Raw genomic sequence first — 115,343 nt, forward strand, 5'->3', positions numbered from 1 at the left:
AAAAAAAAAAAAAAAAAATTTGGGGCCGGGGGTTTGCCCTCTAATCGGTTTACAAATGCCCAAACATTTTGGCCTTAAACCCCTTTTCCGCGTCAACCCCCGCTCCCACAAGTATGCCCGGCGGTACTTACCCGAGCTGCGCAGCCACATCTTCCGGAATGTCCGCATTGGAGTAGACATTCTGCACATCATCGAGGTCTTCGAGCATGTCGATCAGCTTGAGGACCTTCTCCGCGCCTTCGAGATCGAGCTCGGCACTGGTGGTCGGCAACATGACGATTTCCGCGTCATCACCCTTGAAACCCGCCGCTTCCAGCGCGTTACGCACCGAATAGAAACCGGCGAACGAGGTGAACACATCGATGGAGCCGTCTTCGTGGGTGACCACGTCATCGGCATCGGCTTCCATCGCCGCTTCCATCAGTGCATCTTCATCCACGCCGGCGGCAAAGGAAATCTGCCCCTTGCGCTCGAACAGGTAGGCCACCGAACCGTCGGTACCGAGGTTGCCGCCACATTTGCTGAACGCATGACGAACAGCCGCCGCCGTGCGGTTGCGATTGTCGGTCATGCACTCGACCATCACCGCCACACCGCCCGGGCCGTAGCCTTCATAGGTCAGCTCGACCATGTCGTCGGTGTCGGCCGCACCGGCACCACGGGCCACGGCGCGATCGATGATGTCGCGACTCATGTTCGCGCCCAACGCCTTGTCCAGCGCCAGGCGCAGACGCGGGTTGGAGCCCGGGTCACCGCCGCCCTGACGGGCCGCGACAGTCAGCTCGCGAATCCACTTGGTGAAGATCTTGCCCTTCTTGGCATCCTGACGTTCTTTGCGGTGCTTGATGTTCGCCCACTTGGAATGACCTGCCATAACTCGCTCCGAATTCTCTTTGAAACATTGCCCGCCACGCCTTGAGGCCCCGGCCGGCAAACAAAAATAATCTCGACCTGTGGATAAAAAAAGGCGCATCCGAAGATGCGCCCTTCAGGCCCGTCTTACTCAGCCTTTGGTGTCTCGCGCAGACGAATGTGCAATTCGCGCAAGGCCTTGGCATCCACCACACCCGGCGCCTGCGTCATCACGTCGGCCGCACTCTGGGTTTTCGGGAAGGCGATCACTTCACGGATCGACTGGGCGCCGGTCATCAGCATCACCAGACGGTCCAGGCCGAAGGCCAGGCCACCGTGGGGCGGTGCGCCGTACTTCAGCGCGTCGAGCAGGAAGCCGAACTTCTCTTCCTGTTCCGCTTCGTCGATACCCAGCAGGCGGAACACCGACTGCTGCATTTCCTTGCGGTGGATACGGATCGAACCGCCACCCAGTTCGGTGCCGTTCAAGACCATGTCGTAGGCACGGGACAGTGCGGTGGCCGGGTTGGCCTCCAGCTCCGCCGGGGTGCACTTCGGCGCGGTGAACGGGTGGTGCAACGCACTGAAGCTGCCGTCGTCGTTCTCTTCGAACATCGGGAAGTCGACGACCCACATCGGCGCCCACTCGCAGGTCAGCAGGTTCAGGTCGTGACCCAGCTTGATCCGCAGCGCGCCCAGGGCTTCGCTGACGATCTTGAACTTGTCGGCACCGAAGAACACGATGTCGCCGTCAACCGCGCCAACGCGGTCGAGGATCACATTGAGGTTGGCCTCGGGGATGTTCTTGACGATCGGCGACTGCAGGCCTTCGACGCCTTTGGCGCGTTCGTTGACCTTGATGTACGCCAGGCCCTTGGCACCGTAGATGCCGACGAACTTGGTGTAGTCGTCGATCTTGCTGCGCGGCATGCTCGCCGCGCCCGGCACGCGCAGTGCGGTCACACGGCATTTCGGGTCGTTGGCCGGGCCGCTGAACACCTTGAATTCGACGTCCTTGAGCTGGTCGGCAACGTCTACCAGTTCCAGCGGGTTACGCAGGTCCGGCTTGTCGGAACCGTAGCGGCGCATGGCCTCTTCGAACGTCATGTGCGGGAATTCGCCGAATTCCAGATCCAGCACTTCCTTGAACAGGTTGCGGATCATGCCTTCGGTCAGGCCCATGATGTCTTTCTCATCGAGGAAGCTGGTCTCGATGTCGATCTGGGTGAACTCAGGCTGACGGTCGGCACGCAGGTCTTCGTCACGGAAGCACTTGGCGATCTGGTAGTAGCGGTCGAAGCCGGCGACCATCAGCAGTTGCTTGAACAGCTGCGGCGATTGCGGCAGGGCGAAGAACGAACCGGCGTGGGTACGGCTTGGCACCAGATAGTCGCGGGCACCTTCCGGGGTCGCACGGGTCAGGATCGGCGTCTCGACGTCGAGGAAGCCGTTTTCGTCGAGGTAGCGACGGATGCTGGTGGTCATGCGCGAACGCAGACGCAGCTTCTCGGCCATTTCCGGGCGACGCAGGTCGAGGAAGCGATAGCGCAGGCGGGTTTCCTCGCCAACGTCGGAGAACTCGTTGAGCGGGAACGGCGGGGTTTCCGCTTCGTTCAGCACTTCCAGCTCATAACCCAGTACTTCGATCATGCCCGACGCCATGTTGGCGTTGGTGGCACCGGCCGGACGCAGGCGTACCTTGCCGGTCACCTTGACCACGTATTCGCTGCGCACACGGTCGGCGACGGCGAAGGTCTCGGCGCGATCCGGGTCGAATACCACCTGGGCCAGACCATCACGATCACGGATATCGAGGAAAATCACCCCACCGTGGTCACGGCGACGGTGAACCCATCCGCAAAGGGTAATTTCCTGGCCGTCCAGGCTTTCGTTCAGTTGGCCGCAATAATGGCTGCGCATCATGGTCGTGGTTTCACTTCTCGTAATTCGAAATTCGGTTGGAGGCCTTGCGCACTTTCAAGTGCTGAATGATGCCGCAAGAGCTCGCGCGTGTCGTTGAATCGGGTTGCAGACCTTAGTCCGCTTTATCGCCACCGGCCAGGTTCTTCTTGGAACCGGTCTTGAAATCGGTTTCGTACCAGCCGTTGCCGCTGAGGCGGAAACCCGGCATGGACAGCATCTTCCTGAGCTCTGGCGCCTGGCAGGCGGGGCAGTCGACCAGCGGTGCTGCGCTGATCTTTTGAATGGCTTCCAACTGATGACCACAGGAAGCACATTGATAGTCGTACATCGGCATCGGGGTTGTCTCGGCGATCAGAATGCTACCGCACACGCTGGGTTTTGCGGCAAAGAGCGGGATTATATCCATTAAATGCGGCCTGTGCAGCCGTAAGACTGCACGGACCGACACTCGATGCACGGCGCTCGCCATCGCTACGCCAGGACGCCGCCCCGCTCCTCATTGCGACTGTGCACGACACAGACAACCCGCACCAATCCGCTGAAGTTTTTTACCCCGCCGTGGCGCAAATGCACCTCACGGTCGACATGGGACAGGAGGGCACTGACCGAACAGCAATTGATTTTCGCCATTTCCCCGAGAATATCCCAATACACCTGTTCAAGCCGCAAACAGGTGGCAAAACCATTCAAGCGAACGGATCGGGATAACGGCTGGGCCAGCCCCATATCGAACTCACTGACAAACGGGTCGATCCTTACATCCTTTAATGGACCCAACCTTCCTTCATTTAATCTGCCGTCATAAACCATACTACTGACACTCCTTTGCCATCTCTGGTTTCCATAAAAGCCATGTTGCAAGCCTTATAAAACCGCAGGCGCAAAGTTATATCCAGATGACTTTATGACCATCGACGTAGGATAAGCCAACAACAACAGGCGGATCACGGAGACCGTCCTAGTCTGGACAATTTCCTACAGAGCGCAGCGTGAGTTCCCACAGGGTGTCGCAACGGGAACACAGCGCGCGAACCGCCCCCATCGGCTGCCATTCGCGCGCCCCGGGCGCCTTCAATCCAGCAGGGCGCGCAGCATCCATGCCGTTTTTTCGTGCACCTGCATGCGTTGGGTCAGCAGGTCGGCGGTGGGTTCGTCACTGACCTTGTCCAGCAGGGGGAAGATCCCTCGCGCTGTACGCGTGACCGCTTCCTGACCTTCGACCAGTTGCTTGATCATGTCATCTGCACTGGGTACGCCCGGCTCTTCCTTGATCGAAGAAAGACGCGCATAGATCGAATAGGCACCGGGCGCAGGAAAGCCCAGCGCGCGAATACGCTCGGCAATTGAATCGACCGCCAGCGCCAACTCGTTATATTGCTCTTCGAACATCAAGTGCAGCGTCCGAAACATCGGGCCGGTGACGTTCCAATGGAAGTTATGGGTCTTCAGATAAAGTACATAAGTGTCCGCCAGCAGACGCGAAAGTCCGTCGACGATGGATTTGCGGTCTTCTTCACTGATACCGATATCGATTGCCATGCTATTCCCCTAACGGTGATGAATTCATCCAACAGGTGCACGACCACTCTAGCAAGCCCGCCGCGCAATCGCAGCCCGGATTGCGCCCGGAGCCTGTGACAAAACGCCCCGAGACACCGCTGGACACCCTGATTTGAGTAGCCGCGAGCTTTGCTGTTAAATAGACAACGTGTCGTCAACGCCTTTTTTTCGGGCGCTGCGCATAGGCTGATGCCAGGTGCGTGTCCAACGCCTCTCATTGTTTCGAAGCGAACCGTGCCCGATCAGCTCTTCCTTGTGATACGCCTGAATGTGAGTCAATAAAAATGTTGAAAATCGTCCACCTCCTAATGGGCGCAGCAGCCTTGCTGCTGTCCTTCATTCCCAGCCTGCGGTCCGAGGCTGTTCCTTACCTGCAACAACCCGATGCACTGTACCTGGCCTTTTTCGGCCTCCTCAACCTGACCCTGGCACCCGTCATTCCGCACTGGAACAAAGGTCCACGTCATCAATTGCAGAACCTGGTCAGCGCTCTGCTGGTACTGGCTGTCGTCCTGCAAACCCTGACGCTGCTTGCGCCGATGCCGGTCATTGCCGGTCAGCCGGCGGTCCTGTTCAGCCTGGTCGCGGCACTGATTGCGGTTCTGCTGCACCTTGGTGTCAGTTTCTACAAATCGTCCCCGACCGCCGCCTCGCCAAGCTACGACATGAGCAACCGCGATACCGGTACCGTCAAGTGGTTCAACACCTCCAAGGGCTTCGGCTTTATTTCCCGCGACTCCGGCGATGACATCTTCGTGCATTTCCGGGCCATTCGTGGCGAAGGCCATCGTGTCCTGGTCGAAGGCCAGCGCGTGGAGTTTTCCGTCATGAACCGTGACAAGGGCCTGCAGGCCGAAGACGTGATCGCCGCACTGCCGCGACGCTGATCCGAGGCTGAAAAAAAACCGCGAGCAGCCCGGCTGTTCGCGGTTTTTTTTATGCGCAGTCGTTCAGTAATGCGGAGGCGGCGCTTCTTCTTCAAATACCCCGAACTGTCCGGCCATCTCCTCTTGCCGCTTGAGCAAGGCGGCCATTTGCAATTGCAGGCGCTCAACCGCCCGCTGCTGTGTGGCCAGCACATCACTCAGCGCCTGGATGGTGTCATCCTGAAACGCCAGCTGGGTTTCCAGATCGGTAACGCGTTCTTCCAGGCTCATGACTCAACCCTCCAGAAACGTGAAATCTTCGGTCAGGATCAGGCGCAGCCGCTCGCGTATCGTCGCGACCTGTTGCGCCGTATAAGGCCGGGCCGGGTGCTTGCCCCACACCGGGGCCGGCCAGGCGGCATCCTCGCGCTTGCGCACGATCACGTGCATGTGCAATTGACTGACGACGTTACCCAACGCCCCGACATTCAACTTGTCGGCGTCGAACGAATCCTTGAGCAACTCCGCGAGCACAGTGGTTTCGCGCCACAGTTGCTGCTGATCGGCGGCATCGAGCTGAAATATCTCGCTGATATCGGCGCGGCGCGGCACCAGGATGAACCAGGGGTAGTTCGAATCATTGGACAACAGCAACCGGCTGAGCGGGAAATCGCCGATCGGCAGCGTGTCTTGTTGAAGTCGTGGATCTAAAGCGAACACTGCGTGCACTCCCGGACGTTGATCATTTCAGCTTAGCGCCCGCTCCCGAGAGCGACGCACCAAGCGACAGGACGGCAGCATACCTGCGAATGCCGCCGGCTTCACGACGAACCCATTGCAGGCCGAACCTTCGCGCTCAACTACGCCCCGGCATGAGACATTTTTCCCGGGGGCGCACCATTTCAGCACCATCGACCACCCCAAAACGACCAAAGTGACCCGAAAACCGAGGTCTGTTCGCTTTTCACCACAGGCCCCACTGTGTGAAATCAGTACAGCGAATAATATTTTTTGCACCAAAACCGCACAGTGCGTCTACGCTCAGTGCGTCGGGCATCCGCCGATTACTCACCAAAGGGGTGAACCGGTAACGTTTTTTGTTGTCACGTCGCCGCACGGCCAGGTTCAACACGATGCAAACGATGACGTCAAGCCCCTTCAATAGGTGCTTGTAACCCCCGGTTTTATGGGGCTTTTAACGTAACAGGCGGGCGTTCGGAAAAAAAAACAGCGAATTGCCAATTTGTGCACGCTTGTTGCATTCACACCCACATCGCCTTCAGAGCCACCACCGGACGTGGAAGCTCAAAGGCAATAAAAACAGTGGCAGGGTTGCCCGATGGAGATTCAAAGGCTGCACCAAGGACTCTTTTTAACCGATGCTCAAGCCCTGGAAAACAGCGCTGTAGTTGCCATTCCTATTGCATTGGGGCTGTAAATTTGCGACATCTACCAAGCCATTTGCGACAGGGTCGTAAAGAAGCTGAAAGGTTAGAGACGCAAGTATCGCCAATAGAGTCGGCGTGATATAAGTTTGCGCCGACACAAAAAGAAAGAGCCGCCCAGATAAAAAAACAGGTGGGACGGCAGTACTCTTCTAAAACCAAAGGAGCAAATCACGATGCGCGTGATGAAGTGGAGCATGATCGCACTGGCAGTTGCAGCAGCCGCCAGTACTCAAGTGGCAACGGCAGCACCTTTCGTAAGTGACCAGGCTGAAGCCAAAGGTTTTGTTGAAGACGCAAAAGCAGACATTCTGCTGCGCAACTACTACTTCAACCGTAATAACAAAGACGGCGGCAACGACCAGAAAGACTGGACCCAAGGTTTCTGGGGCAACTTCAGCTCCGGTTACACCCAGGGCACTGTCGGCGTCGGCGTTGATGCCTTCGGCTACCTGGCCATCAAACTGGACGGTGGCGACGGTACCGGCGGTACCGGCAACATGCCTGTAGGCGCCAACGGCGTTCAGGACAGCCAGGGCAAGGCCGGTGGCGCTGTTAAATTCCGCGTATCGAAAACCGAGCTGAAAGTCGGCGACATGCAGCCAAGCACTGCTCCAGTGTTCGCTGTCGGCGGTTCCCGTATCCTTCCTCAAACTGCCAGCGGTTTCCAACTGCAGAGCAGCGAAGTCAAAGACCTTGACCTCGAAGCCGGTCACTTCTACTCGTCGACCAGCCAGGACCGCAACTCCCGTGACGGCGGCCTGTACGCAACCTACGCAGGCGAAGAAGCCAACACCATCGACTACTTCGGTGGCAAATATGGCATCACCGACGCACTGAGCGTTTCCCTGTACGGCGCCAAGCTGGAAGACATCTGGAACCAGTACTACGCCAACGCCAACTACACCATCCCAATGGGTGGCGATCAGTCCCTGAACCTGGACGGTAACATCTACCGCACCTCGGACACCGGTGACTCCAAAGCTGGCGACATCAGCAACACCACGTACTCCCTGGCGGCCGCTTTCTCGTTCCTGAAAGCACACACCCTCACCGTAGCCTTCCAGAAGGTCAATGGTGATACGCCGTTCGACTACATCGGCGTGGGCAAGAACAACCGTGGTGGCGACTCGATCTTCCTCGCCAACTCCATCCAGTACTCTGACTTCAACGGTCCGGAAGAGAAATCTGCCCAGATCCGTTACGACCTGAAAATGGCTGAGTACGGCGTTCCTGGTCTGAGCTTCATGACCCGTTACGTGAAAGGCTGGGACATCGACGGTACCGGCCTGGCGGCCAACAGCGTATACCGTAAATCCAACGGTGACCCGCTGTATGGTGCTGACGGCAAACACAACGAAACCAACTTCGAAGCCAAGTACGTTGTTCAGACTGGCCCGGCAAAAGATCTCTCCTTCCGTATTCGTCAAGCATGGCACCAGGCTAACGCTGACCAAGGCGAAGGCGACATCAAAGAGTTCCGTCTGATCGTCGACTACCCGCTGTCGCTGTTGTAATCGCATCCAGTTAGTTTGCGGTAACAAACAAAAGGCCCATCTTCGGATGGGCCTTTTTTTGTTACAAGTTTGTTACTTACTGCACGGCCGATTCCTGAACCACTCGAATCACACGTTGTGGAAAGGGTATATCGATACCGGCCGCTTTCAATCGATCCCGGGATTGTTCATTGAACATGAACATCACATCCCAGTAATCCGCCGTCTTGACCCAGACTCGCAACGAAACAGTAATCGAACTGTCACCGAGGGTTGAAATAACCGCCTGGGGGGCCGGTTCGCTCAGGATGCGCTCATCCTTGGCCAGGTCCAGTAACACCTGCCGCGCCTTCTGCAGGTCCGCTTCGTAATCCACGCCCACATCGAACACCACCTTGCGGGTGGGCTGACGGTTGGTGTTGGTGATGATGCCGTTCGACAGATTGCCGTTGGGCACGATGATGGTCTTGTTGTCACCGGTGCGCAGCACGGTGTGGAAAATCTGAATGCTGTCGACCGTACCCGCTACACCTTGGGCCTCGATCCAGTCACCGATACGGAACGGACGGAACAGCAGGATCAGCACGCCACCGGCGAAGTTCGCCAGACTGCCCTGCAACGCCAGGCCAATGGCCAGGCCTGCGGCACCGATCGCAGCGACGAAGGAGGTGGTTTCCACGCCGATCATCGACGCCACGCTGACGACCAACAGCACTTTGAGGATGATGTTCGCCAGGCTGCTGATGAAGCCTTGCAGCGCCAGGTCAGCGTTGCGCAGCGCCAGCAGGCCACCAAGCTTCTGCGTGACCTTGTTGATCAGCCACCAGCCGATGGCCAGGGTGACGATCGCCAGCAACACGCGGCTGCCGTACTCCATGATCATCGGGATCCAGGCTTGGGACGCCTTGACTAGGTTGTCCACTTCAGCGTTCAAGTCCATCTAGAGTTCTCCTGATTTCCGGTCATCCGGCACTCGAAAAGACAAGCGGCAGAAAAGACTGATCCCCTGTGAGGTCAATCGTTCTGCCGCTGCTTGGGCCTCGGACGCCAAAAGCGCCGAGAGGTTCCCGCCTGAGAGGTCAGTCGCGGAAATTGTTGAACTGCAGTGGCATATCGAACGTCTTGGCACGCAGGGCCGCGATGGCTTCCTGCAGATCGTCACGCTTCTTGCCGGTCACACGCACCTGCTCGCCCTGGATGGCGGCCTGGACCTTCAGCTTGGCGTCCTTGATGTGAGCGACGATTTTCTTCGCCAGCTCCTTGTCGATGCCTTCCTTGAGGACGGCTTCCTGCTTCATCAACTTGCCCGAGGCATAGGCGTCCTTGACTTCCAGGCACTGCACGTCGATTTTGCGCTTGACCAGGGCCAGCTTGAGGATCTCAATCATGGCTTCAAGCTGGAAATCGGCTTCTGCGGTGAGGTTGACGGTCAGGTCCTTTTCCTTGAACTCGAAGCTGCCTTTGCCTTTCAGGTCATAACGACGGTCGAGTTCCTTGACGGCGTTCTCGACGGCGTTGGTGACTTCGTGTTTGTCCAGTTCGGATACCACGTCGAACGACGGCATGTAATCTCTCCAATAAAGGGCGCGCTCAATCGCGAGGGAGCACGCCTGGCTTGCGGTTAAAATCCGCGCTGATTATAACGGGTCTTTCCCATCATTCACTGCGAGCCCTCGATGCGCGCCTCAAACAGAGCAAAAAGCTGATGTCCACCACCTGGCATGTGCTGGGCGCCGGCAGCCTTGGCACCTTGTGGGCCACGCGTCTGGCGCGGGCCGGGGTGCCGGTCCGGCTGATCGTGCGCGATGAAGCGCGGTTGCACGCTTATCGAGCGGCGGGCGGGCTGACGCTGGTGGAACAGGGCGCGGCGCATACCTGGGGCATTCCCGGTGAAACAGCCGAAAACGGAGAGCCGATCAACCGACTGCTGGTCGCCTGCAAAGCCTATGATGCCGAACAAGCCGTTGCCCGACTGGCGTCGCGGCTGGCCCCCGACGCTGAACTGATTCTGTTGCAGAACGGCCTCGGCAGTCAGGACGCGGTCGCCGCTCAGGTGCCGCACGCACGCTGCATCAGCGCATCGAGCACCGAAGGCGCGTTTCGCGAAGGCGACTGGCGCGTGGTGTTCGCCGGCCACGGCTACACCTGGCTGGGGGATGCCGGGCACCCGGTGGCGCCGATCTGGCTGGACGAGCTGGTCAGCGCCGGTATTCCCCACGCCTGGAGCATCGACATCCTTACCCGGCTGTGGCGCAAGCTGGCCCTCAACTGTGCGATCAACCCGCTGACCGTGCTGCACGACTGCCGTAATGGCGGCTTGCAGGATCACCATTGCGAAGTCGCGACCCTGTGCGGCGAACTGAGCGAATTGCTCGAGCGCTGCGGCCAACCGGCGGCGGCCGAGGACCTGCAGCAGGAGGTCGAACGGGTGATTCACGCCACCGCCGCCAACTACTCCTCGATGTATCAGGATGTCGCCCAGGGTCGCCGCACCGAAATCAGCTACCTGCTGGGCTACGCCTGTAAAACGGCGGCGCGGCATCAATTGAACCTGCCGCACCTCAACCAGTTGCAGCAGCGGCTGATCGCCCATCTGCAGCGTCTCGGATTGCCCAGCGACTGAGCAGCGGCTACGCTGGCCACTTGTTCCTTGTGCAGCGATCAAACTGATGCCATTGCGCCAGCGCCTTGAAAACCTTCCGGTCGGCCAGAAACTGCTGGCCGCCCTGCTGGTGCTGTTGACCACCGTCCTGCTGGTTGCCAACCTGACCTTCATCAGCGCCGCGTACTACATCTCCCAGGAAAGCATGGCCCCCCAGGCCTTGCAGACCATCGGCCGCCTGGTGTCCAACCCGAGCCTGGTGTCCGAGGCCCTGGCGTCCCCCCAAAGCGCAGAACGTCTGCTCAACGAGCTCAACAGCTACTCGCCACTGCGCGCAGCGGCGTTGTATGACGGCAAGGGCGAACGCCTGGCGCAATTGCAGCATGGCGACAAACTCAAGTTACCCGAGCGCTATCGCCATATCGAAGCCTGGCAAGCCACCGAATTCCGCAGCAATCAGGTGATCACCCTGCCCCGCCCAGGTACCGCGCCCGGTCATTTGCTGCTGGTCGCCAGCAGCGAGTTGCCGATGGCGTTCTACACCGGGACCCTGACCGCCAGCCTCGGCATCCTGATCTTCAGCGTGCTGCTGTGGCTGATGATCGCCCGGCAGATCAAGCGCCTGATCACCCGGCCGATCCACCAGTTGGAGGAGCTGTCGCGGCAGGTCACCCGCGAAGAGAACTACGCCCTGCGCGCCTCGCGCGGCAACCATGACGAAATTGGCAGCCTGGCCGAGGCCTTCAATACCATGCTGTCGCGCATCGAGGCCCGGGAGCAGCAGCTCAAACGGGCGCGGGACGACTCCCAGGCCGCGTATGATCAGGCCCAGGGCCTGGCCGAGGAAACGCGCCACACCAACCGCAAGCTGGAGCTCGAAGTCCAGGTACGCAGCAAGATCGAAAAGAAACTCACCGGCTTTCAGAACTACCTCAACAGCATCATCGACTCGATGCCGTCGGCGCTGATCGCCCTTGATGAGCAGCTCTACGTCACCCAATGGAACCAGGAGGCCAGCGCGCTCTCCGGCACACGCCTGGACGAGGCGCTGAATCAACCGATCTTTCTCGCGTTCGAACCGCTCAAGCCGTTTCTGCCACAGCTCAAGCAAACCGTCGAGCAGCACACGGTAGCGAAGATCGAGCGCGTGACCTGGCTCAAGGACGATGAGCCCAAGCACTACGCCCTGACCTTCTACCCGCTGATGGGGGGCGCCGGCCGTGGCGTGGTGATCCGGATCGACGACATCACCCAGCGCCTGTCCCTGGAAGAGATGATGGTGCAGTCGGAAAAAATGCTCTCGGTCGGCGGGCTCGCGGCGGGCATGGCCCACGAAATCAACAACCCGTTGGGCGCGATCCTGCACAACGTGCAGAACATTCGCCGGCGCCTGTCCACGGAACTGCCGAAAAACCTCGAACAGGCCGAGCAGATCGGCATCGAACTGGACACGGTCAATGAGTACCTGCGCGCCCGTGAAGTGCCACAGCTACTCGATGGCATCCAGCAGGCCGGCGCGCGGGCCGCGAAAATCGTCACCCACATGCTCAGCTTCAGTCGCCGCAGCACCCGGCAGATGGCGCCGTGCGACCTGCCGGCACTGATCGACCAGGCCGTGGAAATTGCCGGCAACGATTTCGACCTGGCGATCGGTTTCGACTTCAAGGGCCAGGCGATCATTCGTCAGTTCGATCCGACGCTGGGCCCGGTGCCCGGCACCGCCAACGAGCTCGAGCAAGTGCTGCTGAACCTGCTGAAAAACGCTGCCCAGGCCATTCACCAGCGCGAAGATGACAGGGAGCCCGGGCGGATCATCCTGCGCACCCGGCTCAATCCACCCTGGGCGGAAATCCAGGTCGAAGACAACGGCATCGGCATGAGCGAGAACGTGCGCAAACGCACCTTCGAGCCGTTCTTCACCACCAAGGAAATCGGCCAGGGCACCGGGCTCGGGCTGTCGGTGTCGTACTTCATCATCACCAACAACCACAAGGGCCAGATGGAAGTGCAATCGACCCTGGGCCAGGGCACCTGTTTCACCTTGCGCCTGCCCTTGACCAGCACCCCGCTCGTCTCTCAAGAACTCAATCAGCTTTCGAGGTAACCATGGGTTTTCGCTTGTCGAAGATTTACACCCGCACCGGCGATAAAGGCGAGACCGGACTGGGCGACGGCCGTCGCGTTCCCAAGGACCATCCGCGCATCGAAGCCATCGGCGAGGTGGATACCTTGAACAGCCAGTTGGGCGTGCTGCTCGCCGGGCTGGAGACAGAAGGCCTGGACGAAGTCAGCGCGGTGCTGGCGCCCTGTCAGCATCGGTTGTTCGACCTGGGCGGCGAACTGGCGATGCCGGAATACCAGGCGTTGAACGTCGCGGAAATCCAGCGCCTGGAAGCGGCTATCGATCTGTGGAACGAGGAGCTGGGGCCGCTGGAGAATTTCATTCTGCCCGGTGGTTCGGCGCTGATTGCCCAGGCCCACGTGTGCCGCAGCCTGGCACGCAGCGCCGAGCGCCGGTGTCAGCATTTGAATGCGCTCGAACCCCTGGCCGGGGTCGGGCTGGCGTACATCAATCGGTTGTCGGATTTACTGTTTGTGGCGGCGCGGGTGATTGCGCGGCGGCAGGGGGTGGCGGAGATTTTGTGGGAGGCGGCGGTCAAGCCTGAGGTTTGAGCGGCGCCTGTGAGGACGCCTTCGCGAGCAAGCCCGCTCCTACAGTGGTTCCAGGGTGTACACAAATTCTGTGTTCACTGAAGATCCACTGTGGGAGCGGGCTTGCTCGCGAAGGGGCCGGCAGTTACACCAGTGAATCCGGCCAGAACGCCCGAATCCCCGCCACGCCCTGCGCGCCCGCTTGCCAGGCCTTCTGCTGCTCCGCCGGACCAACGCCCCCCAGCAGGAACACCGGTTTGCTGAAGCCCTGGATCAAGCTCGACGCCCGCTCCCAGCCCAGCGGCTCGGCACCGGGATGGGTCAGCGTCGGCTGCACCGGTGACAGCGTCACGAAGTCCACGCCCATCTGCTCGGCCAAAGCCAGTTCTTCAGCGTTGTGGCAGGACGCCGCCAACCAGCGCGACGCCGGCAGCGGTCGACCCGCCGCTGCGTATTTGCGCAACTGGGCCGAGGTAATGTGCCAACCGGCCGACGGGAAATCCCCCAGCCACTCGAACGGCCCCTTGATCATCAACTGCGCCTTGCCGGCACACAGCCCCGCCGCGTCCACCGCCAGGTCGCGGTACTTCGGATCGTAGCCGTTGGGCGCCCGCAACTGGATCAGCTTGATGCCGCCGGCAATGGCTTTCTGCATGCCCCGCAGCAACGCCGGCGCTTCCAGGTCTTCGGGGGTAATCAGGTACTGCGACGGCAGTCGTGCGGCGGCAACGATCGGTTGATTGGCGACCGGAAACTCATAATTCGGCAGGTCCCGGGCCGTAACCCACTCCAGCGGCTGGCCTTCTGCACCGTGGGGCTCGCCGGTGAAGTCCGAGACTTCCCAGACATCCAGCAACACGTGCTTGTCCGGGTAATCATGCTGGATCTTGATCAGCGGCCGTGAGGCGACCACCACTATCCCCAGTTCCTCATGAAGCTCGCGGGCCAGGGCGCGTTCGACGGACTCGTCGGCCTCGACCTTGCCCCCGGGAAATTCCCACAGACCGCCCTGGTGCTGCGTAGCGGCACGGCGGGCAATCAGGATTTTACCGCTCTGGTCGCGAATGACCGCTGCGGCGACATGAACACGTTTCACTGCTCGACCTCCTGCAGACCCGCCTTTCGCCAGGCCTTGAATCGTCAGAGTGCCTGCCGGATTCCCCAGTGACTGAACGGCCGCTTTCGCGGGCAAGCCCGCTCCCACAATGACCGCATCGCTGACAATGTCTCAGGCAAGCACCTATACCTGTGGGAGCGGGCTTGCCCGCGAAGGGGCCAGGACATTCAACGCCGCTGTCGAATGCAAGCTCGCTCTCGCTCGTTGATATTACGTACGGTACTCGGCGTTGATCTTCACGTACTCGTGGGACAGGTCGGTGGTCCAGATGGTTTCGCTGCAGTCGCCGCGACCCAGTTCGATACGGATGGTGATCTCTTCCTGTTGCATCACCGCCGCGCCTTGGGCTTCGGTGTAGGTGGCGGCGCGGGCGCCACGGCTGGCGATGCACACCTCGCCGAGGAACACGTCGATCTTGCTCACATCCAGGTCCGGCACGCCGGCACGGCCAACAGCGGCGAGGATGCGGCCCCAGTTCGGGTCGGAGGCGAACAGCGCCGTCTTGATCAACGGCGAGTGCGCCACGGTGTAGCCCACGTCCAGGCATTCCTGGTGGTTGGCGCCGCCATTGACTTCGACCGTCACGAACTTGGTTGCACCTTCGCCGTCACGAACGATCGCCTGAGCCACCTCCATGCACACTTCGAATACCGCCTGCTTGAGCTTGGCGAACAGCTCGCCTTCTGCACGGGTGATTTCCGGCAGGGCCGCCTGACCGGTGGCGATCAGCATGCAGCAGTCGTTGGTCGAGGTATCGCCATCGATGGTAATGCGGTTGAACGACTTGTTGGCGCCGTCCAGCATCAGGTTCTGCAACACGTCACGGGCGACTTTGGCGTCGGTGGCGATGTAGCCGAGCATGGTCGCCATGTTCGGACGGATCATGCCGGCACCCTTGCTGATCCCGGTGACGGTGATGGTCACACCGTCATGCTGGAACTGCCGGCTTGCGCCCTTGGGCAGGGTGTCGGTGGTCATGATGCCGGTGGCGGCGGCTTCCCAGTTGTTGACCGAGAGATCGTCGAGGGCGGCTTGCAACGCACCTTCGATTTTCTCGACCGGCAGCGGCTCACCGATCACGCCGGTGGAGTACGGCAGCACCAGGCTGGCATCAACGCCGGTCAGCTCGGCCAGTTTCGCGCAGGTGCGCTCGGCAGCGGCCAGGCCAGGTTCACCGGTACCGGCGTTGGCATTGCCGGTGTTGGTCAGCAGGTAACGCACCGGGCCTTGCACACGCTGCTTGGCGAGGATCACCGGGGCGGCACAAAACGCGTTCAGGGTGAACACCCCGGCCACCGTGGAACCTTCGGCGCAGCGCATGACCACGACATCCTTGCGCCCAGGGCGCTTGATGCCAGCCGAAGCGATACCGAGTTCAAAACCGGCAACCGGGTGCAACGTTGGCAAAGGACCAAGACCAACAGCCATGAATGCGCTCCTCACTAGATGATGTCCGCACCGCCCGGCAGGAGCGGTGGTGTAAATGGCAAAACGCCGCGACGGCAGGGGCCGGTCGCGGCGCGGGTATTTCAGCGTCTGTAACGGGCTTTACTGGATCTGCCCGTGGCAATGCTTGTATTTCTTGCCCGAACCGCAGTAGCACAGCTCGTTGCGGCCCAGCTTCTGCTCGTTGCGAACCGGGGCGGTGGCGAGGGCGACATCGACCTCTTCACCCAGTTGCTCCACTTGCTCGAGGCCCGGGGCTTCGTCGTGCTGGAACTGCATGCGCGCGGCCAGAGCCTCGGCTTCCTGGCGCAGGCGCGCCTCTTCTTCGGCCGGATCTTCGCGACGCACCTGAACGTGCGACAACACACGGATCGAGTCGCGCTTGATCGAATCCAGCAGCTCGGAGAACAGCGTGAACGACTCGCGCTTGTATTCCTGCTTCGGGTTCTTCTGGGCGTAACCACGCAGGTGGATGCCGTGACGCAGGTGGTCCATGGTCGACAGGTGGTCTTTCCACAGGTCGTCCAGCACGCGCAGCACGATTTGTTTCTCGAAGGTGCGCAGCGCTTCGGCGCCCGCCTGGTCTTCTTTTTCGTTGTACGCGGCAATCAGCTCCTGCATCAGCTTCTCGCGCAGGGTTTCCTCGTACAGGTGATCGTCTTCGTCGAGCCATTGCTGGATTGGCAAGGCCACACCGAAATCGCTCTGCAATGCGGCTTCCAGACCGGCCACATCCCACTGCTCAGGCAGCGATTGCGGTGGGATGTGGGCGCTGACAGTCGCGTTGAGCACGTCCTGGCGGAAATCGGCGATGGTTTCACCGATGTTGTCGGCGGCCAGCAACGTGTTGCGCATGTGATAAATCACTTTACGCTGTTCGTTGTTGACGTCGTCGAACTCCAGCAATTGCTTGCGGATATCGAAGTTGCGGCCTTCAACCTTGCGCTGTGCCTTCTCGATGGCGTTGGTCACCATGCGATGCTCGATCGCTTCGCCCGGCTGCATGCCCAGTGCCTTCATGAAGTTCTTCACCCGGTCAGAGGCGAAGATGCGCATCAGGCTGTCTTCCAGCGACAGGTAGAAACGGCTGGAACCGGCGTCACCCTGACGACCGGCACGACCACGCAACTGGTTGTCGATACGACGCGATTCGTGACGCTCGGAGGCAATCACCTGCAGGCCGCCCGACTCGAGCACCTGCTGGTGACGCTTCTGCCAGTCGGCCTTGATCTGGGCAATCTGCTCCGGCGTCGGGTTTTCAAGCGAAGCGACTTCCACTTCCCAGTTGCCGCCCAGCAGGATGTCGGTACCACGACCGGCCATGTTGGTGGCAATGGTCAGCGCGCCCGGACGACCGGCCTGGGCAATGATCTCGGCTTCCTTCTCGTGGAACTTGGCGTTCAGGACCTTGTGCTCGATGCCTTCCTTCACCAGCAGCGCGGACATGTGCTCGGAAGTTTCGATGGTCGCGGTGCCCACCAGAACCGGGCGGCCTGCGGCCATGCTTTCCTTGATGTCGTTGACGATGGCCGCGTACTTCTCTTCGGCGGTCAGGAACACCAGGTCGTTGTAGTCCTTGCGGGCCAGCGGCTTGTTGGTCGGGATGACGATGACCGGCAGGCCGTAGATCTGATGGAATTCGAACGCTTCGGTGTCGGCCGTACCGGTCATGCCGGACAGCTTGTCGTACAGACGGAAGTAGTTCTGGAACGTCGTCGACGCCAGGGTCTGGCTTTCCGGCTGGATGTTGAGGTTTTCCTTGGCCTCGATGGCCTGGTGCAGGCCTTCGGACAAACGACGGCCCGGCATGGTACGACCGGTGTGTTCGTCGACCAGGACGACCTGGCCTTCCTGCACGATGTACTCGACGTTGCGATGGAACAGCTTGTGCGCACGCAGGCCGGCGTAAACGTGGGTCAGCAGGCTCAGGTTGTGCGCCGAGTAAAGGCTCTCGCCTTCAGCCAGCAGGCCGGTACGGGTCAGTGCCTCTTCGACGAACTGGTGACCGGCCTCGTTGAGTTCGACCTGGCGGGTCTTCTCGTCGACGGTGTAGTGACCGGCCTTGGTGACTTCGCCTTCGACCTCTTCGACGTGCAGCTCCAGCTGCGGGATCAGTTTGTTGATCTCCATGTACAGCTTGGAGCTGTCCTCGGCCTGACCGGAAATGATCAGCGGGGTACGGGCTTCGTCGATGAGGATGGAGTCGACTTCGTCGATCACGGCAAAGTTGAGTTCACGCTGGAATTTTTCTTCCATGCTGAACGCCATGTTGTCGCGCAGGTAGTCGAAACCGAATTCGTTGTTGGTACCGTAGGTGATGTCGGAGGCGTAGGCGGCACGCTTTTCTTCCGGCGGCTGGAACGGCGTGACCACGCCGACCGTCAGGCCGAGGAATTCATAGAGCGGGCGCATCCAGTTGGCGTCACGACGGGCCAGGTAGTCGTTCACCGTGACCACGTGCACGCCCTTGCCGGACAGCGCGTTGAGGTAAACACCCAGTGTCCCCACCAGGGTCTTGCCTTCACCGGTACGCATTTCGGCAATCCGACCTTCATGCAAGGTCATGCCACCGATCAGCTGGACGTCGAAGTGGCGCATGCCCATGACGCGCTTGCCCGCTTCGCGAGCGACCGCAAAGGCTTCCGGCAGCAGTTGGTCGAGGGTTTCCCCCTTGGCGATGCGAGCCTTGAACTCTTCCGTCTTGGCACGCAATTGATCGTCCGAAAGGGCCACCATTTGCTCTTCGAAGGCATTGACGACTTGTACCGTCTTGAGCATGCGTTTGACTTCACGCTCGTTCTTGCTTCCAAAAAGTTTCTTTAACAAAGGCGCAAACATATCGGCAGGATCTTCCACACTAAAGGGATGGAGGGCGGCCCCATGAGTCGCCCGTGCAGCCCTCATGGCCGCATGCGAACGAGCATTCTACCCGGAAACGAAGGTGAGGATAGTGGCGTTATTCCACGATGCATGCACTGCGCTATGACGGGGCTCACTTAAAATAGGGGCTTTTTACTGAACTTCAAGGCACTGACGGCAGAAGTTACCCGTTGATTTAATGGGTAAAGCGCGCGCAAATCAATGGGGCGGGTGCATACGGCGCTTTCTGCTACCATGGCGGCTCTGTTACTTCAGGTGTCGGATCATGGCATTTCGCCCTCTCACGGCCAGAGCACCCGCCGTTCTGCTTCGCGAAGCCAAACCGCTCAAAGCCATTCTGGGCCACGCTCAACGCCTGGGTCGATTGCAGCGCCTGCTCGACAGCCAGTTGCAGCCCGCCGCCCGCGAGCATTGCCATGTGGCCTCGTGGCGCGAAGGCAGTTTGTTGCTGATTGTCACCGATGGGCATTGGGCTACCCGCCTGCGGTATCAGCAGAAGCGTTTGCAACGCCAGTTGCAGATGTTCGATGAGTTCGCCGGTCTGACCCGCATCCAGTTCAAGGTCCAGCCGCCGACCGTGCAGCGGGGTGCGGCGGAGCATGTGATGGACCTGTCGAACAACGCTGCGGCGACCATTCAGGCGACGGCTGACGGGATCGCCGATCCCAACCTGCGGGCGGCGCTGGAGCGATTGGCGGCGCATGCCAAGACCAGGAGTTGAGGCGTTTTTTGGGGTTTGGGGTTTGGGGTTTGGGGTTTGAGGTTCGGTGATTATCCGTTGTTGTGGTTACGGCCACTTACGGTTCCGCTCTTACAGCGGGTCACTTTGGGGCCTGCGCGGCCCGGCCCAAAGTAACCCGCTGTAAGAGCGGAACCATAGGCGGCCGTTACCGCAACAATGGACATTCACGCGACGCAAACAACCCAAGCGCTCAGCGCCTTTTACTCCCCCCCAACAAAGACCCCATCAACCCCCGCACCAACTGCCGCCCCAACTGATTGGCCGCCTGTCGCATCGCCGATTTCAGCGCCTGCCCCGCCGCCGTGCCGAGGAACTCCCCGGCCTTGTCGGCCAGGCTCGGCTCCTCGGGGGTCGCTTCGGCCTGCGGAGCCAGGTCCTTGCGCCCCATCAGCACCTCGTAAGCCGACTCGCGATCGATCGGCTTGTCATAGCGCCCCTTGAACGGCGACCCGGCAATCAGCACGGTTCGCTCCGTCTCACTCAACGGCCCGATCCGCGATTGCGGCGGTGCCACCAGCACCCGCCGGACCATTTCCGGCGTGCCCTTGTCCTGCAACGTCCCCACCAGTGCTTCGCCAATCCCCAGCTCGGTCAGCACCGACAGGGCATCGAACGCCGGGTTCGGGCGGAAACCGTCGGCCACCGCGCGCAGGGACTTCTGCTCCTTGGCGGTAAAAGCGCGCAGGCCATGCTGGATGCGCAGGCCGAGCTGCGCGAGCACGTCATCCGGCAGGTCGCCCGGCGACTGAGTGACGAAATACACGCCCACGCCTTTCGAGCGGATCAGCCGCACCACTTGTTCCAGACGCTCCTGCAGCGCCCTGGGGGTATCGGCAAACAATAAATGCGCCTCGTCGAAGAACAGCGCCAGCAGCGGCTTGTCGGCATCGCCGCGTTCCGGCAGTTGCTCGAACAGCTCGGCCAGCAGCCACAGCAGGAAAGTCGCGTAGACCTTCGGCGCCTCGTGCACCAGACGACTGGCATCGAGCAGATGAATGCGCCCGCGACCGTCGGCGGCAGGCTGCAGGATGTCTTCGAGTTGCAGCGCCGGCTCGCCGAACAGTGCATCGGCGCCCTGTTGTTCGAGGATCGCCAGGCGCCGCAGCAGCGCCTGACTGGAGCCGGTGGTCATCAACGCCGCGTCGTCCCCCAGCAGTTCGGGGTGGTCGCGCAGGTGATTGAGCAGCGCCTTGAGATCCTTCAGGTCCAGCAACAGCAAGCCTTCGCGGTCCGCTACCTTGAAGGCCGCATAGAGGGCCGACTGCTGGCTGTCGCTCAATTCCAGCAGCGCGCCGATGAGCAACGGCCCCATTTCGCTCAGGGTGGTGCGCAAGGGATGACCGGACTGACCCTGAATGTCCCACAGGGCCACCGGATAGGCCTGGGGCCTGTGGTTCAACCAGGGCATGCCGGCGATCCGCTCGGCCACCTTGCCCTGTGGATTGCCCGCCGCGCCAAGACCGCACAGGTCGCCTTTGATGTCGGCGGCGAACACCGCCACGCCGGCGTCGCTGAACGCTTCGGCCAGGCGTTGCAGGGTCACGGTCTTGCCGGTCCCGGTCGCGCCCGCGATCAGCCCGTGGCGGTTCGCCAGGCGCATGGACTGATCGATAGGTTGACCTGCCAGATCGGAACCGATCAATAGTTTCGATGAATCGTGCATTTTGCCCGCCTCTGGTTAATCTCTGTTCGAACGCGGCCGATATGAATGATTGAACAGGGTTGGTATTCCGCTAGGGCGAGGACGGAAGCATCGACCTGATCTCGACGTCGCCCGTGCGCGTCCCTTTATAAAAGCACGCTGCGGGCATTAAGACCTTATTGGAACCTCCAAGCCATGAAAAAAAGTCTGCGCTTCAGTCACAAGATCCTGCTGGTCGCCGCCCTCGTCGTCACCCTCGCCTTCGCAGCCTTCACGCTTTACAACGACGCCATGCAACGCCAGGCGATCCACAACGACCTCACTGACTACCTGCAGAAAATGGGCAGCGCGACGGCCAACAACATTCAGACCTGGCTGACCGGTCGCAGCCTGTTGATCGAAAACCTGGCACAAAACATCGCGCTGAGCCCGGACCCGAGCCACACCACTCTGCTGCTTGAACAACAGGCGATAGGCAACGCATTCGTGGCCAGTTTTCTCGGCAGCAGTGATGGCGCCTTTACCATTCGCCCGGACAACAGGATGCCGGAAGGCTTCGACCCCCGCGCGCGGGATTGGTACAAGAACGGGCTGTGCAGCGACGGGCCGGTACTGACCGAACCCTACACGGATGTATCCACCGGCAAACAGGTCATTTCCATCGTTCAGGGCGTGGTCAGCAACGGGCAACCGCTCGCCGTGGTCGGCGGTGACCTGAGCCTGCAGATGATCATCGACAGCCTCAACGCACTGAACTTCAACGGCATGGGTCGTGCGTACCTGATCAACGCCGACGGCAAGATCCTGGTGCACCCCAACCCGGCACGGGTGGGCAAGTCCCTGGCCCAGGTGTTCCCGGTCAACACCCCGCGCATCAGCCGCGACCTCTCGGAAGTCGAGGTCGAAGGCAGGACCCGCATCGTCACCTTCACGCCGATCGAGGGCCTGTCGTCGGTGAACTGGTACATCGGTCTGTCGGTGGACAAGGACATGGCCTACTCGATGCTCAGCGAATTCCGTGCTTCGGCGGTGGTGGCCACCGTGATCGCCGTCGTGGCCATCATCGCCCTGCTGGGCCTGTTGATCCGCCTGCTGATCCAGCCGCTGCACGTCATGACCCGCGCCATGGAAGACATTGCCGACGGTGAAGGCGACCTGACCAGACGCCTGGCCATTCAGGGCAACGATGAATTCGGCCTGCTGGGCACGGCGTTCAACCGTTTCGTGGAGCGCATTCACGGTTCGATCCGCGAGGTTTGCTCGGCCACCGGGCAGGTCAACGAAGTGGCGCTGCGGGTGGTCGCGGCCTCCAACTCGTCGATGTTCAATTGCGACCAGCAAGCGTCGCGCACCAACAGTGTCGTCGCCGCCATCAACCAGCTCGGTGCCACGGCCCAGGAAATCGCGCGCAACGCCGCCCAGGCGTCGAGTCAGGCCAGCGAAGCCCGCCACCTGGCCGAGGACGGCCAGCAGGTGGTGGAGCGCAACATCGTCGCCATCAATCAACTGTCGAGCGTACTCAGCACGTCGAGTCGCCACATCGAAGCGCTGAGCGACAAAACCCTGAACATCGAGCAGATTCTCGATGTGATCAGCAGCATCTCCCAGCAAACCAATCTGCTCGCGCTCAACGCGGCCATCGAGGCGTCCCGAGCCGGTGAGGCCGGGCGCGGTTTCGCCGTGGTGGCCGATGAAGTGCGCAATCTGGCGCACCGTACCCAGGAGTCGGCGCAGCAGGTGCAGAGCATGATCGAAGAGCTGCAGGTCGGCGCCCGCGCATCCGTCAGCACCATGAGCGACAGCCAGCGGCACAGCCAGGACAGCGTGGGCATCGCCAACCTGGCGGGCGAGCGACTCAACAGCGTGACCCTGCGCATTGGCGAGATCGACGGGATGAACCAGTCGGTGGCCACGGCGACCGAGGAACAGACTGCGGTGGTCGAGGCGATCAACGAGGACATGAGCGAAATCAACACACTGAACCAGGCGGGGGTCGAGAACCTGCAGGCGACCTTGCGCGCCTGTGCCGACCTTGAACAGCAAGCGGCGCGGCTCCAGCAGTTGGTGGGCAGTTTCCGTATCTAGCGTCTGTGCCGGAGGACCTCAACCCCAACCGAACAACTATCCTTCATGAAGGTCAACCAAGGGAGCACCACGGAGCGGAGGGATGTCCATCGTGCATATCGCTGACATAACCATGTTCTACGCCCCGGCCAGCGGTGGCGTGCGCACTTATCTGGATGCCAAGCATCGTCGCCTGGGGATCAAATCGGGCATTCGTCACAGCTTGCTGATCCCCGGTTCGCACTTGAGTGAAGCCGATGGCGTCTACACCGTTCCGGCCCCTGCCCTGCCGTTCGGCAAGGGTTATCGTTTCCCCCTTCGTCTCGCCCCCTGGCGCAACGTCCTGCAGGATCTGCAACCGGACCTGATCGAAGTCGGCGATCCGTACCTCACGGCCTGGGCGGCGCTGGATGCGCGGCGCCAACTGGATGTGCCGGTGATCGGTTTCTATCACTCGGACCTGCCACTGCTGGTCAGCAACCGCATGGGCAACTGGGTGACGCCCAATGTAGAGGCCTACGTGCGCAAGCTCTACGGCAACTTCGACCGGGTGCTCGCGCCCAGCCGGATCATGGCCGACAAACTGATCGGCCTGGGGGTGCGCAATGTTCACGTGCAACCGCTGGGAGTCGACTTGCAGACTTTCCACCCCGACGCGCGCGATCCGGGCCTGCGCGCGGAACTGGGCATCGATGAACAGACGCGACTGCTGATTTTTGCCGGGCGCGGTTCCAAGGAAAAAAACCTGCCGGTGCTGCTCGACTGCATGAAACACCTGGGTCGACGCTATCACCTGCTGCTGGTGGGATCGTCCATGCCGGCGGCGGTGCCGGACAACGTGACGGTGATGGATGATTTCCGCCCCGCGACGCAAGTGGCGAGGCTGATGGCCAGTGCCGATGCGTTGGTGCATGCCGGCGACCAGGAAACCTTCGGCCTTGTCACGCTCGAAGCGATGGCCTGCGGCATTCCGGTGGTCGCCGTGGCCGCTGGCGCGTTTCCAGAGATCATCTCGCGCGACTGCGGCCTGCTGTGCCCCCCGAATGCCCCGCTGGAGATGGCCCATGCGGTCCGCGAGCTGCTCGGTGCGGGCAATGCCGACCTCGGCCGGCAGGCCCGCCGCCATGTCGAGCGGCATTACTCGTGGGATACCGTGGTCAACAGCCTGCTGGGGCACTATCACGCCGTGCTCGGCAGCCAATGGCCGCTGATCGTCAATGGCTGACGCGATGAACGCTTCCAACCTGTTACTGGTGTTGCACGACGTCGCGCCGCAGACCTGGGTCGATTACCAACCCTTTGTCGAAGCGGTCGACGCCCTGGGCGACATCCCCATGACCTGGCTGGTGGTGCCGGATTTCCACCGCCACAACCACCTGGACGCTCACCCCGCCTTGCGCGAGGTGCTCAGCCAGCGCGTGGCCCGGGGTGACGAACTGGCGTTGCACGGCTACTTTCATTGTGACGAAAGCCCCTCGCCCACCACACCGCGAGACTGGTTCATGCGCCGCATCTACACCCATGAAGGCGAGTTCTACAGCCTGTCACAGGAAGCCGCCCTCGCCCGGCTGCGGGCCGGCATCGAGCTGTTCCAGCGCTACGACTGGCCGCTGCAGGGCTTCGTCGCCCCGGCCTGGTTGATGAGCGAAGGGACACGCCAGGCCCTGCGCCAGCTCCCGCTGAGCTATACCAGCGACCCGCAGCACTTGTATCGGCTGCCGGATTTCACCCCGATAGCCGCGCCCGGTCTGGTGTGGAGCGCCCGCAGCGCCTGGCGCCGTGGCGTGTCGAAATGGCTCAGCGATCATCGCGAACAACGCTGGCGCCAGGCGCCGGTGATTCGCCTGGGCGTGCACCCGGTGGACGTGCGCCATGGCTTTTCCCGCGATTACTGGCTGCACACCCTCGAACGCCTGCTGGACCAGGGCCGCGTGCCGATGACCAAGGCTACCTGGCTGGCCACGCAGCAGCGTTGCGGTCGTGCCGCATGAGCCGGGGCATCCTGTTGCTGGTTGCGCTGATCGCGGCTTTGCTCATTCCCCTGTTGCTCGGCGGCCACCAGACCTGGGCGCGCTTGCAGGGCTTTCCCTTGAACTGGCTGCTGATCATGTTCGGCATGATCCTGGGGTGCTGGGTGGTGAACACCCAGCGCCTGCGCCTGTTGCTGGGAGATCAGCGAGCCAGGGTCAGCCTGATCAAAAGCCTTGGCGTGGTGATGGCGGCCGAATTCGCCTACTGCGCCACCCCCGGCGGCAGCGGTGGGCCACTGACCATCATGGCGCTGCTGGCACGCAACGGTGTGCGCCCGGCGCGGGGCAGCGCGGTGTTTGCCATGGATCAACTGAGTGACCTGCTGTTTTTCCTTTGCGCGCTGGTAGGTATCCTGATTTATGCGCTGTTCCAGCACCTGAGCGAACGCATGGAGTGGCTTTTGATGGTCAGCGTCCTGTCCCTGTTCGGCGGGTTGCTCAGTTGCGTGGTGATCGCGCGCTACCATCGGGGGCTGATTCGCCTCAGCGGACGGCTGCTGGTGCGCCTCAATGTCAAAGGCACCACCCGTCTGCGCTGGGCACGCAAGCTCCTGCACTTCCTGGCGGCGTTCACCGACACCTTGAAATTGCCCTTCAATACGCTGATCACCGTGTTTGCGTTGACCTGCGTGCATTGGCTGCTGCGCTACAGCGTGCTGTATCTGGCCCTTCGCGGGCTGGGCGCGGACGTGCAATGGGCGTGGAGTTTTCTGATCCAGATGCTATCGCTGACGGCGGGACAATTCAGCCTGCTGCCCGGGGGGGCTGGCGCGGCCGAATTGACCTCGGCGGCGTTGTTGGCGCCCATGGTCGGGAAATCCACCGCAGCGGCGGCGATCCTGCTCTGGCGGACGGTGACCTATTACTTTTATCTGGTGGTGGGCGGCCCGGTGTTTTTGTTGATGCTGGGGCGGCCGTTGTTGAAGAAGTTGATGAGGGTGAAGCAGGCTTAGGCGGGTTTGGGTTTGGGTTTGGGTTTGGGTTGCGTGTTTATCCGTTATTGCAGTAACGGCCGCCTACAGCGATCAGATCCCCTGACGTACGGCCTGCCGACGGGGCAGATCAAGATCAAAAGCCAGATCAAAAGCCGACGCGGTCTCCTGTAGGAGCGAGCATGCTCGCGATGGTCGTGAACGATGACGCGGGGTGTCTGGATGCCTGCGGTGCCTGGACGTTTTTCGCGAGCATGCTCGCTCCTACAGGTGACCGCGTACACCTCAAGAGCCAGGCCGGCCGGTAGGCCGCCATCGCGAGCAGGCTCGCTCCCACAAAGGGTATGCGCGGATCCGGCGCCCCTGAGGAGCGCCAGACAGCCATCGCTGGCAAGCCAGCGCCTGCAGCGGGCGAACGCCCATCAATCGGATTTCACCGGATCCTCCCCGGCATCCGGATGCAACTCTTCCCACAACGCCTCTGCCCCCGGAAACTCCGTGCCATCTTCCGGGCTCAGGTCGTCCGGGTCATAGCGGCTCAGGCACCCCTCGCCCAGTGTCGCAGGGGCCTTGGAAACAGCTTTGTCCAGCGGGTCAGCCATGGTCATGTCCTCGGTGCAGAAACGGCGAAGGGCCTGGAGCGATTGAACGCCCAGGCCCTTCGAATTTCAACCCTGGCTTCGTGTGTCAGAACACCACGGTCTTGTTGCCATGCACCAGCACCCGGTCTTCCAGGTGATAACGCAGACCACGGGCCAGCACCATCTTCTCGACGTCACGGCCGAAACGCACCATGTCTTCGATACTGTCGCTGTGGCTGACACGGACCACGTCCTGCTCGATGATCGGGCCGGCGTCCAGTTCCTCGGTCACGTAGTGACAGGTCGCACCGATCAGTTTCACCCCACGAAGGGATGCCTGGTGATACGGCTTGGCGCCGACGAACGACGGCAGGAAGCTGTGGTGAATGTTGATCACCTTGTGCGCGTATTCGCGGCACAGCGCTGGCGGCAGGATTTGCATGTAACGGGCCAGCACCACCACTTCGGCGTCGTGCTGTTTGACCAGGCGCGAGACTTCGGCGAAGGCCGGCTCTTTATCCTGCGGGTTGACCGGCACATGGTAGTAAGGAATCCCGTGCCACTCGACCATGCTGCGCAAGTCGTCATGGTTGGAAATCACGCAGGAGATTTCACAGTCCAGCTCATCACTGTGCCAGCGGTGCAGCAGGTCGGCCAGGCAGTGGGATTCGCGGCTGGCCATCAGCACCACGCGTTTTTTCTGCGCGGTATCGGTGATGCGCCAGTCCATCGAGAATTCTTCGGCAATCGGCGCGAAGGCCTCGCGAAAGGCCTCGATGCCGAAGGGCAGCGAGTCGGCCCGAATTTCGTGACGCATGAAGAACCAGCCATTGGAATTGTCCGAATGGTGGCTCGCTTCAGTGATCCAGCCGTTATGGGACGCCAGAAAGTTACTGACTTTAGCAACGATACCGACGCGGTCCGGGCAAGAAATCACCAGCCGAAAAGTGCGCATGGGGGGAAAACTCCAGAACTTCGCAAAGGTCGCCATTCTAGCGGCTGCGGGGCAAAACTGCAGTATTGATGACAGCGTGTGTCTCAGGAAGCTGACCCGGCCACGCCCTGGACGAGCTCGCAAGCCTTCGGCCAAAGGTTCTGTCAGGCCTTTGCGATCACTTAAGTGTGAACACCGCACCGCTATTTAAATGAGTGCCCCATTCAAGGGCTATTCATCACAACTAAATAAATAAAGCCCGGCACAATGTTTACTTGATGAAACAGCCTGACTATTATTGCGCCACTGTCCCTGACATTCAGCGTCACAACATAAGGTAGTCCCCATGTCCTTGATCAACGAATATCGCGCCACCGAAGAAGCTATCAAAGAGCTGCAAGCCCGTTTGAAGAATCTGTCCCAAGACGACAAACTGCAAACCGAGCTGGAATTCGAAGGCAAACTGCGCGCCCTGATGGCTGAATATTCCAAGTCGCTGCGTGACATCATTGCGCTGCTGGATCCAGAATCCAAAACCAAGGCACCTCGCAGCGGCGCCGTGAAAACTACCGGCACCAAGCGTGCGCGCAAAGTTAAACAATACAAGAACCCGCACAACGGCGAAGTCATCGAAACCAAAGGTGGCAACCACAAGACCCTGAAAGAGTGGAAAGCCAAGTGGGGCGGCGACGTGGTTGAAGGCTGGTCCACCCTGCTGGGCTAAGCCTCTGCGCCACACACCGTTACGCAAAACGCCAGCCCCCGGGCTGGCGTTTTTTATGCCCGGTATTTCAGTACCGGGCATTTTCATTTTCAAAGGTTCAAACGTTTACGCAGGGCCTGAACATAATTAGCCCACTCATTGAGTACCTGTTGCTGAAACGGCGTGGCAGTCATATTCAACTGGGCTGCGGCCTGCAGGAAAGTTTCCAGGGTATTGGGTGCTCCCCACTCAGCGTCTGACAAACGTTGCTGACAGAATATTCGCCAACGTTGCTGCTCTTCGAAATTCAACGTATCGAAAAAGTTACGGGCGCGATATCGAAACAATAGTTCCGGTAAACGTTCGTCATCGAAAGGCCAGTGCCCCTGCGCTAATTGTTGTGGGTCAGCGGCTCGGACTTGCTCACACAGACGCCGGTCCCGGTCACCGATAAAACCGTCGTATAACTGTTGCTCAGGGTCCTGACTCTGAGTGAAATCTTCGCGGGCATAAATCGCCTGGATCTTGTCTTGCCAAACTTGCCGTGCGTCGTTTAGTCGCAACGCCCGCGCCTGATACAGCGCCATGTCGAGCCCCAGACGCTGCTGGTCATCGGCACGCAGCACCGCCAGGGGCGCCACCACCGGGCATTTGTTGATGTGGATGAGTTTGAGCGGCACGGGCAACTCGCCCTCGGCCAGGTCTTCGCGGCGGGTATACAGGCGCTGGCGCAGTGTCTCGGCGCCCAGATCGAGCAATCCCTGGGGATCCAGGTGCAGGTCGCAGACAATCAATGCGTTCTTGTTGCGAGGATGCCATGCCAGCGGCAACACCACGCCGACATAACTGCGCGCGGCAGAGAAACGTCCGGAAATGTGCACCATCGGCTGCAACAGCCGAATCTGATCCATCACCTTCTGTTTACTGCGCAACTGGAACAGCCAGTCGTACAGCCTGGGCTGTTTCTCGCGGATCAGGCGGGCCAGGGCGATAGTGGCGCGAACGTCGGACAGCGCTTCGTGGGCGTTGCCGTGATCGATGCCGTTGGCCTCGGTCAGGCGTTCGAGCTTGAGCGTCACCCGCCCCTCCTCATCCGTGGGCCAGGTCAGGCCGTCCGGGCGCAGGGCGTACGCCGCACGGACCACATCGATCAGGTCCCAGCGGCTGTTACCGCCCTGCCATTCACGGGCGTAGGGGTCGAAAAAATTGCGGTACAGGCTGTAGCGGGTCATCTCGTCGTCGAAACGCAAGGTGTTGTAACCGGCGCCGCAGGTGCCGGGCGCGGCCAGTTCGGCGTGCACCCGGGTCATGAAGTCGGCTTCGCTCAAACCCTGTTCGGTCAATTGCCCCGGCGTGATGCCCGTGATCGCACAGGCCGCCGGGTGCGGCAGGATGTCATCCGCCGGCCGGCAATACAGGTTGACCGGTTCGCCCATGACATTGAGATCGAAATCGGTACGCAGCCCGGCTACTTGCAGCGGCCTGTCGCATCGAGGGTTGATGCCAGTGGTTTCATAGTCGTACCAGAAAATGGAGGTCACGGGCTGTTCCTGAACTGAAGATCAGCGAAGTTTAGGCGTTTGCGTCCCGCCCCGGCCAGCGATCTTGCATCCCGTCACTTGCACCTGCATCGCGTGCAATACATTGTGATGTCGTTTCCCCCCAAGAGGCTGCTAGCATCGGCGGGCCACACCCTCCCGATCAGGCCACGACATCAGGTTGCCCATGCTCGAGACCCCAGCACTGCCAAGGAAAGCGACGCTGCCCCCTGCACTGGATACGCGGTTCCAGGTCGAGACGCCGGAAGGCATCGACCTGCCGCTGCGCCCGGCCGGTTTGCCGGTGCGTGCGCTGGCGTTTGCCATCGACCTGGGGTTGCGCGGATTGATCATGGGCCTGCTGTTCATCGTTCTGGCCTTTTTCGGCAAGCTTGGCGCCGGGCTGGGTTCGATCCTGCTGTTCGCGGTGAGCTGGTGGTACATGGTGCTGTTCGAAGTGCTCAACCAGGGGCGTTCGCCGGGCAAACAATGGATGGGGCTGCGGGTCGTGCAGGACGACGGCACGCCGATCAGCTGGTCCGCCTCGCTGTTGCGCAACCTGCTGCGGGTGGTCGACCTGTTGCCGTTCGGCTATTTCCTCGGCGCCCTCAGTTGCCTGCAGCACCCCAACTTCAAGCGCCTGGGCGACCTCGCCGCCGGCACCCTGGTGATCTACCGCGAACAACCCCTCGCCCGCCCGCAGTTGCCACAAGCCGAGCCCCAGCGCGCGGCATTCGCCCTGACCTTGCCCGAGCAGCGCGCCATCCTCGGTTTTGCCGAACGTCAGCACGAACTCTCCGAGGCGCGAGCCATGGAAGTTGCCTCGATTCTTGCGCAACCCTTGCAGGTGCCGGCGCCCCGGGCCGTAGCGCACCTCAACGGCATCGCCCGTGGCCTGTTGGGCCCGACATGAAACAGAGTCTTTTCGAAAACCGACACCAGGCGCAATGGACGCAGTTCGCGCTGATGCTCGACCGGCTCGAACGGGGCAAGGGCCGCTCAAGGCTGGACAACTTTCCCCGCGAATATCGCCGGCTCTGCCAACACCTGGCGCTGGCCCGGGAGCGCGGCTACAGCAGTTTCCTCGTTGATTCGTTGCAGCAGCAAGTGCTGCGCGGGCATCAGCAGTTGTATCGGCATCGCAGCCGCCTGGGGCCGAAGATCGCAGCGTTCATCCTCGCCGACTTTCCGCGTCTGGTGCGCGAACAATGGCGCTTCGTGCTTGCCGCCAGCCTGATGTTCTTTGGCAGCCTGATCGGTTTTGCAGTGCTGGTGTACCTGTTCCCGGACCTGGTCTACCACCTGATCCCGGCCGATCAGGTGAGCCAGATGCAAGGCATGTACGACCCGGCAGCCGGCCACCTCGGGCGCTCGGCGGAGCGGGCGGCCAGTGAAGACTGGGTGATGTTCGGTTTCTACATCATGCACAACATCGGCATCGCCTTTCAGACTTTCGCCAGCGGCTTGCTGTTTGGCCTGGGCAGCGCGTTTTTCCTGCTCTTCAACGGCTTGATGATAGGCGCGGTGGCCGGACACCTGACGCAGATTGGCTACGGACAGACCTTCTGGTCGTTCGTCATCGGTCACGGCGCCTTCGAACTCACGGCGATCGCCCTGGCCGGGGCCGCCGGCCTGAAACTGGGTTGGGCGCTGGTCGCGCCGGGACGCCTGCCCCGCGTCGAAGCCCTGCGCGCGGCGGCGCACACCAGTGTGCTGCTGATCGCCGGCGTCATGCTGTTTCTGCTGATCGCGGCGTTCATCGAAGCCTACTGGTCGTCAATGACCGGACCTGCGCCCGTCACCAAATACCTGGTGGGCGCGGCGCTCTGGATATTGGTGGCCCTGTACCTGCTGCTGGCCGGACGCACTCGCCATGCGCCTGAGTGACGCCACCGTGGTGATCCGCCCGCGCTCCACCTGGGAAGCCATGGACCTGGGCGTGCTGCTGAGCCAGCGGCATCAGCGCCTGCTGCTGACCAGTTGGGCCATCGTCACCCTGCCCGTATTTGCGCTGCTCAGCGTGCTGCTGTGGGATTCCCCGTCCCTGGCGGTGTTCCTCTTCTGGTGGCTGAAACCGGCGTTCGAGCGCCTGCCGCTCTATATCCTGTCCAAAGCCCTGTTCGGCGAAGAGCCGACGCTGAAACAAGCGTTGCGCCAATGGCCACGGCTGCTCAAGCCACAACTGCTGGCGAGCCTGACCTGGCGCCGCCTGAGCCTGAGCCGCAGTTTTCTGCTGCCGGTGGTGCAACTCGAGGGCCTCGGCGGCCTGGAGCGGCAACAGCGCCTGCAGGTGTTATTGCAGCGCGACGGCGGTGCGGCGCGCTGGCTGACGATCATCGGCGTGCACCTGGAGTGCGGATTGTGGGTCGGCCTGATGGTGCTGTTCTATCTGCTGCTGCCGCAACAGGTCGAACTCGACTGGGGCTGGCAGACGCTGCTGTCCGTCGCGACACAGGACTGGCGCTGGCTGGAACACCTGACCAATGCCTTCTATGTCCTGGTGCTGGTGGTGTGGGAACCGTTTTACGTGGCCTGTGGCTTCAGCCTGTACTTGAACCGGCGCACGGTGCTGGAGGCCTGGGACATCGAACTGGTGTTCCGCCGCCTGCGCCAGCGCCTGGGCAGCAGCGCCGCGGTCCTGCTGGTGGCGGCGTTCCTGCTGCTGCCAACGACCGCCAACCTGTGGGCCGCTGAACCGGCCATTGCCCCCGACACGCCACGCCTGCTGAACCAGCCGCTGACCAGCCAGGCCTCGCGCGACAGCCTCAAGGCGATCCTCGATCACCCCCCCTTCAAGAACGAGGAAACGGTCACCCGCTATCGCTTTGGCGAAGCACAAACGGCAAACCCGGCGAGCGACGAGCCAGGACCCGCGTGGTTGAAAGCGCTGCTCAGGCTGCTGGAGCAACAACGCTTCGGCGCCCTGGCGAGCGTGATCGAAGTCATGCTGTGGAGCACCGTCATCGGCGCGATCGGCTGGCTGGTCTGGCGTTACCGCGACTGGTTGCAGGCCTTTGTCAGCCGCCGCCCCCGATTGCCGCGTCGGCCGAAAAAACCGTTGCCACAACAGGCCTTCGGTCTGGACCTGAACCGCGAAACCCTGCCCGCAGATATCGCCGCCAGCGCAGAGAGCCTTTGGCAAACCCACCCGCGCGAAGCACTCGGCTTGCTCTACCGTGCCCTGCTCAGTCATTTGCTGCACGATTATCGCGTACCACTCAAACCCGCCGACACCGAAGGCCAGGTGCTGGCGTATGTCGAACAGCTGCAACACCCCGAGCTGCTGGCTTTCAGCCGGTACGTCACCGGCCACTGGCAGAACATGGCCTACGGGCATCGCCTGCCGGCCGCTGCGGTGCAACAGCAATTGTGTGAAGGCTGGCGCAAGGTATTCGGCGCGGGAGCGGCGCGTTGAACCGGCGTCTCGCGCTGGTTGTCGGCGCCTGCAGTGCGCTGCTGTTGATCGCGCTGGGTGCGTACCTGTATGCCCGGGCCATCCCGTATCAGGAGACCCTCGATCACGGCCCTTCCCCCGAAGCCCGGGCCAACCCCTACCTCGCGGCCGAACACTTCCTGCGCAAACAGGGCCTGAGCGTCGGCCACGCCAACGGCCTCGATGTCCTGCCCACCCTTGAACCCCGGCAACACAGCCTGCTGCTGTTCGGCGACCGCTCGGACATGACCCCGCGCCAGATCGATCAGGTGCTGAACTGGACCCGCGCCGGTGGACGCCTGCTGTTCGTCGCCGAATCCATCTGGGATGAGAAACTCGGACAAAGCCGTGACCTGCTGCTCGACCGGGTGCAGGTGCACCAGTTGCTGACCCGGGACCTCGAGGACCCGCCTCCCGAGGCCGACCAGGACCCTCAGCCCACGCTGACCAAACTCTATCTCGAAGACGAGGACGCGCCGGCCTACGCCACGTTCGACACCGCGTTCCATCTCGAGGACCCGCACAACCTGGCGCAAGCCTGGGCCAACAGCGCCAAGGCGACGCACATGATGCAACTGAACCACGGGCTCGGCTCGATCATCGTCGTCACCGACGCCGACCTGTGGAAAAACCCGGCCATCGACCAGTACGACAACGCCTGGCTGCTTTGGTACCTGACCGCCGACACCGACGTGACCCTGCTGTTCAACACCGACCACGACAGCCTGCTGACCTTGCTGCTGCGCTATTTCCCACAGGCACTGGTGGCGCTGATTGCGCTGATCCTGCTGGTGCTCTGGCATGTGGGTGTGCGCCAGGGACCGCTGATCGAACCGGCACCGAAGGCCCGCCGGCAACTGCACGAACACCTGCGCGCCAGTGCCGATTTCATGTGGCGTCGCGCCGACCAGGCCAGCCTGTTGCAAGCCTTGCAGCACGACATCCTGCGCCGGGTGCGACGGCGTCACCCCGGTTTCGAACAACTCGGCGTCGCCGAACAATGGCTGGTGCTCGCACGCCTGAGCAGCCAGCCCACACGCGCCATCAGCCAAGCCATGGGGCCGCGACCGAAGCAACGGCTGTCTGCCGTTGAGTTCAGCCGCCAGGTTTCCCGGTTGCAAGCCTTGAGGAATGCCTTGTGAGCCGGTACGGCGAACGGCAAATCCTGATCCCCTTGTTCAGCCGGGCATCGATTCCGCGCTGAATGCCTCCACCTCGCGCACCAGACTCTGTGCCGCCAACATCACCAGTTCGCGACCTTTTTCCGGTGTCGCCAGCGCCGGGTCCGAGCCCATCCGGCCATCCGGATGACGTGCACGGAAGTCCATCGCTTCGCGGATCGGCCCCCAAGGCGCAATCTGCGGCGAATATTCAGCCGATTTGATCGAGTCCGGATAGGCCCACTGCGTCACCGCAATCTCGGATGGCGTGGCATGAATGCCGTGCCCTGTCGGAAACTGCTCTCGGGCGAGTTCTCCGATCCCTTCGAGGTCCCACCAATTGCACAACTTCAACGCAAATCCGGACGGGCGTCGGGCGAAGCTGGCTTCGGCGTAGAGCTCCGAGAACGCCGCCTCGATCGAGGCGACATTGCCACCGTGGCCATTGAGGAAGAGGATTTTTTCAAACCCGTGAGCAGCCAGCGAGTGCACCCAATCGCCAATCGCCGCGATAAAGGTCGAAGGGCGCAGCGAGATGGTTCCGGGGAACCCGAGATGATGCTGGGCCATGCCGATATTGAAGGTCGGTGCAATCAGGATGTCGGCGTTTTTTTGCGCTTGATCGGCAATGATTTGCGGACACATCCAGTCGGTGCCCAGAAGCCCGGTGGGACCGTGCTGTTCGTTCGAACCGATCGGGATCACGATGGTGCGGCTGCGTTGCAGGAATTGAGCGATTTCGGCCCAGGTCGACAGGTGTAGAAGCATTTGAGTTCTCTCTTCAATGGGTTCCTTGCGGAACATGACAATGGATGCGGGTGTGACGGCTCAACCCGCGCTGTATTCAGGAACCGCGCCGTCACGGGTTTTCGGCTTCGTCGACAGGACCACCAGTGCCGCGCACAGGAACACGCCACCGACGATGACGATGCCCGGATTCGCGCTGCCCGTCATGGTTTTTGCCCAGCCGATGACCGCCGGTCCCCAGAACCCGCCGGAAAGACCGATGGTGTTGATCAAGGCAATGCCACCCGCTGCGGCCTCGCCCTTGAGGTGCTCGGAGGGCATTGCCCACAACACGGTGTAGGCCATGAACATCATCGCGGTGGCCGCCGTGAGCAGCGCCAGCGCAGCCATCAGGTGGCCGTCGGCATAGGGGTACGCCAACAGCAGGATCGCGCCGATCCCCGCAGGCACTGCGCAGTGAAAGCGTCGTTCGCCGACACGGTCGGATCGGCGCCCTATCCAGTACATGCCGCACGCGGCGGCGACATAGGGAATCGCGGCGTACCAGCCCAGTCGCAGGGTGTCGTTGACGCCCTGAGCCTTGAGGATCGCAGGCAGCCAGAAGCTCATGGCGTAGATCGAGAAGATGATGCAGAAGTAGGCGCAGGCAAGGACGTAGATTTTCGGATCGCGCAGCACCGCACGGAACGAATGGGCGCCCCCGGCCGATGGCCCCAGCTCACTGGCCAGCAAGTCCTTTTCCGCAGCGCTCAGCCAGGGTGCCTCGGCAGGTCGATTGGCCAGGATGAAAAAGGTCAGCACACCGAGGAAGACGCACGGCAACCCTTCGAGCAGAAACATCCACTGCCAGCCCGCCAGACCGCCCACGCCTTCGAATGTCGTGATCAGCCACGCCGACAGCGGGCCGCCAATGATGCCGCCCATCGGGCCGGCGATGAACACGATCGCAATGGCCCGCGCCATGCGTTTCGGGCCATACCAGCAAGACAGGTAATAAATCATGCCCGGCGCAAAACCGGCCTCGAACACACCCAGCAGAAAACGCATGGCGTAAAACATCGGCACGTTGCGCACGAACAGCATGCAGGCCGACGTGATGCCCCAGCACACCAGAATGCGGCTGAAGGTTTTCCGGGCTCCGACCTTGGGCAGCATCAGGTTGCTCGGCAACTCGAACAACACATACCCGAGGAAGAAAATCCCGGCGCCCGCACCATAGGCCGCATCGGAAAGCCCGAGGTCATGCTGCATCTGCAGCTTGGCAAAGCCGACATTGATCCGGTCCAGGTACGCAAAGACATAACAGATGAACAGAAGAGGCAGCAGCCGCCAGTTGAGTTTGCGATAAAGCGTTGAAAGGGCATCACTTCGTGCCTGGGTCTGAAGAATCGGCATGTGCGTCTCCCGCTGTTCTTGTTGATCTGGGTTCTTGCACAAGGATGTTGCGCCGGCATCCTTGAGCCAGCAAGAGCAACTAAGTTCGCGTATCGTTGCTCTATGGGCAACGCTTGATCAATGGAGAGGGAACCGGCATGCGCGAGATCAATCAGCAACGGCTTCGGTATTTTCATGAGGTGCTGACCCACGGTTCGATCCGTGGCGCGGCCGACAGCATCAATACATCACCTTCGGTGATCACGCGCCAGATCAAGCTGCTCGAAGAGGAAATCGGCGCTAAACTGTTCGAACGCCAGGCGCGTGGCGTTCAGCCCACCGAGGCGGCGGCGCACCTGTTGGAGTTCTGGCGCGGCTATCGATCGCACCAGGAGAAACTCGAGGATCAGTTGCAAGCGATCAAGGGCCTGCAGCAAGGCCATGTGCGCGTCGTCATCAGTGAGGGCTATGTCGATGCGCTGGTCGACAATGTGCTCGCACCGTTCTGCAAGCAATACCCCAGGCTCGATGTGCGGCTGGACATCCTGCCCGTCGACGATGTGCTCAACGAAGTCGCGGAAAACCGTGCGCATATCGGCCTTGCCTACAATCCGCCGCAGCACCCGCACATCGACTACCGCGCGACCTTTTCACAACCGGTGAAGCTGCTGGTGCGCCCGGATCATCCGTTGGCAGCGCGAGGCACGGTGGCGACCGTCGAGGATATCCTCGCTTGCCAACTGGTCCTGACTCCCACGACCTTCGGTATTGGTCATGCGATCCGGATGCTCGAGTATGCCGAGAAAATCCAGATCCGCCCGGTACTCGTCAGCAACTCGCTCGCGGCGCTCAAGCGCATGGTGGAAGACGGGGGTTTTGCCTCGTTGCTCGGCGAATTCGCGGCCTACCGGGAAATCGCCAACGGCAGCCTGGCGGCGGTACTGATTGACCATCCGTTGTTTCTCGGGGTTGAAGCGAAACTGCTGGTGAAATCCGGCCGCCCCTTGGCCGCCCCTGCTCAAGAATTGCTGAGCTGGATGTTGCAGCGTTTACCGATGTTCACTGCCGCTCCGGCAGGACCCGGGGCCTGATCCCGTGACCGGGAAACGGCCAGGCCTGCACGACTCAGGCGGCGCGAAAAACCATCAGGGGGTTGCCTGTGGAGCGTTATGTGGCAGATTGGCTGTCATTCAATCGGTCCACACGCGAACACCCGAACAGTCAAAGGAGCCAGGTGCTGATGATGGAAGATGAAATTCCTGCAACGGTGCAAAAGGCAGTTGAACCCATGAGCGAACCGCACGAACCCGGCGCCCCCAGCCACGCCGAGCAGCAGCGTCAGCGCGCCAGCCACCTGGCCCAGGCGATCCGCACGGAACTGCAAAAAGCCGTGATCGGTCAGGACCGCGTGATCGACGACGTGCTCACCGCCTTGATCGCCGGTGGCCATGTGCTGCTTGAAGGCGTGCCGGGGCTGGGCAAGACCTTGCTGGTGCGCGCCCTCGCCCGCTGCTTCGGCGGCGAGTTTGCGCGCATCCAGTTCACCCCGGACCTGATGCCCAGCGATGTCACCGGGCACGCGGTGTACGACTTGCAGACCGAGCAGTTCAAGCTGCGCAAGGGCCCGTTGTTCACCCACCTGTTGCTCGCCGACGAGATCAACCGCGCCCCGGCGAAAACCCAGGCCGCGCTGCTTGAAGCCATGCAGGAACGCCAGGTCACGCTCGAAGGTCGGGCCCTGCCGATCGCGCAGCCGTTCATGGTGCTCGCCACCCAGAACCCGATCGAACAGGAAGGCACTTATCCGCTGCCGGAAGCCGAACTGGATCGCTTCATGCTCAAGGTGCGCATGGACTATCCCGACGCCGAGCAGGAACTGGCCATGGTGCGCCAGGTCAGCCGCTCGACCCGGGCCGACATGCTCGATGTGCAGCCGCTGCGCACCCTGTTGCAAGCCAAGGACGTGCTGGCGCTGCAACGCATTGCCAGTGATCTGCCACTGGACGAGCAGGTACTCGACTACGCCGTGCGTCTGGCCCGCGCCACCCGCACCTGGCCAGGGCTGACCCTGGGTGCCGGGCCACGCGCCTCCATCGCCCTGGTGCGTTGCGCACGGGCGCGAGCCTTGTTGCGCGGCGGTGAGTTCGTCACTCCCGACGACATCAAGGGTTGCGCGCTGGCGGTGTTGCGCCACCGGGTGCGCATCGCGCCGGAGCTGGACATCGAAGGTCTGGAGGTCGATCAGGTGCTGCGCCAACTGCTCGACCAAGTGCCGGCACCGCGCCTGTGAAACCCTCGCGGCTGCTGCTGGGCTGGACGGCGCTGCTGTTGGCCATCGCCATCGTGCTGGGCAGCTTGCGGGCGCTGGACATCACCGTTTCCGCCACGCTGCTGTCGATCCACTGGGGCTTGCTGCTGGCGCTGCTGGTATTGGCGACACTGGACGCGGTGCGGCTCAAACGCCTGCCCTCGCCGCGCCTCAAGCGACAACTGCCCGGCAGCCTGGCGCTCGGGCGCTGGAGCGAGGTGCGGATCGACGTCGAGCACGACTTTGCGCAGGCATTGAACATTCAGCTGTTCGACCATGTGCCCGACGGCCTGAGTTTTGAACACCTGCCGCTGACCGTCGAGCTGCAACCCGGCCAGCACAGCCAGGCGAGCTACCCGGTACGGCCGCTCAAGCGCGGCCACTTCAGTTTTGAGCGTTGTGAAATCAGCCTGCCCAGCCCGATGGGCCTGTGGCACGACCGGCGCTTGCCCGAGGTGCCGGACACTACCCGCGTCTACCCCGATTTCGCTCGCCTGTACGGCGGCCAGTTGCTGGCGGTGGACAACTGGCTCAGCCAGCTCGGCGTGCGTCAGCGACCCCGACGCGGGCTGGGGCTGGAGTTTCATCAGTTGCGCGAATTTCGCGAAGGCGACAGCCTGCGCCAGATCGACTGGAAAGCCACGGCCCGCCAGCGCACGCCGATTGCCCGCGAGTACCAGGACGAGCGCGACCAGCAGATCCTGTTCCTGCTCGATTGCGGGCGACGCATGCGCAGCCAGGACGGCGAACTGGCGCACTTCGATCACGCGCTCAATGCCTGCCTGCTGCTCAGTTATGTCGCCCTGCGCCAGGGCGATGCGGTGGGGCTTGGCACCTTCGCCACCGAACAACCGCGCTACCTCGCACCGGTGAAAGGCGCCGGGCAACTCAACGTCTTGCTCAACAGCCTGTATGACCTGAGCAGCAGCCAGCGCAGCGCCGACTATCAAGCCGCCGTGACGCAATTGCTGGCCCGGCAGAAACGCCGCGCGCTGGTGGTGCTGGTGACCAACCTGCGCGATGAAGACGACGAAGAACTGCTCAGCGCGGTCCAACGGCTTGGCCGGCAGCACCGGGTACTGGTGGCGAGCCTGCACGAAGGCATGCTCGACCCTTTACGTCAGACACCGGTGCAAACCTTGTCGGAAGCCTTGACCTACTGCGGGACGGTGGACTACCTGAACGCACGGGCCGAGCTGCATGACCGGCTCAACGCCCAGGGCGTGCCGGTGCTGGATGCCAGCCCACAGGAACTGGGCGCGGCCCTGGTGACGCGGTACCTGGCGTGGAAAAAGGCCGGGGTCCTCTGATCACAATCCTGTAGGAGCGAGCTTGCTCACGGCTCATACACCCGGTCATCGAGCTGGATTTTTTCCAGCACCAGCGGGACCAGCCGTACGTCAACATCGATGTCGGTAATCCGCAGCGCTGACGAGCCGCTCTTGTCAGAACCGTGCAGGTCGACGGTCAGATCCCTGTCCGCCGCTGACATGTCTTTGATCGTGAAATAAGGATAGGGATTCCATTCCGCATCCGGCTGCTCAGGGATCTTGCCGCTTAGATCGATGGGGGTGACCTTCCCCGAGCCGGTGGTCAATACGACCTTGGAGTTCGCGCCGTCGCCCCAGTTTTCATAAACAAATGCGATCCGGTAGGTCACACCCGTCATCTGGGCCGCTGTGAACACGGGCGCGTCGATGACTTGGGTGACTTTCGCAAGCCTGTTCATCATCAGGTAGTAACCGTAACCGGGATCCGTGGCTATCGCGACACTGCCAACGCCGTCATGGGTCCAGGACGTTTTCCAGTCCGAGGGAAACCGGCCTCGCAGTATCAGGTTGCGACCTTTGACTTCATCTTCGCTCATGATGCGTTCACCTCGCCGATCACATTAGCCGGGGAAATACCCCGGGCACCTTGCTCCAGATGAATCAGGCCGCGCCATCATCATCTCCCAGTCTTTCCACTACCGCCGCGGTGTACGCGGTGCCACCGATTTTCGCCAGATAGCGCACGTGCACAATGATGTCGGTCAGGGTGTCGATCAGCTTCGTCTGCCGGGGGGACTTGGGTCGCGGGAATTCCAGCCGCCATCTCGACACCGCGCCGGTCCCTTCGAACGGCAGGTAGCGCTCATCGCCGAACATCATCTGGTGCAGGCCGTAATCGTCCACGCCCTGGCTCATCCCCACCTGCTGATTGACTCGGGGGTTGAGGAAGATGCCTCGCGGCGGGATGCCTTCGCCCTCGCCGTACAGGTAATCCAGCGCGTCTACATCGGCCTTGTGCACGGTTGTGCTGCCGGTTTGCGTGAGGGTCGCGTGTACGTCCTGATAGGCGTGCAACACCGCGGGCAGGGTGATTGAGACGGCAACGATCTGCCGGCAGAAATGCCCGGGGTAATCGCTGTCGAACATCCGCTGGGAAAACTCGAAATCGAGCTTGCCGGCCTTGAGCTCTTCGATCACGTCGTCCCAGTTTTTCACCAGTGTGAACTCGCCCTGCTCGAAGAACTGGCGCAGGGAAATGGTTTTGGTCAGTTCCAGGCGTCGCTCGGCCCGCTCCAGGTACATGCGTTCCAGACGCAGCAGGTCGAGGGACATCGACTCGCCAGCGCTGAGGCCGTGGCGATGGTCCATCCACACATTGGGACGGATCACCTGGGTGTCGAAGTCGCCCATCTCGTACTGGAAGCTGGCTTCGGCGTTCAGGCACAACCCGACCACCGCGTCATAAGCCTGGAAATACAGGGTAGCCATCTGCCCGAGCAGCCAGCGGTAGAGCTCGACGTTGGTCGCACGGGTTTTATAGAACGCATAAATCTCCTGGGCCTGGTCATTGGCTTTTTGTATTTGTGCCAGGCTCGCCTTGGCTGCGTTAAGGGTGTGCTGCTGGGCGAAGATTTGCTCCTGGAGTACCCGCTCTTCGCTTTCGGCCTGACGTTGTGCGAACGCCCATTCCTCATCGCGCCGCTGGTAGAAGGCGGTTCGCTGCAGGGCTTCCCCGGTCGCGTACTCGACACCGGACACCAACCCGGCGACCCCACTCGTGGCATGCAGCAGTTCACCCCAACTGCCCAGATCATTGACGAAACCGAACAACTTGGGCAGGGCCTTCATCGAACTGCCTGCGATCAGGGGCACCGCAGCTGCAGCGCCCGTCAACTTGCCCTTGAGTGACAAGACATCCCCGGCTATTTCCACACCGAGCAGCTTGTTCTCACGCACGCCTTTGTAGTGACGGGCACGCTCTTCAACCATGAGCTGACTGTGTTCCAGACTCCGCAGCGAAGCCTCGATCTGCGAGATTGTCTCCTCCTGAATGGTCTTGGCATGGGCGCCCACGGCGATGACCTGGCTTTGTTGCAATTCCTCGAGCTGGCCTCGATCGCGCAACTCCATCAACTGCCGCACCTCGCGGCCAAAGCCGATCAGGGTCTGCACCGCGTTCTGGGCCGTGGACAGCAACGGACGGAATCTGTAATGCGGGATGGTCTTCCAGCCGCCGGCATTGCGCATGGCACCCGAGGCGCCGCCGGCCTGGGCGCGCATCAAGTCCAGCGGGTCGGTCGCAGGAGCATACAGCGCCAGATTCATCACCTTGCCGTCGATGGTCAGGTTGTGGCGCATGTTCCACAGGCATTCGTCGAGGTACTTCCAGGTGTTCAGCAAGTGATCGTTGGTGTAGGGGCGAAAGACATCGAGCCCGAGGATCTCGAAGTCCGGCGCGCCCACCACCCGTGTCGGCAAGTTAGCGACATCGACAGGCAGCGAGGCAGCAAACGCGTTCAGTGACGAGGGGCTCTGCGCCGGGAGCGGCTTGAGAATGTCTTCGGCGGACTGCGGCGCCCAATGGCTCATGGCTTTGCTTTTGGGCGCCGGGCCCATCAGCGACAGGGCACGCACATATTGCTGTTTGGCCGCCACCAGGCCGTCGCGGGTCAGGCGTCGGTAATACGAGTCAGCATGGGCAATGATGCAGCGCACATAGCTCATGAAAATCGCTTTGCGGTAGTGAATGCGATTGGCGAAGGCAATGGCATCGGGGTCCACCAGGCCTTTGGCTTCGAAACCGATCTGCCCCGGCTCGAGCAAAGGGCGACAGAGCCAGTAGCGGTCCGTCGGGTGGCTGGCACCCGACCGAGGGGTCCGGATGTGCGGGTTGAAGATGTAGTGATACCAGCGCTGCGATTCAAGAAAGTTGCGTTCCTCACACAGCCGATGGGCCACCAGAAACGGCAGATGAAAAAACAGCTCCCAGTAGAAATAACCGTGGGCGCTGTTGAAATCGATGGGCGCGGTAGCTGGCGTCTCGTTCTCGGGCTGAGGCTCAAGGGTGTTCTGGGTGGTCAGGGACAACACCTCATCAATGGAAATGCTCGCCAGCGCCACCAGCGTGGGACCAAACAGAGAGTTGAGACGGACCCACGGCAGGCCCGTGACACTCAGGGGGCGCAGGTCAAGAAACTGCGACCCCGAGGCCTGTTTACTGATCTTCGGTATGTTGTCAGGCGTGACGATCCCGGTTGCCAGCACATGGTGTTGCAGCTGAGTGGCATCCGCGAAGCCGGTCTCCGCCAGCTTGATCAACGCGGCCTCGTCCGGCTCCAACGGCTCGAACAGCGCATTGACCGACGCAAAGAGATAATCCGTGGGGTCGCTGGAAGCCGATGCCTTGAGGGCGAAGCACACCGCCAGCTGATCATCGCTGACCTTGGCACCGACGTAGTTCACCGCCACCAGTCGCGCGGGCGTGCCGCTCAGATAGTCCCTCAAGCCCCTCCAGGGTTTGGCCAGACTCATGGGCGTGGTCCATGTTCCGTTCATTGCCAGATAAGAGAGCGTGATGTCGAACTCCCATCCACCACCGATGGTGATGACACTGTCTCCGAACTCTATTTCCTGCTGCTTGATTTCGGTGACTTCCACCTGAACCATCATCAAGCGCCCGGCAAAGAACACCGGTTGTATCGCTAGCCGCTTGGGGGATGCGGGCAGCTCTACGGTCTTCCATTCAGTCCAGGCAGCCGGATCGAGAAACGTGCTGTTATCGCTGATCTCGACGTGGGCTTTACGCCAGAAATAGCCAAACGGCTGCACCCGCTGCTGTCCGATAAAATAGTAATCGGCATTCTTGAAGTTCTGGCCTTTACCCGTCCCCGTACCGTCGACGCTGTCGATATAGCCGGCTATCAAATCAAGATTGCACACCTCTTCAAATTGCTTCAAATGCTCAAACAGCGCGGTTTGAACGGTGGCCTCGTTGAGGCCGCCCTGGGAGAGATTGTTCTCAAGGTCGATGAACGATTCGGATTTATGCAGCCGCAGCGTCGGGTTAATCCAGTTTTCCGGATATTCCCTGAGCATCTCGTAACCGGCCCAATCACTGATGTTGGAATAGTATTGATGCCAGGCTTCCAGCTCGTCCCTGGAAAACGCCGCGTTGTGGCCCGATTCCAGCCCACTGTAAATCGCTCCGACGTATTGCTGCAGGCAGGCGAGACCTTCGGCCACGCTCGAGGTTTGCGGCTCCTGGCCGACCTGACTGTCCAGCAGCAGGTATTCGTACAAATCGTCGAGGCTGGTGAGGTTCAGCGGCTGGGCGGTCGCGTCGTTCGGCGCCACTTGCCCCAGGTAGAAATCGGCCAGGGCGGCGCAACGACGTTCTTCCAATGTACCCATGATGGACTTGTCCATTGTTCTACTCCTGGAATGCGTTGGGTCAAGGGGGTCAGCCCTGTGTCAAATCGCTAGCGCTTGGCAATGAAAGTCAAGTCGTAAGGAGGGCTCATCCAGCCCGAGACTTGCTTGTCCCCTACGTAGAAAGCCGAAGTGCACTGATAGGTGCCCACGCCGAACCCAGGCTTGAACTGAGCCCTCCAGCGCCCGTCGGCGTCGACGATGACACCCTCCACATACACCGGGGCGGCGGTTTGATGCCTGGAAATCTGTAACTCGAGACCGGGCGCGCCGACCCCTTCCAGCCAGCGGCCCAGAGGAACACTGCTACCGGAGACCGGGCGGAGGATTTGCGGGGGCGCGATAAAATCGGCGGTCACCGTCACCTGCACATCCGGTGCCCAGGCCTCGGTGGTATCGATATGCCGCTGCTTGACCGAGAACACATGCGGCCCGAGCGACAGCGGCTGAGGGATCCTGACGTCCCAGGTGCCGTCGTCATCGACACTGGTCCTGGCCAACAGTGATCCGTTGCGGCCCTCAAACACATAGATCTGCGCTGATGGGCTGCCTCGCCCGACCATCCAGGGCTGCACTTCCACTTGACCGGCGACGGGATGCACCAGCACCGGCGGTGGCGCATCCAGACGCCCCGGCAACAGCAGCCGCTGATTGAGACGATCGCAATAGAACGTCAACTCGAAGGCGCCGTTGCGCAGGTCCTGGCAATCGATGTTCCAGCTGAGTCTGGTCGCCTCGCCGATCACCACATAGGCGCCCGTGGCCGGGGTGAACAGCATGCCCAGGCCTTTCGCCGACAGCTCGCTGTCCCAGGCCAGCATGGCCCGTGCGTCCTTGAGGTCGACGCCGGCCGGCAGGTCGATGTCCAGTCGGTACTGGTGCCCCCGCAGGAACGACAGCGGCAGTTCGGCGGAGGCGACCCTGACCTTGGCCCGAGTGGTGAGGTCGGTCAATGTGAACGTCCAGTCAATGGCCGGCACGACCGTGACGGCGAACGTGCGTTTGTCCACCGGGGTCACGCCGCGATCGGCGGTGACCACGTAGTCGCCGGCCACATCGACTTCGAACGGGAAGGTCGAACGGCCGCGGGCGTCGGTGGGAATGTTGACCGCGGCCAGTTTTTTCCTTGATTTGCCGGGTCCCGTCACCGTCCAGGATACCGGGTGGTTGGGCACCCACATGGCCTGGTTGTGCGCCTCTTCGCGCACCTCGACCCACAACAGGGTCGCCATCCCTGCACCCGCCACCGGGTGCAGGAACTCGGCGGACTCACCGTGGATCACCGCCGTTTTGGCCACCACGACCTCAAGCTTCTGTTCATCCATGGGGACCTTGGCGGTGTAGGTTTGCTTGCCGGCGGTCGGTGCGGCTATCTTGAATGTGGCGATGCCCTCGGCATCGGTGATTTGTTCCTGGATGGGCGTGGTGCCCGCGCCGACATACAACCCGACCTTCACCCCCGGCGCCGGCAGTTTGGCCAGGCCGATCACGTGGCAATGCAGCACCAGTTCCTGCCCGACCACCGCGACCGAGACCACTTCCAGGAGCCTGATCGACGGATCGTCGACAAAGGTGATGTTGTTGATGACCATTGAATCCCTGCTGCTGTATCCGATCATCAGCTGTGCTTTCTCGATGGGCTCGATGCTGTAGACCCGGGTCCTGGCCACGCCTTCTGCATCGGTGATTGCCATCAGCGGATCAGCCACCACGCCCAGGCCGGCGAACGTCACGGTACGTCCGACCCCAGGGTTGCCATGCCCGTCCAGCAGGGTCGCCGACACCGGGAAGAAAGATTTGCCGCCGGCCAGGAAGGTCTCCTCGGGATCCTGTCCGTCGCCGATATCAAAGCCCAGGGTATACTCCTCGCAGTCGACGATGATCTTCGGCGCATAGACTTCCTGCGCCAGACCGTAGGTGCCCTTGACCTGCACCATGCCCATCCACGGGCCTTTCTCCGGTTTGAAGCGAATCACCGCACGACCCTCATGGTCGGTGATCGAGACCGTCTCCAGCAGGCCCGGGCGATCGGCGCTCCATTTCACCGTGATGTTGGGCAGTACCTGGTCGGACAAGTCACGCAGGGTCAACTCAATCAGCGCCACCTCATTGGCCAGGTTGGCGATCAGGGTATCGTTCACACACCTGATCTCGTGCGTTACGCTCTGGCCGACTTCGCCGATTTCCTGGCGCTGCCCTTCGATGACGGATTCAGACAAGCTCTCGATCACGTGTTCTGCCGCCTGGCGGTAAGCCTGTGTGTCGCTGTCCGGCGTGAGTGAACCCAGGCGGATGATGGCGCGTGCGTCCAGCCCGCTGTGGGTGGCCAGCCCGCGAATGCGCAGCAGCGCGTCGATGGTGGTGATATCGCGCACCACCGGCATCGCACCACTCAAATGCAGGATGCACTCCAGCACTTCGCGCACGCCCCACTTGAGCACCGTGGCCAGTTGCGTGGCGGCCGAATCGCGCACCAGGCGCAAGTCTTCAGGGGTCAGGGTGGCCGGCAGGCTGTTGACCAGTTCCATGTAGTGCAGGAGCTTTTCCGCCGGTTGCCCGGTGTGGATAACAGCCCGTTGAAACAGGGTCAGTTGGTACAGGGTGCTGAGGGTCAATGTCTGCGCCTGGGCCAGGCCGAACCACCGCCAGTTCTGCCGGGTGGTCAGGGCGACCAGCATCGCCGAACTCAACGACAGCTTCTTGACCACGTCGGCACGTCGCTGCACGTGCGCCAGCAGATTGAGCACGTCGTCCCCGACATTGACTTTGTCGGCCCCCGACGTCACGGCCGAGAGTGCCCGGGTGGTCTCTTTCACCAACTGGTAGACACCGCCCGTGTCGACCCATTTGAGCAGGGGCAGCACCATGTCCTGGGACAGGCTCAGGTACACCGACAAGCTTTCCTGGATCACCGCGCTCTGTGCGTCGCGCGCCTGCAGCACCAAGGCCAGGATCACAGGACGGATCCGGTCCGAGTCGGCTCTGGGCAAGTCCGCTTCACGCACCGCCGCATCGATTTCGGCAACAGCGCGCTCGTAATCGTTGTCATCGTTGGCCAGCCCCCACACCAGGCCATCGTTATCCACCAGTTCCTTGAGCAGCGTCAGCCAGCCTTGCGCGGCGGGGTCCTTGCTCGGCGGTACACCTGCCGCGCGAAACACCTCTTCCGAGAGCAGCACCGGCTGCAGCCGGCCGTGAATCTCCTGAAGCAGCGTGACGTCGGCTTCGGTGGCCATGGGTGGCGCGAGCACTTCGGCGACGTGCTGCACCAGCCAGGTCACGCTCAGGTCGTTTTCCTGCAGCCATTGCACGCAGCTCTGCACCCCATGCATCACGTTCAGCACATCACCGATGCCGCCGGTACCGCTGATCAGCAAGCGCGATTCCCCGAGGATGCGCTGCAGCACCTCACTGCCCCCCCGATCGCTGAGGGTTTCCAGCAAGGCCGACAGCTCGATCGGACTGACGCGCAGGAACGATGCGAGCAACACCAAACGATACAGCGACGACAGGACGGGCAGGCTGCGGCGCAGTTCATCGCGCAGGTTGTAGTTCTTGGCGACCGAGCGTGCGAGGTAGCGCCAGGTCTCCTGGTTGAGCCCCAGGGCCGTGCAAATCTGATCCACGGTGCGCTTGTCCGCGCGTGTTTGTGGCTCGATGGCGAAAAAACCGTCATCGACTTTCAACGGCGTATCGAACAAGGCCCTGGCGTTGAATATTTCGTCGAACTGCGAAGCCGTTTTCCCACGCCCATACGGGGAAATGCCATCCAGCAGAGCGGCAAACTGCATCGCCGTGCATCTGAAGCGCAGGCGAAACTCCTGGAACAACCCGAGCGCGCGCAGGGTGTTGTGGGTGATCCGGTACGGTTTGCCCGCCAGCTCGCGTTCGCGGCGCGCGGGGTCGGTTATATCGCCCCGCTGTCCGGCATGGTGGGCTGCCATGACCAGGCAATCGCACTCATCGTAGGGCAATTGCAGCCAGCGACTCAGGCGCAGCAGGCGGTTGATGCGGTCGAACCGATTGAGGGTGGCGTTCTCGAATTGGCGCGTTTGGCCCTTGAGGGGGGCGCTCAGATTCAATGCAGCGGCGTCGGCAGCATCATAGTTGATGTACACCGAGCCAAAGTCCTTGGGTGTTGGCGCTGGCCCCTCCGAGCTGACGTTGGCAGAGCGCTTTGGTGCGTACTCTTCGATCGACAACAACGAGGTCAATGCCTGCGCATCGATCGAGGTCTGGGCGCAGAAGTGCACCGAGTCCTTCAGGTCGGCTTCGGTGGTGCCATAGTTGACGGTGTAAAAGGGGGCGGAGAAATCGGGGAGGACGAATGGCTCGGTCAACAAATGCTGTTGTTTCGGCCCCAGCTTGCACGACTGGTGCAAGGCGATGTCCGAGCGCTCGCCGCGCACCCCGGGGTGCTTGAAGTAAGGCGCGTTGAGGTCGATTGCCCGCACCACTTCGCCCAGGGACAGCTTGTTTTCCTCCAGCACCAGTTTGTATTGCTCGGCATACCATTCGAACGGCATGGAGCGATGGGGGTAACGGGTGATCAGCAAGCGATCGTCGACCACTTCATCCTTGAGCAGCGGGGTCGTCAGGCTGGTCTTGATGATGCTTTCCAGCACCTCGTTGACCAGGGTGACCGTGGGTTTGATCTGAAACAGGCTGGTGGTATCGATGATCAGGTTGGTCAGGTCAGGGCGACGTTTCAGAAGGGGGATCAGCGTGGAATCATTACCGACCCGCGTTTCCAGATCCCGGGCCAGAATCACCAGCCGCACGAAATACGCCGCCGGGGAGATGCTCGAGTCCGGGGCGTCTACTGGCGCGGCGCCTTCCCAGTCGGGGTCGAACAAATCGTCGAAGGTGGGCGTGTCCACATTCGCCCTGATACCGGTTCGATGCAGCGCATTGGCCGGGCCCTGCCTGACCAGGCGATGTTCGCGGTATTCACGAGCGGTGTGCACGGCCAGGCTCATTGCTCGGTCCAGCAGCGCTTGCGCGTCGCAGTCGGGCAAACCGAACGTCTTCGCCACCCCGGAGTGCCCCATCTTCACCATGTCGAACACCGAACCGCCCTGCTCGATGAACTTCTCCCGACTCTTGAGCGACTTCGCGCTGCGCTTGCCGGGCAACGCGTCGAACAATTGCTCCAGGGACGAAGGGCTGGGGGCCTTGCTCATCGGAAATCTCCCTGACAGGTGTGGCATCGGGTGTGCGCAGAAGGTCGCTGCTTGACACGGCCTTTTTACGCGGCTCCGGGTAAACGTCACACCTGTGAAAACTGACAGTGCCGACGGACGGCAATCAGAAGTAGTCCGATGATCGAGAAGGATTGGGCGGGTGGTTCAGCGGGCTATTACGGTGTCGTGCTGGCCGACACTCCGTCGAAAAGCCGGACTCGCCTCCTCAGGAAGTCATGGTGTTCATCTCTGTGGGAGCGGGCTTGCTCGCGAAGGCGTCAGGCCTGACACCGCCCTGCTCAGGCCGAAGCCGGCATCGGCTGAAAACTGAAGTAACGTTTCAAGGCCTGCACCAGGTCGCCGAACTCCGGCGGCGCGCGTTGCAGGCTGAACCCGGCGTCGTAGTGCCGCGGGGTCGCGTCCTCATGGCACCACAGGCAACAGGCCCGGAAGTCGATGACCTGCTGGCAGCCATCAGCCATGGGGATCTTCAGGCGCAACTCGAAATCGGCACCGATCATCATCGGCAACTGACTGATGAGCATCAGCCCGTCTTCGGAGACGTTGCCCAGGAACCCTATCGGCTTGTCAGTGACGCTGTTGAAGATTTTCAGAAAATACGGCAGTTGATGCCGCTCGATCCGGCGGTCAGTGAACATGCTGAATTCGCTATGCAGGGCCCTTCGACAGGGCCGCACCCATGCTTCGGAACGGGCCGGCCAGCAAAGGCAACGGCGCGCTCTCCCCGATCCCGGTGCGGCAGTCCGTACGTCGCTGCCGCTTACTTCTGCCGATCACAGGTGTTGCTCCGGTCGGGAAACCCGTTCCACAACCGGTTTATTCGACTATAGCTCACCGTCGCCGGTGAGCCACCCTTGTTTGACCCGCGCGGTCAGAACCGCGTCGGACGCACTGTCGCGGCGCTGCGCAGTGGGTAATGACCCAGCGACTGCAAGGTTTCCAGGCGAGCACGGGCACGGTAGGCGTACTCGCTTTGCGGGTACGAGGCGATGATGAACTGGTAGGTCTGCCCCGCGTCGACAAACAGCTTCTGCCGTTCCAGGCACAAACCGCGCAGCATCGAGACTTCCGGCCACACGTAGGACCGGGCACGACTGGCGCGTTCGACCTTGGACAATTCGAGCGTCACCTGTTCGCAATTGCCACGGTCGTAGGCGCTGTAGGCATTATTCAAATGGTGGTTCATCGACCAACGGGTGCAGCCCGTCACGCTGACAACGGCGAGGGCAAGGGCGGCAATGGGCACGAATCGCATGGGGGTTCTCCTGTCTTGTGCTCTATATCGGCCCGACGACGAAAATCTTCAGGCTGCCGGCCAGCAAAAATGTTAGGTCCAATAAACAAACGAATAAGTAGTGCACATGAACAATGACTACACCCCCAGAGCATAGTAGCCTCACTCAGCGCTTGAACTCAGGAGTCTTTGCATGTCCGTCCGTCGTACCAAAATCGTCGCCACCCTTGGCCCGGCCAGTAACTCGCCGGAAGTTCTCGAACAGCTGATCCTGGCTGGCGTGAACGTCGCCCGCCTGAACTTTTCCCACGGCACGCCCGACGAGCACAAGGCTCGCGCGAAGCTGGTGCGGGACATCGCCGCCAAGCACGGCCGCTTCGTCGCCCTGCTGGGTGACCTGCAAGGTCCGAAAATCCGTATCGCCAAATTCGCCAACAAGAAGATTGAGCTGAAGATCGGTGATCAGTTCACCTTCTCCACCAGCCATCCGTTGACCGAAGGCAACCAGCAAGTGGTCGGCATCGACTACCCGGACCTGGTCAAGGATTGCGGCGTGGGCGACGAGCTGCTGCTCGACGACGGCCGTGTGGTGATGCGCGTCGAAACCGCCACCGCCACCGAACTCAACTGCGTCGTGACCATTGGCGGCCCGCTGTCGGACCACAAGGGCATCAACCGTCGCGGCGGTGGTCTGACCGCCCCGGCCCTGACCGAAAAAGACAAGGCCGACATCAAGCTCGCCGCAGAAATGGAAGTCGACTACCTCGCCGTGTCCTTCCCGCGTGACGCTGCCGACATGGAATACGCCCGTCAACTGCGCGACGAGGCCGGCGGTACCGCCTGGCTGGTGGCCAAGATCGAACGCGCCGAAGCGGTGGCCGACGACGAAACCCTCGACGGCCTGATCAAGGCTTCCGACGCGGTGATGGTGGCCCGTGGTGACCTGGGCGTGGAAATCGGCGACGCCGAGCTGGTTGGCATCCAGAAGAAAATCATTCTGCATGCACGCCGCCACAACAAGGCCGTGATCGTCGCGACCCAGATGATGGAGTCGATGATCCAGAACCCGATGCCGACCCGTGCCGAAGTGTCCGACGTCGCCAACGCCGTGCTCGACTACACCGACGCCGTGATGCTCTCGGCCGAAAGTGCTGCAGGCTCGTATCCGCTGGAAGCCGTGCAGGCGATGGCGCGCATCTGCGTCGGCGCTGAAAAGCACCCGACCGGCAAGACCTCCAGCCACCGCATCGGCAAAGAGTTCTCGCGCTGTGACGAAAGCATCGCACTGGCCACCATGTACACTGCCAACCACTTCCCGGGCGTGAAGGCGATCATCGCGTTGACCGAAAGCGGTTACACCCCGCTGATCATGTCGCGTATCCGTTCGTCGGTGCCGATCTACGCGTTCACCCCGCATCGCGAAGCCCAGGCGCGCGCCGCGATGTTCCGTGGTGTCTACACCATTCCATTCGACCCGGCTTCGCTGGCGCCAAACGAAGTGAGCCAGAAGGCGATCGACGAGCTGGTCAAGCGTGGCGTAGTGGAAAAAGGCGACTGGGTCATCCTGACCAAGGGCGACAGCTACCACACCACCGGCGGCACCAACGGCATGAAGATCCTGCACGTGGGTGACCCGCAGGTCTGAGTGATCGTTGCCTGAGAAAAACCTGTCGCTCATAACGACAGGTTTTTTTATGTCCAAAAAACCTAAACACCTGTCATTTATGACAGTAGCCAACGACATTCAGGCGTCCTTCTAATGGACCGTGCCGCACCGGCCAGTCATGAAGGAATATCCGTGAGCTCAATTCAGGGCACCGTTGCACTCGACCTGACCTTCGCCACTGGCGGTATCCGGTTCGTCAATGTTCCCGGTGGCTCGCAGGTCTCGGCCGCTGCGATGACCCTCGATACACAGGGCAGAATCTATCTGGCGGGCTGCTACCCCGCGCCCGGCAGGCAATTCTGGCTCGCCAGGTTCGGTGCCGACGGGGAGCCGGACACGGGCTTCGGTCACAAGGGGATGGTCATCGATACGTTCGCCCCGGCCCAGGAGTCGGTCGCCACCGCCGTGACCCTGACCCGCGCCGGTGACATTCTGGTCACCGGCGTGACTCGCCACGGCAAGGGTCTGGCTCTGTATGACACCACGGGCCAGCCGAAAGCGGGTTTCGGGGCAGACGCAAAGGTCGTTCTCGGACCTCCGGACACGGCCGGCAACAGCATCGACTTCGCCTGTGCCCTGGCCTCCCTGGGTTCGAACACCACCAGCAGCCTGGAGCTGGCTGATGGCCGCTTGCTGGTGATCGCCAATTATCTGGCCGCGCATTCCAGCGGCATGATCTACCGCCTCAACGCCGACGGGAGCCTGGACACGACCCTGGGCGGCAAGGGCTATCTCTTCGTCCGCCATCCCATCCACCAGGGTGCTTCCACGCTGATCGAGCAACTACTGGTGCAGCCGGACGGCAAGTGGCTCGGGCTGGGGACGCTGACCCGGCCCTCGGGGAAGGAGTCGATGTTTTTTCGTCTCCACGGCGATGGCAGCGCGGACCACACCTTCGGCAGTGCCGGGTTTGTGTTGGTCAAGCGGCCGATGCCCGCCCATACGCAACTGCTGCAACACACGGATGGGCGGATTGTCGGTGTCGGTTCGGACTACATCGGCGCTTTCGTCGGCCTGCTGCTGGGCCATGAAGCGAACGGTATGGCCGATACAGGGTTCAACAACGGCACCCCGCTGCAACCGCGCCTCAATGAAGAGCCGACGATGTTCAATGCCGCCCGGCTGGATGCCCAGGGCCGGATCGTGGTGGCCGGCGCCATCATCAAACCCGCTACCGGCATGGGGACGCTGAGCGTGGCGCGTTATCTCGAGACCGGCGAACTGGACCTGTCCTTCAACCATCAGGGCTGGCTGCAACTGCAGATTGGCGCAGATGAAAACCTGGCCCAGACTCTCCTGGTGCAACCGGACGGCAATCTGCTGGTGGCCGGCTCGAGTGCGGACGGCGGGTTTGTGCTGCGCCTGACGGGAAGCCCGGAGGCCGCGCTGTAATCCGGCGTGCAAGCCTGCTCCGGGCGGCGCTCCGACGATGGGGCCAGTAACCGTCGATCAAGACTCAACGCCGATTGATAAACCCCGACAACGCCGCCAGTGCTTCCGGCGAGCGCAATCGCTGGATGAACAACGCGCCCTCCTCTTCTATCGCCTTGCGCAACGACTCGCGATCCGGCCCCTTCATCAGTTGTTTGCTGATGCGCACGGCTTCCAGCGGCAGGGAGTCGAAACGCAGTGCCATCTCCCGCGCCTTGGCCAGCGCCTCTTCGCCACTGCCCAGCGCTTCGGAAGCAATGCCCCAGGCGGCGGCCTGCTCACCGTTGAAGCCTTCGCCGAGCAGCAACAATTCGGCGGCCCTGGCGTGCCCGAGCAGGCGCGGCAGGATCAGGCTGGAGCCGAATTCCGGACACAAACCGAGGTTGACGAACGGCATGCGCAATCGTGCATCGCGGCTGACGTACACCAGGTCGCAATGCAGCAACAGTGTCGTGCCGATGCCCACGGCGGCCCCGGCCACACCAGCCACCACCGGCTTGCGACAATCGAGCAGGGCCAGCATGAAGCGGAACACCGGGCTGTCGAGGGCACTCGGGGGTTGTTCGAGGAAGTCGGCAATGTCGTTGCCGGCGGTGAAGCACTCACTGGAGCCGGTGATCAGCACCGCGTTGATGTTCGGGTCGGCGTCCGCCTGTCGCAGCGCGTCGCCCAACTGGCTGTACATGGCGCGGGTCAGGGCGTTTTTCTTGTCGAGGCGGTTCAGGCGCAGGGTCAGCAGGCCGCGTTCGTGTTCGATCTGGATGGCATCGGTCATGGAAGGTCTCGCGTCTGAGTAGTCAGCGCTCAACCGCGGGGCAGGAAGACGTCGGCCAGCAGTTGGTTGCGCGGCAGTCCCGCCAGGTAAAGGCGCCGGGCGAAGGCGTCGACGCTGTCGGGAGAACCGCAGAGTAAGGCCTGGGTTTGCCGGGAAACAAGGCGCAGTTGCGCCAAAGCCGCCGGCAACTCGGTCGCTGTCCATAACTCGACGTGCAGGTTCGAGCGGCTGGCGGCCATGGCCTGCAGGGGTTTGGCCAGGTAGTGCGCCTCGGCGTCATGGGCCAGGTGAATGACCCGGATGTCGCCTTGGTGATCCTGGCGCAGGGCTTCGCGCAAGACCCCGAACAACGGGCCGAGACCGGTCCCGACCGCCAGCAGCCAGAGCGGTCGCGCGTGCCATTCCGGGTCGTAGTGCAAAGCCCCGCCACGCAACTCGCCCAGGCGCATCGCGTCGCCGATGTGCAGCCGGCGTGCGGCGTCACTGAATTCGCCAGGTTGGCGACAATCGAGGTGAAATTCCAGGAAGCGGTCTTCTTCGGGCAGGCTGGCCAACGAATACGGGCGCGCCACCTGGCCGGCCCACAACACCAGGTGCTGGCCGGCGCTGTAGCGCAACGGGCGCTGCGGGGTCAGGCGCAGGCGCAACACGTCGCGACTCAACCAGTCGACGGCGCCCACCTCGGCCGGGCGGCCGTCCTTGAGCGGATCGAAGGCGTGCACCTGCAAGTCCTCGACCACCTGACACTGACACGCCAGGCGCCAGCCCTGCTGACGCTGTTCAACGCTCAGGGCATCGGGCCGGCTGTCCTCCGGCAGCCCCTGGGTGCATTGCACCAGACACGCATGGCAACTGCCGGCGCGGCAACTGTAAGGAACGGGCACGCCGTTTCGATTCAGGGCATCGAGCAGGTTGGTGCCCGGTGCCACCGTCCATTGCCGATCGCCGGCCCGCAACTCAGGCATCGACGTGCTCCCAGGCGGCCGCACAACGATTGCGACCGTCGCGCTTGGCACGGTACAGCGCCTGATCGGCCCGGTGCAGGGCGTCGTCCAGATCGTCACCCGGCAGCAACAGGGTCATGCCGCCCGAGAGGCTGAGGTTACCCACTGTCAGGCCGATGAGCTGGACGTCGGTAAAGGCGATTCGCAGTCGCTCGCAACAGGCGGTCAGGCGTTCCGCGCTGCAATCCGGCAGCAGCAGCACGAACTCTTCACCGCCATAGCGCGCCAGCACATCGCCGTCGCGCAGGCAGGCGCTGGCCACGCCGGCAAAGGCTTGCAGCACCTGGTCGCCGGCCGCGTGGCCATGCATGTCGTTGATCCGCTTGAAATGGTCGAGGTCGATCAGCGCCAGACCGTGGACCACGTCCGGCTCCATGCTGTCGAGCTCACGGGTGGCCAGCCGCAGGAAATGCCGGCGATTGAACAGCCCGGTCAGTTCGTCGGTGGCCACCAGGTCTTCGAGCTGACGCATCATGCCGCGCAGGGTGTCCTGATGCGCCTGCAAGGCGAATCGGCGCTGGCGCATCCGCTGGCGCGAGGCCTGGACGTGACGGGCATACAACTCGAGCCAGACCAGCACGATGAACAGCACGCACACCTGCAACACCGCCAACGCCGGGTCGGCCAACGGGAAGTGGTAAGCCTCCCACAGCGTGATCGCGCTGAAACTGAAAAACACCAGCAGCGCACACCGTACGAAGGCCTGGCGCGACAGGTGAAACAAGCCGAACAGCAGGATCAGCACATAGAACACCAGGAAGACGCCACGGGCTTCCTCCAGATGGGCGATCAGCCAGGATTGCCAGCCCAGCCCGATCAATATCTGCACTTCGGTCAGGCTGGGATCGGCGAAGCGCAGGTTCCAGCCACTGTAGAACAGGGCGAACAAGGCCGCCTGGCAGATGACCACCAGGGCACTGCCGACCGCGACGTTCGCCAGGGAATGAGGATAATGCCCGGTAAAGAACGCCAGCCACAGCAGCATCAAGGCCAGGGCATAGGTGCCGGCTGCGAGGGCAAAACGTTTGAGCAACAGGCGCTGGATGGCGTTATGGGTCAATCGTTGACTCACCGTGCGATAAGGGGCTGATTGAGTGTCCTACTCTACAGGCCGGATGCCACTTTAGTGGCGAGCCGGATAAATGACCATTCAATTTTCAGGCAGATACCGCTCCCACCCCGGCGAAACCTCGCCCCATGCGACCAATGATTAGCCCCCCGGACGTGTACCCACCTGCGAGGCGCGGTATACTGCCGCGCCTTTTTAGCGTCGCGCCAGCAGCCCCGGCGTGCCTTGAAAGGTGCTGACAGTCGACCGATGCACCCAAACTGCCAGCACCTTATTGAATGTTCCCGTCTTTTAGAGGAGCGCGACTCATGACCGTGATCAAGCAAGACGACCTGATTCAGAGCGTTGCCGACGCCCTGCAGTTCATTTCCTATTACCACCCCGTGGATTTCATCCAGGCGATGCACGAGGCCTACCTGCGCGAAGAATCGCCGGCGGCCCGTGATTCGATGGCGCAAATCCTGATCAACTCGCGCATGTGCGCCACCGGCCACCGCCCGATCTGCCAGGACACCGGCATCGTCACCGTGTTTGTCCGCGTCGGCATGGACGTGCGTTGGGATGGCGCCACCATGGGCCTGGACGACATGATCAACGAAGGCGTGCGTCGCGCCTACAACCTGCCGGAAAACGTCCTGCGTGCCTCGATCCTCGCCGACCCGGCAGGCGCTCGCAAGAACACCAAGGACAACACCCCTGCCGTGATCCATTACTCCATCGTCCCGGGTAACACCGTGGAAGTGGATGTGGCGGCCAAGGGCGGCGGTTCCGAGAACAAGTCGAAAATGGCCATGCTCAACCCGTCCGACTCGATCGTCGACTGGGTTCTGAAGACCGTTCCGACCATGGGTGCCGGCTGGTGCCCTCCGGGCATGCTCGGCATCGGCATTGGCGGCACCGCCGAGAAAGCGGCGGTGATGGCCAAGGAAGTGTTGATGGAATCCATCGACATTCACGAGCTGAAGGCCCGTGGTCCACAGAACCGCATCGAAGAAATGCGCCTGGAACTGTTCGAGAAGGTCAACCAGCTGGGCATCGGCGCCCAGGGCCTGGGCGGCCTGACCACCGTGCTCGACGTGAAGATCATGGACTACCCGACCCACGCCGCTTCGTTGCCGGTGTGCATGATCCCGAACTGCGCGGCCACCCGTCACGCCCACTTCGTGCTCGACGGCTCCGGCCCGGCTTCGCTGGAAGCGCCACCGCTGGACGCCTACCCGGAAATCGTCTGGGAAGCCGGCCCGTCGGCCCGTCGCGTCAACCTCGACACCCTGACCCCGGAAGACGTGCAGAGCTGGAAGCCGGGTGAAACCATCCTGCTCAACGGCAAGATGCTCACCGGTCGCGACGCGGCGCACAAGCGCATGGTCGAGATGCTGAACAAGGGTGAAAGCCTGCCGGTGGACCTCAAGGGTCGCTTCATCTATTACGTCGGCCCGGTCGATCCGGTGCGTGAAGAAGTGGTAGGCCCGGCCGGTCCGACCACCGCGACGCGGATGGACAAGTTCACCCGTCAGATCCTCGAGCAGACCGGCCTGCTGGGCATGATCGGCAAATCCGAGCGCGGCCCGACCGCGATCGACGCGATCAAGGACCACAAGGCCGTCTACCTGATGGCGGTGGGCGGCGCGGCTTACCTGGTGGCGCAAGCGATCAAGAAATCCCACGTGGTGGCCTTCGCCGAACTGGGCATGGAAGCGATCTACGAGTTCGAGGTCAAGGACATGCCGGTCACCGTTGCGGTCGACAGCAAGGGCGAATCGGTGCACATCACCGGTCCTGCCATCTGGCAGAAAAAGATCAGCGAAAACCTGGCGGTGGAAGTGCAGTAAGTTGCCCTGAAGCCCTCTGAAAACCGCCCCGCCGGCAACGACGGGGCGGTTTTTTTTCGCCCAGGGAAAGGCACTGTTTTATCGCTCGCACCATCGACCTGTCAGATGTGACAGGTCACAGCCAGCGCCTCCCCTGATAAGTTGAAGGCTCGCATGTGTCCTTGTCAGGTGGAAACAGAAATGGCCACAGAAGAGCAAAAAGGCACGATCAACATCACCGCCCCGACCCAGCCAAAAATTGGCGGTGCCATTGCCAGTTTTGGCGGCTGGGGACCGGTGGGCACGACCGGCTCGGCGTCGCTCACCCTCCCACTGCCGATTTCCACCGCACCCAACCGTGATCGAGTACCGGCGTTGTCACTGGGCTACAGCAGCCATGTGGGCAACAGCCTCTTTGGCATGGGCTGGCACCTGACCGTCAATGCCATCACGCTGCGCACCAGCAAGGGTGTGCCGGTGTACGAAGCCAACAAGGATCTGATCATCGGCCCCGATGGCGAAACCTGGATGCCGGAGCTGGACACCCAGGGCGAGATCATCACCCGCCCCGACAAGATCGGCACCACGGCTTACCAGGTGCTCGTCTACCACCCGAGAGTCGAGGGCGGTTTCGCCAAAATCGAACGCTGGGTCAACGACGACGACGTCGCCGGGTTCTGGAAGATCCAGAGCGCCGATGGCAACACCCATGTCTACGGCAAGACGCTGGACTCGCGTCGGGCCGAGCCCAGGGACGAAAGTCAGCCGCAGAAGCCGGAACGGGTCGGGGTCTGGCTGCTGGACGAGACGGTCGACCCGCGCGGCCAGCACATCGTTTACGAGTACAAGGCCGACACGGGGGGGCCCGACGCCCACCAGGGCCGTGACTATCGCGCCCAGCGCTATGTGCACCGGGTGCTCTATGGCAATGCACAAGCGCAACCCGACCTGTATTGCTTGCAGGACGGCGGTTGGGACGGCGTGCAGTTCCTCTTTCACCTGCTGTTCGATTACGGCGAACGTGCGCACGACCTGACCCGGACACCGGTCTACGGCCCGCCCTACCTTGAGGATGGCGATCAGTATGGCGAGTGGCTGGAACGCAGCGATCCGTTCTGGAACTACGACTACGGGTTTGAGCTGGGCACCCGCCGCCTCTGCCGCCAGGTCTTGATGTTTCATCACTTCCCTGTCGAGTTGGGCAGTGCCCCGGTCCTGGTGCAACGGCTGTTCCTGCAACACCACCAGACGGCCCTCGGCTACAGCCAACTGACCGCCGCCCACCTCCAGGCTTACGACAGCCTGGGTCAGGTTGAAAGCCGGCCACCCATGGAATTCAACTACGCGCCCTTCGATCTCGACGAGCGTCATGCGCCAGGCTGGCAGGCATTCCCGCAAATGCCGGGCCTCAACGACGGCCAGCGTTATCAAATGGCGGATTTGTACGGCAAGGGCATGCCGGGAATTCTGTGCCGCTACGACAAGGCCTGGTATTACCGCGAACCCCTGCGGGCGGACAGCCTGGGCGATGACGTGCGCTACGGCGACTTGAAAGCGTTGCCGTACATCCCGGTGGCCGACAGCAGCAAGGCGATCCGCCAGACGCTCAGCGACCTCAACGGTGACGGCAAACTGGAATGGGGCCTGCACGCGCCCATGATCAATGGCTGCTTCACCCTGAACCCCGACCGCGAATGGACGACGTTCATCCCCTATAAAGCCTTCCCGCTGGAGTACTTTCATCCCCAGGCGCAAATGGCCGACCTGGTCGGTGACGGTCGTACGCACGTGGCCCTGATCGGCAGCAACAGCGTGCGCCTGTACACCAACCTGGGGGACGACAACGGTTTCACCGCCGGCAGCAACGTGCCCCACGACGAAGACGATGTCTTGCCCGTGCCGAGCTATTCGGAAACTGAAGTCGTGGGTTTCAGCGATGTACTGGGCAGCGGCAAGCAGCACTTGTTCCGCCTGCGCCACGACAGCCTGGAATGTTGGCCCAACCTCGGTCACGGGCGTTTCGGCAAGCGCATCGTGCTCGACTCACCGACCTTCGCCTACGCCCAATTCCATGCCGGTCGGGTCCTGCTGGCGGACCTGGACGGCTCAGGCGCCACCGACCTGATCTACCTGGAACCGGACGGCATGCGCGTGTTCATGAACCGTTGCGGTCAGGGCTTCGCCGCCGAATCCGTCGACGTGCCCTGGCCCGAGGGCGTGCGCTACGACCGCCTGTGCCAGGTCACTGCTACGGATCTGCTGGGGCTGGGCTGTACCAGTGTGATCCTGACCAAGCCGCACATGACTGCACAACACTGGCGCTATGACTTCGTGCACGCCAAGCCCTACCTGGTCAATCGCAGCAATAACAATATGGGGGCACTGAGCCTCATCGACTATCGCAGCTCCGCGCAGGAATTTCTCGACGAAGAATACCAGCAACACTTGATCGACAAGGACCGGGTGGTGGCGTCGGGCGTGCCGTTCGCCATGCACCTGGTCAAACGCCAGACCCAGGTCGATGAAATCACCGGCAATCAACTGACCCAGCTGTTCAGCTATCGCCAAGGTTACTACGACCCCCATGAGCGCGAATTCCGAGGCTTCGGCCTGTTGCTTCAGACCGATACCGAAGCCACCGAGGCGCAACGGGCGAGCGAAGGCTTTACCGCGCCGATCCTGCACAAGACGTGGTTTCACATTGGCAAGTTCGTCGATCAGCCAAGGGATGGCTACTACGCCGACGACACCGAAGCGCAGGCCCTGCGGGCGACCCGACTGGAACGCTTTCACCTGCGCGACCGGGCCGCCGAATCGTTCGAACCGGATGAGCCCACCGCTCGCGAGATTGCCCGTGCACTGAGCGGTTCGGTACTGCGCACCGAAGTGTTTGCAGCGGATGATCCGCAGGTGCCCTATTCAGTGGCTGAACATCGCTATCAGGTGCGCCTGTTGCGCGCCAAGGGCGAGCACTACCCTTACAGCGTGCTGCAACCCATGGCCCTGGAGTCGATCAGCTACCACTACGAACCCGAACTGCCGGACGACCCGCGCTGCGAACACACGCTGAACCTGAAGTGGGATGAGTTCGGCGATGTGCTCCACGCCTTCGTCGTTTATTACCCTCGTCGCAAGACCGACGCAACACCGCCATTCGACGACGAGCATGAAAACCGCTACTGGACGGACGCCCACGACCCGGCCCAGCAATGCTGGTACCTGACCGAGGCCAAGGCGCAATTCATCCACGTCTATGACGAAGCCACCTGGAAACCAGGCATGCCCTACCGACTGGGTTTGCCCTACCGGGAACGCACCAATGCGCTGGTGCTGGATAAACCGGCGCTGAGCAGCGAGGGCATCTGCCACGAAAATCTGCTGCAGTGGAGCGAAGAGGGCGGCGAGTGGGCCAGCCAGGCGGTGCTGGCTGGCATGTCCATGCAGTTCTACCTCGAACCAGGCACCAACCAGTTGCTGCCCAAGGGCGTGGCCACCGTGCAGGCGCTGCCCGGCTACGTCGAGATTGCCGAACTGGATGCCCATGCGCTGAGCGCCTATGACAAGCTCAAGGATGAAGACGGCAACATGCCGTTCAACCTGAAGGAGAAGCTCGAATCCCGGGAGGTGGGTTATCACATCATGGAGCCCTTCCTTCCGGAAGTTGAGCAACCGGTCCCGGATGATCCGGACGAGGCGAAAAACTACCTGTGGTCAATCCATCGAGGGTTCCCGCATTACCTGGGCGCGCCGTGGTTCTACAACGTGGACCACTTCCAGCAGACCAAAAGCCACGGCATCACCAACGTCGCGTACGACCGGCATATGTGTGTCCACGTTGCGATTGAATTGCCGGACGGCTGCGTCACGCAAATCGTTGACCTCGATTACCGCACCTTTCTCCCCCAAGCCATCCTGGACCCCAACCAGAATACCCAGGAAGCGCGGTACAACGCGTTCGGCGAACCGCTGGTGACCAGCTTTTACGGCACGGAAATGGGCGAGGAGGTCGGCTTCCATTCACTGGACGACTATGAGCGACCCGAGGACCGCAGCCCGACACACGCCATCGAAACGCCCAGGCTCGCCATCGGCAATTACGCCATGGCCATGTTCAGCGATGCCTTCAGCTGGATGGGCCGTGTTCCGGCCACTCAATCTCCTCAGGGCGAATGGTTCGACTGGGCGCTGGCGGCAGGTTTCGTGTTACCCGACGGACACCTGTGCGATCGTGCTCGCCAGCACTTGTCGCAGGTGACGGCCCCGGACGCACACGAACAACTGCTGCAGCAATACGTCGACGACGCCCACCGCGAACCGGTGCACGTCGCGACGTTGCAGGCCGATCGTTATCCAGGAGACCCGGAGTTGCAGATCCGCATCGCCCTCCTCCATCAGGACGGCTTCAGCCGTGTGTTGCAGGCCAAACAGGAAGTCGAACCCGGCAAGGCGTGGGTGGTGGCAGATGACGGCACGCTGAAACTCAAGGACGGAGTACCGGAAGAAGCCGAAGCCGTCCGGCGCTGGCGGGTCAGCGAACCGGTCGAATACAACAACAAGGGCGAGAAAGTGCGGATCTACCGGCCCTACTTCGCCGACAGCTTTCGGCGCATCCAGGACCAGTCGCTGCGCGAATTCCAGTATCACGACAAGCAGTTCTATGACGCCGCCGGGCGGCCGACCCACACCGTCCTGGCGAAAAAAATGGCCCAGGGGCCCGACGCCGAACTCAAGCCGCTGCGTCGAGAGCAGCAATATCGCACCTGGTACACCATTGCCTTCGATGAAAACGATCTGTTCGATCCACCGCCCGAGAAAAAACGCCGCAACCCATGGACACTGCACTGAACATGGACATTAACGCCCATACGCCCCAGTTGTCGGTCATCGATGGCCGGAGCTTGCCCGTTCGCGAGGTCGTGTACTGCAGAAGTGAGGTCAACCAGCTCGCCCCCGAAACGCGGGTCACTTCCCGGCACTTTGACACGATGGGACGCGTGGTGGCCCAGCGTGATCCGCGATTGCAGGCGCCTGCGTCTCGCCCGAACGTACGCAGCATCTACAGCTTGCCGCGCCAGGCATTGCTCACGGACAGTGTCGATGCGGGGTGGCGGGTCGAACTGTTGGACGAGTCGGGGCGGATATCGGAGCAGTGGGACGGTCGAGGCAGCCATTGGCACAACGAGTACGACCCGCAAGGCCGCTTGATCGCGATCCATGAACAGATGCAGGGCGAGCAACGGCGAACCATTGAACGCCTCATCTACGCCGACAATGCAGTCGAATTCGCCGAACGCAATCAGTGCTCGAAACTGATACGCCACGACGACCGAGCCGGTGTGGTCTTTTATCAGAACAAGGCGCTCAATGGAGGGCTGATACGGCAACTGCGGCGATTACTACCGGACACCTCGGACGTGCGCAGCGATTGGCCCCTTGTCGAAGCGCAACGCGACGCCCTGCTGCAGCCCGGCGCCGGATACACCAGCGAAAACCGTTTTGGCCCGTTGCCTGAAGTGCTTGAGCAACTCGATGCCGCGGGTCATCGACAACGGTTCGGCGTTGACCGCGCCGGTCAATTGCAAAGCATTGATCTCACTCTGAAGGCTGGAGAGAGACAACCGATCATGAAAGCGGCGCACTATGACGCCGAAGGTCACTTGCTGACTCAGGTCACCGGCAACGACGTCACCCACCGCGCCGCCTTCGAGGCTTCAACCGGTCGATTGATCCATTTGACCACGACGAATTCGCAGGGCTGCCGCCAGCAGGATCTGGAGTACGAGTACGATCAGGTCGGCAATGTGATCCGGTGCGTTGACCACACCCAGTCAGTCACCTACTTCGCCAACCAGCGGGTGGACGCCGACAGCACATTTACCTACGACAGCCTCTACCAACTTGTTCGCGCCACCGGCCGTGAAACCATGGATGCCGGACAGCATCCGGGGCTGCCGGAGCTGATCGTCCCCGCCCCCATCGATCCTTCCCGCTTGCTCAACTACACGGAGCATTACCAATACGATGCGGGCGGCAACCGGATCGGCCTGCGGCATGTCAGCGACAAAAACCCGTTCAGCCAACGACTGCGCGTCGATGCGCACAGCAACCGCGCCTTGCCCTGGAGCGAAGATGGCGACGAACCGGACTTTTCTCGCGAGTTCGACGCCAACGGCAACCTGCAACACCAGGCTCCGGGTGCGCGGTCTCTGGTTTGGGATGCACGGAACCAGCTGCACAGCGTTACCACCGTTCGCCGGCCCGCCGCCAGCGATGACAGTGAAGGCTACCGCTACAACGCGGCCGGCCAGCGGGTAGTCAAGTTCAGCAGCCAACAGGCACATGCCCTCGCCCACCAGCGCGTCGTCCATTACTTGCCTGGGCTGGAGGTGCGAACCACCGATGACGATGAAGAGCTGCACATCATCTGCATCACCCTGGCGCGGGGCAGTGTTCGGTGCCTGCATTGGCTGAAGGGTCAACCGGCGGATGTCGAGGCCGATACAGTGCGTTACAGCGTTGCGGATCTCCTGGGGTCCTGCAGCCTGGAACTGGATCGGCAGGGTGACGTCCTCACCCACGAAGGTTACTACCCCTACGGTGGCACGGCGTGGTGGGCGGCCCGTTCCCGAGTCGATGGCAATGACAAGACCGTGCGATTCTCCGGCAAGGAACGGGATATCTGCGGCCTTTACTACTTTGGGGCCCGCTATTACGCGCCGTGGTTGGGGAGATGGATTTGCCCAGACCCAGCCGGTGCAATCGACGGCCTGAACCTGTACAGGTTTTGTGGCAACAATCCCGTTAGCCGGATCGATCTCGACGGCCGCACGGGTGGACCTATCAGCGAAGACCGCATCTGGGGACCTGCCGACGACCGTTTTGTGGACCATGTCATAGCGGTCGGGGACGCCTTGAGGGAAGCGCTAGGGCTGCCGCCGTTGGCCGATTCTGACACCCTGGAAAGCGAAGAGGAGCCGATGGACGAAGCGGATTCGCCCGTCTCTTCACAGGCTGATGGTTCCGACTCGATGGACGAGGACAGCCCTGGTTCGACCGGCAGTTCCGCCTCGCCAGCCAGCCCTGCCATTGCGTCTCCATCGCCGGCAACTGAAGACCAGATCGAGGTCGTCGGGATGCTGAACGCTCAACCCGTCCGACTGAACTACACCCTGAGCAGCGCGAACCTGATTCAACGGTTCAACTTCGGTGCGAAAGTCTATCGGGCCGACCGCCGTCCACCACAAGAAGTGCTGGCAACAGGGTTTGCCGAATCCGATGACTTCACAGCGATCAGGGCCATGATCAACACGCGCATTCTGATTGTCGCCGAAACGCTTGAAGGAGCGCTGTACTTCGCAGCCCAGGGCATCCATGACGATGAGTATGATTTTTACGAGATCGATGCAACCGATGTCCAGGGCGCCTCTCTGACGGAAAATTACCTGCTGAACAATGAGCGACTCCTTGAACACATCGGCGCTGCCCCTGGAGCAAGTCCGTCCTCGCAAACCGAACTGGCGATCAACATGCATGAGGCGCACTTGAGCTTCAATGATCTGACAAGGCTGAACCGCAGCATCGTTTCATTGGGAAAACTGCCCCATGAGGTCGCTCGCGTACGTCGCGAGGATCTCGCACGACGAACGACCTGATACACGGGCAAGAATCGGGGCAATGACAGCGCCAGACGCCGCGCGTGCTATCTTGCGCCTCCCATCACCGGTTCGATTTGCGTCCCATGCCCCCGATTTCCCGCGCCCTGCGCTTGACGGTCTACACCCTGCTGATCCTCGCCGGCACCGTGCTCGCCGCCACCCTGGCCATGCGCCACGCCGAGCGCCAGGCGCTGGTAGAGGATGCTGCACGGGCCAGTCAGCAACTGGGGCTGTACGCCACGTCCCTGCACACCCTGATCGAACGCTACCGCGCCTTGCCCGCCGTGCTGGCGCTGGACCCGGAGCTGCGTTCGGCGCTCCAGGGGCCGGTCGCCCCGCCATTGCAGGACGCGTTGAACCGCAAACTGGAGCGGATCAACGGCGCGGCGCAATCCTCGACCCTCGAATTGCTCGACCACACCGGGCTCGCCGTGGCGGCGAGCAACTGGCGTCTGCCGAGCAGCTACGTCGGCCATAACTACGGCTTCCGTCCCTATTTCAGCCAGACCCGAACCCAGGGCACCGGGCGCTTCTACGCGGTGGGTGTGACCAGCGGGATTCCGGGGTATTTTCTCTCCAGTGCGGTCAGCGATGACGCTGGCCAGTTCCTCGGGGCGATGGTGGTCAAACTCGAGTTTCCGGAACTCGAGCGCGAATGGCGTCAGGGCAGCGACACCCTGCTGGTCAGCGACGCGCGCGGCATCGTCTTCATCGCCAACCAGCCGGGCTGGCGTTATCGCCTGCTCAAACCGTTGAACGACAGCGATCTGGCCGAACTCAAGACCACGCGTCAATACGACAAACAGCCGTTGAGTCAGCTGGACTATCAATCGCTGCAACACTTCGACGTCAACAGTCAGCTGGCGCGTGTCACCGGCCCGGACGGCCAGGCCGATTACCTGTGGGAATCCCTGCCGCTGCCCAGCGAAGGCTGGACCCTGCACCTGCTGCGCCAACCCCAGGTGGCGGTCGAAGACCGACGCAACGCCGCGCTCGCGGCGGCCGGCCTGTGGCTGACCCTGGTGTTCCTGCTGCTGTTCCTCTACCAGCGCTGGCGCCTGGCAAAAATGCGCCAGCGCAGCCGCGAGGAACTCGAACGTCTGGTGGAGGAACGCACCCGCGACCTGCGCACCGCCCAGGACGGCCTGGTGCAATCGGCCAAGCTGGCGGCACTGGGGCAGATGTCGGCAGCGCTGGCCCATGAAATCAACCAGCCGTTGACCGCGCAACGCATGCAGTTGGCAACCTTGCGCCTGCTGCTCGATCACGGCCGGGTGGACGACGCCCACAAGGCGTTGAAACCGCTGGATGAGATGCTGACGCGCATGGCCGCCCTCACCGGCCACCTGAAAACCTTCGCCCGCAAGAGCCCCAGCGGCTTGCGCGAACGCCTGGACCTGGCTGCGGTGGTCGATCAGTCCCTGCAACTGCTCGACACCCGCCTGCGCGACGAACAGGTCAGCAGCGTGCTGCACCTGAGCCGTCCGGCCTGGGTGCGCGGCGATGCGATTCGCCTGGAACAGGTGCTGATCAACCTGCTGCGCAACGCCCTGGACGCGATGCACGACCTCCCGTGCAAACGCCTGGAAATCCGCCTTGAAGCCGACGATCATCTATGGCACCTGAGTGTGATCGACAACGGCAGCGGCATCGCCGAGGAAAACCTGGCGCAAGTCTTCGACCCGTTTTTCACCACCAAACCGGTAGGCGATGGCCTGGGCCTCGGCCTGGCCGTATCCTTCGCCATCGCGCACGAATCGGGCGGACGCCTGAGCGCCGACAATCACGCCCATGGCGCGGTCTTTACCCTGACCCTGCTCATCGATCCGGAGGCGCCTGGCCCATGCTCAATTCAGTGATGGTGGTCGACGACGAGAGCAGCATCCGCAGCGCCGTCGAACAATGGCTGAGCCTGTCCGGGTTCGAGGTCCAGCTGTTCAGCCGCGCCGAGGAATGCCTGGCCCAGCTGCCCCGGCATTTCCCCGGCGTGATCCTCAGCGATGTGCGCATGCCCGGCATGAGCGGCCTGGCGTTGCTGGCCGAGGTGCAGCGCCGCGATGCCGATCTGCCGGTGATCCTGCTGACGGGCCATGGCGATGTGCCGATGGCGGTCGAGGCGATGCGCGATGGCGCCTACGATTTCCTGGAAAAGCCTTTCAGCCCCGAAACCCTGCTCGGCAGCCTGCGTCGCGCCCTGGACAAGCGGCGCCTGGTCCTGGAAAACCGCGCCCTGTACGAACAGGCGGACAACCGCGCCAAACTCGACGCGACATTGCTGGGCGTGTCCCGTGGCTTGCAGACCTTGCGCCAGCAGGTGCTGGACCTGGCGACGCTGCCGGTGAACGTGTTGATCCGTGGCGAAACCGGCAGCGGCAAGGAACTGGTTGCCCGTTGCCTGCATGACTTCGGGCCGCGCGCCGAGCGGCCGTTCGTCGCGCTCAATTGCGCGGCAATTCCCGAGCAGTTGTTCGAGGCCGAACTGTTCGGCCACGAAAGCGGCGCGTTCACCGGCGCCCAGGGCAAGCGCATCGGCAAGCTCGAATACGCCGATGGCGGCACCTTGTTCCTCGATGAAATCGAAAGCATGCCCCTGGCCCAGCAAGTGAAACTGCTGCGGGTGTTGCAGGAGCAGAAGCTGGAGCGCCTGGGCTCGAACCAGAGCATCCGCGTGGACCTGCGCATCATCGCCGCGACCAAACCCGACCTGCTCGACGAAGCTCGGGCCGGGCGCTTTCGCGAAGACCTGGCCTATCGGCTGAACGTGGCCGAACTGCGGCTGCCACCCTTGCGCGAACGCCGTGAAGACATTCCCCTGTTGTACCAGGCATTCACCCGCCATGCCGCCGAGCGCCTGGGCCGCACGATTGCCCCGCTGAGCGGCGCACAGTTGAGCCGCCTGCTCAGCCACGACTGGCCAGGCAATGTGCGCGAACTGGCGAACGTCGCCGAACGCCAGGTGCTCGGCTTGAGCGAACCGGAACCGGTGGGCGTCGAGCCGGGGCAATCGCTGGCGGCGCAGCAGGAAGCCTTCGAAGCCCAATGCCTGCGCGCGGCGCTGACGCGGCACAAGGGTGACGTCAAGGCGGTGCTCGAAGAACTGCAACTGCCGCGCCGGACCTTCAATGAGAAGATGCAGCGGCATGGGCTTGCCAGAGAGATGTTTCTCTAGCGCCTGCACTGGCCCCATCGCGAGCAAGCCCGCTCCCACAGGTGGCCCGCGTGTAGCCACAGGTAAGGTGAACACCATCGATCCCTGTGGGAGCGGGCTTGCCCGCGATGGGGTCAGCAAGGACAACTTATACTCCGGGCCAGCTAAGCAATTTTCCGCTCACCACCAACCTTCAATAAGCGGATTTCCGCTCATAAATTGCTCGCATCCCCTCTAAACCGGCCCTCCGCCCCTTGGCACAGCTCCTGCTATAGCCCTGGCAGGCTGCGTTTAAACACGCCCCACTAAAAACAATTAAACGAAGGATCCTTCAATGGATAACTCCAACACCCTGCCCCTTGGGTCGGCTGCCGTGGCCGCTCAACCACGAACCACCGCCAGCCGGATCAAATCGATCTTCAGTGGCTCGGTCGGCAACATGGTCGAGTGGTACGACTGGTACGTCTATGCCGCTTTCTCCCTGTACTTCGCCAAGACCTTTTTCCCCAAAGGCGACACCACCGCGCAACTGCTGAACACCGCTGCGATCTTCGCCGTGGGCTTCCTGATGCGCCCGATCGGTGGCTGGCTGATGGGCCTCTACGCCGACAAGGTCGGACGCAAGAAGGCGCTGATGGCCTCGGTGTACCTGATGTGCTTCGGTTCGTTGCTGATCGCCCTGAGCCCCGGTTATGAAGTCATCGGCATCGGCGCGCCGATCCTGCTGGTGTTCGCCCGTCTGCTGCAGGGCCTGTCGGTGGGTGGCGAATACGGCACCTCGGCCACTTACCTGAGCGAGATGGCGACCAAGGAGCGTCGCGGCTTCTTCTCCAGCTTCCAGTACGTGACCCTGATCTCCGGGCAGCTCATCGCACTGGGCGTGCTGATCGTGTTGCAGAACTTCCTGACTACCGAGCAGCTGTATGCCTGGGGCTGGCGCATTCCGTTCGCCATCGGCGCCCTGTGTGCCGTCGTCGCGCTGTACCTGCGTCGCGGCATGGAAGAGACCGAATCGTTCACCAAGAAAGAGAAGAGCAAGGAAAGCGCGATGCGCACCTTGCTGCGCCATCCGAAGGAACTGCTGACCGTGGTCGGCCTGACCATGGGCGGCACCCTGGCGTTCTACACCTACACCACCTACATGCAGAAATACCTGGTGAACACCGTCGGCATGAGCATCTCCGACTCCACCACCATTTCCGCCGCCACGCTGTTCCTGTTCATGTGCCTGCAACCGATCATCGGCGGCCTGTCGGACAAGATCGGCCGACGTCCGATCCTGATCGCCTTCGGTGTGCTCGGGACGATTTTCACCGTGCCGATCCTGATGACCCTGCACACCATCCAGACCTGGTGGGGCGCGTTCTTCCTGATCATGGCGGCGCTGATCATCGTCAGCGGCTACACATCGATCAACGCCGTGGTCAAGGCCGAACTGTTCCCGACCGAAATCCGCGCCCTGGGCGTCGGCCTGCCGTACGCACTGACCGTTTCGATCTTCGGCGGCACCGCTGAATACGTCGCGCTGTGGTTCAAGAGCATCGGCATGGAAACCGGTTACTACTGGTACGTTACCGGGTGCATCGCCGTGTCGTTGCTGGTGTACATCACCATGAAAGACACCCGCAAACATTCGCGGATCGTCACCGACTAAGCGGCGACACGCGACAAAAAAGGGGCAGACCTTGACGGGGCTGCCCCTTTTTCATTGGCTTGCTCCCGCCGTTGAACGCGGGCTGGAAATCAGGGGATCGTCCTTGCACTATGGACGTCCCGAACCAAGTCTGGAAATCCCTCCATGTCCGATGACATCCACTATTACGAACCCGCCAACGGCCACGGTCTGCCGCACGATCCGTTCAACGCCATCGTCGGCCCGCGCCCCATCGGCTGGATTTCTTCCCAGGATGGCAGTGGTCGCCTGAACCTGGCGCCCTACAGTTTCTTCAACGCCTTCAACTACATTCCGCCGATCATCGGCTTCTCCAGCGTCGGGCGCAAAGACAGCCTGAACAACATCGAACAGACCGGCGAGTTCGCCTGGAACCTGGCGACCCGGCCGCTGGCCGAGCAGATGAACCAGAGCTGTGCGATGGTTGGCCCCGAGGTCGATGAGTTCGCATTGTCCGGGCTGACACCCGTGGCCTCGAAAATCATCCAGGTGCCGCGTGTGGCCGAAAGCCCGGTGTCCTTCGAGTGCAAGGTCACGCAGATCATCCAGCTGCAGCGGGCCGACGGCAACGTGGTGCCGAGCTGGCTGATCCTCGGTGAGGTGGTGGCCGTGCACATCGCCAGGTGGCTGCTCAAGGACGGGGTGTACGACACCGCCGCGGCAGAACCGATCCTGCGCGGGGGCGGCCCGGCCGATTACTTTCAGCTGGGGCCTGAGGCCTTGTTCAAGATGCACCGCCCGGGGGCGGCCAGGCAGTGACCCTGCGAGTTACCAGATCAGCTCGCCTTCTGCACCGACGCCCTTGAGGCGGGTCAGTTCCACGGCAGCGGCGGCATCGGCGTCCATGGCGGTCTTGAAAGTCTGTTCTTCCAGCAACTTGTTGAAGCGCGGCGCACCTGTGCCACCGATCTCTTTGGTGGCAATCGCCGCGTAATAGCCGCCTTCGCGGGGAACGACAGCGGATACGGCTTCGAAGTGGTCAAAGGCTTTGCGTGCCATGTTGCGGATCCTGGCTGATGAGAAGTCGAGTCATTAAACCCTCAACCCGCCATTTTGTGTACCCAGGACCGGGTTTCTCCCAATGCCTGGACGGCGGTCACCTCTTTGAAGGTGTGAAAGTCCAGGCTATCGACCACCAGCTCCTGCACCAGTTCGGCAAAAATCTGCATGGCCGGGGTGCTGAAATACGCAGTCATGGCCTGCTGATGCGTCCAGAAACCGGACACCAGCCACAGTTGCGGATCACATTGCGAATGTTGCAGGGAAAAACTCAGGCAGCCGGGGGCGGTGCGGGTCGGTTCGATCAGGGCACTGAGGCGCACTCCCAGTTCCGTGGAGCGCCCGGCGCGAGCGCGGACAAAAGCCATGTGACTGTGCGTAGACATGTTCAACCTCCCAGGTACTTGGGTGGCAGCCATGGACGGGCTGCGACAGGATCGAAGGTTAAGCGCTGGCGCGCCCTGCCGTTAGTCGATTCCTGCCGGCTTTTTGCCCATTCCTGCGAAGCTGTCTTCGGCACCTGTAACAATGTGTAAAACCTGTCACGGTGCTGAAACACGCGTTCCCGTAGGAGCGAGCATGCTCGCGATGGAGGTCAACGATAACGCGGGAAGCCTGATGCCCAGCGGCGCCCGGGCATTCATCGCGAGCATGCTCGCTCCTGCAGTGGTCATATGCCAGACCCTCCCGTGCAGAATCAGGCAATCATTCAGCAGAATGTGTCTACCGCTTCGTCTTGCACAAACTTAAGCTCAGCACACCCACACCGCCGCTCGAGGATGCCTTGCATGTCGCCGCTCGATCACGTTCAAGCCCCGCCAGACGCCGAGATGGAAAAACAGCGCGCGGAACTGGCAGCCATCATCCGCCGCAACACCACGGACGACGGCAACTATGCGACGGCCGTCGACTCGCTGTTCATGTCCCGGTACAGCCAGTCCCATGACTTTGCCTCAGTCATGGCGCAACCGGCGCTGTGCATCATGGCGCAGGGCAGCAAGGAGGTTCGGCTGTCCGATGAGTATTTCAATTACGACCCGCTGCATTATTTGGTGGTGTCGGTCTCGATGCCGCTCAGTGGCCGGGTGGTGAACGTCACATCGCAGGATCCGATCCTGGCCATTCGCCTGGACATCGACCCGAGCGAAATCAACGCACTGATCGCCGACGCTGGCCCCCTGGGCGTACCCACCCGCCCGACCGGACGTGGGCTGTACGTCGAGCGGATCGACGCCGCCATGCTCGACGCCGTGCTGCGCCTGGCCCGCCTGCTCGACACGCCGAAAGACATCGCCATGCTCGCGCCGCTGATCCGCCGGGAAATTCTCTATCGGCTGCTGCGCAGCCCGCAGGGCCATCGGCTGTACGAAATCGCCATCGCCAACAGCCAGAGCCATCGCATCAGCCAGGCCATCAAGTGGCTCAACGGCAACTACGAGCAGCCCTTGCGCATCGACGACCTGGCCCGGGAAGTGAACCTGAGCGTGTCGACCCTGCATCACCGGTTCAAGGCCATGACGGCGATGAGCCCGCTGCAGTATCAGAAACAACTGCGTTTGCAGGAGGCCCGGCGGTTGATGCTGGCCGAAGGACTGGAGGCGTCGGCGGCAGGGTATCGCGTCGGTTATGAAAGCCCGTCGCAGTTCAGCCGTGAGTACAGCCGCCTGTTCGGCGCGCCGCCGTTGCGGGATCTGGCGCGGTTGCGGTTGTCGGTATAGCTGAATCTTATTGTGACTGCACCGGCCCCATCGCGGGCAAGCCCGCTCCCACAGGGGCGGCGGCGCCTCTGCAGGAGTGAGCCTGGTCCGGGCGACGTGCCGCCGGCAGCGGTCAGAGCGCCCGAATCACATGTTTGATTTCCTGGAACGCCTGTAAACCCCATGGCCCCAATTCACGGCCGATGCTGCTCTGCTTGTAGCCGCCCCAGGCGGTCTGCGGGAAGATCACCTGCGGCGCGTTGATCCACACCAGCCCCGCCTGCAAGGCGTTGGCGACCCGATCGGCGGTCTCGGCGTTTCGGGTCACGACACTCGCCACCAGCCCGAACTGGCTGTCGTTGGCCAAGGCAATGGCCTCGGTTTCAGAACCGCAACGACGCACACAGATCACCGGTCCGAAAATCTCCTCACACCACAGCGCGCTGTCCAGCGGCACATCGGTGAACACCGTCGGTTGCAGGAAATAGCCGCGCGGCAAGTCGGCGGGACGGTTGCCGCCGCAAATCAACCGGGCACCGGCGCTCAAGCCCCGGTCGATGTGACCGAGTACGCGCTGGTATTGCGCCTGATTGACCAGCGCGCCCATCTCCACGGCCGGATCGAACGGATCGGCCACGCGAATGGCTTCGGCGCGGGCCTTCAGGCGGGATAGGAAGTCATCGAACAGTTCATCGGCGACCAGCACACGGCTGGTGGCGGAGCACATCTGCCCGGCGTTGAAGAAACCGCCGCCGCAGGCCACTTCCACGGCCAGCTCAAGGTCGGCGTCGGCCAGCACCAGCAACGAGGATTTACCGCCCAGCTCCAGGCTGACACCCTTCACGGTTTCGGCCGCACGCTGCATCACCTGCACACCGACCGCGTTGCTGCCGGTGAAGGAAATCTTCGCCACGCGCGGGTCCGCCGAGAGCGGCGCGCCCACGGCCAGGCCCGTGCCGCAGACCAGGTTGAACACCCCGGCCGGCAACCCGGCTTCGGCGATGATCGCCGCCAGTTCCAGTTCCGGCAGCGGCGTGACCTCGGAAGGCTTGAGCACCACGCAGCAGCCGGCGGCCAGGGCCGGGGCGAGCTTCCAGGCGGTGGTCACCATCGGGAAATTCCACGGCACGATCAGGCCGACCACGCCGCAAGGCTCACGGCGCAATCGGGCGCTGAAGTCCTCGGTCGGCAGTTCAACGGTGCTGTCCGATTTCGCGTCCAGCCCTTCGGCCAGCCCGGCGTAATACTCGAACGTAGCGATCACGTCATCGACATCGATGGCCGCTTCGAACAAGGGTTTGCCGTTGTTGCTCGACTGCAACTCCATCAATTGTTCACGGCCGGCCGACACGCCGGCCGCGATCCGGCGCAGGATCGCGCCGCGCTCGGAGCCACTGGTCTTCGACCAGTCGGCGAACGCCCGAGTCGCCGCGCTGACAGCTTGTTCGACCGCCTGTTCGTCACCGCCGACCACGGTGGTCAGCAAGGCTTCGGTCGCCGGGTTGATCACCCGCAGGTGCTCGCGGCCGGCGCACCATTGTCCGTCAATGAACAGGCCGTCGAGGGTGGTTGGAAAGCTCATTTCGACACCGCCTGGGTCCAGTGGGCCTGATCGATTTCAATCAGGGTCGGGCCCTGGCGGTCGGTGGCGGCACGCAGTGCGCTGCGCAATGTGTCGACATCGTTGGCGACCTGCGCCGCGCAGCCCAGCGCCTTGGCGACACCGATGAAATCCGGGGTGTAGATGTCCACGCCCACCGGTTCGATGGCGCGGTTGACCATGTATTTCTTGATCTCTTCGTAGCCCTGGTTGTTCCACAGCAGGACGATCACCGGGGTGCGCGCTTCCACGGCACTGGCCAGTTCCGGCAAGGTGAATTGCAGGCCGCCGTCGCCGATCAGGCACACCACCGGCGGGCGCGTGCCCTGTTCAACCCGGCCACCGAGCCACGCGCCAATCGCCGCCGGCAGCGCATAGCCGAGGGTGCCGTAACCGGTGGACGAGTTGAACCAGCGGCGCGGGTGCTCCGGGTTGAACGTCAGGTTGCCGGTGTACACCGGCTGGGTCGAATCGCCGACGAACACCGCCTCGGGCAACTCGTTCAGCACAGTTTCGAGCAAACGGGTCTGCGCCAAGGTAGGCGCATCCCAGGTGGCCGTCAGTTCTTCGCGCAGGCGCGCGGCACGCACCTGGCCCCAGTCAGTGCGCCGCTCGGCCAGGGACTTGTGCGACAGGGCGCTGAGCAAGGCCTGCGCGGCATTGCGCGAATCGGCAACCAGCGCCAGGTGTGGCGGGTAGTTGCGCACGGTCTGGTCCGGGTCGATGTCGATACGCAGCAGCTTGCCGGGAATCTCGAAACCACCGGCGAAGGTGACGTCGTAATCGGTTTCCGCGAGCTCAGTGCCGATGGCCAGCACCACATCGGCCTCGGCCACCAGTGCCCGGGTCGCCACCAGGCTCTGGGTCGAGCCGATCAGCAACGGATGCGCGGAGGCGAGCATCCCCTTGGCATTGATCGTCAGCGCCACGGGTGCGTCCAGCAGTTCGGCCAGCGCGGTCAGTTCGCCAGCGGCGTCGATGGCGCCGCCCCCGGCAAGAATCAACGGGCGCCTGGCGTTGGCGAGCAACTCGGTCATGCGGCTGATCGCACTCGGCGAAGCGCCAGCACGGTCGATGTTTACCGGTACGCTGGCGAGCAGGTCATCGGCCTCCTCGACCAGCACGTCCAACGGAATTTCGATGTGCACCGGGCGCGGACGACCGGCCTGGAACAGGGCGAAGGCGCGAGCCAGAACGTCCGGCAGTTCGGACGCCGACATCAGGGTGTGGGAAAACGCCGCAACCCCGGCGCACAGCGCGTTCTGGTTCGGCAATTCATGCAGCTTGCCGCGACCGCCGCCCAACTGATTGCGCGTCTGCACGCTGGAGATCACCAGCATCGGGATCGAATCGGCGTAGGCCTGGCCCATGGCAGTGGTGATGTTGGTCATGCCCGGACCGGTGATGATGAAACACACACCCGGTTTGCCACGGGTGCGGGCGTATCCGTCGGCCATGAAACCGGCCCCTTGTTCGTGACGCGGGGTGACGTGGTTGATGCTCGAATGGGCCAGCCCGCGATACAGCTCCACGGTGTGCACCCCGGGAATGCCGAACACCTGCTCGACCCCGTAGCCTTCGAGTAACTTGACCAATACCTCGCCACACGTCGCCATGTCTTTGCCCTTCTTGTTCGTTTGAGACGCCGGGCCTGCGCTGTGTTTATGATGAACGGGCAGGTCCAGGGATGGCCTCATTGGAACGGTCGACACGTTGCCGCAACAATGGATAAAAAATCATGCCAGCCATGTCCGTACGTCATACCTTGGATCTCGATGAAACGATTGCCTCCCCTGCCGGCGCTGCACACTTTTCTGATTACCGCGCAGTGCTGCAACTTCACCCGTGCTGCCGAACAACTGTTCATCACCCAGGGCGCGGTGAGTCGGCAGATCGCCGGGCTGGAGGATTTTCTCGGTTATGAACTGTTCATCCGTCAGGCCCGGGGCCTGGAATTGACGGTTGAAGGCCGGGCGTGGCTGCCACGGGTTCAGCAGGTGTTCGGCCTGATCGACGAGGCGATGGAACAGATCGGCGAGAAGCGCGAAACCCTGCAATTGAAGGCGCCGACCTGTGTCATGCGCTGGCTGCTGCCGCGCTTGCTGGAGTGGCAAAAGCAGCGTCCGGACGTGCCGGTGGCCTTGACCACCACGGTCAGGCACGGCGTGGATTTCCAGCGTGAGCAGTTCGACGCGGCGGTGATCTATGGCACCGCCCCCGACAACGCGCTCGCCTCCTGCCTGCTGTTCGAAGAACAACTGACACCCGTCTGTTCACCGTCGATGCTCGAAGCGCCCCTGGCCCTGACGCCAGCGGACCTGCAACAACATTTGCTGCTGCACCCGACGCAGGATGAGCGTGACTGGAATGCCTGGTTGAAAGCGGCGAACCTGCACCTGAACAACGTCAGGGGCCAGCATTTCGAAACGCTTGACCTGGCGATGTCGATGGCGTCCCAGGGCACCGGTGTGGCGATCGGCGACTGGTCGTTGATCGGCGATGACTTGAGCGCCGGGCGGCTGGTCATGCCGTTTGAGTTGAAGGTCAAGACCGGGTTGGCGTATTACCTGGTGTTCCCGGAAAAGACCGCCCCGTCGCCACGATTGCGTGAGCTGATGGCCTGGCTGGTGGAGCAGGCTCAAGCGCGTTGAGCCCATCCCTCCCCCCGTCCGGCAGGAGCCAGCAAGCGCCTGCCGAAACACGGGGGAACGATCGTCAGTAACCGACCGTAAACCGCTGGCGCGAGTGCTTCCGCGTTTCCACTTCGTCGATCAGCGCAATCGCATAATCGGCAAAGGTGATCCAGCTGCGCCCTGCACTGCTCACCAGCAAGTCGTCCTGACCGAGACGAAACGTGCCGCTGCGCTCACCCTCGACGAACTCCGCAGACGGCGACACGAACGTCCAGTCCAGTTGCTGCTCGCGACGCAAGTCCTCGAGGAACACCGCACCGGCACTGGCCTCGGCCTTGTAGGCTTCGGGAAAGCCCTCGCTGTCGATCACACGGCTGCCACCGGGCAACAACAGCGAACCGGCACCGCCCACCACCAGCAGGCGCTTCACCCCGGCCTTTTTCACCGGCTCGATCACTGCCGCACTCGGAATCGTGGCGAAATGTGCCGCGCTGATCACCACGTCATGGCCCGTCACCGCCGCTTGCAGCGCCTGGGCATCCAGGACGTCGACATTCTTGCTGACCACCCCGGCACGCTCGCCGATTTTCGACGTATCGCGGGCGATGGCCGTGACGCTGTGGCCACGACGCAGGGCTTCTTCCAACAGTTGGCTGCCGGCACGGCCGGTGGCACCGATGATTGCGATCTTGCTCATGAGCTACTCCAATTGGTTTGAATGTCAGGGGGCCTTGCCACATCTCCCCCTTGAAATCAGTGATAACAAGGCGAGCTTAGTTGCCTGGTTCAGTACAAAAAATGCGATGCTGCGACATAGTTTGTTTCTGAAATCGGGCAAATCATGGATCGTCTACACGCAATGCGGGTGTTCGTCACGGTGGTCGACCTCGGCAGCCAGTCCGCCGCCGCCGACCACCTGGAGCTGTCACGGCCGGTGGTTTCGCGCTATCTGGCCGAGTTGGAAGACTGGGTGGGCGCTCGCCTGATGCACCGCACCACGCGCAAATTGAGCCTGACCACCGCCGGCAGCGAAACCCTGCCCCGTTGCCGGCAGATGCTTGAGCTGTCAGCCGACATGCAGGCCGCCGTCAGCGAACCCGACGACGCGCCTCGGGGCCTGCTGCGCATCAGCGTCAGTACGTCGTTCGGCCAGGCGCAACTGGCCGACGCGATGACCGCCTACGTCAAGCGCTACCCCGGTGTGAGCGTTGATCTGCAGATGCTCGACCGCACCGTGAACCTGGTGGACGAACGCATCGACCTGGCGATTCGCACCAGCAATGAGCTGGACCCGAACCTGATCGCCCGTCGGCTGACGGTCTGCCGCTCGGTGATCTGCGCCGCTCCCGCGTACCTGCAGGCGCATTCGGCGCCACGACGAGTCGAAGACCTCAGCCAGCATAACTGCCTGACCCATTCCTATGTCGGCAAGAGCCTGTGGCATTTCGAGCAGGACGGCGAACCGCTGTCGATCCCGGTACAGGGCAATATCAGCGCCAATGAAGCCAGCACGCTGCTGCGCGCAACGATAGCCGGCGCCGGCGTGGCGATGCTTCCGACCTATCAGGCCGGCGCGCATATCCACAGCGGCGAACTGGTGCGCCTGCTGCCCCAGGCCGAGCCTCGGTTGATGAATATCTACGCCGTATATGCCTCGCGCAAACACATGCCGGCGGCGTTGCGCAGCCTGCTGGATTTTCTGGTGGAGCGGTTCCCCCAGGAACCGGCGTGGGACAAAGGGCTGTGAGCCCACAGGGGGTATCACCGTTTTGAATATCGGGACAAAAGCAACCGCCCCCTGACTGGCAACTCATCACCCCTGACCTATGCTCAATACATGGGTATGCGTTCAGAGGTCTACGCCATGAACATCAAAACAAGAAGATACCTCGCAATTTTCCTGACCTGCGCCGCCACGCTGGCACTGTACGGTACAGCGGCCTGGCGCGTGGAGCAGTTGCGACAACTGCCCCGAGAATACGCCAGCTGCAACTTCGAGCGGTGCATCCCCCACAACGCCACCCTCAACGCGCTGCGGTAACGACGGCGCTCAGCCCTCGTGATCCTGATCGGCCTTCAAGCGGTCGCGGAACGCCTTGGGTGAAATGCCCACCCGGCGGCGGAACAGACGTGTGAAGTTGGTCGGATCGGAAAACCCCAACACTTCGGACATTTCATAAATGGTCATGCTGGTGTAGGTCAGCAGGCGCTTGGCCTCCAGCAATTGCCGTTCGTGCACGATCTGCAGGGCCGGTTGCCCGGCCAGCTCCCGGCATGTGCCGTTGAGGTGGGAGACGGAAATCCCCAGGCGATGAGCCAGGTCCTCGACCTTGACATGCTGGCGATAGGTTTCTTCCACGAGCTGGATAAACCCGTTGAGGTATTCCCGAGCGCGCTGCGGACGTTGCGTGGCGCTGCGACGTGACAGCGCCTGGCGACTCACCCACACCAGAATCACACTGACCAGCGAATGCATGAGCATCTCCCGGGCCGGTTGATGCCCGGTGTATTCGGTTTGCAGCGCCTGGAACAGGCTGTTGAGGTAATCGCTGTCAGCACCCGACGGATAACTGTCCGCCTGGGCCAGGGCATTCACCGAATGCCCCAGTTGCGCCTGAAGGTGGGCGACCAACGGCGCCGCCAGGGTCACGACAAACCCTTCGACATCCTCGGAAAAACGGTAGCCGTGCACCGACAACGGTGGCAGGACCAGGATCGCCGGTTCGTTCAATTGCGTGCGGTCGCCTTCGATTTCAAGCTCGGCCTGACCTTTGAACACGAAGAGCAACTGGCATAAATCGGCGTGACGATGGGGTTTGATTTCCCACTGGTGCTCGCGGCTGCGTTTGGAGATGGTTTCGCAGTGCAGCAAGTCCGGTGTCGGCCAGTCCAGGCTTTCACCGTAGAGCTTGAACACCGGTATCGAAGGCAGGTCAGGCTTGTTCATCACTTCAATCCAGGCCTCGGGAGTAGCGGGCAATAAATGCACGATTGACGGTACAGGGGGCCCCTCAGTTTTCACCCTCGGTTGAAAGACCCGCAAGTGAAAAATGCGTGCGCCTGTCCCATGAAAATACCTCACCTGAGATGTGCGTGGGGCGACGCATTGAAAAAACCCTGGGAGAAAATGACCTGCGGTTTTCGTACGAGGCTATCGAATAGCTTGCTACCGACTTAGACTGTCGAGCATTTCCAACCGCCGCACTGCTGGCGGTCCGCCCACTGCCTGCAGGTTTTTCCGTGCCTCATCCGAACCCGCCCGACACGTCCAGACCCGTCCTTCGTAATGTGCTGATTGCGCTGATGCTGGCGATCTTTCTCGGCGCACTGGACCAGACCATCGTCGCCGTTTCCATGCCGGCCATTTCCGCACAGTTCAAGGATGTCAGCCTGTTGGCCTGGGTAATTTCCGGCTACATGGTGGCGATGACCGTGGCGGTGCCGATCTACGGCAAACTGGGCGACCTGTATGGACGGCGCCGGCTGATGCTGTTCGGCATGGGGCTGTTTACCCTGGCTTCGTTGTTCTGCGGCATGGCCCAGAGCATGGAGCAACTGGTGCTGGCGCGAATTGTCCAGGGCATCGGCGCCGGCGGAATGATTTCGGTCAGCCAGGCGATCATCGGCGACATCGTGCCGCCCCGGGAGCGCGGTCGCTATCAGGGCTATTTCAGCAGCATGTACGCGGTGGCCAGCGTGGCCGGTCCGGTGCTGGGCGGCTACATGACCGAATACCTGTCATGGCGCTGGGTGTTCCTGATCAACCTGCCCCTGGGGCTCGGTGCCTACTGGGTGGCCCGACGCAACCTGGTGGGCCTGCCGATTCCCCAGCGCAAACCCGTCATCGACTACCTCGGCACGCTGCTGATGATCATCGGCTTGACCGCTTTGCTGCTTGGCATTACCCAGGTCGGCCAAGGGCATTCCTGGCGCAGCAGCGAAGTGCTCGGGCTGTTTGCCGCGGCCGTGATGGTGCTGACGCTCTTCGTCTGGCATGAAGGCCGCGCCCGGGAGCCGTTGCTGCCGATGCACCTGTTTGCCAACCGCAACGCGCTGCTGTGCTGGTGCACGATTTTCTTCACCAGCTTTCAGGCGATTTCGCTGATTGTGCTGATGCCGCTGCGCTTTCAGAGCGTGACCGGCGCCGGGGCCGACAGCGCGGCCCTGCATCTGCTGCCACTGGCGATGGGGTTACCGATTGGCGCTTATTTCGCCGGCCGTCGAACCTCGGTCACCGGTCGTTACAAGCCGCAGATTCTGGCGGGCGCGATCCTGATGCCGATCTCGATCCTGGGCATGGCATTCAGTGCACCACAGGCGTTCTGGCTGAGCAGCCTGTTCATGTTGCTCAACGGGATCTCCGGTGGCATGCAGTTCCCCACGTCGCTGGTGGGTACACAGAACGCCGTGGACCAGCGTGACATCGGCGTGGCCACCAGCACCACCAACCTGTTCCGCTCCCTGGGCGGCGCGGTGGGGGTGGCGTTGATGTCGGCACTGCTGCTGGCGTTGCTGCAGGACTCGAGCTTTTCGCACCTGGCAGGTTCGACCCTGCTGGCCGAGGGGCATACCGGGAACGTCCTGCTCGACGGCCTGAACGCCGCGCCGGGGGAGGAACAGACTGCGTTGCGCGCGGAGCTGCTGCTGACCTTCCGGCATTTGCTGCTGGTCAGCGCGGCGGTGTCACTGCTGGGGCTGGCGGCGGCGATCGTGATGCCGAACCGGTTGCTGCGCGGACGCGAGGACAAGGTTCGCTAGACCACCGTGCAGACCGCATCGCGAGCAGGCTCGCTCCCACAGGGGAACAGGCCCGCTTGCGATGGGAGCCATCGCTCAGCGCGGCTCAAGGGCTGTAATACCCCACCGCCACCAGGAAATGCCCGACCTTCTTCAGGTAGGCGTGCTTGTCTTCGACCTTGCCGGTCACCGGGTTTTTCCACTTGTAGGCGTATTCGCCGTAATCCTGTTGGGCGATCAACGCCAGGATCGGCTCACCCACCGGCTTGCCTTCCGGGTCCTTGATCTTGCCGAAATCGGTGTTGACCAGGCGCAGGTTGGTGCCGTGGGCGACATAACGCTGGGTGTCCAGGTCGACGACAAACACATACAGGTCATCCTGCAGGTAACCGCCCTTTAGGGAATTGATCGCCGTCAGCGTGCCCTTTTCGTCCTTGGTCAGGTCCGTCGCCGCCTTGTTCAGCAGCGCCATTGCCTGCTCTGCCGAGGCCCGTGGCAGGTAATACCCCACCGCCAGGATGCGCTGGCCAATGCGCTGGTAATACACATGCTTGCGCTCGACCTTGCCATCGGACCAGTTCTGCCAGCGATATTCAGCTTCCTGAATGCCGTTGCCCTCCGGCACTTTCAGCGCGTTCTGGAACGCCTTGCGCAGATCCGGCCCGAGCACTTGCGACACATCGCGCCCGATCAATGCCGATGACGGGCCGCCGCTGGCCAGCATCACGCCCTGGGTATCGACCACGAACACATAGCGATCCTTGTCGACGAATTCGCCCTGGCGACTGAACGCCGCGAACGCCTTGTCGCCGTTGTCGTGGTAATAGGCCAGGGCTTTTTCCAGCAAGGCGATGGCCGCCTTGCTGTCTTGCTTTTCAGTCGCGGCAGCCTGTGCCTGCCCCGCAAACAGCAACACCAAGCCCCCCAACAGGGCCAACCTGTGCAAAACCCCCATTGCTCATCCCTCGTTCCTGTCAGTGTTTCAAGAGCGTAGACGGCAATGGGGCATACAGGGATATTCAGCAAACCGCAGTCACAAACCAGCCTCAGGGCTTGGCGCGCAACTGCTGCTGCAGGTTCTGGATTTGCGCTTGAAGGGTGTTGATGTTGCGGGTGATCTGGCTGCGGAAGGCGTCGAATTCGGCGGTACTGGATGCCGCCGGTGCTGCAGCCGGACGGTTGTCCTGCTCGCTTTTGAGCACGATGATGTCCTGCTCCAGGCGCTCGATGGCAGCGCTCGGGTTGCCCTGTTTTTTCAGGGCGGCGATGTCGGCACCCAGGCTTTTGAGCTGGGCGTCGATCTTGTCGGTTTCCGCAGGCGCGCTTTTCAACGCCGCCAGTTCGCCGCTCAAGGCTTTGACCTGGGCCTGCAATTGCGTGTTGGCGGTCTGCTGCTCGGTGTTCTGGGCGCTGGCCTGTGCCAGGCGTTTGTCCAGGTCGCTGGTTTGCGCCGTCATTTGCGCCAGGCGCTTGTCCAGGTCCGTGGTCTGGCCGACGACGCCCTGCTGCTGCTTGCTCTGGTCCTGAAGCTTGCTTTCCAACTGGCGGATTTGCAGTTTCAGCGCTTCGCTGTCGGTGGTGACGTTGGTCTGGCTGGCGACCACCTTGCCGGAAATGTCCTGCAGGCGCCCCGCCGCTTCCTCACTGATGCGCGCGAAACTTTCCTGAGTCGCCACCAGTTGCTGCTCCATCAGTGAAATCTGCTGGAAGCTCCACCACGCGAGGCCCGCAAAGGCGAAGAACAACGCGCCGACCAGCGCCCACAAGGGGCCGGTGCTCGCCGCCTTGACCTTGACCACCGGTGGCGTGCGCGAATGGACCGTGGTGCGCGCCGTGGTTGGGAAATCATCGTCGTCGAGGACATCGGCCCGCAGGCTCGGTACATCGTCGAAGTCGTCGTTGGCATCGTTACGCATGGACATTGAGTCAACCTTTGTGAAACGCAGTGATGGCATTCTGGGGCCAGTATAAACCCGTCAGCCGCATCGATTGACCCTGGATAGCGGGATGGGGTTCAGTCACCGGGTCGTCTGTGTTTCAGCGAATGTCCTGGGCCTTCCACCAGGCGCAGAACTCATCGAGGGCGGTCCAGAGACTGACTTTCGGATCGTAATCCAGATAATGCCGCGCGCGACTGATGTCCAGGGTGAAACTTTTGTTCATCACCTGCATGCCCAGGCGTGACAGTGTCGGCTCGGGCCGACCCGGCCACAGCTTGCATGCGCCCTCGTTGAGCGCCGCCACAGCGTAGGCCAAGCCGTAGGAACGGTAGCGGGTCACCTGTGGGACATCCATCTTGCGCATGACGTAATTGACCACGTCCCACAATGGAATCGGCGTTCCGTTGCTGATGTTGTAGGCCTTGCCCAACGCCGAACCGCTGGCCAGCAAACTGCTGAGCATGGCCTCGTTGAGGTTTTGCACGCTGGTGAAATCCACCTTGTTCAACCCGTCGCCAACGATGGCCAGGCGACCTTTGCGCTGCATCTTCAACAAGCGCGGGAAAATGCTCATGTCGCCGGCACCGGTCACGAAACGCGGGCGCAGGGCCAGGGTTTCCAGGCCGAACTCCTGGGCACCGAAGACTTTCTGCTCGGCCAGGTACTTGGTCGCCGCATAGGGATGCTTGAAGCGCTTGGGCACCTGCTCCTCGGTCAATCCGAGGTGATCACGCCCGTCGAAGTAGATCGATGGCGAGGACAAATGCACCAACCGCCGCACGCGCTGCTTGAGACAGGCCTCGACCACATTCTCGGTGACCTGCACATTGCCCTGATGAAAGTCCTGATAACGCCCCCACACGCCCACCGCGCCGGCGCAATGCACCACCGCCTCGACATCGGCACACAGCTCGCGTGCGAGGTCCGGGTCGCCGAGGTCGCCCGGGATGAACTCGGCGCCACGGCGCACCAGGTGCTCGACGCTTTCGGCCCGGCGACCGTTGACCCGTACTTCCAGGCCCTGCTCCAGGGCAAAACGCGCAAAGCGTCCGCCGATGAAGCCGCTTGCGCCGGTGACCAGAATCTTCATGTAGTGCTCCGAATATTTCGTTTTGCGTAGTGCGTGAGGTCTTGACGCTGCGGCTCAGTCCAACGGCACGAGCCATTGCTTCGATGAGCGCACCAATTGATCGGTCAGCAGCCCCAGCAACTGCCCGCCATTGCGCCAATGATGCCAGTACAGCGGGACATCGATGGGCTTATCTGGCAACAGCTCGCGTAAAACCCCGCGTTTCAACTGCTCGCGAACCTGCAGTTCAGGCGCCAGCCCCCAGCCCAGACCGGCTTCGGCCAGGCGAATGAAGCCTTCGGATGACGGGCATAGATGGTGCTCGAAGCCACCGTCGACCCCGAGTGAGGCAAGGTAGCGATGCTGCAGGAAATCGTCCGGGCCAAACACCAGGGCTGGCGTTTTCGACAACTGTTCGGCTCGCACGCCTTGAGGGAAGTGCCGGTCGATGAACGCCGGGCTGGCCAGCGCACGATAACGCATGGCGCCCAGCAACACGCTGCGTCCGCCGGCCACCGGACGTTCACTGGCACACAGGCACGCGGCCACTTCACCGGCCCGCATGCGCTTGAGGCCGACGGTCTGATCTTCGACCACCAGGTCCAGGAGCACCTGTTGCTCGGCGCAAAAGTCACCGACCGCCTCGGCCCACCACGTGGCGAGGCTGTCGGCGTTGAGGGCGATGCGCAGGCGTTCCGGCAAGCCTTCCTCGTCCAGTGCCGGGACCAGGGTTTGCAGGTCGCGTTCGAGCAGGCGCACTTGCTGCACATGGTTGAGCAGACGTCGGCCGATATCGGTCGGTGCCGGTGGCGTGGCGCGCACCAACACCGGCTGGCCGACCCGTGCTTCCAGCAACTTGATGCGCTGGGAGATGGCCGACTGCGACAAACCGAGCACCTGGGCGGCCCGTTCGAAACCGGCCTGTTCGATCACCGCCGCCAGGGCCGAGAGCAATTTGTAGTCGAACATCAGTTTTCCTAATGAGCAATCAGCAGGATTGGTTTTTCTTATACAGCCTGCAAACGGACAATGGCCAGCAAGAACTTTTGAAAGGAACACCCGCATGGCTGGCGAAACATCACTGGCAACCCTTCTGCGAAGCATGAGCCCGCAACTCAACGCCGGCGAATACGTGTTCTGCACGTTGCACGACGGTCGTTTGCCCGACGGCCTGGAGATCATCGGCAGCTTCCGCGAACAGGAAGGCCTGACGGTGATCCTGCAGCGCTCCCACGCTGAACAGGCCGGGTTCGACTTCGACTACGTCGCCGCCTGGATCACCCTGAACGTGCACTCGGCGCTGCAAGCCGTCGGCCTGACGGCCGCCTTCGCCACGGCGCTGGGCCAGGCAGGCATCAGTTGCAACGTGATCGCCGGGTACTACCACGACCATTTGTTCGTCGGCCAGGCCGATGCCGAACGCGCCATGCAGGTGTTGCGCGACCTGGCAGCCAACGCGGAGTAATCGTCTATGTGGCAAAGCTATGTGAACGGCCTGTTGGTGGCCGCCGGACTGATCATGGCGATCGGCACGCAGAACGCCTTCGTATTGGCCCAAAGCCTGCGTCGCGAACATCACCTGCCGGTGGCGGCACTCTGCGTCGTCTGCGATGCGCTGCTGGTGGCCGCCGGCGTGTTCGGCCTGGCGACCGTGCTGGCGCACAACCCGACCCTGCTCGCGGTCGCCCGCTGGGGCGGTGCAGTGTTTCTGATCTGGTACGGCAGCCTCGCGCTGCGTCGGGCCTGCTCGAAACAGAGCCTGCAACAGGGGCAAAACCAGACCGTTCGCTCCCTGCGCGCGGTCATGCTCAGCGCCCTGGCGGTGACCTTGCTCAACCCGCACGTCTATCTGGATACGGTGTTGCTGATCGGTTCCCTCGGCGCCCAGCAGACCGAGCCCGGCGCGTATGTCGTCGGCGCGGCCAGTGCGTCGTTGCTATGGTTCTTCACCCTGGCGCTGGGGGCCGCCTGGCTGGCCCCGTGGCTGGCCCGGCCGAGCACCTGGCGGATCCTCGACCTGTTGGTGGCGGTGATGATGTTTACCGTGGCGGCTCAACTGATCGTGAGTGCCTGATTTATTCCAAAAGGCTCTGGAACCTCTATCCCACACAGTTGTTGCGTGGTTATGCCGCACCCCCGGTGCTATGATCCGGTCGATGCGCCGCAAAGAGTACAAACTCCTGGCGCTTTGTCGGGCCGCCCGTGATCGGCCTTGCGACCACCGCAAACTGACCTGATTAGGAGAATGATCATGGCTTTCGAATTGCCGCCGCTGCCTTACGCCCACGATGCCCTGCAGCCGCACATTTCCAAGGAAACCCTGGAATACCACCACGACAAGCACCACAACACCTACGTCGTGAACCTGAACAACCTGGTGCCTGGCACCGAGTTCGAAGGCAAGACCCTGGAAGAAATCGTCAAGTCTTCCTCGGGCGGTATCTTCAACAACGCCGCTCAAGTGTGGAACCACACCTTCTACTGGAACTGCCTGGCGCCAAACGCCGGCGGTCAACCAACCGGCGCACTGGCTGAAGCGATCAATGCAGCCTTCGGTTCGTTCGACAAGTTCAAGGAAGAGTTCAGCAAGACTTCCATCGGCACCTTCGGTTCCGGTTGGGGCTGGCTGGTGAAAAAGGCTGACGGTTCCCTGGCCCTGGCCAGCACCATCGGCGCCGGCAACCCGCTGACCAACGGCGACACCCCGCTGCTGACCTGCGACGTCTGGGAACACGCTTACTACATCGACTACCGCAACGTTCGTCCGAAGTATGTCGAAGCGTTCTGGAACCTGGTCAACTGGAAATTCGTGGCTGAGCAGTTCGAAGGCAAGACCTTCACCGCTTAAGATCGACGCCAGTCGAAAAACCCGGCTTTGGCCGGGTTTTTTTATGGGCCCCAGTCAGCAAGGTGTGTTGGATCTTGATCTTCGGTGAGAGCGAGACTGGGGTCGTCCTACACATCGGGAAAAATGAAACCCGCCCGGAGCCCCTTGATCCATCGCCATAGCCGGCTAACATCAACCTGAAGGAAAATAAGCTCACCTGCCCCCTCAAGTTGAAGGACTCGACGACCGACACACTACCCATCAGCGCAAATACTCCAGGCAACAGCATTTCGGCCAAGGCCACAGGCAAATAGCCCTGTGTTCGATTGTCCCTTTGACTGCCATCACCGGATTGCCAATACTCATGGCAACTTGATGCTACCTGCACGGAACAAGGAATGACTCTTTGAAGCTGGAACTCAAGAACAGCTTGTCGGTGAAGTTGCTCCGGGTCGTGCTCCTGTCGGCATTGATCGTCGGCGTGGTCTTGAGCTGCGCACAGATTGTTTTCGATGCCTATAAAACACACCAGGCCGTGGCCAGTGATGCCCAGCGCATCCTCGACATGTTTCGCGATCCCTCGACCCAGGCCGTCTACAGCCTGGACCGGGAAATGGGCATGCAGGTTATCGAAGGCCTGTTTCAGGATGATGCCGTGCGCCAGGCGTCCATCGGCCACCCCAATGAAGCCATGCTCGCGCAAAAGTCCCGTGATCTGCAGGTCTCCAGCAGCCGCTGGCTGACGGACCTTATCCTGGGCAAGGAGCGCACGTTCACCACCCAACTGGTCGGTCGTGGCCCCTACAGCGAGTACTACGGCGACCTGAGCATCACCCTCGACACCGCCACCTACGGGCAGGGGTTCATCGTCAGCTCGGTGATCATCTTCATTTCCGGCGTGCTGCGTGCCTTGGCCATGGGCCTGGTCCTGTACCTGGTCTATCACTGGCTGCTGACCAAGCCACTGTCGCGCATCATCGAGCACCTGACCGAAATCAACCCGGACCGTCCCAGCGAGCACAAGATCCCGCAGCTCAAGGGCCACGAAAAAAACGAACTGGGGATCTGGATCAACACCGCCAACCAGTTGCTCGAATCCATCGAGCGCAACACGCACCTGCGCCACGAGGCGGAAAACAGCCTGCTGCGCATGGCCCAGTACGATTTCCTCACCGGGTTGCCGAATCGCCAGCAATTGCAGACGCAACTGGACAAGATCCTGGTCGACGCCGGCAAACTGCAACGCCGGGTCGCGGTGTTGTGTGTGGGCCTGGATGACTTCAAGGGCATCAACGAACAGTTCAGCTATCAGACCGGCGACCAACTGCTGCTGGCCCTCGCCGACCGTCTGCGTGCCCACAGCGGTCGTCTCGGCGCCCTGGCCCGCCTCGGCGGCGACCAGTTCGCACTGGTCCAGGCCGATATCGAACAACCCTACGAAGCGGCGGAGCTGGCACAGAGCATTCTCGATGACCTGGAAGCGGCATTTGCCCTCGATCATCAAGAGATCCGCCTGCGCGCCACCATCGGTATCACCCTGTTCCCGGAGGACGGTGACAGCACCGAAAAACTGCTGCAAAAGGCCGAGCAGACCATGACCCTGGCCAAGACCCGCTCGCGCAACCGTTATCAGTTCTACATCGCCAGCGTCGACACCGAGATGCGTCGCCGTCGCGAGCTGGAAAAAGACTTGCGCGATGCCCTGGCCCGGGATCAGTTCTACCTGGTCTACCAACCCCAGATCAGCTACCGCGATCATCGCGTGGTGGGCATCGAGGCGTTGATCCGCTGGCAACATCCCGAACACGGACTGGTGCCGCCCGACCTGTTCATTCCGCTGGCCGAGCAGAACGGCACCATCATCGCCATCGGCGAGTGGGTGCTGGATCAGGCGTGCAAACAGCTGCGCGACTGGCACGACCAGGGCTTCACCGAACTGCGCATGGCGGTGAACCTGTCGACCGTGCAACTGCACCACGCCGAATTGCCGCGAGTGGTCAACAACCTGCTGCAGATGTACCGCCTGCCGCCGCGCAGCCTGGAACTGGAAGTCACCGAAACCGGCCTGATGGAAGACATCAGCACCGCGGCCCAGCACCTGCTGAGCCTGCGTCGCTCCGGCGCGCTGATCGCCATTGACGACTTCGGCACCGGTTACTCCTCGCTGAGTTACCTCAAAAGCCTGCCGCTGGACAAGATCAAGATCGACAAGAGCTTCGTTCAGGACCTGCTCGATGACGACGACGACGCGACCATCGTTCGCGCCATCATCCAGCTGGGCAAGAGCCTGGGCATGCAGGTGATTGCCGAAGGTGTGGAAACCGCCGAGCAGGAGGCCTACATCATTTCCGAAGGCTGTCACGAAGGTCAGGGCTACTTCTACAGCAAACCCCTGCCGGCACGGGAGCTGGGCGCCTACATGAAGCAGGCGCAGCGCAGCAATGCGTTGATTCTGTGATTAACCGATTCTGGCGCTATGACTGACCTCGCTGCGGTTGCATCCTGTAGGAGCGAGCATGCTCGCGATGGACGTTAACGATAACGCGGGCATTCAGTATGCCTGCGTTGTCTGGACCTCCATCGCGAGCATGCTCGCTCCTACAGGGACCGCGTGACCCCTGTTGGTTAATGCGAAATATTTCCAGCTGCAGCCCTTTACACATAATGCGAAAGATTTGCATTATGTGGCAGTTTTGCGCGCCTGGCGCGCCAATCCACCCCTATCGAAGCAGGATGTTCGCCATGATTCGTATGCCTCTGGCTACCGCCAGTCTGTTGGCCATCGCCATTTCCCTCGCCGGTTGCGGCGAAGGTAAAGACAAGGAAAAAGCGGCCGCACCTGCGCCGGCTGCCAGCACCGCTGCTGCCCCGGCTGCTCCAGCCGCCGCACCTGCCGCCGCCGGCAAAGTCGATGAAGCGGCCGCCAAGGCCGTTGTCACGCATTACGCCGACATCGTCTACGCAGTCTACAGCGATGCCGAATCCACCGCGAAAACCCTGCAAACCGCCGTCGACGCGTTCCTCGCCAAGCCGAACGCCGACACCCTGAAAGCCGCCAAGGCTGCCTGGGTCGCCGCGCGCGTACCTTACCTGCAGAGCGAAGCCTTCCGCTTCGGCAACACCATCATCGACGACTGGGAAGGTCAGGTGAACGCCTGGCCATTGGACGAAGGCCTGATCGACTACGTCGACAAATCCTACGAGCACGCCCTGGGCAACCCTGGCGCCACGGCCAACATCATCGCCAACACCGAGATCCAGGTCGGCGAAGACAAGATCGACGTCAAGGAGATCACTCCGGAAAAACTCGCCAGCCTCAACGAGCTGGGCGGTTCCGAAGCCAACGTCGCCACCGGCTACCACGCCATCGAATTCCTGCTCTGGGGCCAGGACCTGAACGGCACCGGCCCTGGCGCCGGCAACCGTCCGGCGTCGGACTACCTGGAAGGCACCGGCGCCACCGGCGGCCACAACGACCGTCGTCGCGCTTACCTCAAGGCCGTGACCCAACTGCTGGTCAGCGACCTGGAAGAAATGGTCGGTAACTGGAAGCCGAACGTGGCCGACAACTATCGCGCCGTCCTGGAAGCCGAACCGGCCGAAGCCGGCCTGCGCAAAATGCTGTTCGGCATGGGCAGCCTGTCCCTGGGCGAACTGGCGGGCGAGCGCATGAAGGTGTCCCTGGAAGCCAACTCGCCGGAAGACGAACACGATTGCTTCAGCGACAACACCCATTACTCGCAGTTCTACGATGCCAAGGGCATCCGCAACGTGTACCTGGGCGAATACACCCGCGTCGACGGCACCAAGATGACCGGCGCCAGCCTGTCGTCCCTGGTGGCCAAGGCCGATCCGGCCGCCGACACCGCGCTGAAAGCCGACCTGGAAGCCACTGAAGCGAAGATGCAGGTCATCGTCGATCACGCCCTCAAGGGTGAGCACTACGACCAGTTGATCGCCGCCGGCAACACCGCTGGCAACCAGGTCGTGCGCGACGCCATCGCCTCCCTGGTCAAGCAGACCGGTTCGATCGAAGCGGCCGCTGGCAAACTGGGCATCACCGACCTGAACCCGGACAACGCCGACCACGAGTTCTGATCGATTCCGCTCAGCAACGCCTCCTGAAAAAGCCCCGAATGTTCGGGGCTTTTTTATCCTGCCTGCCCCGCCTCAAGTGCGGATGATGAAGATCTCCACCGCCGCGCCGGCGACGGGCAGACGAACACCCCCTACCAGCGCCACAAGATCCCCACGAGCCTGGGCCTGAGTCACCAGGTTGCGGCTCACCGTGTCCATCAGATTGAGCTGCGGCACCGCGTGCGCGCTGCCATCGACCACGTCGCCGAGCACCCGGCGCAATGACAGCCAATACACCCGCGAATGCCCGGGCCAGCGGAACAACAGTTCAGAGCCCAGACGATAACCGGCAATCATCTGGTATCCGCTGCCGACCAGCCGTTGGCTCAACAACAGTCGCAAGGACTCTTCGGTGGCGGAGCGCATCACCGCGTGCAGCAGGCTTTCCGCCCCGACGGACTTGAGTTCCAGGCGGTTGAAGGCAGCGCTTGGGTCGCGCAGCAGCCACTGCCCGGCGGCGTTTCTCGGCGTGACCGGCAGCATCACCAACGGATCACCCGGCATCGTGGGCGCCGACGATCGCCTGCTCCAGGCCTTCAACGTGCGCCAAACGCTGGCGATACCCGACGCGGTCAGGCCGTTGGGGTTCGCCTGGTCGAACAGCGCCTGGGCAATGTGTTGCTGACTGGCCGGGCCGAACGTGGCAAACAAGTCCCCCACGTAGCGGCTGATGGTCTTCTCGAACAGCAGGCTGGACGAATTGATCCAGCGTTGATCGGCTGCGGCAAAAAAAACCGATCGCGGCTGGTTGTGCATATCCGTCCAGATCATGTGCTCGAACTGCGCGAAGCTGTTGATGTCGAGCCGGTCGTCGAACATGAACGCCAGATGCGGTGTCGCGTTCTCTCCCGATGGCAGGATCGGGTAATAGCGCTCGTCGATCTTGATGTAGTCGCGTCCCACCCGCCCCGGATCGCCACCGGTGCGCCGGTAGATGCCGAACTCGGTGTTGTGCAGATTCAGATCCGACGCCTCGATCCGTTGCCCCCAGTCGAGAAACCGTTCACCGGGCGCACGGCCAGGAACCGATGGCAATGGCGAGGCCGCACGCGGCTGGCTCGGACCTGCCCTCGGCACAGCCGGTGCGGACGGCTCGACAGCCACCCCGCCCCCGGAAAAACCGCTGGGCGTGCCATGTCCCGACAACCGCATGCGCAGGAGCGAGTCGCTGACCCGCAGGTAACGATTGAACGAATCCAGCGCCAGGCCTGAACCCAGGTGCTGGACAAAACTGAGCCCCAACTCGATCTCCCGGCCTCGCGGAAAGGCGAATGACTCGAACACATGGCGGGCTTGCGCTTCACTGAGGAAGGGACACAGGTCCCGCAGCGCCTCCTGGGGCGAAACCCCGCCCAGCCCCGGCGCGTCGGGGTGGGTGCCGGTCTCCCATTGTCCCTTGGATGTGCGGCGGATCGGCGCGTAATGCATCTGCAAGGGTTTGCGCGCATCCCGGATTCGCCACGCCTCTTCGAAACCCTCGTCAATGATCGAATACCAGTGTTTGCGGTCATTGAGGAAGTACTGCCGGGCGTTACCCTCTTTCGAGCGCTTGCTGTAGATGCCCTTGCCTTCCCAGCCGCCGAGCTCGACCACGCCCTGCGGTTTTTCCCTCAGGGCCATTTGCGGATTCAGGCTTCGACCACTCGCATCGGCTGTGGCGACACCCGCGCCCGTGCCGCGCAGAATCGATGCCGCCATCACCCCATCGATCAACACCCCGGTAAATTCCGCCAGGGCCCGGACAATATGGTGCGCCGCGCCGGCACGGTCGCCGATCTGCGCCGCGTCCACAGCGTTGAACACCGAGATCAGGCTCCTGGCGATGCCGACGGGCAGCGTGACATGCACCGGCAGCACCATGCTCAACACATCGGCCACGGTGGTGGCGATGAGCAGCCCGGTCTCGACATTGGTCTGGTGCGTGGTCGTGACCTGGGCCGCTGCATCGTTGATCGCGAAATTCGCTTCGACCTCGTACGCGTCTTCGAAGAGGTTGCCGGCGATACCGGTCATGTTGACCGTCGAGACATCGCCGCGGCCCTTGAGGGTCGCCAGTACCTGAGCTTGGTAGGCCCGATCCACGCGCCCTGCCAGATAGTCGCGCCAGGAACTGTTGTGCACGAAGTCGACCATCAGGCGCTCCTTGCGATACTCATGAAACACCCGACCGCCCGGGGCTCCCGGGGTGTAAACCACGACCGAACCAACCCCGGCGGACGCCGTGGCGAACAACAGCACACCGCGCACCCGTTGGCCGCGCAGCTGCAGGTACTGAACGACGACCCGATGACCTTCCACGGTTTGGCGCTGGTCGTTGTCCACCGGCGCATCGAGAACCACCTGCACCCAATGGAAGCCGCGCGCCAGGCGGTCGGGGAGAAAATCGCCGTTGATTCTGGCCTCGATGGCATCCAGTCGCAGTTGCCGCTCGATCAAGCCGGCGAACGACTGCTTGCGGGCAAGCGCCGCCGGCGAGCTGACCAGGCTCGACTTGAGAAAATCCTGATAGGCCTGACCGACGTTGGTGCTGCGGATCAGGTCCTTGACTTGCTGGAGGGTCAAATCGTTGTAGGCCGTCGCCGCTTCTGTTGTGGGCGTTCTGGAGGCGCCGGCCTTTTCCGGCGGCTCCACTTCGGCGGTTTTCAGACTCAGGCGGGTGTAACGGGTGAAGTTGTGATCAATGCCGGAGAGGTTATCCAGCGCCAGCTCCGTCAATGTCCGCTGTCGATGCTTGAAGCGAAAATCACCCGGATTGCGGATGGAGGTGCCGGGGGCCCCGGCGGGGATTGAGTTGATCGGCAGTTCGGGCTCGCGGGTGTGCACCACGATATCGTCCGGGTTCACGGTCAAGCCATACTGTGTTTCAAGCGCCGCGCGCAACTGCCGGTTGCTGTAGACCAGCAGCTCGCGCCGGTCACTGAACTGCGCCAGGGACGGCAGGCCTTCATACTCCGGCAGGCTGGCCAGGGACTCGGTGTAGCTTTTGAAAGCGGCGGCCCAGGCTTGTTGATCTGCGCGGCTCGCACCTTGCAGAAACGCGCTCAGGCGGGCCTTGCATTGTTTCCTGAGTCGCGCTTGCAAAATCGGCTGGATCTCGAAGGCACGGCACGGGTCAGCCACGCGGTCGATGGCGTCCGGCAGGTTCGCCATGTCCGCGTGCACGCCTTGCTTGACGTAGCGGGCGAAGGTCGATTCCAGGTTCTCAAGGACCCTCTGGCATTGCGATTCGATGCTGTAATCGAAGGGCGAATCCAGGCGCTCGAGGTATTTCACCCCATCCTGCTCGGGCGCCTGCTGCTGGAGGGCCAGCACCCTTGCCCGGTCCTTGTCAGCCACCAGGGCCAGCAGCGCGGCGAACTCGATGGCGTGGCTCAGGCGTCGATGCAGCTCGCGGTCGAGACGGGTCAGGGAGTCGAAGGCTTCCAGGCCGTTGTTCGGGGTAAACAGCAATACGGTGCCGACGTCGGCGTCGCGCTCCAGGGGCCGAACTTGCGGTGCGGTGACCTCGCTTTCCCATTGCACCCGGGCATGTTGCGGGTCTCGCGCGGTCAGGATGAAGGCGCCGTGCAGGGTGATTTCGCCGGGCGCCGCGTCGCTCAGGGCAACGGCATACACGCAGGGGCGAGCATCCTCCAGGGTCTGCCGGGACTGTGCATCCGGATGGCGCAGGACCGTTTCGAACAGGGCCACGGCACTGGCGCCGAGCAAACCGTCGAGCTTGAGCAGGGCCACTTCGGTTTTCAGTTGATCGATACGCGTCGCCACCAGCCACTGCCGGTACGTGCGCGCATCGGTCGGGCCGCAGGGCTGCGCCCAGTAACGCTGCACGTAGCGATTGAATTGCGCAGGCAATCCGAGCGCCAACCGGTCGAGAAAGGCATCGAACGCCTGCGGTTGGAGCGCGGTGTAAGGCAGCGCTTGGCCACCCGTGTCGGAGGCGCGTTCGAAGCGCACCTTGCGCGAGGCGTAGTTTGAAGCCTGCCCGCTGACGATCCGCCGCACCACCGCGTCCATCAGGCTCGGTGGCAGGGGCTGCGGGCCGGCGTCCCTGTTGGCGCAAGCGTTGGCCGGCGTATCGCCGCAGGACTCGGCCTGCGGCGGCTCATCACTGTTGATAAAGTTGCGCAACAGGTCGGGAGCAGGTGTCAGGCCGGGGAAGTGTTTGGCGAAAGCCTCGCCGACGAACGCGTGGAAATGGGGCCTGGCGGCCAACCGCTCGGCGATCTGCACGTCCAGCGCGGACAGGCGTTCCTGCAAGGTCGTCTGGGCAGGGCTGACGCGGGCGGACGCCAGGGCGGTCCGCGCTGAGGTTTGAACTTCATGCTGCATGGCGCAAAACTCCGGGAAAAGATCACCGGCATCCTGCCCGCGCGCCATTGACCGGGTGCGGTATATATCTATCCCTTGTCCATCCCTTGCGCAGGGTCAAGCAAACGATAATTCCTCTTATTCAATCCGCCCTGCCCTGTTAGACTTTGCGCCCTTGTTTTGCTCGTCTTGCAGGATGTCTGATGCCTTCGCTGCTTCTTCGCGTGTCCGCACTGTTTCTGGCCCTGGGCCTGAGTGCCTGCGATGACGCCCCGCGTTTTACCCAAGCCGAACCGGGTGAAGCCCGCTCCGGTGGCAGCACGACCGTGCGCAAGACCGACCAGAACGCGTTCTCCCTGCCCTCCGCCAACCTGCCGCCGTCCAGGCGCGTGGACTTCAGCGTCGGCAACAGTTTCTTCCGCAACCCCTGGGTGATCGCCCCGTCGACCACCACCGCGCGGGACGGCCTTGGCCCCTTGTTCAACACCAATGCCTGCCAGAACTGCCACATCAAGGACGGTCGCGGCCATCCACCCGCGCCCGATGCCAGCAACGCAGTGTCGATGCTGGTACGCCTGTCGATACCCGATGCGCCGGGCTACGCGAAAGTCATCGAACGCCTCGGCGTGGTCCCGGAACCGGTCTACGGCGGGCAATTCCAGGACATGGCCATCCCCGGCGTCGTCCCGGAAGGCAAGGTGCGGGTTGACTACACACCCGTGACGGTGCGCTTCAAGGACGGCACCGAGGTGGAGTTGCGCCAACCCAGTCTGAACATCACCCAGCTGGGCTATGGCCCGATGCATCCCGACACGCGTTTTTCCGCGCGGGTCGCGCCGCCGATGATCGGCCTGGGCCTGCTCGAAGCCATCCCCGAGGAAGCGATCCTGGCCAATGCCAGGGCACAGGCAAAAGACAACAACGGCATCGCCGGCCGGCCGAACCAGGTCTGGGATGATGCCGAGCAGAAAACCGTCCTCGGTCGATTTGGCTGGAAGGCCGGGCAACCGAATCTCAATCAACAGAACGTTCACGCGTTTTCCGGTGATATGGGCCTCACGACCCGTCTCAGGCCCTTCGATGACTGCACCGACGCGCAGACCGCCTGCAAGCAGGCGCCCAATGGCAATGGCCAGGATGGCGAACCGGAAGTCAGCGACAACATTCTGCGCCTGGTGCTGTTCTACAGCCGCAACCTCGCCGTACCGGCCCGTCGTGACGTCGGCGCGCCTGAAGTGCTGGCGGGTAAGAACCTGTTTTTCCAGGCCGGTTGCCAGTCCTGCCACACGCCCCAATACACCACCGCCGCCAACGCCGCCGAACCTGAACTGGCCAATCAAGTGATTCGCCCCTACAGCGATCTGCTGCTGCACGACATGGGCGACGGCTTGGCCGACAACCGCAGCGAATTCAAGGCCGGTGGCCGCGACTGGCGCACCCCGCCGTTGTGGGGCATCGGCCTGACGCAGGCAGTCAGCGGCCATACCCAGTTCCTGCATGACGGCCGCGCCCGCAACCTGCTCGAAGCCGTGCTCTGGCATGGCGGCGAAGCGCAGGCGGCGCAGCAACAGGTTTTATCTTTCAATGCCGAGCAGCGCGCTGCGTTGCTGGCTTTTTTGAATTCCCTTTAACACGCATCGAATCAGCGGGAGCCTTACATGTTCCGTCCCAAGCTACTGTTCACAAGCCTTGCCGCCCTCGCCCTCGGCGCCTGTTCGCCTCAGGACCCGCAGGCCGTCACCTCGGCGGCCATCGCCAAGTCGGTGATCCTGCCGACCTACACCCGCTGGGTCGAGGCTGACCGGCAGTTGGCCGTCAGCGCACTCGCCTATTGCCAGGGCAAGGAAAACCTCGACACCGCCCGCGCCGATTTCCTCCACGCGCAAAAAGCCTGGGCGGAACTGCAACCGCTGCTGATCGGTCCGCTGGCCGAGGGCAATCGCGCCTGGCAAGTGCAGTTCTGGCCGGACAAGAAAAACCTCGTCGGTCGCCAGGTCGAACAACTGGTCAGCGCCCAGCCGCAGATCGATGCCGCGGCCCTCGCCAAGTCCAGCGTGGTGGTTCAAGGCCTGTCCGCCTACGAATACATCCTGTTCGACAGCAAGCCGGATGTGGCCAACGCCGAGCAGAAAGCCCGCTACTGCCCGCTGCTGATCGCCATCGGCGAACGGCAGAAACAACTGGCTGAAGAGATCCTCAAAGGCTGGAACAACACCGACGGCATGCTCGCGCAGATGAGCAAGTTTCCGAACCAGCGCTACGCCGATTCCCACGAAGCTATCGCCGACCTGCTGCGCGTGCAGGTCACCGCGCTCGACAGCCTGAAGAAGAAACTCGGCACACCGATGGGCCGCCAGACCAAGGGCGTGCCGCAACCCTTCCAGGCCGATGCCTGGCGCAGCCAGTCGTCCCTGACGGGCCTTGAAGCCAGCCTCGCCGCCGCCAAAACCGTGTGGGAAGGCGTGGACAACAAAGGCCTGCGCGGCCTGTTGCCAAGCGAGCAGAAACCCCTGGCCGACAAGATCGACGCCGCTTACGCTGCGTCCCTGAAACTGTTCGCCAGCAACCAGCGCTCGCTGACCGAAATGCTCGGCGACGACGCCGGCCGCCAGCAACTCAACGACCTCTACGACAGCCTCAACGTCGTCCATCGCCTGCACGAAGGCGAACTGGCCAAGGCGCTGGGCATCCAACTGGGCTTCAACGCCAACGACGGTGACTGATGAGGGCAAGTGCCATGCTGCGCAGACAGGCTCTGACGTTAGGTAGTTTGCTGCTGGGCGCAGTGACGCTGGGCGGCTGGAAGCTGTTCAGGCAAAAGGACCAGAGCCCGCTGCTGCTCTCGGCGCGGGACGATGGCGATGGCAAGCATTACGCCGTCGGCTATCGGCTGGACGGCACCCGGGTGTTCGCCACCCAGGTCGGCCAGCGCTGCCACGACATCATCAATCACCCGACGCTGCCGATTGCCCTGTTCGTCGCCCGCCGGCCCGGCACCGAGAGCTACCTGATCGACCTGCGCGACGGCGCGCTGTTGCAGACCGTGGCCTCGCAGCCAAACCGGCATTTCTACGGCCACGCCGTGATCCACCACAGCGGTGACTGGCTCTACGCCACCGAGAACGACACCTCCGATCCGGGGCGCGGCCTGCTCGGCGTGTACAAGTTCGAAGGTGAGCGCCTGGTGCACAGCGGCGAGATGTCGACCCATGGCATCGGGCCGCATCAGGTCTCCTGGCTGCCCGATGGCGAAACCCTGGTGGTGGCCAACGGTGGTATTCGCACCGAGGCCGAAAGCCGGGTCGAGATGAACCTCGATGCCATGGAGCCGAGCCTGGTACTGATGCAACGCGATGGCACCCTGCTGAGCAAGGAAACCCTCGCGCAACAGATGAACAGCGTGCGCCATCTGGGCATTGCCAGCGACGGCACCATCGTCGCCGGCCAGCAGTTCATGGGCCCGTCTCACGAATCGTCGGAGCTGTTGGCCATCAAGCGTCCCGGCCAGCCGTTCGTGGCGTTCCCGGTGCCCGAGCATCAATTGCAGGCCATGGGGCATTACACCGCCAGCGTCGCGGTGCACAGTGACCTGCGCCTGGTGGCGTTGACGGCACCCCGGGGCAACCGCTTTTTCATCTGGGACCTGGACAGCGGTGAGGTGCGCCTGGATGCGCCGTTGCCCGATTGTGCCGGGGTGGGTGCGGTGGCCGATGGGTTTGTGGTGACGTCAGGCCAGGGCCGATGCCGTTACTACGATTGTCGCCAGGCAGACCTCGTTGCGAAACCGCTGGAGTTGCCGGCGGGGCTTTGGGATAACCATTTGCATCTGGTCTGAAGACGCCGTTTTGCGGTCACTGGAATAGCCTTCGCACAGGGAGTAATGTGCCGGACTGTCTCACCTGATTTTCTCCAAGGAAATGGAAATATGCTGCGTCGCCGCATGCTGATCATGTTGGGTATCGTTCTGTTGGTCGTGCTGGTCCTGGCCGGTTACAAGGCCTTCTCCATCTATACGATGATCCAGACCTTCTCCGCGCCGAAACCGCCGATCAGTGTCGCGGTGGCTGTGGCTGTCGAGCAACCGTGGCAGGCACGACTGCCCACGGTTGGCACGCTCAAGGCGTTGCAGGGCGTGGACCTGAGCCTGGAAACCGACGGCACGGTCATCGATCTGCAGTTCGAGTCGGGGCAGAAGGTCAAGGCCGGTCAGCCGCTTCTGCGACTCGACAGCAAGGTCGAGTCGGCACTGCTCGAAACGGCCGAGGCCGATCTCGGGCTGGCCCAACTCGATTATGGTCGCGGCAGCCAATTGGTCGGCAGCCAGGCCATTTCCAAAGGCGAGTTCGACCGACTGTCGGCGGTGCAGAAGAAGAGCAAGGCCACGGTCAACCAGCTCAAGGCAGCCCTCGGCAAAAAGAGTATCGCCGCGCCCTTCACCGGGACCATCGGCATTCGCCAGGTCGACATCGGCGACTACCTCGCCAGCGGCACCGTGATTGCCACCTTGCAAGACCTAAGCAGTCTCTACGTCGACTTCTTCGTACCCGAACAATCAGTGCCGAAAATCGGTGTCGGTCAACCGGTCGAGATCATAGTCGCCGCCTACCCGGCCCAGACCTTCCCCGGCACCATCAGCGCGATCAACCCCAAGGTGGAAAACAGCACGCGCAACGTTCAGGTTCGCGCCACCCTCGCCAACCCCGACGGCAAGCTGTTGCCGGGGATGTTCGCCAACCTGCAGGTGATGCTGCCCGACCCGCAACCGCGCGTGGTGGTGCCGGAAAGCGCGATCACCTACACGCTGTACGGCAACTCGCTGTACGTCGTTGCGCAGAAAAAGTCCGAAGACGGCCAGGTGGAAAAAAACGACAAGGGCGAGCCGATCCTCATTGCCGAACGTCGCTTCATCGAAACCGGCGAACGCCGCGACGGCGTGGTGATGATCACCAAGGGAGTGCAAACCGGCGAAAAAGTGGTGACGGCCGGCCAGATCAAACTGGACAACGGCGCGCACATTGCCATCAGCGACGACAAGAACTCAGGCGAGAAGAACAGCCCGCCGCGTGTGGACTGATCAAGGAATTCCCATGGCTTTTACCGACCCGTTCATCCGCCGCCCGGTGCTCGCCTCCGTGGTCAGCCTGCTGATCGTACTGCTGGGTTTCCAGGCCTGGAGCAAGCTGCCGCTGCGCCAGTACCCGCAAATGGAAAACGCTCTGATCACGGTGACCACCGCGTACCCCGGCGCCAACGCCGAAACCATCCAGGGCTATATCACCCAACCGATGCAACAAAGCCTTGCGAGCGCCGAGGGCATCGACTACATGACGTCGGTCAGTCGCCAGAACTTCTCGATCATCTCGATCTATGCGCGCATCGGCTCCAACAGCGACCGTTTGTTCACCGAGCTGCTGGCCAAGGCCAACGAGGTGAAAAACCAGTTGCCCCAGGACGCCGAGGACCCGGTGCTGAGCAAGGAAGCGGCCGACGCTTCGGCGCTGATGTACATCAGTTTCTTCAGCAAGGAGCTGAGCAACCCGCAGATCACCGATTACCTGTCGCGGGTGATCCAGCCCAAACTCGCCACGCTGCCGGGCATGGCCGAGGCCGAGATCCTTGGCAACCAGGTATTCGCCATGCGCCTGTGGCTGGACCCGGTCAAGCTCGCCGGGTTCGGCCTGAGCGCCAGCGACGTGACCAATGCGGTGCGTCAGTACAACTTCCTCTCCGCCGCCGGCGAAGTGAAAGGCGAGTACGTGGTCACCAGCATCAATGCGAACACCGAGCTCAAGTCCGCCGAGGCCTTCGCGGCGATCCCGCTCAAGGTCGAGGGTGACAGCCGCGTGCTGCTCAGCGATGTGGCGCGGGTGGAAATGGGCGCGGAGAACTACGACAGCATCAGCTCCTTCGGTGGCACGCCGTCGGTGTACATCGGCATCAAGGCCACGCCCGGGGCCAATCCGCTGGACGTGATCAAAGAGGTGCGCAAGATCATGCCGGACCTTGAGGCGCAGCTACCGCCGAACCTCAAGGGCGAGATCGCCTACGACGCCACGCTGTTCATCCAGGCCTCGATCGACGAAGTGGTCAAGACTCTGTTCGAAGCGGTGCTGATCGTGATCGTCGTCGTATTCCTGTTCCTCGGTGCGCTGCGTTCGGTGGTGATTCCGGTGGTGACGATCCCGCTGTCGATGATTGGCGTGATGTTCTTCATGCAGATGATGGGCTATTCGATCAACCTGCTGACCCTGCTGGCCATGGTGCTGGCCATCGGCCTGGTGGTGGACGATGCCATCGTGGTGGTGGAGAACATCCACCGGCATATCGAAGAAGGCAAGACGCCGCTGGATGCCGCCCTCGAGGGTGCCCGGGAAATCGCCATGCCGGTGGTCTCGATGACCATCACCCTGGCGGCGGTCTATGCGCCCATCGGCTTCCTCACTGGCCTCACCGGCGCGCTGTTCAAGGAATTTGCCCTGACCCTGGCGGGGGCGGTGGTGATCTCCGGCATCGTCGCGCTGACCCTGTCACCGATGATGTGCGCCGTGCTGCTGCGCCACGACGAAAACCCCTCGGGCCTGGCCCACCGCCTGGACCGGATTTTCGACAACCTCAAGCGCCGCTACCAGCGCATGCTGCATGGCACGCTGAACACCCGCCCGGTGGTGCTGGTGTTTGCGGCCATCGTGCTGTGTCTGATTCCGGTGCTGATCACCTTCACCAAGTCGGAGCTGGCGCCAGACGAGGACCAGGGCATCATCTTCATGCTGGCCAACGCTCCGCAGCCAACCAACCTCGACTACCTGAACACCTACACCAACGAATTCATCGACATCTTCAAGGCGTTTCCCGAGTACTACTCCTCGTTCCAGATCAACGGCTTCAACGGCGTGCAATCGGGGGTGGGTGGTTTCCTGCTCAAGCCCTGGAACGAGCGCGACCGTACCCAGATGGAAATTCTGCCCGAGGTCCAGGGCAAGCTCGAGGGCATCGCCGGCCTGCAGGTGTTCGGCTTCAACCTGCCGTCGCTGCCGGGCACCGGCGAAGGGCTGCCGTTTCAATTCGTGATCAATACCGCCAACGATTACGAGTCGTTGCTGCAAGTGATGGACCGGGTGAAGAAGCGGGCGATGGAGTCCGGCAAGTTTGCCTTCGTCGATGTTGACCTGGCATTCGACAAGCCCGAAGTGGTGGTCGATATCGACCGCGCCAAGGCCGCGCAGATGGGCGTGTCCATGCAGGACCTTGGCGGGACACTGGCGACGCTGCTGGGCGAAGCGGAAATCAACCGTTTCACCATCGAAGGCCGCAGCTACAAGGTCATCGCGCAGGTCGAACGGCCCTTCCGCGACAACCCGGACTGGCTGAACAACTACTACGTGAAGAACACAAAGGGTGAACTGCTGGCCCTGTCTACCCTGATCACCGTCACCGACCGCGCCCGACCGCGGCAGTTGAACCAGTTCCAGCAACTCAATTCGGCGATCCTCTCCGGGGTTCCGCTGGTGAGCATGGGCGAAGCGCTCGAAGCCGTGCGCCAGATAGCCCGGGAAGAAGCGCCGGCGGGCTTTGCCGTCGACTACGCCGGGGCCTCGCGACAGTACATTCAGGAAGGCAGTGCGCTGTGGGTGACGTTTGCCCTGGCCCTGGCGATCATTTTCCTGGTGCTGGCGGCGCAGTTCGAAAGTTTCCGCGATCCGCTGGTAATCCTGGTCACGGTGCCGCTGTCGATCTGCGGCGCGCTGCTCCCGTTGTTCCTGGGTTGGTCGAGCATGAACATCTACACCCAGGTCGGCCTGGTGACGCTGATCGGCTTGATCAGCAAGCACGGGATTCTGATCGTCGAATTCGCCAACCAGTTGCGCAAGGACAAGGGCCTGACACCCCGCGAGGCCGTCGAGGAAGCCGCGTCCATCCGCCTGCGTCCGGTGTTGATGACCACGGCGGCGATGGTGTTCGGCATGGTGCCGCTGATCCTTGCCACGGGCGCCGGTGCCGTCAGCCGATTCGACATCGGCACGGTGATCGCCACGGGGATGTCGATCGGCACGCTGTTCACGCTGTTCGTGTTGCCGTGCGTGTATACGTTGCTGGCCAAACCGGATAAGAACCTTGGGCGCTGATCCTGAACATGGCTCGCTCCCACCCTATCTTGCGCACATGAAAAAGGCCTCGCACTGGCGAGGCCTTTTTGGGGGCTCAATCGGGTCAACTTTGCGGCCTCAGTCCTTGAGAAAGTCCGAACATGAAAAGCAGCAGATCATGATCGGGCTGGGTGGCTACCGATGCCTTGGCGATGCGCGGCATCGGGCATCGGGCGTCCCCGTTTGCGGAACCGAGGAACTGCGTGCGCGGCTGTTCCCAAGCCGCCACTGCGAGTGAAGCAACTGCCAAGGCTCCTACCAGGAACACACCTCGTGCAATTTCTAGTTTCATCGCTATAAACCTTTGATAGCGCTGCCAAACGCCGTCTCATAAAAGTAGACGAGTTTTTCCCACTCAGGCGCACTGAACGACGAATGGCGGCGCAGTTGCTTCAGATCGTGGGAGGCGGCCTGATAAGCGGTCATTCGCCGTCGGCACTTCTCAAGATCGATCACCGCCGATTCGACCTGCGCCGCCTCGCCTTCACCGGTGACCCGAACAAAAACATGTTTCATGTAGAGGCAACTGTGCTGCCACCGCCCGTTGTGCATGAGCACCAGGTTCTCGGCCACTGCCTTGAGCACTCGGTCGTGCACCGCCTGACCGTGACGCTCACGCCCACCACCGGCGTACCAATGGGCGATTTCCTCGAACCCATCCAGAGATTGGGTGACCAGCAATGCGCGCCACTGATGGGCGGGATCGCGTTGTGCGCCGCAGAAGACGATTTCCGGCGCTCGCACGCCCAGCTTGCGTACGCCGATCAAGGCATCCCGCTCACGCAGGACCGTCGGCCGACCGAAAGGGTGCAGCCAGCTGCGATAGATATGCCCGGTCTGGCGCTTGGCATAAAGCAACTGACCATCGGTCGTCCTGATACGCTGTACGCCGCTTTCACCGCCACGACGGACATTGGGTTCTTCGACCCATTCGCCGCGTTGGTTCCAGTAGAAATCAAAGCGATCCTCAGAAGCGACGTCCGCTCCTACTGCACACTGCACTGCCATTGTGTTACCTCTTGCGTAATACGTAGACCCGCCACATGGCATAGAACGGTAGAAAGTCCAATCGTTCCTGGATACGAAAACCCGCCTGCTCAAATTCTTGTTCGACCGTAGCCGCCGGTAACACAAATCGATTTTGGTAACCTTCCTGCTCACGCTTAAGCTCGGAACGCTTGCGCTTCCACGCCTTGAAATTACCGTCGACCCAAAGAGACAGAATCACGCTGTCCCGGCTGACACGCTCGAATTCACGGAAAATAGCCAGTCGATGCTCGGCCTCACCGATGTGGTGCAATAAGCGCATGCAAAAAATGCTGTCGACGGCGTTATCAGGCAAGTCGATGTCGAACGCAGAAGTGTGCAAGGGTCGTACCCGTTTCACCACTTCGGCGGGTTGCCCCTCCAGCGCGGTCTTGATCATCGACTCGGAATTGTCCGCCCCGATGATCACGCGATTGGGTTTTTCTGCCAGCAAGGGCCAGAAACGCCCGGCGCCACAGGGTAAATCAAGGACCAGGCCGGGTTCACCGACCAGGGTCAATGCCTTGCGCGCCATCTGCTCGTCTCGCCAATGAGACAAGCGACGGCCCAGACCGTCCTGATGCTTGCGCAAATATTTCTGTGCGTGTGAATCGTCGTACTTTTCGGAAAAATCGAGCTTTATCGGGTCGGCCATCACCAGGCACTCCTGAACGTCTGATGCCACTACGTTAGGGAGCGGCGTGTCAGCGACAGGTCATGCCTTTGTGAAAAAAATGTCATGTAAAACCCTTTAATATTTCAAGGTTTTACAGGGTGACAGTGATGGCTGGGGGCCACAATTTTCAGTGGGTGATGCCCAGCTCTACCTGAAAACGGCAACCTTGGGGCTCCATCTGGGTCAGGCTGACGCTCCAGCCCTGGTTTTCGCAGATCCGCTGGACCAGCGACAGGCCCAGACCAAGGCCATCTCCGCGTTTTTCATTGCCTCGCACGAACGGCTCGAACATCGCTTCGCGTTTCTCTTCGGGAATCCCTACTCCACTGTCCTCGACCCGAAACCCTGTCGCCGTCAGGGTCAGGCGGATAAAACCCTGCTCGGTGTAATGCAGTGCGTTGCGCAGCAGGTTACCCATTACCGCCTGCAGCAGGGTGGCGTTGTAGCGGGTGTCCGAGGGATGACCAGGCTCGAAGATCAGCGACAGGCCCTTGGCCTCGATCGGCCCACGCCAGAGGTTGAGCAGCCCGTCAGCGACCTGGGTCAGCGACTGTTGCTGGGCGATACCGGCATCTTCGCGCTGCGCCCGGGCCAGCATCAGGAACGTTTGCACCAGCTCACGCATTTCTTCGCAGGCCCGGGCGATGCGCTGCACCTGTGCCCGTCCGCGCTGGTCAATGCCGGGGTTCTCCAGCAGCAGCTCACAGGAACTGGCCAGCACCATCAGCGGGGTGCGCAATTCATGGCTGACGTCGCTGGTAAACAGGCGCTCCCGGGTCAATGCCTGGCGCAAACGGCCAAGCGTGGCGTCGAAGGCCACCGCCAACTCGCCCACTTCATCGGCGGCGTAGTCCGGCGCCAATGGCGGTGCAAGGCCCAACAACTGGTCACGGTGACGGACCTGTCGCGCCAGCCGCACCACGGGCGCCATCACCTTGCGCGCCAGAATCCAGCCGAGAAACACCGCCAACGCCAGACTGAGCACGAAACCGACCAGCACGACGGCGAACAACACGCGCTCGCGCTCCTCGAAGTCGCTCTGGTCCTGCAGCAGTACATAGCGCCGGCCATCGACGACTTCGACCATGGCGTGATACGACAGCTGCTCGCGGAACACTTCGTGAAACCCCGGATCGAGGTGCCGCAGGTCCTTGGGCAACTCGAAGTCGCCCGGCCCGCCGCTGAAATAGAACAGCTGGTCCGGCTCGGGGCGATGGCTCCAGTCCGAGACGCTGTCCATCAGCAACAACCGTTGCAAATCACCGCCCAGTCCGGCGGAAATCAGTTTCTCTTCCACCAGGTGCACGGTTGCAACAATGCCCATGGCGAAAGCCCCGGCGACCAGCGCGCTCATCAGCGCAAAGGCGATGATGATCCGTTGGGCAAGGCTTTGCTTAAACTCCATCACGACCCTCGGCCAAGCGGTAACCCACACCATGCACGGTGTGCAGCAACGGTTTGGCGAACGGCTTGTCGATCACCTGACGCAATTGGTGGACGTGGCTGCGCAGGCTGTCGCTGTCCGGGCAATCATCGCCCCACAGGGCTTCTTCAAGAATTTCCCGGCGCAGGACGTGGGGGCTTTTCTGCATCAGCACGGCCAGCAACTTGAGGCCCACCGGGTTGAGCTTCAACAGACGACCTTCGCGGCTGACCTCCAGTGTGTCGAGGTCATAGCTGAGCCCGCCGACCTCCAGTGTGCGCCGACCGCCGCCCTGCGCCCGGCGCATCACCGCTTCGATACGCGCGGCCAGCTCCGACAGGGCAAACGGCTTGATCAGGTAATCATCGGCCCCCGACTTGAAGCCTTGCAGGCGGTCGTCCAGTTGATCCCGGGCGGTCAGCATGATCACCGGCGTGTCGCGGCGGGCATCTTCACGCAGGCGCTTGCACAGGGTGTAGCCATCGATGCCGGGCAACATGATGTCGAGCACGATCAAGTCGTAATGCTCGGTCGCTGCCAGATCCAGCCCTGACAGACCGTCCTGCGCGCAATCCACGGTATAGCCTTTTAGCCCCAGGTAATCGGCCAAGTTGGCCAGAATGTCGCGGTTGTCTTCAACCAATAGAATTCGCATGGGCACCTTCTCCGTACACAGTAACGGCCGTCTTGACCCGCGCAGCTTAAGGCCAAGTGTGGCTCAGGGCTAGGACCACGTGCAGCGCAAAAGCCCCCTTTTCAAGCCTTTTGACGCTTAACGACTTTTTCACCATCGGTTCACAAACAGGCGACACCCGTCAGCTCACACTCCGCGCGGCTGCGCTTTCCAGAACATTGACCGACCAAGGAACTGCCATGGTTTCGACCTCCGCCCGCCCCGCCTCTCGCCCGCTCGATTTCCGGGTGTGCCTGGGCGTTCCCCTCGTTGCGGCGATCATTCTGCTGCTGCTCGAACTGACGTCCCTGGACATGGACCTGGCCACGCTGTTCTACGACCCGACCGTCGGCGACTTTATCGGGCGCCACAGTTATTTCCTCGAAGACATCCTGCATGACCGCGCCAAGCAACTGGTCATTGCCTTCTCGGTGTTCGCCATCCTCGGCTTCATCGGCAGTTTTTTCATCGAGCGGCTGAAACCGTTCAAACGCGAACTGGGCTGCCTGGTGCTGTCCCTGGGAATGGCGACTTCGTTCGTCACGCCGGTCAAGGCGGTGACGGCGGTGCAATGTCCGTGGAGCCTGGAACAGTTCGGTGGTCACGAGCAATACAGTGAGCTGCTGAGCCCTCGTCCACCCACCGACAAACCCGGCCGTTGCTGGCCGGGCGGTCACGCCGCCACCGGTTTCACCCTGTTTGCGCTGTTCTTCGTGCTGCGCGATCGTCGCCCTCGCCTGGCCCGCCAGGCCTTTGTCTTCGCCTTTGCACTGGGCACGGTGTTTTCGGTGAGCCGGATGATGCAGGGCGCGCACTTTTTCTCGCACAACCTGTGGACCGCGATTTTCTGCTGGCTGATTTGCCTGGGGTCCTATTACTGGATCTTGTACCGACCGGCTTCCCGTGTTGAACACCTGACCAAGGCCGCACCGGCCAACGCCTGAAACAGGAACGGCGGCAATAAAAAACCCCGCCGGCTTTCGCAGGCGGGGTTTTTCCGTACGGGGTAAGGCTGGCTTACATCATGCCGCCCATGCCGCCCATACCGCCCATGTCTGGCATGCCGCCGCCAGCTGGAGCGTCTTTACGCGGTGCATCAGCGATGGCCACTTCGGTGGTCAGCAGCAGACCGGCGATGGAGCTGGCCGATTGCAGAGCCGAACGGGTGACCTTGGTTGGGTCCAGGATGCCCATTTCGATCATGTCGCCGTATTCGCCACTCGCAGCGTTGTAACCGTAGTTACCCTTGCCGTTCTTGACTTCGTTGACCACAACGCTTGGCTCGTCACCGCTGTTGGCAGCGATCTGACGCAGCGGTGCTTCGATGGCACGCTTGAGAACCGAGATACCCACGTCCTGATCAGCGTTGTCGCCTTTCAGTTCGGAAATGGCTTGCAGCGAACGGATCAGCGCTACACCACCGCCAGGTACCACGCCTTCTTCAACGGCTGCACGGGTAGCGTGCAGGGCGTCTTCAACGCGGGCCTTCTTCTCTTTCATTTCGACTTCGGAACCAGCGCCAACCTTGATCACTGCAACGCCGCCGGACAGCTTGGCCAGACGCTCTTGCAGTTTTTCACGGTCGTAGTCTGAGGAAGTTTCGGCCACCTGGGCACGGATCTGGGCGATACGGCCTTCGATGTCGCCCTGTACGCCAGCACCGTCAACGATGATGGTGTTTTCCTTGGACAGGGTCACGCGCTTGGCGTTACCCAGGTGCTCCAGGGTAGTGCTTTCCAGGCTCAGACCGATCTCTTCGGAGATCACGGTACCGCCGGTCAGAACGGCAATGTCCTGCAGCATGGCCTTGCGACGGTCGCCGAAGCCTGGCGCCTTGACGGCGGCGACTTTGACGATGCCACGCATGTTGTTCACAACCAGAGTCGCCAGGGCTTCGCCTTCAACGTCTTCGGCAATGATCAGCAGTGGACGACCGGCTTTGGCAACGGCTTCCAGTACTGGCAGCATTTCGCGGATGTTCGAGATCTTCTTGTCGACCAGCAGGATCAGCGGGCCGTCGAGCTCGGCCACCATGGTGTCCGGCTTGTTGACGAAGTAAGGGGACAGGTAGCCACGGTCGAACTGCATGCCTTCTACAACCGACAGTTCGTTTTCCAGGCCCGAGCCTTCTTCAACGGTGATCACGCCTTCTTTACCGACTTTTTCCATGGCTTCGGCAATGATGTCGCCGATGGAGTTGTCGGAGTTGGCGGAGATGGTGCCCACCTGAGCGATGGCCTTGGTGTCGGCGCATGGCTTGGACAGAGCCTTGAGCTCTTTGACGACCGCGATGGCCGCTTTGTCGATACCGCGCTTGAGGTCCATCGGGTTCATGCCGGCAGCGACGGCTTTCAGGCCCTCGTTGACGATCGCTTGAGCCAGAACGGTAGCGGTGGTGGTGCCGTCGCCTGCGTCATCGTTGGCACGGGAGGCAACGTCTTTGACCAGCTGCGCGCCCATGTTTTCGAAACGGTCTTCCAGCTCGATTTCCTTGGCTACGGAAACGCCGTCCTTGGTGATGGTCGGAGCGCCGAAGCTCTTCTCGATGATCACGTTACGGCCTTTCGGGCCCAGGGTCGCTTTTACCGCGTCAGCCAGGACGTTGACACCGGTAAGCATTTTCTTGCGGGCGGAATCGCCGAATTTAACGTCTTTAGCAGCCATGATCGATATTCCTTAAATACTTTGTAGTAACGGGAAAATGAGCGGGGAATCAGCCTTCGATAACAGCGAGAATCTCGTTCTCAGCCATTACCAGCAGGTCTTCGCCGTCGACTTTCACAGTGTTGCTGCCGGAGTAAGGACCGAACACAACCTTGTCGCCCACTTTTACGGACAGTGCACGCACTTCACCGTTGTCCAGAACGCGGCCGCTGCCTACAGCGAGGATTTCGCCGCTGTTGGCTTTTTCGGCAGCCGAACCTGGCAGGACGATACCGCCAGCGGTTTTCTTTTCTTCTTCGCTGCGACGGATGACGACGCGGTCATGCAGAGGACGAAGCTTCATTGTCGATCTCTCCTAATTGTGGTTTTCATCGGCCGGTGTAATCCCGGCGGGTTTAACAAAGTCCGGCGGTGCCGGTTGCGGTTCGACGAGCGAACCGCTGAAGTCTGTCTGGCGCATTCGCCAGAAACCTTGCGGTGACCGTTACATAAGGGCGCATAAGCTTATTACAAGGGCCGGCCACGAAATTTTTTAATCGATGGCCGAAAAGGAACACGGCACCCGAAGGTGCCGTGCAGTTGAAACGACTTACTTGGGATCGCGGTGTTCGAATTCGCCTTCGATCACTTCCGGCTCACGTCCCAGGGGCTCGCGCGGAGCAGGACCGCCCCGTGGCTGGAGGTCATCGGCGAAGGCCCGTTGACGGACCGCCGCTTCTTCGGCGCGCTGACGCATCTTGTTGGCCAGCAGCCGACGAGAGAACGGCAGCAGCAGGACCAGGCCCAACACGTCGGTGACGAAGCCCGGCAGGATCAGCAGGCCGCCGGCCAGCGCCAGCATCAGGCCCTCGAGCATGGTCTGGGCCGGCAGTTCGCCACGGTTCAGGCTTTCACGCGCACGCAGCGCAGTGGCCAGGCCGGCGATACGCAGCACGAACACACCGAGCATCGAGCCGAGAATGACCAGCAGCAGCGCCGGAAAAAACCCGATCGCTGCGCTCACCTTGACGAATACGAACAGCTCCAACACCGGAAACAGTACAAAGAGCAATAAAAAAGGGCGCATCAAATGGTTCCTCAACGCAAGAATGCCTTGCCAGTCTTCCCTAGATGACGTCACCGATTCGTGAATTCAAGCGTCGACCGCTGCATTTTTCGGCCACTGCTCGGCGTGAGCCAGGAAAACCAAGGCTTCGCGCACTTGTGTCGGCGTATTACATGGGGCTTGGAACGGCAGCCAGTAAAGCCCCTGGCCGATGCGCAGGTGCATGCCTTCGGTGTCGATGCCGGCCAGTTGCGCCGGTTCGCTCGTCGGCAGTCCGGCGAGGTCGACGTAGTGCGCGATGGCCTTGGCGTGATCGGCGTTCATGTGCTCGACCATGCTCACTTCCGCCTTGCCTGCGAAGGGATTGGCCAGGGTCAGTTGATCGACCCAGTGAATCGCGCCAAACCCGCCGATGTAACGGTGGCGCACCGGTTTGAGCACCCAGAAATCGAAATCGTGGGCCTTGTGATAGTTCTGCGACTCCGGGAAGTAGCGATAGTAACGTTCGGCCGCGCTGTCGATCTCGGCAGTGTCCTGCAGTTGCTGCGCCTCGGCGAGGTAAGTCAGGCGACCGACGGCCTGCACATCCTCGGCACCGCGCTCGCCGACGAACAGCGAGCACTTCGGGTCTTTCTGCAGGTTGTGCGTGTGCTGGGCGATGCGGCTGATCAGGATCAGCGGGCGACCCTCCTCGTCCAGGCAGTAGGGCACCACGGAGCCGAACGGAAAGCCGGGCATGGCTTTGGAGTGCGTTGACAGCACTCCGCGGTATTCCTTGAGAAGCAATTCTCGGGCATTCTTGGCCGCTTCAACGCTCAATTTATGACTCCTTATAAAGAATCCGTCGTAAAAACGGACGGGCGTCTGGTGAAAGTTCCAGAGCGCCATCGAGGCAAACTCTCATGTGCAGCCAGGTCACGACGGGCGCAGATCGAGAACGCTCGACAAGGAACACCACTCCATCTGCTACCGGGGCATGCCCATGCAACTCACTGACAAAGTAATCATTATCACCGGCGGTTGCCAGGGTCTGGGCCGCTCCATGGCCGAGTATTTCGCCGACAAGGGCGCCCGGCTGGCCCTGGTCGACCTGAACCAGGAAAAACTCGACGAGGCGGTTGCCGCGTGTAAGGCCAAGGGCGTCGAAGCCCGCGCCTACCTGTGCAACGTCGCCAATGAAGAACAGGTGACCCACATGGTCGCCCAGGTGGCCGATGACTTCGGCGCGATCCACGGTTTGATCAACAACGCCGGCATCCTGCGCGACGGCCTGCTGCTCAAGGTCAAGGATGGCGAGATGAGCAAAATGAGCCTGGCGCAATGGCAGGCGGTGATCGACGTCAACCTGACCGGCGTGTTCCTGTGCACCCGTGAAGTGGCGGCGAAAATGGTCGAGCTGAAGACCGCCGGCACCATCATCAACATCTCGTCGATTTCCCGCGCCGGCAACATCGGCCAGACCAACTACTCCGCCGCCAAGGCCGGTGTCGCGGCCGCGACCGTAACCTGGGCCAAGGAGCTCGCGCGTTACGGCATTCGTGTCGCAGGGATCGCGCCGGGGTTCATCGAAACCGAAATGACCCTGGGCATGAAACCCGAGGCACTGGAGAAAATGACCGCCGGAATTCCCCTCAAGCGCATGGGCAAACCGCAGGAAATCGCCCATTCGGCGGCGTATATCTTCGAGAACGACTACTACACCGGGCGGATTCTGGAGATGGATGGCGGGTTGCGTCTCTAAGGCCACTCCATAACCAATGTGGGAGCGAGCCTGCTCGCTCCCACAGGGGGTTCAGCGCTTACAGATCAATCGTCACTGATGCTGATATTCGGCATCGCCGGCGACATCGCTTCCTGCAACACGATCCGCGCGCCGACATGGCGGGCCAGTTCCTGATAGACCATGGCGATCTGGCTGTCGGGCTCGGCAATCACGGTCGGCTTGCCACCGTCGGCCTGCTCGCGAATGACCATCGACAGCGGCAAAGATGCCAGCAGCTCGACACCGTACTGCTCGGCCAGCTTCACGCCGCCGCCTTCACCGAACAGATGCTCGGCATGCCCGCAGTTGGAGCAGATGTGCACGGCCATGTTCTCGACCACGCCCAGCACCGGGATATTGACCTTGCGGAACATCTCCACGCCCTTGCGCGCATCCAGCAGCGCCAGGTCCTGCGGGGTGGTGACGATGACCGCGCCGGCCACCGGGACTTTCTGCGCCAGGGTCAACTGGATGTCGCCGGTGCCTGGGGGCATGTCGATGACCAGATAATCCAGATCGCCCCAGGCCGTTTGCGTCACCAGTTGCAACAGCGCCCCGGAGACCATCGGGCCGCGCCAGACCATCGGC

General features: G+C 62.0%; 92 protein-coding genes and 1 pseudogene (1 of these 93 only partly in view). 46 read left to right on the forward strand and 47 right to left on the reverse strand.

Going from position 1 to position 115,343, the window contains the following annotated elements:
* Nucleotides 1–127: 127 nt before the first annotated feature.
* The 5 genes from QIW53_RS05340 to QIW53_RS05360 form a co-directional block, all read right to left on the reverse strand.
* Nucleotides 128–874, reverse strand: coding sequence for a YebC/PmpR family DNA-binding transcriptional regulator (locus tag QIW53_RS05340; protein WP_371048601.1), 747 nt, complete (start codon nucleotides 872–874; stop codon nucleotides 128–130).
* A 125-nt stretch (nucleotides 875–999) separates the two neighbouring features.
* Entirely contained in the window at nucleotides 1,000–2,775 is a 1,776-nt protein-coding gene (gene aspS / locus QIW53_RS05345) for an aspartate--tRNA ligase (RefSeq protein WP_371048602.1), read from the reverse strand.
* A gap of 112 nt (nucleotides 2,776–2,887) precedes the next feature.
* Nucleotides 2,888–3,109 (reverse strand): FmdB family zinc ribbon protein, encoded by a 222-nt coding sequence (locus tag QIW53_RS05350; RefSeq protein ID WP_371048733.1) that lies wholly within the window; start codon nucleotides 3,107–3,109, stop codon nucleotides 2,888–2,890.
* Between the two features lie 137 nt (nucleotides 3,110–3,246).
* Nucleotides 3,247–3,585, reverse strand: a complete 339-nt coding sequence (locus QIW53_RS05355) for a ribbon-helix-helix domain-containing protein (RefSeq protein WP_192305551.1) — start codon at nucleotides 3,583–3,585, stop codon at nucleotides 3,247–3,249.
* A gap of 261 nt (nucleotides 3,586–3,846) precedes the next feature.
* Nucleotides 3,847–4,314 (reverse strand): Dps family protein, encoded by a 468-nt coding sequence (locus QIW53_RS05360; protein ID WP_371048603.1) that lies wholly within the window; start codon nucleotides 4,312–4,314, stop codon nucleotides 3,847–3,849.
* Nucleotides 4,315–4,619: 305 nt separating this feature from the next.
* Between QIW53_RS05360 and QIW53_RS05365 the strand changes: the two genes are divergently transcribed.
* Nucleotides 4,620–5,222 carry a cold-shock protein gene (locus tag QIW53_RS05365; RefSeq protein ID WP_371048604.1) on the forward strand — a complete coding sequence of 201 codons (603 nt, stop codon included), beginning with the start codon at nucleotides 4,620–4,622 and terminating at the stop codon, nucleotides 5,220–5,222.
* Between the two features lie 63 nt (nucleotides 5,223–5,285).
* Here QIW53_RS05365 and QIW53_RS05370 read toward each other — a convergent pair whose 3' ends face one another.
* Together QIW53_RS05370 and QIW53_RS05375 are read right to left on the reverse strand one after the other, a co-directional pair.
* Entirely contained in the window at nucleotides 5,286–5,492 is a 207-nt protein-coding gene (locus QIW53_RS05370; RefSeq protein WP_192305545.1) for a SlyX family protein, read from the reverse strand.
* A 3-nt stretch (nucleotides 5,493–5,495) separates the two neighbouring features.
* Nucleotides 5,496–5,921: an HIT domain-containing protein gene (locus QIW53_RS05375; protein WP_192305543.1), complete on the reverse strand. Its 426-nt coding sequence runs from the start codon at nucleotides 5,919–5,921 to the stop codon at nucleotides 5,496–5,498.
* A gap of 901 nt (nucleotides 5,922–6,822) precedes the next feature.
* On the opposite strand from QIW53_RS05375, the gene QIW53_RS05380 reads away from it, so the two are divergent.
* Nucleotides 6,823–8,163 (forward strand): OprD family porin, encoded by a 1,341-nt coding sequence (locus QIW53_RS05380; protein WP_371048605.1) that lies wholly within the window; start codon nucleotides 6,823–6,825, stop codon nucleotides 8,161–8,163.
* Nucleotides 8,164–8,239: 76 nt separating this feature from the next.
* Here QIW53_RS05380 and QIW53_RS05385 read toward each other — a convergent pair whose 3' ends face one another.
* Both QIW53_RS05385 and QIW53_RS05390 read right to left on the reverse strand, forming a co-directional pair.
* Nucleotides 8,240–9,082: a mechanosensitive ion channel family protein gene (locus QIW53_RS05385; RefSeq protein ID WP_371048606.1), complete on the reverse strand. Its 843-nt coding sequence runs from the start codon at nucleotides 9,080–9,082 to the stop codon at nucleotides 8,240–8,242.
* A gap of 139 nt (nucleotides 9,083–9,221) precedes the next feature.
* Complete coding sequence (locus tag QIW53_RS05390) at nucleotides 9,222–9,707, reverse strand: YajQ family cyclic di-GMP-binding protein (protein ID WP_371048607.1); 486 nt, start codon at nucleotides 9,705–9,707, stop codon at nucleotides 9,222–9,224.
* A 140-nt stretch (nucleotides 9,708–9,847) separates the two neighbouring features.
* Here QIW53_RS05390 and QIW53_RS05395 point away from each other — a divergent pair, with 140 nt between their 5' ends.
* Genes QIW53_RS05395 through QIW53_RS05405 form a run of 3 tightly spaced genes read left to right on the forward strand, consistent with a single transcriptional unit; the run spans nucleotide 9,848 to nucleotide 13,417 of the window.
* On the forward strand, nucleotides 9,848–10,765 hold the full coding sequence (locus QIW53_RS05395; RefSeq protein ID WP_371048608.1) for a putative 2-dehydropantoate 2-reductase: 918 nt from the start codon (nucleotides 9,848–9,850) through the stop codon (nucleotides 10,763–10,765).
* Nucleotides 10,766–10,811: 46 nt separating this feature from the next.
* The gene (locus QIW53_RS05400; protein WP_371048609.1) at nucleotides 10,812–12,848 is read left to right on the forward strand and encodes a sensor histidine kinase; all 2,037 of its coding nucleotides are present in this window, start codon (nucleotides 10,812–10,814) and stop codon (nucleotides 12,846–12,848) included.
* A 2-nt stretch (nucleotides 12,849–12,850) separates the two neighbouring features.
* Nucleotides 12,851–13,417, forward strand: coding sequence for a cob(I)yrinic acid a,c-diamide adenosyltransferase (locus QIW53_RS05405; RefSeq protein ID WP_371048610.1), 567 nt, complete (start codon nucleotides 12,851–12,853; stop codon nucleotides 13,415–13,417).
* A gap of 124 nt (nucleotides 13,418–13,541) precedes the next feature.
* Here QIW53_RS05405 and QIW53_RS05410 read toward each other — a convergent pair whose 3' ends face one another.
* The 3 genes from QIW53_RS05410 to secA all read right to left on the reverse strand — a co-directional run bounded on the left by QIW53_RS05410 (nucleotide 13,542) and on the right by secA (nucleotide 18,797).
* Nucleotides 13,542–14,492 (reverse strand): Nudix family hydrolase, encoded by a 951-nt coding sequence (locus tag QIW53_RS05410; protein WP_371048611.1) that lies wholly within the window; start codon nucleotides 14,490–14,492, stop codon nucleotides 13,542–13,544.
* Between the two features lie 231 nt (nucleotides 14,493–14,723).
* Nucleotides 14,724–15,941: a bifunctional glutamate N-acetyltransferase/amino-acid acetyltransferase ArgJ gene (argJ, locus tag QIW53_RS05415; RefSeq protein WP_371048612.1), complete on the reverse strand. Its 1,218-nt coding sequence runs from the start codon at nucleotides 15,939–15,941 to the stop codon at nucleotides 14,724–14,726.
* 120 nt (nucleotides 15,942–16,061) lie between these two features.
* Entirely contained in the window at nucleotides 16,062–18,797 is a 2,736-nt protein-coding gene (gene secA, locus QIW53_RS05420; RefSeq protein WP_371048613.1) for a preprotein translocase subunit SecA, read from the reverse strand.
* Between the two features lie 307 nt (nucleotides 18,798–19,104).
* On the opposite strand from secA, the gene QIW53_RS05425 reads away from it, so the two are divergent.
* Nucleotides 19,105–19,560 carry a DUF721 domain-containing protein gene (locus QIW53_RS05425; protein ID WP_371048614.1) on the forward strand — a complete coding sequence of 152 codons (456 nt, stop codon included), beginning with the start codon at nucleotides 19,105–19,107 and terminating at the stop codon, nucleotides 19,558–19,560.
* 211 nt (nucleotides 19,561–19,771) lie between these two features.
* Here QIW53_RS05425 and QIW53_RS05430 read toward each other — a convergent pair whose 3' ends face one another.
* Nucleotides 19,772–21,244: a helicase HerA-like domain-containing protein gene (locus tag QIW53_RS05430; RefSeq protein WP_371048615.1), complete on the reverse strand. Its 1,473-nt coding sequence runs from the start codon at nucleotides 21,242–21,244 to the stop codon at nucleotides 19,772–19,774.
* Between the two features lie 318 nt (nucleotides 21,245–21,562).
* Between QIW53_RS05430 and QIW53_RS05435 the strand changes: the two are divergent.
* The 6 genes and pseudogenes from QIW53_RS05435 to QIW53_RS05460 all read left to right on the forward strand — a co-directional run.
* A pseudogene (locus QIW53_RS05435) lies at nucleotides 21,563–22,450 on the forward strand (HAMP domain-containing protein); the annotation flags it as partial.
* A gap of 93 nt (nucleotides 22,451–22,543) precedes the next feature.
* A complete protein-coding gene (locus tag QIW53_RS05440) occupies nucleotides 22,544–23,308 on the forward strand; it encodes a methyl-accepting chemotaxis protein (RefSeq protein WP_371048734.1) in 765 nt (254 codons plus the stop codon).
* Between the two features lie 82 nt (nucleotides 23,309–23,390).
* On the forward strand, nucleotides 23,391–24,512 hold the full coding sequence (locus QIW53_RS05445) for a glycosyltransferase family 4 protein (protein ID WP_371048616.1): 1,122 nt from the start codon (nucleotides 23,391–23,393) through the stop codon (nucleotides 24,510–24,512).
* A complete protein-coding gene (locus QIW53_RS05450) occupies nucleotides 24,505–25,278 on the forward strand; it encodes a DUF2334 domain-containing protein (RefSeq protein ID WP_371048617.1) in 774 nt (257 codons plus the stop codon). The genes QIW53_RS05445 and QIW53_RS05450 overlap by 8 nt, the downstream gene beginning before the upstream one ends.
* The gene (locus tag QIW53_RS05455; RefSeq protein WP_371048618.1) at nucleotides 25,275–26,270 is read left to right on the forward strand and encodes a lysylphosphatidylglycerol synthase transmembrane domain-containing protein; all 996 of its coding nucleotides are present in this window, start codon (nucleotides 25,275–25,277) and stop codon (nucleotides 26,268–26,270) included. Before QIW53_RS05450 ends, QIW53_RS05455 begins: the two co-directional genes overlap by 4 nt.
* A 161-nt stretch (nucleotides 26,271–26,431) precedes the next feature.
* Nucleotides 26,432–26,557, forward strand: a complete 126-nt coding sequence (locus QIW53_RS05460; protein WP_371048619.1) for a hypothetical protein — start codon at nucleotides 26,432–26,434, stop codon at nucleotides 26,555–26,557.
* A 114-nt stretch (nucleotides 26,558–26,671) separates the two neighbouring features.
* Here the strand turns inward: QIW53_RS05460 and QIW53_RS05465 are convergent, their stop codons facing one another.
* Entirely contained in the window at nucleotides 26,672–26,851 is a 180-nt protein-coding gene (locus QIW53_RS05465; protein WP_371048620.1) for a hypothetical protein, read from the reverse strand.
* Between the two features lie 85 nt (nucleotides 26,852–26,936).
* Nucleotides 26,937–27,785, reverse strand: a complete 849-nt coding sequence (gene purU, locus QIW53_RS05470) for a formyltetrahydrofolate deformylase (RefSeq protein ID WP_371048621.1) — start codon at nucleotides 27,783–27,785, stop codon at nucleotides 26,937–26,939.
* A 325-nt stretch (nucleotides 27,786–28,110) separates the two neighbouring features.
* Between purU and mvaT the strand changes: the two genes are divergently transcribed.
* Nucleotides 28,111–28,488, forward strand: coding sequence for a histone-like nucleoid-structuring protein MvaT (gene mvaT, locus QIW53_RS05475; RefSeq protein WP_371048622.1), 378 nt, complete (start codon nucleotides 28,111–28,113; stop codon nucleotides 28,486–28,488).
* An 89-nt stretch (nucleotides 28,489–28,577) separates the two neighbouring features.
* Here mvaT and sbcB read toward each other — a convergent pair whose 3' ends face one another.
* On the reverse strand, nucleotides 28,578–30,008 hold the full coding sequence (sbcB, locus tag QIW53_RS05480; protein ID WP_371048623.1) for an exodeoxyribonuclease I: 1,431 nt from the start codon (nucleotides 30,006–30,008) through the stop codon (nucleotides 28,578–28,580).
* Between the two features lie 184 nt (nucleotides 30,009–30,192).
* Between sbcB and QIW53_RS05485 the strand changes: the two genes are divergently transcribed.
* The 4 genes from QIW53_RS05485 to QIW53_RS05500 are packed head-to-tail and all read left to right on the forward strand — an operon-like array spanning nucleotide 30,193 to nucleotide 34,580.
* Entirely contained in the window at nucleotides 30,193–30,918 is a 726-nt protein-coding gene (locus QIW53_RS05485; protein WP_371048624.1) for an RDD family protein, read from the forward strand.
* Nucleotides 30,915–31,892 carry a stage II sporulation protein M gene (locus tag QIW53_RS05490; protein WP_371048625.1) on the forward strand — a complete coding sequence of 326 codons (978 nt, stop codon included), beginning with the start codon at nucleotides 30,915–30,917 and terminating at the stop codon, nucleotides 31,890–31,892. The genes QIW53_RS05485 and QIW53_RS05490 overlap by 4 nt, the downstream gene beginning before the upstream one ends.
* The gene (locus QIW53_RS05495; RefSeq protein ID WP_371048626.1) at nucleotides 31,879–33,420 is read left to right on the forward strand and encodes a DUF4129 domain-containing protein; all 1,542 of its coding nucleotides are present in this window, start codon (nucleotides 31,879–31,881) and stop codon (nucleotides 33,418–33,420) included. The genes QIW53_RS05490 and QIW53_RS05495 overlap by 14 nt, the downstream gene beginning before the upstream one ends.
* Nucleotides 33,417–34,580: a DUF4350 domain-containing protein gene (locus QIW53_RS05500; RefSeq protein ID WP_371048627.1), complete on the forward strand. Its 1,164-nt coding sequence runs from the start codon at nucleotides 33,417–33,419 to the stop codon at nucleotides 34,578–34,580. Before QIW53_RS05495 ends, QIW53_RS05500 begins: the two co-directional genes overlap by 4 nt.
* Nucleotides 34,581–34,616: 36 nt before the next feature.
* Here the strand turns inward: QIW53_RS05500 and QIW53_RS05505 are convergent, their stop codons facing one another.
* Together QIW53_RS05505 and QIW53_RS05510 are read right to left on the reverse strand one after the other, a co-directional pair.
* A complete protein-coding gene (locus QIW53_RS05505; RefSeq protein ID WP_371048628.1) occupies nucleotides 34,617–35,366 on the reverse strand; it encodes a creatininase family protein in 750 nt (249 codons plus the stop codon).
* Nucleotides 35,367–35,426: 60 nt separating this feature from the next.
* Complete coding sequence (locus tag QIW53_RS05510) at nucleotides 35,427–36,740, reverse strand: MFS transporter (RefSeq protein ID WP_371048629.1); 1,314 nt, start codon at nucleotides 36,738–36,740, stop codon at nucleotides 35,427–35,429.
* Nucleotides 36,741–36,877: 137 nt separating this feature from the next.
* Between QIW53_RS05510 and QIW53_RS05515 the strand changes: the two genes are divergently transcribed.
* From QIW53_RS05515 to QIW53_RS05525, 3 genes are all read left to right on the forward strand, one after another.
* Nucleotides 36,878–37,810 carry a LysR family transcriptional regulator gene (locus QIW53_RS05515; protein WP_371048630.1) on the forward strand — a complete coding sequence of 311 codons (933 nt, stop codon included), beginning with the start codon at nucleotides 36,878–36,880 and terminating at the stop codon, nucleotides 37,808–37,810.
* Nucleotides 37,811–38,007: 197 nt separating this feature from the next.
* Nucleotides 38,008–39,009, forward strand: a complete 1,002-nt coding sequence (locus tag QIW53_RS05520; RefSeq protein ID WP_371048631.1) for an AAA family ATPase — start codon at nucleotides 38,008–38,010, stop codon at nucleotides 39,007–39,009.
* Entirely contained in the window at nucleotides 39,006–40,337 is a 1,332-nt protein-coding gene (locus QIW53_RS05525) for a DUF58 domain-containing protein (RefSeq protein WP_371048632.1), read from the forward strand. The genes QIW53_RS05520 and QIW53_RS05525 overlap by 4 nt, the downstream gene beginning before the upstream one ends.
* A gap of 26 nt (nucleotides 40,338–40,363) precedes the next feature.
* On the opposite strand, the gene QIW53_RS05530 is transcribed toward QIW53_RS05525, so the two are convergent.
* The 5 genes from QIW53_RS05530 to QIW53_RS05550 all read right to left on the reverse strand — a co-directional run bounded on the left by QIW53_RS05530 (nucleotide 40,364) and on the right by QIW53_RS05550 (nucleotide 51,185).
* Complete coding sequence (locus QIW53_RS05530; RefSeq protein WP_371048633.1) at nucleotides 40,364–40,894, reverse strand: hypothetical protein; 531 nt, start codon at nucleotides 40,892–40,894, stop codon at nucleotides 40,364–40,366.
* 64 nt (nucleotides 40,895–40,958) lie between these two features.
* The gene (locus QIW53_RS05535) at nucleotides 40,959–44,723 is read right to left on the reverse strand and encodes a neuraminidase-like domain-containing protein (RefSeq protein WP_371048634.1); all 3,765 of its coding nucleotides are present in this window, start codon (nucleotides 44,721–44,723) and stop codon (nucleotides 40,959–40,961) included.
* Nucleotides 44,724–44,776: 53 nt separating this feature from the next.
* Nucleotides 44,777–49,909, reverse strand: coding sequence for a Tc toxin subunit A (locus QIW53_RS05540; protein WP_371048635.1), 5,133 nt, complete (start codon nucleotides 49,907–49,909; stop codon nucleotides 44,777–44,779).
* Between the two features lie 299 nt (nucleotides 49,910–50,208).
* Nucleotides 50,209–50,568, reverse strand: a complete 360-nt coding sequence (locus QIW53_RS05545) for a PilZ domain-containing protein (protein WP_371048636.1) — start codon at nucleotides 50,566–50,568, stop codon at nucleotides 50,209–50,211.
* 233 nt (nucleotides 50,569–50,801) lie between these two features.
* A complete protein-coding gene (locus tag QIW53_RS05550) occupies nucleotides 50,802–51,185 on the reverse strand; it encodes a tetratricopeptide repeat protein (RefSeq protein WP_371048637.1) in 384 nt (127 codons plus the stop codon).
* 172 nt (nucleotides 51,186–51,357) lie between these two features.
* Between QIW53_RS05550 and pyk the strand changes: the two genes are divergently transcribed.
* Together pyk and QIW53_RS05560 are read left to right on the forward strand one after the other, a co-directional pair.
* Nucleotides 51,358–52,809, forward strand: a complete 1,452-nt coding sequence (gene pyk / locus QIW53_RS05555; RefSeq protein ID WP_371048638.1) for a pyruvate kinase — start codon at nucleotides 51,358–51,360, stop codon at nucleotides 52,807–52,809.
* A gap of 153 nt (nucleotides 52,810–52,962) precedes the next feature.
* Nucleotides 52,963–54,222 carry a hypothetical protein gene (locus tag QIW53_RS05560; RefSeq protein ID WP_371048639.1) on the forward strand — a complete coding sequence of 420 codons (1,260 nt, stop codon included), beginning with the start codon at nucleotides 52,963–52,965 and terminating at the stop codon, nucleotides 54,220–54,222.
* A 64-nt stretch (nucleotides 54,223–54,286) separates the two neighbouring features.
* Here QIW53_RS05560 and QIW53_RS05565 read toward each other — a convergent pair whose 3' ends face one another.
* Genes QIW53_RS05565 through QIW53_RS05575 form a run of 3 tightly spaced genes read right to left on the reverse strand, consistent with a single transcriptional unit; the run spans nucleotide 54,287 to nucleotide 57,100 of the window.
* On the reverse strand, nucleotides 54,287–55,036 hold the full coding sequence (locus tag QIW53_RS05565) for an enoyl-CoA hydratase-related protein (protein ID WP_371048640.1): 750 nt from the start codon (nucleotides 55,034–55,036) through the stop codon (nucleotides 54,287–54,289).
* Nucleotides 55,037–55,065: 29 nt separating this feature from the next.
* Complete coding sequence (locus tag QIW53_RS05570; protein WP_371048641.1) at nucleotides 55,066–56,001, reverse strand: iron-sulfur-binding ferredoxin reductase; 936 nt, start codon at nucleotides 55,999–56,001, stop codon at nucleotides 55,066–55,068.
* Entirely contained in the window at nucleotides 55,994–57,100 is a 1,107-nt protein-coding gene (locus QIW53_RS05575) for a GGDEF domain-containing protein (protein WP_371048642.1), read from the reverse strand. Before QIW53_RS05575 ends, QIW53_RS05570 begins: the two co-directional genes overlap by 8 nt.
* 317 nt (nucleotides 57,101–57,417) lie before the next feature.
* On the opposite strand from QIW53_RS05575, the gene QIW53_RS05580 reads away from it, so the two are divergent.
* The 7 genes from QIW53_RS05580 (at nucleotide 57,418) to QIW53_RS05610 (ending at nucleotide 72,154) form a co-directional block, all read left to right on the forward strand.
* Entirely contained in the window at nucleotides 57,418–58,941 is a 1,524-nt protein-coding gene (locus QIW53_RS05580) for a fumarate hydratase (RefSeq protein ID WP_192305464.1), read from the forward strand.
* 180 nt (nucleotides 58,942–59,121) lie between these two features.
* Entirely contained in the window at nucleotides 59,122–63,765 is a 4,644-nt protein-coding gene (locus QIW53_RS05585; protein ID WP_371048643.1) for a SpvB/TcaC N-terminal domain-containing protein, read from the forward strand.
* The gene (locus tag QIW53_RS05590; protein ID WP_371048644.1) at nucleotides 63,750–66,572 is read left to right on the forward strand and encodes an RHS repeat-associated core domain-containing protein; all 2,823 of its coding nucleotides are present in this window, start codon (nucleotides 63,750–63,752) and stop codon (nucleotides 66,570–66,572) included. Before QIW53_RS05585 ends, QIW53_RS05590 begins: the two co-directional genes overlap by 16 nt.
* A gap of 86 nt (nucleotides 66,573–66,658) precedes the next feature.
* Nucleotides 66,659–68,434: a sensor histidine kinase gene (locus tag QIW53_RS05595; RefSeq protein WP_371048645.1), complete on the forward strand. Its 1,776-nt coding sequence runs from the start codon at nucleotides 66,659–66,661 to the stop codon at nucleotides 68,432–68,434.
* Nucleotides 68,419–69,744 carry a sigma-54-dependent transcriptional regulator gene (locus tag QIW53_RS05600; RefSeq protein WP_371048646.1) on the forward strand — a complete coding sequence of 442 codons (1,326 nt, stop codon included), beginning with the start codon at nucleotides 68,419–68,421 and terminating at the stop codon, nucleotides 69,742–69,744. The genes QIW53_RS05595 and QIW53_RS05600 overlap by 16 nt, the downstream gene beginning before the upstream one ends.
* A 313-nt stretch (nucleotides 69,745–70,057) precedes the next feature.
* On the forward strand, nucleotides 70,058–71,377 hold the full coding sequence (locus QIW53_RS05605; RefSeq protein WP_371048647.1) for an MFS transporter: 1,320 nt from the start codon (nucleotides 70,058–70,060) through the stop codon (nucleotides 71,375–71,377).
* Nucleotides 71,378–71,521: 144 nt separating this feature from the next.
* A complete protein-coding gene (locus tag QIW53_RS05610; protein ID WP_371048648.1) occupies nucleotides 71,522–72,154 on the forward strand; it encodes a flavin reductase family protein in 633 nt (210 codons plus the stop codon).
* Between the two features lie 9 nt (nucleotides 72,155–72,163).
* On the opposite strand, the gene QIW53_RS05615 is transcribed toward QIW53_RS05610, so the two are convergent.
* Both QIW53_RS05615 and QIW53_RS05620 read right to left on the reverse strand, forming a co-directional pair.
* Complete coding sequence (locus QIW53_RS05615; protein WP_371048649.1) at nucleotides 72,164–72,394, reverse strand: hypothetical protein; 231 nt, start codon at nucleotides 72,392–72,394, stop codon at nucleotides 72,164–72,166.
* Between the two features lie 41 nt (nucleotides 72,395–72,435).
* Nucleotides 72,436–72,780 (reverse strand): putative quinol monooxygenase, encoded by a 345-nt coding sequence (locus QIW53_RS05620; protein WP_371048650.1) that lies wholly within the window; start codon nucleotides 72,778–72,780, stop codon nucleotides 72,436–72,438.
* Between the two features lie 402 nt (nucleotides 72,781–73,182).
* Here QIW53_RS05620 and QIW53_RS05625 point away from each other — a divergent pair, with 402 nt between their 5' ends.
* Nucleotides 73,183–74,112, forward strand: a complete 930-nt coding sequence (locus QIW53_RS05625; protein WP_371048651.1) for an AraC family transcriptional regulator — start codon at nucleotides 73,183–73,185, stop codon at nucleotides 74,110–74,112.
* 112 nt (nucleotides 74,113–74,224) lie between these two features.
* Here the strand turns inward: QIW53_RS05625 and QIW53_RS05630 are convergent, their stop codons facing one another.
* Nucleotides 74,225–75,673, reverse strand: a complete 1,449-nt coding sequence (locus tag QIW53_RS05630; RefSeq protein WP_371048652.1) for an aldehyde dehydrogenase family protein — start codon at nucleotides 75,671–75,673, stop codon at nucleotides 74,225–74,227.
* The gene (locus QIW53_RS05635; protein WP_371048653.1) at nucleotides 75,670–77,307 is read right to left on the reverse strand and encodes a 5-guanidino-2-oxopentanoate decarboxylase; all 1,638 of its coding nucleotides are present in this window, start codon (nucleotides 77,305–77,307) and stop codon (nucleotides 75,670–75,672) included. The genes QIW53_RS05630 and QIW53_RS05635 overlap by 4 nt, the downstream gene beginning before the upstream one ends.
* A gap of 159 nt (nucleotides 77,308–77,466) precedes the next feature.
* On the opposite strand from QIW53_RS05635, the gene QIW53_RS05640 reads away from it, so the two are divergent.
* Nucleotides 77,467–78,342 carry a LysR substrate-binding domain-containing protein gene (locus QIW53_RS05640; protein WP_371048654.1) on the forward strand — a complete coding sequence of 292 codons (876 nt, stop codon included), beginning with the start codon at nucleotides 77,467–77,469 and terminating at the stop codon, nucleotides 78,340–78,342.
* 64 nt (nucleotides 78,343–78,406) lie between these two features.
* On the opposite strand, the gene QIW53_RS05645 is transcribed toward QIW53_RS05640, so the two are convergent.
* Entirely contained in the window at nucleotides 78,407–79,021 is a 615-nt protein-coding gene (locus QIW53_RS05645; protein ID WP_371048655.1) for an NAD(P)-dependent oxidoreductase, read from the reverse strand.
* Between the two features lie 144 nt (nucleotides 79,022–79,165).
* On the opposite strand from QIW53_RS05645, the gene QIW53_RS05650 reads away from it, so the two are divergent.
* Both QIW53_RS05650 and QIW53_RS05655 read left to right on the forward strand, forming a co-directional pair.
* Nucleotides 79,166–80,071, forward strand: a complete 906-nt coding sequence (locus QIW53_RS05650) for a LysR family transcriptional regulator (protein WP_371048656.1) — start codon at nucleotides 79,166–79,168, stop codon at nucleotides 80,069–80,071.
* Nucleotides 80,072–80,188: 117 nt separating this feature from the next.
* On the forward strand, nucleotides 80,189–80,365 hold the full coding sequence (locus QIW53_RS05655) for a hypothetical protein (protein ID WP_192305427.1): 177 nt from the start codon (nucleotides 80,189–80,191) through the stop codon (nucleotides 80,363–80,365).
* Nucleotides 80,366–80,374: 9 nt separating this feature from the next.
* Here QIW53_RS05655 and QIW53_RS05660 read toward each other — a convergent pair whose 3' ends face one another.
* Entirely contained in the window at nucleotides 80,375–81,271 is an 897-nt protein-coding gene (locus QIW53_RS05660; protein WP_371048657.1) for a helix-turn-helix domain-containing protein, read from the reverse strand.
* 356 nt (nucleotides 81,272–81,627) lie between these two features.
* Here QIW53_RS05660 and QIW53_RS05665 point away from each other — a divergent pair, with 356 nt between their 5' ends.
* Complete coding sequence (locus QIW53_RS05665) at nucleotides 81,628–83,082, forward strand: MDR family MFS transporter (RefSeq protein ID WP_371048735.1); 1,455 nt, start codon at nucleotides 81,628–81,630, stop codon at nucleotides 83,080–83,082.
* Nucleotides 83,083–83,167: 85 nt separating this feature from the next.
* Here the strand turns inward: QIW53_RS05665 and QIW53_RS05670 are convergent, their stop codons facing one another.
* The 4 genes from QIW53_RS05670 to QIW53_RS05685 form a co-directional block, all read right to left on the reverse strand.
* Nucleotides 83,168–84,016, reverse strand: coding sequence for a cache domain-containing protein (locus tag QIW53_RS05670; RefSeq protein ID WP_371048658.1), 849 nt, complete (start codon nucleotides 84,014–84,016; stop codon nucleotides 83,168–83,170).
* A gap of 91 nt (nucleotides 84,017–84,107) precedes the next feature.
* On the reverse strand, nucleotides 84,108–84,983 hold the full coding sequence (locus tag QIW53_RS05675; protein ID WP_371048659.1) for an ATPase: 876 nt from the start codon (nucleotides 84,981–84,983) through the stop codon (nucleotides 84,108–84,110).
* Nucleotides 84,984–85,098: 115 nt separating this feature from the next.
* Nucleotides 85,099–86,091 (reverse strand): NAD-dependent epimerase/dehydratase family protein, encoded by a 993-nt coding sequence (locus tag QIW53_RS05680; protein WP_371048660.1) that lies wholly within the window; start codon nucleotides 86,089–86,091, stop codon nucleotides 85,099–85,101.
* Nucleotides 86,092–86,145: 54 nt separating this feature from the next.
* Nucleotides 86,146–87,039: a LysR family transcriptional regulator ArgP gene (locus QIW53_RS05685; RefSeq protein ID WP_201194051.1), complete on the reverse strand. Its 894-nt coding sequence runs from the start codon at nucleotides 87,037–87,039 to the stop codon at nucleotides 86,146–86,148.
* Between the two features lie 94 nt (nucleotides 87,040–87,133).
* Between QIW53_RS05685 and QIW53_RS05690 the strand changes: the two genes are divergently transcribed.
* From QIW53_RS05690 to QIW53_RS05710, 5 genes are all read left to right on the forward strand, one after another.
* Nucleotides 87,134–87,535: an ACT domain-containing protein gene (locus QIW53_RS05690; protein ID WP_371048661.1), complete on the forward strand. Its 402-nt coding sequence runs from the start codon at nucleotides 87,134–87,136 to the stop codon at nucleotides 87,533–87,535.
* Between the two features lie 6 nt (nucleotides 87,536–87,541).
* The gene (locus tag QIW53_RS05695; protein ID WP_371048662.1) at nucleotides 87,542–88,144 is read left to right on the forward strand and encodes a LysE/ArgO family amino acid transporter; all 603 of its coding nucleotides are present in this window, start codon (nucleotides 87,542–87,544) and stop codon (nucleotides 88,142–88,144) included.
* Nucleotides 88,145–88,321: 177 nt separating this feature from the next.
* On the forward strand, nucleotides 88,322–88,918 hold the full coding sequence (locus QIW53_RS05700; RefSeq protein WP_065949384.1) for a superoxide dismutase: 597 nt from the start codon (nucleotides 88,322–88,324) through the stop codon (nucleotides 88,916–88,918).
* Between the two features lie 385 nt (nucleotides 88,919–89,303).
* Entirely contained in the window at nucleotides 89,304–91,355 is a 2,052-nt protein-coding gene (locus QIW53_RS05705) for a putative bifunctional diguanylate cyclase/phosphodiesterase (protein ID WP_371048663.1), read from the forward strand.
* Between the two features lie 284 nt (nucleotides 91,356–91,639).
* On the forward strand, nucleotides 91,640–92,995 hold the full coding sequence (locus QIW53_RS05710) for an imelysin family protein (protein ID WP_371048664.1): 1,356 nt from the start codon (nucleotides 91,640–91,642) through the stop codon (nucleotides 92,993–92,995).
* A 72-nt stretch (nucleotides 92,996–93,067) separates the two neighbouring features.
* Here QIW53_RS05710 and QIW53_RS05715 read toward each other — a convergent pair whose 3' ends face one another.
* Nucleotides 93,068–97,363, reverse strand: coding sequence for a dermonecrotic toxin domain-containing protein (locus QIW53_RS05715; protein ID WP_371048665.1), 4,296 nt, complete (start codon nucleotides 97,361–97,363; stop codon nucleotides 93,068–93,070).
* 182 nt (nucleotides 97,364–97,545) lie between these two features.
* Here QIW53_RS05715 and QIW53_RS05720 point away from each other — a divergent pair, with 182 nt between their 5' ends.
* The 5 genes from QIW53_RS05720 to QIW53_RS05740 all read left to right on the forward strand — a co-directional run bounded on the left by QIW53_RS05720 (nucleotide 97,546) and on the right by QIW53_RS05740 (nucleotide 105,465).
* A complete protein-coding gene (locus QIW53_RS05720; protein ID WP_371048666.1) occupies nucleotides 97,546–98,973 on the forward strand; it encodes a di-heme oxidoreductase family protein in 1,428 nt (475 codons plus the stop codon).
* 27 nt (nucleotides 98,974–99,000) lie between these two features.
* Nucleotides 99,001–100,065 carry an imelysin family protein gene (locus tag QIW53_RS05725; protein WP_371048667.1) on the forward strand — a complete coding sequence of 355 codons (1,065 nt, stop codon included), beginning with the start codon at nucleotides 99,001–99,003 and terminating at the stop codon, nucleotides 100,063–100,065.
* A 14-nt stretch (nucleotides 100,066–100,079) separates the two neighbouring features.
* Nucleotides 100,080–101,177: a DUF1513 domain-containing protein gene (locus QIW53_RS05730; RefSeq protein WP_371048668.1), complete on the forward strand. Its 1,098-nt coding sequence runs from the start codon at nucleotides 100,080–100,082 to the stop codon at nucleotides 101,175–101,177.
* Nucleotides 101,178–101,267: 90 nt separating this feature from the next.
* Nucleotides 101,268–102,416, forward strand: coding sequence for an efflux RND transporter periplasmic adaptor subunit (locus tag QIW53_RS05735; protein ID WP_371048669.1), 1,149 nt, complete (start codon nucleotides 101,268–101,270; stop codon nucleotides 102,414–102,416).
* Between the two features lie 13 nt (nucleotides 102,417–102,429).
* The gene (locus QIW53_RS05740) at nucleotides 102,430–105,465 is read left to right on the forward strand and encodes a multidrug efflux RND transporter permease subunit (RefSeq protein ID WP_371048670.1); all 3,036 of its coding nucleotides are present in this window, start codon (nucleotides 102,430–102,432) and stop codon (nucleotides 105,463–105,465) included.
* An 85-nt stretch (nucleotides 105,466–105,550) separates the two neighbouring features.
* On the opposite strand, the gene QIW53_RS05745 is transcribed toward QIW53_RS05740, so the two are convergent.
* From QIW53_RS05745 to colR, 5 genes are all read right to left on the reverse strand, one after another.
* Nucleotides 105,551–105,778, reverse strand: a complete 228-nt coding sequence (locus QIW53_RS05745) for a hypothetical protein (protein ID WP_371048671.1) — start codon at nucleotides 105,776–105,778, stop codon at nucleotides 105,551–105,553.
* 2 nt (nucleotides 105,779–105,780) lie between these two features.
* Nucleotides 105,781–106,494 (reverse strand): lipopolysaccharide kinase InaA family protein, encoded by a 714-nt coding sequence (locus tag QIW53_RS05750; RefSeq protein WP_371048672.1) that lies wholly within the window; start codon nucleotides 106,492–106,494, stop codon nucleotides 105,781–105,783.
* 4 nt (nucleotides 106,495–106,498) lie between these two features.
* The gene (locus QIW53_RS05755) at nucleotides 106,499–107,167 is read right to left on the reverse strand and encodes a class I SAM-dependent methyltransferase (RefSeq protein WP_371048673.1); all 669 of its coding nucleotides are present in this window, start codon (nucleotides 107,165–107,167) and stop codon (nucleotides 106,499–106,501) included.
* Between the two features lie 148 nt (nucleotides 107,168–107,315).
* Nucleotides 107,316–108,593: a sensor histidine kinase gene (locus QIW53_RS05760; RefSeq protein ID WP_371048674.1), complete on the reverse strand. Its 1,278-nt coding sequence runs from the start codon at nucleotides 108,591–108,593 to the stop codon at nucleotides 107,316–107,318.
* Nucleotides 108,583–109,266, reverse strand: coding sequence for a two-component system response regulator ColR (colR, locus tag QIW53_RS05765; protein ID WP_371048675.1), 684 nt, complete (start codon nucleotides 109,264–109,266; stop codon nucleotides 108,583–108,585). Before colR ends, QIW53_RS05760 begins: the two co-directional genes overlap by 11 nt.
* Nucleotides 109,267–109,484: 218 nt before the next feature.
* Here colR and QIW53_RS05770 point away from each other — a divergent pair, with 218 nt between their 5' ends.
* Entirely contained in the window at nucleotides 109,485–110,228 is a 744-nt protein-coding gene (locus tag QIW53_RS05770; protein ID WP_371048676.1) for a phosphatase PAP2 family protein, read from the forward strand.
* 73 nt (nucleotides 110,229–110,301) lie between these two features.
* Here the strand turns inward: QIW53_RS05770 and groL are convergent, their stop codons facing one another.
* From groL to QIW53_RS05790, 4 genes are all read right to left on the reverse strand, one after another.
* Nucleotides 110,302–111,948, reverse strand: a complete 1,647-nt coding sequence (gene groL / locus QIW53_RS05775; protein WP_371048677.1) for a chaperonin GroEL — start codon at nucleotides 111,946–111,948, stop codon at nucleotides 110,302–110,304.
* Between the two features lie 49 nt (nucleotides 111,949–111,997).
* On the reverse strand, nucleotides 111,998–112,291 hold the full coding sequence (locus QIW53_RS05780) for a co-chaperone GroES (RefSeq protein WP_371048678.1): 294 nt from the start codon (nucleotides 112,289–112,291) through the stop codon (nucleotides 111,998–112,000).
* Between the two features lie 246 nt (nucleotides 112,292–112,537).
* Nucleotides 112,538–113,014, reverse strand: coding sequence for an FxsA family protein (locus QIW53_RS05785; protein WP_371048679.1), 477 nt, complete (start codon nucleotides 113,012–113,014; stop codon nucleotides 112,538–112,540).
* 66 nt (nucleotides 113,015–113,080) lie between these two features.
* Complete coding sequence (locus QIW53_RS05790) at nucleotides 113,081–113,812, reverse strand: HugZ family pyridoxamine 5'-phosphate oxidase (protein ID WP_371048680.1); 732 nt, start codon at nucleotides 113,810–113,812, stop codon at nucleotides 113,081–113,083.
* Between the two features lie 163 nt (nucleotides 113,813–113,975).
* Between QIW53_RS05790 and QIW53_RS05795 the strand changes: the two genes are divergently transcribed.
* Nucleotides 113,976–114,734 (forward strand): SDR family oxidoreductase, encoded by a 759-nt coding sequence (locus QIW53_RS05795; RefSeq protein ID WP_371048681.1) that lies wholly within the window; start codon nucleotides 113,976–113,978, stop codon nucleotides 114,732–114,734.
* A 65-nt stretch (nucleotides 114,735–114,799) separates the two neighbouring features.
* Here the strand turns inward: QIW53_RS05795 and apbC are convergent, their stop codons facing one another.
* Nucleotides 114,800–115,343 carry the 3' end of an iron-sulfur cluster carrier protein ApbC gene (gene apbC / locus QIW53_RS05800; protein ID WP_371048682.1) on the reverse strand. The gene runs 551 nt beyond the window's last position, so the window shows 544 of its 1,095 coding nt (coding positions 552–1,095); its start codon lies beyond the right edge, outside the window; its stop codon occupies nucleotides 114,800–114,802.

This window comes from Pseudomonas fluorescens (assembly GCF_041354075.1).
Classification (GTDB): Bacteria; Pseudomonadota; Gammaproteobacteria; order Pseudomonadales; family Pseudomonadaceae; genus Aquipseudomonas; species Aquipseudomonas fluorescens_CE.

What these genes read in the sequence shown, in the direction of transcription:
- QIW53_RS05530 (WP_371048633.1), bottom strand. Translation starts at nt 40,894, where the DNA reads ATGAGCGAAGATGAAGTCAAAGGTCGCAACCTGATACTGCGAGGCCGG.
- QIW53_RS05360 (WP_371048603.1), bottom strand. Translation starts at nt 4,314, where the DNA reads ATGGCAATCGATATCGGTATCAGTGAAGAAGACCGCAAATCCATCGTC.
- QIW53_RS05580 (WP_192305464.1), top strand. Translation starts at nt 57,418, where the DNA reads ATGACCGTGATCAAGCAAGACGACCTGATTCAGAGCGTTGCCGACGCC.
- QIW53_RS05720 (WP_371048666.1), top strand. Translation starts at nt 97,546, where the DNA reads ATGCCTTCGCTGCTTCTTCGCGTGTCCGCACTGTTTCTGGCCCTGGGC.
- QIW53_RS05645 (WP_371048655.1), bottom strand. Translation starts at nt 79,021, where the DNA reads ATGAGCAAGATCGCAATCATCGGTGCCACCGGCCGTGCCGGCAGCCAA.
- QIW53_RS05665 (WP_371048735.1), top strand. Translation starts at nt 81,628, where the DNA reads ATGCTGGCGATCTTTCTCGGCGCACTGGACCAGACCATCGTCGCCGTT.
- QIW53_RS05620 (WP_371048650.1), bottom strand. Translation starts at nt 72,780, where the DNA reads ATGTCTACGCACAGTCACATGGCTTTTGTCCGCGCTCGCGCCGGGCGC.
- QIW53_RS05395 (WP_371048608.1), top strand. Translation starts at nt 9,848, where the DNA reads ATGTCCACCACCTGGCATGTGCTGGGCGCCGGCAGCCTTGGCACCTTG.
- QIW53_RS05515 (WP_371048630.1), top strand. Translation starts at nt 36,878, where the DNA reads ATGCGCGAGATCAATCAGCAACGGCTTCGGTATTTTCATGAGGTGCTG.
- QIW53_RS05490 (WP_371048625.1), top strand. Translation starts at nt 30,915, where the DNA reads ATGAAACAGAGTCTTTTCGAAAACCGACACCAGGCGCAATGGACGCAG.
- QIW53_RS05675 (WP_371048659.1), bottom strand. Translation starts at nt 84,983, where the DNA reads ATGTCCATGCGTAACGATGCCAACGACGACTTCGACGATGTACCGAGC.
- mvaT (WP_371048622.1), top strand. Translation starts at nt 28,111, where the DNA reads ATGTCCTTGATCAACGAATATCGCGCCACCGAAGAAGCTATCAAAGAG.
- QIW53_RS05730 (WP_371048668.1), top strand. Translation starts at nt 100,080, where the DNA reads ATGCTGCGCAGACAGGCTCTGACGTTAGGTAGTTTGCTGCTGGGCGCA.
- secA (WP_371048613.1), bottom strand. Translation starts at nt 18,797, where the DNA reads ATGTTTGCGCCTTTGTTAAAGAAACTTTTTGGAAGCAAGAACGAGCGT.
- QIW53_RS05520 (WP_371048631.1), top strand. Translation starts at nt 38,008, where the DNA reads ATGAGCGAACCGCACGAACCCGGCGCCCCCAGCCACGCCGAGCAGCAG.
- QIW53_RS05465 (WP_371048620.1), bottom strand. Translation starts at nt 26,851, where the DNA reads ATGGCTGACCCGCTGGACAAAGCTGTTTCCAAGGCCCCTGCGACACTG.
- QIW53_RS05430 (WP_371048615.1), bottom strand. Translation starts at nt 21,244, where the DNA reads ATGCACGATTCATCGAAACTATTGATCGGTTCCGATCTGGCAGGTCAA.
- argJ (WP_371048612.1), bottom strand. Translation starts at nt 15,941, where the DNA reads ATGGCTGTTGGTCTTGGTCCTTTGCCAACGTTGCACCCGGTTGCCGGT.
- QIW53_RS05680 (WP_371048660.1), bottom strand. Translation starts at nt 86,091, where the DNA reads ATGAAGATTCTGGTCACCGGCGCAAGCGGCTTCATCGGCGGACGCTTT.
- QIW53_RS05745 (WP_371048671.1), bottom strand. Translation starts at nt 105,778, where the DNA reads ATGAAACTAGAAATTGCACGAGGTGTGTTCCTGGTAGGAGCCTTGGCA.
- QIW53_RS05505 (WP_371048628.1), bottom strand. Translation starts at nt 35,366, where the DNA reads ATGCTTCTACACCTGTCGACCTGGGCCGAAATCGCTCAATTCCTGCAA.
- QIW53_RS05460 (WP_371048619.1), top strand. Translation starts at nt 26,432, where the DNA reads ATGCTCGCGATGGTCGTGAACGATGACGCGGGGTGTCTGGATGCCTGC.
- QIW53_RS05715 (WP_371048665.1), bottom strand. Translation starts at nt 97,363, where the DNA reads ATGCAGCATGAAGTTCAAACCTCAGCGCGGACCGCCCTGGCGTCCGCC.
- colR (WP_371048675.1), bottom strand. Translation starts at nt 109,266, where the DNA reads ATGCGAATTCTATTGGTTGAAGACAACCGCGACATTCTGGCCAACTTG.
- QIW53_RS05340 (WP_371048601.1), bottom strand. Translation starts at nt 874, where the DNA reads ATGGCAGGTCATTCCAAGTGGGCGAACATCAAGCACCGCAAAGAACGT.
- QIW53_RS05425 (WP_371048614.1), top strand. Translation starts at nt 19,105, where the DNA reads ATGGCATTTCGCCCTCTCACGGCCAGAGCACCCGCCGTTCTGCTTCGC.
- QIW53_RS05440 (WP_371048734.1), top strand. Translation starts at nt 22,544, where the DNA reads ATGTTCAATTGCGACCAGCAAGCGTCGCGCACCAACAGTGTCGTCGCC.
- pyk (WP_371048638.1), top strand. Translation starts at nt 51,358, where the DNA reads ATGTCCGTCCGTCGTACCAAAATCGTCGCCACCCTTGGCCCGGCCAGT.
- QIW53_RS05770 (WP_371048676.1), top strand. Translation starts at nt 109,485, where the DNA reads ATGGTTTCGACCTCCGCCCGCCCCGCCTCTCGCCCGCTCGATTTCCGG.
- QIW53_RS05635 (WP_371048653.1), bottom strand. Translation starts at nt 77,307, where the DNA reads ATGGCGACGTGTGGCGAGGTATTGGTCAAGTTACTCGAAGGCTACGGG.
- QIW53_RS05630 (WP_371048652.1), bottom strand. Translation starts at nt 75,673, where the DNA reads ATGAGCTTTCCAACCACCCTCGACGGCCTGTTCATTGACGGACAATGG.
- QIW53_RS05405 (WP_371048610.1), top strand. Translation starts at nt 12,851, where the DNA reads ATGGGTTTTCGCTTGTCGAAGATTTACACCCGCACCGGCGATAAAGGC.
- QIW53_RS05390 (WP_371048607.1), bottom strand. Translation starts at nt 9,707, where the DNA reads ATGCCGTCGTTCGACGTGGTATCCGAACTGGACAAACACGAAGTCACC.
- QIW53_RS05455 (WP_371048618.1), top strand. Translation starts at nt 25,275, where the DNA reads ATGAGCCGGGGCATCCTGTTGCTGGTTGCGCTGATCGCGGCTTTGCTC.
- QIW53_RS05545 (WP_371048636.1), bottom strand. Translation starts at nt 50,568, where the DNA reads ATGTTCACTGACCGCCGGATCGAGCGGCATCAACTGCCGTATTTTCTG.
- QIW53_RS05355 (WP_192305551.1), bottom strand. Translation starts at nt 3,585, where the DNA reads ATGGTTTATGACGGCAGATTAAATGAAGGAAGGTTGGGTCCATTAAAG.
- QIW53_RS05785 (WP_371048679.1), bottom strand. Translation starts at nt 113,014, where the DNA reads ATGCGCCCTTTTTTATTGCTCTTTGTACTGTTTCCGGTGTTGGAGCTG.
- QIW53_RS05570 (WP_371048641.1), bottom strand. Translation starts at nt 56,001, where the DNA reads ATGCCTGAGTTGCGGGCCGGCGATCGGCAATGGACGGTGGCACCGGGC.
- QIW53_RS05495 (WP_371048626.1), top strand. Translation starts at nt 31,879, where the DNA reads ATGCGCCTGAGTGACGCCACCGTGGTGATCCGCCCGCGCTCCACCTGG.
- QIW53_RS05595 (WP_371048645.1), top strand. Translation starts at nt 66,659, where the DNA reads ATGCCCCCGATTTCCCGCGCCCTGCGCTTGACGGTCTACACCCTGCTG.
- QIW53_RS05370 (WP_192305545.1), bottom strand. Translation starts at nt 5,492, where the DNA reads ATGAGCCTGGAAGAACGCGTTACCGATCTGGAAACCCAGCTGGCGTTT.
- QIW53_RS05735 (WP_371048669.1), top strand. Translation starts at nt 101,268, where the DNA reads ATGCTGCGTCGCCGCATGCTGATCATGTTGGGTATCGTTCTGTTGGTC.
- QIW53_RS05625 (WP_371048651.1), top strand. Translation starts at nt 73,183, where the DNA reads ATGTCGCCGCTCGATCACGTTCAAGCCCCGCCAGACGCCGAGATGGAA.
- QIW53_RS05400 (WP_371048609.1), top strand. Translation starts at nt 10,812, where the DNA reads ATGCCATTGCGCCAGCGCCTTGAAAACCTTCCGGTCGGCCAGAAACTG.
- QIW53_RS05550 (WP_371048637.1), bottom strand. Translation starts at nt 51,185, where the DNA reads ATGCGATTCGTGCCCATTGCCGCCCTTGCCCTCGCCGTTGTCAGCGTG.
- QIW53_RS05780 (WP_371048678.1), bottom strand. Translation starts at nt 112,291, where the DNA reads ATGAAGCTTCGTCCTCTGCATGACCGCGTCGTCATCCGTCGCAGCGAA.
- QIW53_RS05510 (WP_371048629.1), bottom strand. Translation starts at nt 36,740, where the DNA reads ATGCCGATTCTTCAGACCCAGGCACGAAGTGATGCCCTTTCAACGCTT.
- aspS (WP_371048602.1), bottom strand. Translation starts at nt 2,775, where the DNA reads ATGATGCGCAGCCATTATTGCGGCCAACTGAACGAAAGCCTGGACGGC.
- QIW53_RS05695 (WP_371048662.1), top strand. Translation starts at nt 87,542, where the DNA reads ATGTGGCAAAGCTATGTGAACGGCCTGTTGGTGGCCGCCGGACTGATC.
- QIW53_RS05535 (WP_371048634.1), bottom strand. Translation starts at nt 44,723, where the DNA reads ATGGACAAGTCCATCATGGGTACATTGGAAGAACGTCGTTGCGCCGCC.
- QIW53_RS05760 (WP_371048674.1), bottom strand. Translation starts at nt 108,593, where the DNA reads ATGGAGTTTAAGCAAAGCCTTGCCCAACGGATCATCATCGCCTTTGCG.
- QIW53_RS05725 (WP_371048667.1), top strand. Translation starts at nt 99,001, where the DNA reads ATGTTCCGTCCCAAGCTACTGTTCACAAGCCTTGCCGCCCTCGCCCTC.
- QIW53_RS05685 (WP_201194051.1), bottom strand. Translation starts at nt 87,039, where the DNA reads ATGTTCGACTACAAATTGCTCTCGGCCCTGGCGGCGGTGATCGAACAG.
- QIW53_RS05750 (WP_371048672.1), bottom strand. Translation starts at nt 106,494, where the DNA reads ATGGCAGTGCAGTGTGCAGTAGGAGCGGACGTCGCTTCTGAGGATCGC.
- QIW53_RS05600 (WP_371048646.1), top strand. Translation starts at nt 68,419, where the DNA reads ATGCTCAATTCAGTGATGGTGGTCGACGACGAGAGCAGCATCCGCAGC.
- QIW53_RS05365 (WP_371048604.1), top strand. Translation starts at nt 4,620, where the DNA reads ATGTTGAAAATCGTCCACCTCCTAATGGGCGCAGCAGCCTTGCTGCTG.
- QIW53_RS05740 (WP_371048670.1), top strand. Translation starts at nt 102,430, where the DNA reads ATGGCTTTTACCGACCCGTTCATCCGCCGCCCGGTGCTCGCCTCCGTG.
- QIW53_RS05755 (WP_371048673.1), bottom strand. Translation starts at nt 107,167, where the DNA reads ATGGCCGACCCGATAAAGCTCGATTTTTCCGAAAAGTACGACGATTCA.
- QIW53_RS05610 (WP_371048648.1), top strand. Translation starts at nt 71,522, where the DNA reads ATGTCCGATGACATCCACTATTACGAACCCGCCAACGGCCACGGTCTG.
- QIW53_RS05540 (WP_371048635.1), bottom strand. Translation starts at nt 49,909, where the DNA reads ATGAGCAAGGCCCCCAGCCCTTCGTCCCTGGAGCAATTGTTCGACGCG.
- QIW53_RS05650 (WP_371048656.1), top strand. Translation starts at nt 79,166, where the DNA reads ATGGATCGTCTACACGCAATGCGGGTGTTCGTCACGGTGGTCGACCTC.
- QIW53_RS05640 (WP_371048654.1), top strand. Translation starts at nt 77,467, where the DNA reads ATGAAACGATTGCCTCCCCTGCCGGCGCTGCACACTTTTCTGATTACC.
- QIW53_RS05565 (WP_371048640.1), bottom strand. Translation starts at nt 55,036, where the DNA reads ATGACCGATGCCATCCAGATCGAACACGAACGCGGCCTGCTGACCCTG.
- QIW53_RS05655 (WP_192305427.1), top strand. Translation starts at nt 80,189, where the DNA reads ATGAACATCAAAACAAGAAGATACCTCGCAATTTTCCTGACCTGCGCC.
- QIW53_RS05615 (WP_371048649.1), bottom strand. Translation starts at nt 72,394, where the DNA reads ATGGCACGCAAAGCCTTTGACCACTTCGAAGCCGTATCCGCTGTCGTT.
- QIW53_RS05660 (WP_371048657.1), bottom strand. Translation starts at nt 81,271, where the DNA reads ATGAACAAGCCTGACCTGCCTTCGATACCGGTGTTCAAGCTCTACGGT.
- QIW53_RS05450 (WP_371048617.1), top strand. Translation starts at nt 24,505, where the DNA reads ATGGCTGACGCGATGAACGCTTCCAACCTGTTACTGGTGTTGCACGAC.
- QIW53_RS05590 (WP_371048644.1), top strand. Translation starts at nt 63,750, where the DNA reads ATGGACACTGCACTGAACATGGACATTAACGCCCATACGCCCCAGTTG.
- purU (WP_371048621.1), bottom strand. Translation starts at nt 27,785, where the DNA reads ATGCGCACTTTTCGGCTGGTGATTTCTTGCCCGGACCGCGTCGGTATC.
- QIW53_RS05485 (WP_371048624.1), top strand. Translation starts at nt 30,193, where the DNA reads ATGCTCGAGACCCCAGCACTGCCAAGGAAAGCGACGCTGCCCCCTGCA.
- QIW53_RS05380 (WP_371048605.1), top strand. Translation starts at nt 6,823, where the DNA reads ATGCGCGTGATGAAGTGGAGCATGATCGCACTGGCAGTTGCAGCAGCC.
- QIW53_RS05385 (WP_371048606.1), bottom strand. Translation starts at nt 9,082, where the DNA reads ATGGACTTGAACGCTGAAGTGGACAACCTAGTCAAGGCGTCCCAAGCC.
- QIW53_RS05795 (WP_371048681.1), top strand. Translation starts at nt 113,976, where the DNA reads ATGCAACTCACTGACAAAGTAATCATTATCACCGGCGGTTGCCAGGGT.
- QIW53_RS05700 (WP_065949384.1), top strand. Translation starts at nt 88,322, where the DNA reads ATGGCTTTCGAATTGCCGCCGCTGCCTTACGCCCACGATGCCCTGCAG.
- QIW53_RS05710 (WP_371048664.1), top strand. Translation starts at nt 91,640, where the DNA reads ATGATTCGTATGCCTCTGGCTACCGCCAGTCTGTTGGCCATCGCCATT.
- QIW53_RS05350 (WP_371048733.1), bottom strand. Translation starts at nt 3,109, where the DNA reads ATGCCGATGTACGACTATCAATGTGCTTCCTGTGGTCATCAGTTGGAA.
- groL (WP_371048677.1), bottom strand. Translation starts at nt 111,948, where the DNA reads ATGGCTGCTAAAGACGTTAAATTCGGCGATTCCGCCCGCAAGAAAATG.
- QIW53_RS05445 (WP_371048616.1), top strand. Translation starts at nt 23,391, where the DNA reads ATGTCCATCGTGCATATCGCTGACATAACCATGTTCTACGCCCCGGCC.
- QIW53_RS05690 (WP_371048661.1), top strand. Translation starts at nt 87,134, where the DNA reads ATGGCTGGCGAAACATCACTGGCAACCCTTCTGCGAAGCATGAGCCCG.
- QIW53_RS05605 (WP_371048647.1), top strand. Translation starts at nt 70,058, where the DNA reads ATGGATAACTCCAACACCCTGCCCCTTGGGTCGGCTGCCGTGGCCGCT.
- QIW53_RS05585 (WP_371048643.1), top strand. Translation starts at nt 59,122, where the DNA reads ATGGCCACAGAAGAGCAAAAAGGCACGATCAACATCACCGCCCCGACC.
- QIW53_RS05670 (WP_371048658.1), bottom strand. Translation starts at nt 84,016, where the DNA reads ATGGGGGTTTTGCACAGGTTGGCCCTGTTGGGGGGCTTGGTGTTGCTG.